At 63.6% G+C, this 114481-nt stretch carries 99 protein-coding genes and 1 pseudogene (2 of these 100 only partly in view); 55 read left to right on the top strand and 45 right to left on the bottom strand.

Going from position 1 to position 114481, the window contains the following annotated elements:
• On the top strand, positions 1–49 hold the 3' portion of the coding sequence (mug, locus tag ACMDCR_RS01675) for a G/U mismatch-specific DNA glycosylase (protein ID WP_413990852.1). It extends 458 nt beyond the left edge of the window; only the last 49 of its 507 coding nucleotides appear in the window; its start codon lies off the left edge, out of view; its stop codon occupies positions 47–49.
• On the opposite strand, the gene ACMDCR_RS01680 is transcribed toward mug, so the two are convergent.
• The 7 genes from ACMDCR_RS01680 to ACMDCR_RS01710 form a co-directional block, all read right to left on the bottom strand.
• The gene (locus tag ACMDCR_RS01680; protein ID WP_413990853.1) at positions 19–678 is read right to left on the bottom strand and encodes a uracil-DNA glycosylase family protein; all 660 of its coding nucleotides are present in this window, start codon (positions 676–678) and stop codon (positions 19–21) included. The genes mug and ACMDCR_RS01680 overlap by 31 nt on opposite strands.
• On the bottom strand, positions 675–1091 hold the full coding sequence (locus ACMDCR_RS01685) for an ACT domain-containing protein (RefSeq protein WP_413990854.1): 417 nt from the start codon (positions 1089–1091) through the stop codon (positions 675–677). Before ACMDCR_RS01685 ends, ACMDCR_RS01680 begins: the two co-directional genes overlap by 4 nt.
• On the bottom strand, positions 1088–2326 hold the full coding sequence (locus ACMDCR_RS01690) for a CynX/NimT family MFS transporter (protein ID WP_413990855.1): 1239 nt from the start codon (positions 2324–2326) through the stop codon (positions 1088–1090). Before ACMDCR_RS01690 ends, ACMDCR_RS01685 begins: the two co-directional genes overlap by 4 nt.
• Positions 2327–2615: 289 nt before the next feature.
• Entirely contained in the window at positions 2616–2921 is a 306-nt protein-coding gene (locus tag ACMDCR_RS01695) for a helix-turn-helix domain-containing protein (protein WP_413990856.1), read from the bottom strand.
• An 847-nt stretch (positions 2922–3768) separates the two neighbouring features.
• The gene (locus tag ACMDCR_RS01700) at positions 3769–5013 is read right to left on the bottom strand and encodes a porin (RefSeq protein ID WP_413990857.1); all 1245 of its coding nucleotides are present in this window, start codon (positions 5011–5013) and stop codon (positions 3769–3771) included.
• 892 nt (positions 5014–5905) lie between these two features.
• Entirely contained in the window at positions 5906–6856 is a 951-nt protein-coding gene (gene speB, locus ACMDCR_RS01705; RefSeq protein WP_413990858.1) for an agmatinase, read from the bottom strand.
• Between the two features lie 168 nt (positions 6857–7024).
• Positions 7025–7834 carry a Ku protein gene (locus ACMDCR_RS01710; RefSeq protein WP_413993802.1) on the bottom strand — a complete coding sequence of 270 codons (810 nt, stop codon included), beginning with the start codon at positions 7832–7834 and terminating at the stop codon, positions 7025–7027.
• A 256-nt stretch (positions 7835–8090) separates the two neighbouring features.
• On the opposite strand from ACMDCR_RS01710, the gene ACMDCR_RS01715 reads away from it, so the two are divergent.
• Both ACMDCR_RS01715 and ACMDCR_RS01720 read left to right on the top strand, forming a co-directional pair.
• Complete coding sequence (locus ACMDCR_RS01715) at positions 8091–9302, top strand: putative DNA modification/repair radical SAM protein (RefSeq protein WP_413990859.1); 1212 nt, start codon at positions 8091–8093, stop codon at positions 9300–9302.
• Entirely contained in the window at positions 9299–10720 is a 1422-nt protein-coding gene (locus tag ACMDCR_RS01720) for a UdgX family uracil-DNA binding protein (protein WP_413990860.1), read from the top strand. The genes ACMDCR_RS01715 and ACMDCR_RS01720 overlap by 4 nt, the downstream gene beginning before the upstream one ends.
• Positions 10721–10842: 122 nt before the next feature.
• On the opposite strand, the gene ACMDCR_RS01725 is transcribed toward ACMDCR_RS01720, so the two are convergent.
• From ACMDCR_RS01725 to ACMDCR_RS01755, 7 genes are all read right to left on the bottom strand, one after another.
• A complete protein-coding gene (locus ACMDCR_RS01725) occupies positions 10843–12273 on the bottom strand; it encodes an aldehyde dehydrogenase family protein (RefSeq protein WP_413990861.1) in 1431 nt (476 codons plus the stop codon).
• A gap of 31 nt (positions 12274–12304) precedes the next feature.
• Complete coding sequence (locus ACMDCR_RS01730; RefSeq protein WP_413990862.1) at positions 12305–12754, bottom strand: TOBE domain-containing protein; 450 nt, start codon at positions 12752–12754, stop codon at positions 12305–12307.
• Positions 12755–12839: 85 nt separating this feature from the next.
• Positions 12840–14084 (bottom strand): Zn-dependent hydrolase, encoded by a 1245-nt coding sequence (locus tag ACMDCR_RS01735; protein WP_413990863.1) that lies wholly within the window; start codon positions 14082–14084, stop codon positions 12840–12842.
• A 1-nt stretch (position 14085) separates the two neighbouring features.
• The gene (locus ACMDCR_RS01740) at positions 14086–14694 is read right to left on the bottom strand and encodes a UbiX family flavin prenyltransferase (RefSeq protein ID WP_413990864.1); all 609 of its coding nucleotides are present in this window, start codon (positions 14692–14694) and stop codon (positions 14086–14088) included.
• Positions 14695–14741: 47 nt separating this feature from the next.
• Positions 14742–16106 carry a UbiD family decarboxylase gene (locus ACMDCR_RS01745; protein ID WP_413990865.1) on the bottom strand — a complete coding sequence of 455 codons (1365 nt, stop codon included), beginning with the start codon at positions 16104–16106 and terminating at the stop codon, positions 14742–14744.
• Positions 16103–17602 (bottom strand): aromatic amino acid lyase, encoded by a 1500-nt coding sequence (locus tag ACMDCR_RS01750; RefSeq protein WP_413990866.1) that lies wholly within the window; start codon positions 17600–17602, stop codon positions 16103–16105. The genes ACMDCR_RS01745 and ACMDCR_RS01750 overlap by 4 nt, the downstream gene beginning before the upstream one ends.
• Before the next feature lie 2 nt (positions 17603–17604).
• A complete protein-coding gene (locus ACMDCR_RS01755; protein WP_413990867.1) occupies positions 17605–18975 on the bottom strand; it encodes a dihydroorotase in 1371 nt (456 codons plus the stop codon).
• A 98-nt stretch (positions 18976–19073) separates the two neighbouring features.
• Between ACMDCR_RS01755 and ACMDCR_RS01760 the strand changes: the two genes are divergently transcribed.
• The gene (locus tag ACMDCR_RS01760) at positions 19074–20249 is read left to right on the top strand and encodes a LysR family transcriptional regulator (protein ID WP_413990868.1); all 1176 of its coding nucleotides are present in this window, start codon (positions 19074–19076) and stop codon (positions 20247–20249) included.
• A gap of 17 nt (positions 20250–20266) precedes the next feature.
• On the opposite strand, the gene ACMDCR_RS01765 is transcribed toward ACMDCR_RS01760, so the two are convergent.
• Together ACMDCR_RS01765 and ACMDCR_RS01770 are read right to left on the bottom strand one after the other, a co-directional pair.
• A complete protein-coding gene (locus ACMDCR_RS01765) occupies positions 20267–20755 on the bottom strand; it encodes a RidA family protein (RefSeq protein WP_413990869.1) in 489 nt (162 codons plus the stop codon).
• Positions 20749–21474: an SDR family NAD(P)-dependent oxidoreductase gene (locus ACMDCR_RS01770; protein WP_413990870.1), complete on the bottom strand. Its 726-nt coding sequence runs from the start codon at positions 21472–21474 to the stop codon at positions 20749–20751. Before ACMDCR_RS01770 ends, ACMDCR_RS01765 begins: the two co-directional genes overlap by 7 nt.
• A gap of 132 nt (positions 21475–21606) precedes the next feature.
• On the opposite strand from ACMDCR_RS01770, the gene ACMDCR_RS01775 reads away from it, so the two are divergent.
• The 4 genes from ACMDCR_RS01775 to ACMDCR_RS01790 all read left to right on the top strand — a co-directional run bounded on the left by ACMDCR_RS01775 (position 21607) and on the right by ACMDCR_RS01790 (position 25632).
• Positions 21607–22509: a LysR substrate-binding domain-containing protein gene (locus ACMDCR_RS01775; RefSeq protein WP_413990871.1), complete on the top strand. Its 903-nt coding sequence runs from the start codon at positions 21607–21609 to the stop codon at positions 22507–22509.
• A gap of 73 nt (positions 22510–22582) precedes the next feature.
• Entirely contained in the window at positions 22583–22849 is a 267-nt protein-coding gene (locus ACMDCR_RS01780; protein ID WP_413990872.1) for a hypothetical protein, read from the top strand.
• A 154-nt stretch (positions 22850–23003) separates the two neighbouring features.
• Entirely contained in the window at positions 23004–24056 is a 1053-nt protein-coding gene (locus tag ACMDCR_RS01785) for an AraC family transcriptional regulator ligand-binding domain-containing protein (RefSeq protein ID WP_413990873.1), read from the top strand.
• Positions 24057–24156: 100 nt separating this feature from the next.
• Positions 24157–25632 carry an arylsulfatase B gene (locus ACMDCR_RS01790; protein ID WP_413990874.1) on the top strand — a complete coding sequence of 492 codons (1476 nt, stop codon included), beginning with the start codon at positions 24157–24159 and terminating at the stop codon, positions 25630–25632.
• A gap of 159 nt (positions 25633–25791) precedes the next feature.
• On the opposite strand, the gene ACMDCR_RS01795 is transcribed toward ACMDCR_RS01790, so the two are convergent.
• The 4 genes from ACMDCR_RS01795 to ligD form a co-directional block, all read right to left on the bottom strand.
• A complete protein-coding gene (locus ACMDCR_RS01795) occupies positions 25792–26736 on the bottom strand; it encodes an alpha/beta fold hydrolase (RefSeq protein ID WP_413990875.1) in 945 nt (314 codons plus the stop codon).
• A gap of 230 nt (positions 26737–26966) precedes the next feature.
• Positions 26967–27656: a helix-turn-helix transcriptional regulator gene (locus tag ACMDCR_RS01800; RefSeq protein ID WP_413990876.1), complete on the bottom strand. Its 690-nt coding sequence runs from the start codon at positions 27654–27656 to the stop codon at positions 26967–26969.
• 411 nt (positions 27657–28067) lie between these two features.
• Positions 28068–28850, bottom strand: coding sequence for a Ku protein (locus ACMDCR_RS01805; RefSeq protein ID WP_413990877.1), 783 nt, complete (start codon positions 28848–28850; stop codon positions 28068–28070).
• Between the two features lie 71 nt (positions 28851–28921).
• Positions 28922–31570: a DNA ligase D gene (gene ligD / locus ACMDCR_RS01810; RefSeq protein WP_413990878.1), complete on the bottom strand. Its 2649-nt coding sequence runs from the start codon at positions 31568–31570 to the stop codon at positions 28922–28924.
• Between the two features lie 644 nt (positions 31571–32214).
• On the opposite strand from ligD, the gene ACMDCR_RS01815 reads away from it, so the two are divergent.
• Both ACMDCR_RS01815 and ACMDCR_RS01820 read left to right on the top strand, forming a co-directional pair.
• Positions 32215–35244: a hypothetical protein gene (locus ACMDCR_RS01815; RefSeq protein WP_413990879.1), complete on the top strand. Its 3030-nt coding sequence runs from the start codon at positions 32215–32217 to the stop codon at positions 35242–35244.
• Positions 35245–35267: 23 nt separating this feature from the next.
• On the top strand, positions 35268–39920 hold the full coding sequence (locus tag ACMDCR_RS01820; protein ID WP_413990880.1) for a GMC oxidoreductase: 4653 nt from the start codon (positions 35268–35270) through the stop codon (positions 39918–39920).
• A 47-nt stretch (positions 39921–39967) separates the two neighbouring features.
• Here ACMDCR_RS01820 and ACMDCR_RS01825 read toward each other — a convergent pair whose 3' ends face one another.
• The 5 genes from ACMDCR_RS01825 to xdhA form a co-directional block, all read right to left on the bottom strand.
• Positions 39968–40300, bottom strand: a complete 333-nt coding sequence (locus ACMDCR_RS01825; protein ID WP_413990881.1) for a hypothetical protein — start codon at positions 40298–40300, stop codon at positions 39968–39970.
• Between the two features lie 180 nt (positions 40301–40480).
• Positions 40481–42436 carry a solute carrier family 23 protein gene (locus ACMDCR_RS01830; protein ID WP_413990882.1) on the bottom strand — a complete coding sequence of 652 codons (1956 nt, stop codon included), beginning with the start codon at positions 42434–42436 and terminating at the stop codon, positions 40481–40483.
• Between the two features lie 168 nt (positions 42437–42604).
• Entirely contained in the window at positions 42605–43498 is an 894-nt protein-coding gene (xdhC, locus tag ACMDCR_RS01835) for a xanthine dehydrogenase accessory protein XdhC (protein ID WP_413990883.1), read from the bottom strand.
• Positions 43491–45860 carry a xanthine dehydrogenase molybdopterin binding subunit gene (gene xdhB, locus ACMDCR_RS01840; RefSeq protein ID WP_413990884.1) on the bottom strand — a complete coding sequence of 790 codons (2370 nt, stop codon included), beginning with the start codon at positions 45858–45860 and terminating at the stop codon, positions 43491–43493. Before xdhB ends, xdhC begins: the two co-directional genes overlap by 8 nt.
• Positions 45853–47337, bottom strand: coding sequence for a xanthine dehydrogenase small subunit (gene xdhA, locus ACMDCR_RS01845; protein WP_413993803.1), 1485 nt, complete (start codon positions 47335–47337; stop codon positions 45853–45855). Before xdhA ends, xdhB begins: the two co-directional genes overlap by 8 nt.
• Positions 47338–47740: 403 nt before the next feature.
• Between xdhA and guaD the strand changes: the two genes are divergently transcribed.
• The 3 genes from guaD to ACMDCR_RS01860 all read left to right on the top strand — a co-directional run bounded on the left by guaD (position 47741) and on the right by ACMDCR_RS01860 (position 53294).
• Positions 47741–49138, top strand: coding sequence for a guanine deaminase (gene guaD, locus ACMDCR_RS01850; RefSeq protein ID WP_413990885.1), 1398 nt, complete (start codon positions 47741–47743; stop codon positions 49136–49138).
• Between the two features lie 353 nt (positions 49139–49491).
• Entirely contained in the window at positions 49492–50949 is a 1458-nt protein-coding gene (locus tag ACMDCR_RS01855) for an NCS1 family nucleobase:cation symporter-1 (protein WP_413993804.1), read from the top strand.
• A gap of 806 nt (positions 50950–51755) precedes the next feature.
• On the top strand, positions 51756–53294 hold the full coding sequence (locus tag ACMDCR_RS01860; RefSeq protein ID WP_413990886.1) for a toll/interleukin-1 receptor domain-containing protein: 1539 nt from the start codon (positions 51756–51758) through the stop codon (positions 53292–53294).
• A gap of 172 nt (positions 53295–53466) precedes the next feature.
• Here ACMDCR_RS01860 and ACMDCR_RS01865 read toward each other — a convergent pair whose 3' ends face one another.
• Positions 53467–54360, bottom strand: a complete 894-nt coding sequence (locus ACMDCR_RS01865) for a LysR substrate-binding domain-containing protein (RefSeq protein WP_413990887.1) — start codon at positions 54358–54360, stop codon at positions 53467–53469.
• 231 nt (positions 54361–54591) lie between these two features.
• Here ACMDCR_RS01865 and gcl point away from each other — a divergent pair, with 231 nt between their 5' ends.
• From gcl to ACMDCR_RS01895, 6 genes and pseudogenes are all read left to right on the top strand, one after another.
• A complete protein-coding gene (gene gcl, locus ACMDCR_RS01870; protein ID WP_413990888.1) occupies positions 54592–56367 on the top strand; it encodes a glyoxylate carboligase in 1776 nt (591 codons plus the stop codon).
• 188 nt (positions 56368–56555) lie between these two features.
• Positions 56556–57341, top strand: coding sequence for a hydroxypyruvate isomerase (hyi, locus tag ACMDCR_RS01875; RefSeq protein WP_413990889.1), 786 nt, complete (start codon positions 56556–56558; stop codon positions 57339–57341).
• 86 nt (positions 57342–57427) lie between these two features.
• Complete coding sequence (gene glxR / locus ACMDCR_RS01880; RefSeq protein WP_413993805.1) at positions 57428–58324, top strand: 2-hydroxy-3-oxopropionate reductase; 897 nt, start codon at positions 57428–57430, stop codon at positions 58322–58324.
• A gap of 217 nt (positions 58325–58541) precedes the next feature.
• A pseudogene (locus ACMDCR_RS01885) lies at positions 58542–58688 on the top strand (MOFRL family protein); the annotation flags it as partial.
• Positions 58685–59953, top strand: coding sequence for an allantoate amidohydrolase (locus ACMDCR_RS01890; protein ID WP_413990890.1), 1269 nt, complete (start codon positions 58685–58687; stop codon positions 59951–59953). The pseudogene ACMDCR_RS01885 and the gene ACMDCR_RS01890, both read left to right, overlap by 4 nt.
• Before the next feature lie 11 nt (positions 59954–59964).
• Positions 59965–61188: a M20/M25/M40 family metallo-hydrolase gene (locus tag ACMDCR_RS01895; RefSeq protein ID WP_413990891.1), complete on the top strand. Its 1224-nt coding sequence runs from the start codon at positions 59965–59967 to the stop codon at positions 61186–61188.
• A gap of 92 nt (positions 61189–61280) precedes the next feature.
• On the opposite strand, the gene ACMDCR_RS01900 is transcribed toward ACMDCR_RS01895, so the two are convergent.
• Positions 61281–62552 carry a urate hydroxylase PuuD gene (locus ACMDCR_RS01900; protein WP_413990892.1) on the bottom strand — a complete coding sequence of 424 codons (1272 nt, stop codon included), beginning with the start codon at positions 62550–62552 and terminating at the stop codon, positions 61281–61283.
• Positions 62553–62777: 225 nt separating this feature from the next.
• Between ACMDCR_RS01900 and ACMDCR_RS01905 the strand changes: the two genes are divergently transcribed.
• From ACMDCR_RS01905 to puuE, 3 genes are all read left to right on the top strand, one after another.
• Positions 62778–63731 carry a LysR substrate-binding domain-containing protein gene (locus tag ACMDCR_RS01905; protein WP_413990893.1) on the top strand — a complete coding sequence of 318 codons (954 nt, stop codon included), beginning with the start codon at positions 62778–62780 and terminating at the stop codon, positions 63729–63731.
• 190 nt (positions 63732–63921) lie between these two features.
• Positions 63922–64275, top strand: a complete 354-nt coding sequence (uraH, locus tag ACMDCR_RS01910) for a hydroxyisourate hydrolase (RefSeq protein WP_413990894.1) — start codon at positions 63922–63924, stop codon at positions 64273–64275.
• A gap of 3 nt (positions 64276–64278) precedes the next feature.
• Entirely contained in the window at positions 64279–65721 is a 1443-nt protein-coding gene (gene puuE / locus ACMDCR_RS01915) for an allantoinase PuuE (protein ID WP_413990895.1), read from the top strand.
• Positions 65722–65754: 33 nt separating this feature from the next.
• Here the strand turns inward: puuE and ACMDCR_RS01920 are convergent, their stop codons facing one another.
• Positions 65755–66849, bottom strand: a complete 1095-nt coding sequence (locus ACMDCR_RS01920; RefSeq protein ID WP_413990896.1) for an AI-2E family transporter — start codon at positions 66847–66849, stop codon at positions 65755–65757.
• 181 nt (positions 66850–67030) lie between these two features.
• On the opposite strand from ACMDCR_RS01920, the gene ACMDCR_RS01925 reads away from it, so the two are divergent.
• Complete coding sequence (locus ACMDCR_RS01925) at positions 67031–67501, top strand: DUF992 domain-containing protein (RefSeq protein ID WP_413990897.1); 471 nt, start codon at positions 67031–67033, stop codon at positions 67499–67501.
• 89 nt (positions 67502–67590) lie between these two features.
• Here ACMDCR_RS01925 and ACMDCR_RS01930 read toward each other — a convergent pair whose 3' ends face one another.
• Positions 67591–69504: a glycoside hydrolase family 15 protein gene (locus ACMDCR_RS01930; protein ID WP_413990898.1), complete on the bottom strand. Its 1914-nt coding sequence runs from the start codon at positions 69502–69504 to the stop codon at positions 67591–67593.
• A gap of 416 nt (positions 69505–69920) precedes the next feature.
• Between ACMDCR_RS01930 and glgX the strand changes: the two genes are divergently transcribed.
• The 3 genes from glgX (at position 69921) to ACMDCR_RS01945 (ending at position 73338) form a co-directional block, all read left to right on the top strand.
• Positions 69921–72038 carry a glycogen debranching protein GlgX gene (glgX, locus tag ACMDCR_RS01935; RefSeq protein WP_413990899.1) on the top strand — a complete coding sequence of 706 codons (2118 nt, stop codon included), beginning with the start codon at positions 69921–69923 and terminating at the stop codon, positions 72036–72038.
• A 222-nt stretch (positions 72039–72260) separates the two neighbouring features.
• A complete protein-coding gene (locus ACMDCR_RS01940; protein WP_413990900.1) occupies positions 72261–72656 on the top strand; it encodes a response regulator in 396 nt (131 codons plus the stop codon).
• Positions 72657–72960: 304 nt separating this feature from the next.
• The gene (locus ACMDCR_RS01945) at positions 72961–73338 is read left to right on the top strand and encodes a response regulator (protein WP_413990901.1); all 378 of its coding nucleotides are present in this window, start codon (positions 72961–72963) and stop codon (positions 73336–73338) included.
• A gap of 198 nt (positions 73339–73536) precedes the next feature.
• On the opposite strand, the gene ACMDCR_RS01950 is transcribed toward ACMDCR_RS01945, so the two are convergent.
• Complete coding sequence (locus ACMDCR_RS01950) at positions 73537–74331, bottom strand: response regulator (protein ID WP_413990902.1); 795 nt, start codon at positions 74329–74331, stop codon at positions 73537–73539.
• A gap of 196 nt (positions 74332–74527) precedes the next feature.
• Here ACMDCR_RS01950 and ACMDCR_RS01955 point away from each other — a divergent pair, with 196 nt between their 5' ends.
• From ACMDCR_RS01955 to ACMDCR_RS01985, 7 genes are all read left to right on the top strand, one after another.
• Entirely contained in the window at positions 74528–74743 is a 216-nt protein-coding gene (locus ACMDCR_RS01955) for a NepR family anti-sigma factor (protein ID WP_413990903.1), read from the top strand.
• Positions 74730–75290 carry a sigma-70 family RNA polymerase sigma factor gene (locus tag ACMDCR_RS01960; RefSeq protein WP_413990904.1) on the top strand — a complete coding sequence of 187 codons (561 nt, stop codon included), beginning with the start codon at positions 74730–74732 and terminating at the stop codon, positions 75288–75290. The genes ACMDCR_RS01955 and ACMDCR_RS01960 overlap by 14 nt, the downstream gene beginning before the upstream one ends.
• The gene (locus tag ACMDCR_RS01965; RefSeq protein WP_413990905.1) at positions 75287–77047 is read left to right on the top strand and encodes a sensor histidine kinase; all 1761 of its coding nucleotides are present in this window, start codon (positions 75287–75289) and stop codon (positions 77045–77047) included. Before ACMDCR_RS01960 ends, ACMDCR_RS01965 begins: the two co-directional genes overlap by 4 nt.
• 189 nt (positions 77048–77236) lie before the next feature.
• On the top strand, positions 77237–78070 hold the full coding sequence (locus ACMDCR_RS01970; RefSeq protein WP_413990906.1) for a transglutaminase-like domain-containing protein: 834 nt from the start codon (positions 77237–77239) through the stop codon (positions 78068–78070).
• Between the two features lie 247 nt (positions 78071–78317).
• Complete coding sequence (locus ACMDCR_RS01975) at positions 78318–78518, top strand: hypothetical protein (protein ID WP_413990907.1); 201 nt, start codon at positions 78318–78320, stop codon at positions 78516–78518.
• Between the two features lie 35 nt (positions 78519–78553).
• Positions 78554–78832, top strand: coding sequence for a hypothetical protein (locus tag ACMDCR_RS01980; RefSeq protein WP_413990908.1), 279 nt, complete (start codon positions 78554–78556; stop codon positions 78830–78832).
• Between the two features lie 125 nt (positions 78833–78957).
• Positions 78958–79095: a hypothetical protein gene (locus ACMDCR_RS01985; protein ID WP_413990909.1), complete on the top strand. Its 138-nt coding sequence runs from the start codon at positions 78958–78960 to the stop codon at positions 79093–79095.
• A 127-nt stretch (positions 79096–79222) separates the two neighbouring features.
• Here ACMDCR_RS01985 and ACMDCR_RS01990 read toward each other — a convergent pair whose 3' ends face one another.
• The 7 genes from ACMDCR_RS01990 to ACMDCR_RS02020 all read right to left on the bottom strand — a co-directional run bounded on the left by ACMDCR_RS01990 (position 79223) and on the right by ACMDCR_RS02020 (position 86164).
• A complete protein-coding gene (locus tag ACMDCR_RS01990) occupies positions 79223–81208 on the bottom strand; it encodes a response regulator (protein ID WP_413990910.1) in 1986 nt (661 codons plus the stop codon).
• 1 nt (position 81209) lies between these two features.
• Positions 81210–83027 carry an ATP-binding protein gene (locus ACMDCR_RS01995; RefSeq protein ID WP_413990911.1) on the bottom strand — a complete coding sequence of 606 codons (1818 nt, stop codon included), beginning with the start codon at positions 83025–83027 and terminating at the stop codon, positions 81210–81212.
• On the bottom strand, positions 83027–84103 hold the full coding sequence (locus ACMDCR_RS02000; RefSeq protein ID WP_413990912.1) for an ATP-binding protein: 1077 nt from the start codon (positions 84101–84103) through the stop codon (positions 83027–83029). The genes ACMDCR_RS01995 and ACMDCR_RS02000 overlap by 1 nt, the downstream gene beginning before the upstream one ends.
• Positions 84104–84123: 20 nt before the next feature.
• A complete protein-coding gene (locus ACMDCR_RS02005) occupies positions 84124–84543 on the bottom strand; it encodes an anti-sigma regulatory factor (RefSeq protein WP_413990913.1) in 420 nt (139 codons plus the stop codon).
• Positions 84527–84934, bottom strand: a complete 408-nt coding sequence (locus tag ACMDCR_RS02010; RefSeq protein WP_413990914.1) for an STAS domain-containing protein — start codon at positions 84932–84934, stop codon at positions 84527–84529. Before ACMDCR_RS02010 ends, ACMDCR_RS02005 begins: the two co-directional genes overlap by 17 nt.
• 9 nt (positions 84935–84943) lie before the next feature.
• Positions 84944–85831, bottom strand: a complete 888-nt coding sequence (locus ACMDCR_RS02015) for an STAS domain-containing protein (protein ID WP_413990915.1) — start codon at positions 85829–85831, stop codon at positions 84944–84946.
• A 126-nt stretch (positions 85832–85957) separates the two neighbouring features.
• Positions 85958–86164 carry a CsbD family protein gene (locus tag ACMDCR_RS02020; RefSeq protein WP_413990916.1) on the bottom strand — a complete coding sequence of 69 codons (207 nt, stop codon included), beginning with the start codon at positions 86162–86164 and terminating at the stop codon, positions 85958–85960.
• Positions 86165–86428: 264 nt separating this feature from the next.
• Here ACMDCR_RS02020 and treY point away from each other — a divergent pair, with 264 nt between their 5' ends.
• The 6 genes from treY to ACMDCR_RS02050 all read left to right on the top strand — a co-directional run bounded on the left by treY (position 86429) and on the right by ACMDCR_RS02050 (position 94732).
• Positions 86429–89128: a malto-oligosyltrehalose synthase gene (gene treY / locus ACMDCR_RS02025; RefSeq protein ID WP_413990917.1), complete on the top strand. Its 2700-nt coding sequence runs from the start codon at positions 86429–86431 to the stop codon at positions 89126–89128.
• On the top strand, positions 89125–90915 hold the full coding sequence (treZ, locus tag ACMDCR_RS02030) for a malto-oligosyltrehalose trehalohydrolase (RefSeq protein ID WP_413990918.1): 1791 nt from the start codon (positions 89125–89127) through the stop codon (positions 90913–90915). Before treY ends, treZ begins: the two co-directional genes overlap by 4 nt.
• A gap of 120 nt (positions 90916–91035) precedes the next feature.
• On the top strand, positions 91036–91275 hold the full coding sequence (locus ACMDCR_RS02035; RefSeq protein ID WP_413990919.1) for a hypothetical protein: 240 nt from the start codon (positions 91036–91038) through the stop codon (positions 91273–91275).
• Between the two features lie 217 nt (positions 91276–91492).
• Positions 91493–91798: a DUF2934 domain-containing protein gene (locus ACMDCR_RS02040; RefSeq protein ID WP_413990920.1), complete on the top strand. Its 306-nt coding sequence runs from the start codon at positions 91493–91495 to the stop codon at positions 91796–91798.
• 130 nt (positions 91799–91928) lie between these two features.
• A complete protein-coding gene (gene argS / locus ACMDCR_RS02045) occupies positions 91929–93650 on the top strand; it encodes an arginine--tRNA ligase (protein ID WP_413990921.1) in 1722 nt (573 codons plus the stop codon).
• 140 nt (positions 93651–93790) lie between these two features.
• On the top strand, positions 93791–94732 hold the full coding sequence (locus ACMDCR_RS02050) for a Gfo/Idh/MocA family protein (protein WP_413990922.1): 942 nt from the start codon (positions 93791–93793) through the stop codon (positions 94730–94732).
• A gap of 77 nt (positions 94733–94809) precedes the next feature.
• On the opposite strand, the gene ACMDCR_RS02055 is transcribed toward ACMDCR_RS02050, so the two are convergent.
• Positions 94810–95829, bottom strand: coding sequence for an aldo/keto reductase (locus tag ACMDCR_RS02055; RefSeq protein WP_413990923.1), 1020 nt, complete (start codon positions 95827–95829; stop codon positions 94810–94812).
• Between the two features lie 162 nt (positions 95830–95991).
• Between ACMDCR_RS02055 and ACMDCR_RS02060 the strand changes: the two genes are divergently transcribed.
• Together ACMDCR_RS02060 and rhaM are read left to right on the top strand one after the other, a co-directional pair.
• On the top strand, positions 95992–96945 hold the full coding sequence (locus tag ACMDCR_RS02060; RefSeq protein WP_413990924.1) for a dihydrodipicolinate synthase family protein: 954 nt from the start codon (positions 95992–95994) through the stop codon (positions 96943–96945).
• A gap of 58 nt (positions 96946–97003) precedes the next feature.
• Positions 97004–97321: an L-rhamnose mutarotase gene (gene rhaM / locus ACMDCR_RS02065; RefSeq protein WP_413990925.1), complete on the top strand. Its 318-nt coding sequence runs from the start codon at positions 97004–97006 to the stop codon at positions 97319–97321.
• Between the two features lie 9 nt (positions 97322–97330).
• Here rhaM and ACMDCR_RS02070 read toward each other — a convergent pair whose 3' ends face one another.
• A complete protein-coding gene (locus ACMDCR_RS02070) occupies positions 97331–98068 on the bottom strand; it encodes a M48 family metallopeptidase (protein WP_413990926.1) in 738 nt (245 codons plus the stop codon).
• Positions 98069–98252: 184 nt separating this feature from the next.
• Between ACMDCR_RS02070 and epmA the strand changes: the two genes are divergently transcribed.
• The 5 genes from epmA to ACMDCR_RS02095 all read left to right on the top strand — a co-directional run bounded on the left by epmA (position 98253) and on the right by ACMDCR_RS02095 (position 102208).
• On the top strand, positions 98253–99296 hold the full coding sequence (gene epmA, locus ACMDCR_RS02075) for an EF-P lysine aminoacylase EpmA (RefSeq protein ID WP_413990927.1): 1044 nt from the start codon (positions 98253–98255) through the stop codon (positions 99294–99296).
• Between the two features lie 214 nt (positions 99297–99510).
• Positions 99511–99768, top strand: a complete 258-nt coding sequence (locus ACMDCR_RS02080) for a GCG_CRPN prefix-to-repeats domain-containing protein (protein ID WP_413990928.1) — start codon at positions 99511–99513, stop codon at positions 99766–99768.
• A gap of 337 nt (positions 99769–100105) precedes the next feature.
• On the top strand, positions 100106–100657 hold the full coding sequence (locus ACMDCR_RS02085; RefSeq protein WP_413990929.1) for a fasciclin domain-containing protein: 552 nt from the start codon (positions 100106–100108) through the stop codon (positions 100655–100657).
• Between the two features lie 154 nt (positions 100658–100811).
• Positions 100812–101402, top strand: coding sequence for a cytochrome b/b6 domain-containing protein (locus ACMDCR_RS02090; protein WP_413990930.1), 591 nt, complete (start codon positions 100812–100814; stop codon positions 101400–101402).
• Between the two features lie 35 nt (positions 101403–101437).
• On the top strand, positions 101438–102208 hold the full coding sequence (locus tag ACMDCR_RS02095) for a molybdopterin-dependent oxidoreductase (protein ID WP_413990931.1): 771 nt from the start codon (positions 101438–101440) through the stop codon (positions 102206–102208).
• 111 nt (positions 102209–102319) lie between these two features.
• Here the strand turns inward: ACMDCR_RS02095 and typA are convergent, their stop codons facing one another.
• The gene (typA, locus tag ACMDCR_RS02100; protein ID WP_413990932.1) at positions 102320–104143 is read right to left on the bottom strand and encodes a translational GTPase TypA; all 1824 of its coding nucleotides are present in this window, start codon (positions 104141–104143) and stop codon (positions 102320–102322) included.
• Positions 104144–104596: 453 nt separating this feature from the next.
• Complete coding sequence (locus ACMDCR_RS02105) at positions 104597–105364, bottom strand: methyltransferase domain-containing protein (RefSeq protein ID WP_413990933.1); 768 nt, start codon at positions 105362–105364, stop codon at positions 104597–104599.
• A gap of 157 nt (positions 105365–105521) precedes the next feature.
• Here ACMDCR_RS02105 and ACMDCR_RS02110 point away from each other — a divergent pair, with 157 nt between their 5' ends.
• The 5 genes from ACMDCR_RS02110 to ACMDCR_RS02130 all read left to right on the top strand — a co-directional run bounded on the left by ACMDCR_RS02110 (position 105522) and on the right by ACMDCR_RS02130 (position 109222).
• On the top strand, positions 105522–106304 hold the full coding sequence (locus tag ACMDCR_RS02110) for a helix-turn-helix transcriptional regulator (protein ID WP_413990934.1): 783 nt from the start codon (positions 105522–105524) through the stop codon (positions 106302–106304).
• A gap of 93 nt (positions 106305–106397) precedes the next feature.
• Complete coding sequence (sppA, locus tag ACMDCR_RS02115) at positions 106398–107354, top strand: signal peptide peptidase SppA (protein ID WP_413990935.1); 957 nt, start codon at positions 106398–106400, stop codon at positions 107352–107354.
• A 143-nt stretch (positions 107355–107497) separates the two neighbouring features.
• Positions 107498–107791 carry an integration host factor subunit beta gene (gene ihfB / locus ACMDCR_RS02120; protein WP_284312820.1) on the top strand — a complete coding sequence of 98 codons (294 nt, stop codon included), beginning with the start codon at positions 107498–107500 and terminating at the stop codon, positions 107789–107791.
• Between the two features lie 47 nt (positions 107792–107838).
• Positions 107839–108204: a lipopolysaccharide assembly protein LapA domain-containing protein gene (locus tag ACMDCR_RS02125; protein ID WP_413990936.1), complete on the top strand. Its 366-nt coding sequence runs from the start codon at positions 107839–107841 to the stop codon at positions 108202–108204.
• Positions 108205–108274: 70 nt separating this feature from the next.
• Positions 108275–109222, top strand: a complete 948-nt coding sequence (locus ACMDCR_RS02130; RefSeq protein ID WP_413990937.1) for an ornithine cyclodeaminase family protein — start codon at positions 108275–108277, stop codon at positions 109220–109222.
• Between the two features lie 74 nt (positions 109223–109296).
• Here ACMDCR_RS02130 and ACMDCR_RS02135 read toward each other — a convergent pair whose 3' ends face one another.
• Together ACMDCR_RS02135 and ACMDCR_RS02140 are read right to left on the bottom strand one after the other, a co-directional pair.
• A complete protein-coding gene (locus tag ACMDCR_RS02135; protein WP_413990083.1) occupies positions 109297–110235 on the bottom strand; it encodes an IS110 family transposase in 939 nt (312 codons plus the stop codon).
• A gap of 425 nt (positions 110236–110660) precedes the next feature.
• On the bottom strand, positions 110661–111119 hold the full coding sequence (locus ACMDCR_RS02140) for a MarR family winged helix-turn-helix transcriptional regulator (protein WP_413990938.1): 459 nt from the start codon (positions 111117–111119) through the stop codon (positions 110661–110663).
• Between the two features lie 186 nt (positions 111120–111305).
• Here ACMDCR_RS02140 and ACMDCR_RS02145 point away from each other — a divergent pair, with 186 nt between their 5' ends.
• Both ACMDCR_RS02145 and ACMDCR_RS02150 read left to right on the top strand, forming a co-directional pair.
• Positions 111306–111734, top strand: a complete 429-nt coding sequence (locus ACMDCR_RS02145) for an organic hydroperoxide resistance protein (protein ID WP_413990939.1) — start codon at positions 111306–111308, stop codon at positions 111732–111734.
• 103 nt (positions 111735–111837) lie between these two features.
• Positions 111838–112539, top strand: coding sequence for a hypothetical protein (locus ACMDCR_RS02150; RefSeq protein ID WP_413990940.1), 702 nt, complete (start codon positions 111838–111840; stop codon positions 112537–112539).
• Between the two features lie 14 nt (positions 112540–112553).
• Here the strand turns inward: ACMDCR_RS02150 and ACMDCR_RS02155 are convergent, their stop codons facing one another.
• Positions 112554–113378 carry an alpha/beta fold hydrolase gene (locus tag ACMDCR_RS02155; RefSeq protein ID WP_413990941.1) on the bottom strand — a complete coding sequence of 275 codons (825 nt, stop codon included), beginning with the start codon at positions 113376–113378 and terminating at the stop codon, positions 112554–112556.
• Positions 113379–113517: 139 nt separating this feature from the next.
• Here ACMDCR_RS02155 and ACMDCR_RS02160 point away from each other — a divergent pair, with 139 nt between their 5' ends.
• Positions 113518–113841 carry a putative quinol monooxygenase gene (locus tag ACMDCR_RS02160; RefSeq protein WP_413990942.1) on the top strand — a complete coding sequence of 108 codons (324 nt, stop codon included), beginning with the start codon at positions 113518–113520 and terminating at the stop codon, positions 113839–113841.
• A 146-nt stretch (positions 113842–113987) separates the two neighbouring features.
• Here ACMDCR_RS02160 and ACMDCR_RS02165 read toward each other — a convergent pair whose 3' ends face one another.
• The gene (locus tag ACMDCR_RS02165; protein WP_413990943.1) at positions 113988–114356 is read right to left on the bottom strand and encodes a GFA family protein; all 369 of its coding nucleotides are present in this window, start codon (positions 114354–114356) and stop codon (positions 113988–113990) included.
• Between the two features lie 91 nt (positions 114357–114447).
• Between ACMDCR_RS02165 and ACMDCR_RS02170 the strand changes: the two genes are divergently transcribed.
• Positions 114448–114481, top strand: the beginning of a protein-coding gene (locus ACMDCR_RS02170; protein ID WP_413990944.1) for a hypothetical protein. It continues 383 nt past the right edge of the window; 34 of the gene's 417 nt are visible here — the first part of the coding sequence; the start codon lies at positions 114448–114450; its stop codon lies off the right edge, out of view.

A 114481-nucleotide genomic window follows, 5' to 3' on the forward strand; every position in this document is an offset into this window, starting at 1 on the left:
TGAAGCGCTGGTGGAAGCCTACCGATCGCTGCGGCTGGCGTTGGACTGATCACTCTCCCCCAGCAGCCGCGCCACATCCGCCCGGAGCACCGGCAGCAGATCCGTCTCGAACCAGGGGTTGCGCTTCAGCCAGCCGCTGTTGCGCCAGGATGGATGGGGCAGCGCCAGCATGCGCGGGCGGCTCTCTCCGGCGTAGATCTCGCGCCAGCGCGCCACCGTTCCTGTCATTCCGCTGCCAAGGACCTGGGCTCCAAGATGCCATTTCTGCGCATATTGGCCGATGAGCAGCATAAGCTCGATCTTCGGCATCTGCCCGAAGATGCGATTGCGCCATGTCTCGGCGCATTCGCGCCGTGGCGGCAGGTCGCCGCCGTCGGCATCGAGACCCGGGAAGCAGCAGCCCATTCCCACGATCGCCACCTTGTTCGCGTCGTAGAACACATCCTCGCCGATGCCGAGCCAGCCGCGCAGCCGCACGCCGGAGGGATCGCTGAAGGGCCGGCCGGATCGGTGCACCCGGATACCGGGCGCCTGGCCGGCAATGCAGAGACGTGCCTCGCTGGAAGCCTGGATCACCGGACGCGGCTCATGCGGCAAGGCGGCGCCGTAGCGTGGTGCGTCCCGGCAGATGCGGCAGGCGCGAATCTCGGCGAGCAGGCTGTCGAGCGCGGCGCTCAAGCCCTTCCCTCGCGAGCGGCCGCCGAAAGCTCGGTGAGAAGGCGCATGGCCTCTTCGGCTCGCTCGGCGGGAACGAACAGGTGGTCATGGTAGAAGGCCGAGACCGGGTTCACGCCTATGCCGGCTGCGGCGAGATGACGGGTGATGGCGGCGAGGAAGCCGACGGCCTCGAGTGAGGAGTGCACTTCGAGGGTGATCATGCGGCTGGGGAAGATGCCTTCAAGGCTCGCCTGCGTGGCAGCTTCCTCCGACAGGATCACTGTCAGCCCCTCAGCCTCTCGGAAAGACATCACCGGAGTGATGGAGGCGGGTGTTGCAGCGCCGTGAGGCAGCGTGGCGAAAACGAAGCGGCCGGGCTGGAGCGCCGGCGTCATGGCGGCGAGAAGGCGTGCAAGATTGGTCTCGCCACTCATGGTTCCACCCCTGCCTTTATGACCTCGTTGCGTCCGGCCTCCAGGGCGGCCCAGGAGCCGATGAAGGCAATGAAGAGGAACAATAGGATCGGTGCGGCGAAGCTGCCGGTGGCGCCGCGCAGCACGCCGGCGAGCAGGGGGCCGAAACCGGCCAGGATATAGCCGACGCCCTGCGCCATGCTGGACAGCCGGGCCGCCACATTGGCGTCGGGCGAGCGCAGGATGATCAGCGTCATTGCCAGCGCGATCAGGCCGCCCTGGCCGATGCCGTTCAGCACGCCGCCGATCCAGGCCAGCGAAAGCGGCAGAAGGTAGCAGCCGGCAAAGCCGAGAGCCCCGAAGCCGAACATGAGGAGGCAGGCCCAGCGCTGGTCGCGACCGCGCGTGGCGAGTGCCGGCAAGGCGAGGCAGGCCAGCATCTGGACGACCACATCGAGCGAGAGGACGAAGCCGGCGCTGGCGCTCTCCATGCCGCGGTCGCGCAACATCGGCGCCATCCAGCCGAAGACGATATAGGCCATGGCCGATTGCAGGCCCATGAGCAGCGTCACCTTCCAGGCAAGGCGATTGCGGAACAGGCCGTGGACCGCGGGCCTCATCCCAGCGGCGTGCCGGCCGGTCTTCAGGGCCTGCGGCGCCCATATCAAGGCAGCCGCCAGGGCTGGCAGGCCCCATGAGGCGAGGGCCGCCGGCCAGCCGCCGGGCAGGGACTTCTCCAAAGGCACCGTGAAGGCGGCGGCAGCCGCCGCGCTGCCACAGAGCGCCATGGTGTAGAGCCCCGTCATCATGGCGACGCGCCGGGGGAAATCGCGCTTCACCAGGCCGGGCAGCAGTACATTGATCACCGCGATGCCGGCGCCCGCCAGGAAGGAGCCCGCAAACAGGAAAGGTGGCAGGCCGAGCCCGCGCAACCCCGTGCCGAAGGCGATCAGCAGCATGCACGCGAAAATCGCACGTTCAGGCCCGAAGCGCCGGGACAATGCCGGGGCCGGGAAGGAGAAGATGCCGAGGCAGACCACCGGCAGCGTGGTGAGCACACTGGCCCAGACGGGGCCGAGGCCGGTGTCGCTGATGATCTCGGGCAGCACGGTGGAGAGGCTGGAGAAGACGGCGCGCAGATTGAAGGCGATCAGCACCAGGCTGATGCCGAGCAGGGGGCCGGCAGCAGCGGTGGGCGCCCGAACAGACGCTCCGGCAGGCGAACCCGCGCCCGGATCAAAAACCTTGTCGCTCAAAAATCTTCGTTTCGAAAGGAATGCGGGAAAGCGATGGCGAATCGTGCCGGGGAACGACGTCCAAGATGACCGGCGGGCTAGAAAGCCTTGTCATCCAATAGGCCGATAGTTGCGGCCGCTCAACTGTGATTTTGCGGGAACTGTCGCGTTGATGGGAACACGCCCCGCTGTGCCCAGCGTCACGGGCACGGGTCGCTGACCATGCGAAGCGTGGCTTTCACCGCTGGTGGCGTTTTTGCAGGGTGCTACAGACGGTAACAAACTACCTCAGAAGGACTTCAGAAGGGATTCAGTCCACTTGCTTGATCCAGTTCGCGAAGCCCACCAAACGTCGCGAAATATAATCGCGTGGGTCCTTGCCCATTTCGATGACCAAGGTCATGAAAGTCTCGGTATTACAGGGCGTATAGAAGCTCTCCAGCCGCGCCAATGTGCTGAAATTCACACCAGTAAGCTGCGCGAACTGCCGATAGGTAAGACCTCGTCTTGTCCTCTCCGCACGCAGATCATCGCCGAAGGTTTGCCATTGCACCTGCATCAGCGTGATATTTTTCTGCACGGAACGCGGGCGCCGCCCCGCAAGATTGCGCGTCATCTGAATGCTCGTGCCGACCACTTGCCGCCTCGGAATGCCCTCTAACGAGGTATGTCGATCTCTTATGATTGTTACAACTGGACATACGACATCTAAAATCAACCTGTACATTATATAACGCTAGGGCATGTTACAATATGTATTTTCTATATCGCCCGAATTATAGATTAATTGTATTATAGGAGTTACAAGGCTAGGTGATAAGGTGCATTCTTGGCGCGTGACACCAAAATATATGATTGTCAGGTAATGACTAAAGTACCAATGTCGCAAATCCCTGTATGATGCGATAGTCTTCTGTAGGAAAAGGGGGCAGAATCTCTGCGGTGACCGCGACGACTAAACTCAAGGTACTATGTTGTACATGTGAGCAATGTGAATAACTGATGTCCGGAGAGATCGCATGAAGTTCTGCAAGCGCTTTGGGTGGCGCGGTTTGACTTGGTCTCGGTCATCTCCTGGATGTTGGTCTCACCTCAAAAGCAGGGCACGGGCCATCGGCTTTGGAGATGTCAGCCGGCTTTCAACAAGTGAATGATTGAAGGGGAAAGAGCCGCAATGGTCCCAGCAAGTGCTTTGGATGCGAGATTCTCGCATCGTCGCGATCTATTTTAATCGCCGATAAAGGCCGCGCGCGCTCCTCTTCATTTGGCCCTCCGGTCACAGCCTGATACCCCCACTATGCCTTCTACCTCTACGATCGGCCATCCTCTTACAGTTGCGCTTCTCTTCGCTTGTTGTGATCAACGTATGTCGAATTTTCATCCACAGGAGTGTGCCCACGCTGGGAGCACACAAAAGGGGTCGGCTTGTCGCCGACCCCCTGCTTGGTTTCGGGAGAGAACTATTAGAAGGAGCGGAGGATGCGGATTCCGCTCTGCCACGTGCTGTATTTGTCCTGGTCTGCAAATGGACCACTGACAATGGTAGCGCCGTCAACCGTACCGTGCGTGTAGGCAACTTCGGCGCTGACCTTGAGGCCCTTGACGATGGTGTAGGTCAGGTTGCCGGCAACGGTAAATTCTTTGATTTGACCATCGCTGCCGCTGCTAAAGATGCCGTCATACTTGGTGTCGATGTAGCTCCCGACCAAGTTGGCGTTCAGCACAGGCGTAATGTTGCCGCCGAGTTCCGCCGTAATCGACCAGCCCTTACCGCCGTCCAAGGGGCCGGCGCCGCCATGGCTGACGAAGTAGTCGCTCTGAGCAATCCAGGTGTTACCGGCGCCGAGATAATCGAGCGCACCGTCCGCATACTGACCTTCGACCACAAAGTGACCACTGTCGATGGCAGGGATCTTGATCGCAAGCGAGCCACCGGCGGCCCAACCATACTTGTTGCTGTGCGCCCCAACGCTTTCAGCCGTACGGAACTGGTGGCCTGCGGCCTGCACCGCCACTGCGCCCCAATCGGCGTCATAGCGGAGCTGGCCGACAGCATCCGGAACTTGCTGGCCGCCCTGAGCAGCGGCGGTTCCCGTAATAACAGTACCGTTCACGCGATGGTCACGACCATCTTCGATCGACAGCGTGGCGCTGAAGCCGCCGCCGAACTGAGCGGTGTAGGCGAGCAGGTTAACGGTATTGGCTTCGTTATAGTACGGCGCGTAGATGGTATCGCCATAGTCATTGTCATAGAAACCAAAGAACGAATGGGCGTAACCAGCGGTTAAGCCACCGAACTGGATGAAAGCCTTATCGATGCTGAAGGTGTTGGAGCTGGTAACGTTGTCGCGACCCTGGGCGCTGATCGGGTGGCTCTGAGCATTGATCTGAAAGTAGGAACGCAGCAGGCCGTAGTCGGTCTGAGTGCGGGCGTCGAACCAGATGCGGCCTTCGGCATTGAACGCTGAGCGGTTGTCGTTCCTGCTGAAATTATCGCCGCCGAACAAGCGGTAATAAGCGCGGACTTCGCCGCCGATCTTGAGGCAGGTGTCGCTGCCGGGGATGTAGAAGAAGCCGGGGCCGAAGGTCGAGCAGACCTTAACATACTCGACGGCTTCGCCCTTGGTCATGGGCAGATCGGCAGCCTGGGCAGCGCCGATAGCAGCGATACCAGCAGCGGCGCCGAGGAGAAGAGACTTCATCGTCATTAGATGACCTCCAAGACAGTTATTATTTGATCGAGAGCGCCGCTTGGTGCTTCGACCGACTCGCGAGACCCCGATCACACGCAAAACTTGCAATCCGGACACGATCCGAGGGGGACCGTTGCCGTGATCTTGGTGCACTCTTTTTGGTTGCACAACAGAGTCATGACGAAGAGTCGATCAGTATAATTATTTTATAGATGCCATGTCACCGAAAAGACACACCCTAGTGTAATGCTTATCGTAAACTAATGTTCCAGTTGGCGACGGTATTGTGTCATTTAGTCTGTATCTTATTAGATACTAATACTTCATTCTGTATCTATTTATACATTGTAAGGAATTGCGTTGAAAACAAAAGATAGACTATAAACGGATAACGTGCTTTTTCGGTGCAACTTGCCTCCTTTCTCTCTCCACAGACCCTGAGGTGAGCACGAGAACGGTGCGGGCCGGCTTTTATTCAGTTTTTCGATGGCATTTGGCCGTCAGCGGAGCAGAGCGTGTCACGGCGGCCGCATCGGGCCGGAACCGGGGGCTGGAAGGGATTTGTATCGGATTCGAGGGCTTCAAATCGACTATCGGCCCCAGCGGGCGGGTCGAAGGGATGATTCCGGGAGGCGATTCCCTGCAGCCGCCATACGCGGAGGCCATTCCTCCCGTGAGGCTTTCGGGCTTGCAGGGTGGCTCGGAGGACGCGGCAAGGAGACATTCAGGCCGATAGAGGACGCTCGGATCCAGACCTCACGCAGGAGGTGCGCAAGTCTACGAAGCCACGCGCCGATGCCGCTCGCCAGTGCGGGGCTTCAACATCCGTCCCGCAGCCGTGGCGAGCAAGCGCCCGCGGCGAAGCAATCCGCCTGTCCAGTTCTTCAGCCGCTCCGGCCATCCTCGGTCAGCGCCGCTGCACGCCCGGCAGCACGCAGAGCATCTCGAACAGGAGGTTTGCGGCCGTGATGGCGGTGTTGCCTGCCGGGTCGTAGGGCGGCGACACTTCCACGAGGTCGCAGCCGACGAGGTCGAGGCCCCAGCAGCCGCGGATGATCTCCAGCGCCTGGATGGTGGTGAGCCCACCGATCTCCGGCGTACCTGTGCCGGGCGCGATCGAGGGATCGAGGCTGTCGATATCATAGGAGAGGTAGACCGGCCCGCCGCCGACCTGAGAGCGCACTTCCTCCATCAGCGGCGTCAGCGATCTGTGCCAGCACTCCTCGGCCTGCACCACGCGGAAGCCCTGGCTGCGCGGCCAGTCGAAATCGTCGGCGGCATAGCCGGTGCCGCGCAGACCAATCTGCACGCAGCGTCGGGTGTCGAGCACACCTGCCTCGACCGCGCGGCGGAAGGGCGTGCCGTGGGCGATCGGCTCGCCGAACATGTGCTCGTTGATGTCGGCATGGGCGTCGACGTGGATGAGGCCGACGGGTCCGTATTTCTCCGCCATGGCGCGCAGGATCGGAAAGGAGAGCGTGTGGTCGCCGCCAAGCGTCAGCGGCTTGCAGCCATTGGCGATGATCCTGCGATAGGCGTCTGTGATGATGTCCACGCATTTGGGCAGGTTGAAGGTGTCGATGGCGATGTCGCCGATATCAGCCACCTGCAGGCTGTCGAAGGGGGCCGCCCGCGTCGCCATGTTGTAGGGGCGGATCATGCAGCTCTCGGTGCGGATCTGCCGCGGCCCGAAGCGGGTGCCGGGCCGATTGGAGGTGCCGATATCCATGGGAATGCCGACGAAGCAGGCATCGAGCCCTTCGGTAGTGGGCTGGGTCGGCAGCCGCATCATGGTGGCCGGGCCGCCGAAACGCGGCATCTCATTGCCGCCGAGGGGCTGATTGAAGATCCTGGCCATGCTGTCCTCCCACCAATGTGTCCGGCGAAGCTAAGCAGGTTTGCACAGGCAGGCCAATGGATTGCGTGGGAGATTGCGTTCTTTGAGTTTGGCGCGCGGCGTGACAAACGCCGGCGGGATAGAGGGGAAACATCGTCCGTGCGCTAGATAGGCGAATCCTCACGACGCCTACGCCCGCTTCCGCGCCGGCTTCGCCTCCGCTCCACCCTTGGCGCTCTCGCGCAACGCCTCCAGAAGGCTCACCACCTTGCCCTCGCGCTGCCTTGCTCGCGGCTTGATCTTGCGGCCCTCGATCTTGGCCTTCACCAGTTCGGCGAGGGCGGCTTCGTAGCGGTCGTCGAAGGCGGCGGGGTCGAAGCGGCCGCTCTTGGTCTTGATGATGTGGCCGGCGAGCTCGAGCATCTCCTTGTCGAGCTTGAGCTTGGGGATGTCGGCGAAGGCTTCCTCCTGCGAGCGGATCTCGTAGTCGAAATTGAGCGTGGTGGCGACCATGCCCTCGTCCTCAGGACGGATGAGCACGCTGCGCAGGCGGCGGAACAGCACCGTCCGCGCCAGCGCCGCCACCTTGGCGCCTCGCATGCCGTCACGCAGCAGGTCGAAGGCCTCGGCGGAGGTATCGTCGCTAGGGGCGAGATAATAGGGTCGGTCGAAATAGACGGTGTCGATGGCGTCCAGCGCGACGAAGCCTTCCACGTTCAGCGTCTTGTCGCTTTCGGGAATGGCCGCGGCGATCTCCTCGGGCTCCAGCATGATCACTTCGCCCTGCGGCGTCTCGTAGCCCTTGACCTGGTCGTCCCGCTCCACAAGCTTGCCCGTGTCGGAATCGACGAACTGGCGGCGCACGCGATTTCCGGTCTTGCGGTTGAGCGTATGGAAGGCGACGCGCTCGGAGGTGCTCGCCGCCGTAAAGAGCGCCACGCCGGCAGCAAGCTCGCCGACCTTGAGGACGCCTTTCCAATTGGCTCTCGGCTTGGCCATCATGCCTCCAGAGAAATGGATAACAGGTATCAACGCTTCGGAGATTAGCGGGTTCCTGGGAGCGCGGACATCCTGTCCGCTCTTGCAACGATACTTTGCAAAGAAAAGCGCCACTATGGTGCAAACAGTAACCGCCCAGCCTTCACCGCAACCGCTGCGTTTCAAGAGCGGACAGGATGTCCGCGCTCCCAGGGATTGCAAAGCTCGTGCATAGAACATAACATGAACATTCGCGACTCTGCCGGAGGCTCCCGCCATGGACGAGAAACTGGCCGCCAAGCTGCGCATCCTGGCCGATGCCGCCAAGTATGATGTCTCCTGCGCCTCCGCCGGCGCGCCGAAGCGGGTGGCGGCCAAGGACGGACTCGGCTCCAGCACGGGCGGGGGTATCTGCCATGCCTATACGCCGGACGGGCGTTGCATCTCGCTCCTGAAGATCCTGCTCACCAATTACTGCCTGTTCGACTGCGCCTATTGCATCAACCGCCGCTCCTCCAATGTCGAGCGCGCCCGCTTCAGCGTGGACGAGGTGGTGACGCTTACCCTCGAATTCTACAAGCGCAACTATATCGAAGGCCTGTTCCTCTCCTCCGGCATCATCCGCACGCCCGACCACACCATGGAGTTGCTGATGCTGGTGGCCAGGCGCCTGCGCCGCGACCATGGCTTTGCCGGCTATATCCATCTCAAGGCAATTCCGGAGGCGAGCCCCTGGCTGATCGAGCAGGCCGGGCTCTGGGCAGACCGGCTCTCCATCAATATGGAGCTGCCTTCCAAAGCGAGCCTGAAGCGGCTGGCGCCGGAGAAGAGCGGCGCCGGCATCGCCGCGGCCATGGGCCAGATGCATGAGCGTATTGCCGAGGCGCGGGAGGAGAAGCGCCATTTCGCCCCGGCCGGCCAGAGCACGCAGATGATCGTCGGCGCCGACGACACCACGGACGAGGCCGTGCTCGCCACCACCGCGACGCTCTACCGGAGCTATGATCTCAGGCGCGTCTATTATTCCGCCTTCAGCCCGATTCCCGAGGCCAGTGTTCTGTTGCCGGCCAAGTCTCCACCGCTTCAGCGCGAGAACCGGCTCTACCAGGCCGATTGGCTACTGCGCTTCTACGGCTTCAGCGTCGACGAGATCGCCGAGGGTGGCGAGAAGGGCATGCTGGCGCTCGACATCGATCCCAAGCTCGCCTGGGCTCTGAAGCACCGCGAGCGCTTTCCCGTCGACGTCAACAAGGCCGCACGCGAGATGCTGCTGCGCGTGCCGGGCCTCGGGGCGCTGGCGGTGGACAGGATCATCGCGGCACGGCGCCATACCTCGCTGCGTCTCGCCGATGTCGGACGGCTCACCGCCGGGCTGAAGCGGCTGCGGCCTTTCCTGATCGCCGCGGATTACCGCCCTGTGCGCCTTTCGGACCAGCTCGATCTGCGGGCCACGACAGCGCCACCGCGCCAGTTGAGCCTCTTCGCATGACAAGGCGGTTCGTCGTCCTGAAGGACGGGGCGGACCTCGCCGGCTTCCGGCGTGCGGTACGCAGCCTCGTCGCGGCCGATATCGCACCAGGGCAGGTCAGCTGGAGCACGGGCGCCATGGGGGCCGACCTGTTCGGCGCCGCGGAGGGAGAGCAGGGCCCGCCCGTGGCGTTGCCGCGCGCGCTCGGCGAATGGATCGACACTGCGCTATGCCATCGCGATCCCGAGCGCCACGCTCTGCTCTACACGCTGATCTGGCGCGTCCTGCATGGCGAGCGCGCCTTGCTGGACATCCCGAGCGACCCGCTCGTCCATCGCCTCGCCCGCCTCAACAAGGCGGTTGGCCGCGACATTCACAAGATGCACGCCTTTCTGCGCTTCCGCCGCATCGAGGAGCCCGCCGGCAGCGAGCGCTTCGCCGCCTGGTTCGAGCCGGAGCATTACATTCTGGAGGCCGTCTCGGGCTTCTTCGTCGACCGATTCCGCTCGCTGACATGGTCCATCCTCACGCCCATCGGTTCGCTGCATTGGGACAGGGAGCACCTTGTTGTCGGGCCACCCGGCCGGCGGGAGGACGTGCCCGCCGACGATCCCTTCGAAAAGGGCTGGCGCGGCTATTACGAGAGCACCTTCAATCCGGCCAGGGTCAATCCCGAGCTGATGCGTTCGGAGATGCCGAAGAAATATTGGCGCAACCTGCCGGAGGCTCAGGCCATTCCCGAATTGATCCGTCTTGCCCCCACGCGCGTTATGGAAATGCTGGAAAGGGAGGCCGCCATGCCGATCAAGCGCAACCCGGACAAGGCCGTCGCTGCCATGGCGGGGCAGGAGCCGCATTCCCTGGAAGAGCTCAACCGCATCATCGCCGCGTCTGAGCCGCTGGTGCCGGGCGCCACGCAGGCCGTGCTGGGCGAGGGGCCGGTCGGCGCCGGCATCGCCTTTGTCGGCGAGCAGCCGGGCGACCAGGAGGACCTGCAGGGCCGCCCCTTCGTCGGACCCGCCGGCCAGTTGCTCGACCGGGCGCTGAACGAGGCGGGCATCGACCGGCGCGAGGCCTATCTCACCAATGCCGTGAAGCACTTCAAATATGAGCTGCTCGGCAAGAAGCGCCTGCACCGATCGCCAACCGCCGGCGAGATCAAGCACTATCGCTGGTGGCTCGACAAGGAGCTCGACTTCGTGCGTCCGCGTCTCACCGTCGCCCTCGGCGCCAGTGCCGTGCAGGCGCTCGCGGGCAAGGCCCTGCCAATCGGGCGCAATCGCGGGCCGATCCAATTCGGCCAAAGAGCCGGCTTCATCACCGTGCATCCATCCTATCTGCTGCGCCTTCCAGATGCCGGGGCCAAGGAGGCCGCCTACGGCGACTTCGTCAGGGATCTAAGAGCGGCGAAGGCGCTGGCGGATGGAGCTGCGGCGTAGATCCGACGCCTTTCCGGATGAGGCGCGCCAAACACGGAGTGGCGGTCTCCGACCGCCAAAGCCGTTTTCCTAGAAGTGGCGCCGAGAAGCCTTCCCCGCTTTGCGGAGAAGGCTTTGCGCGGTCAGGCTTCGCCGTAACCGACCACTCCCTTGATCTCGAGGAAGTCGTGAATGCCGAAATCGGCATATTCACGGCCGTTGCCGGACTGCTTGTAGCCCCCGAACGGCGCGAAGGTGTCCCAGTCGGGATAGTTGAGGTAGACGGAGCCGGCGCGCATCTGGGAGGCAACGCGCCGCGCATGGGCGATATCGCTCGACTGGACATAGGCGGCAAGGCCGTAGACCGTGTCATTGGCGATCTCGATCGCCTCTTCCTCATCCTTGTAGGGCATAACCGAGAGCACGGGGCCGAAGATCTCCTCGCGCGCGATGGTCATGTCCGGCGTTACGCCGCCGAAGACGGTGGGGCGAACATAATAGCCGCGATTGAGGCCGTCTGGCCTGTCAGGGCCACCGGTGACGAGCGTGGCGCCCTCCTCGATGCCCCTGCGGATCAGCCGCTGGATCTTGTCGTATTGCAGTTGGCTGACTACCGGGCCGAGCACGCTGTCCTCCTTGCGTGGATCGCCCACCTTGTGGCGCTCCGCCGCTACCTTCGCGATCGTCAGCGCCTCCTCGTGCCGGTCGAGGGGCACCAGCATGCGGGTCGGCGCGTCGCATGACTGGCCGCTATTGCCGAAACAACCTTCCACGCCCTTGCTGACGGCCGTGGCGAAATCGGCATCGGGCAGGATGATGTTGGCTGATTTGCCGCCCAGTTCCTGGGCAACGCGCTTGACGGTATCGGCTGCCGTCTTGGCGACGACGATGCCGGCGCGCGTCGAGCCGGTGAAGGAGACCATGTCGACGTCCGGATGCCCCGCCATCACCTGTCCGACGTCGGGCCCGGTACCATTGACGAGATTGAACACGCCCTTGGGTGTTCCGGCGGCATGCATGATCTCCGCGAAGATGAGGCCGCTGATCGGCGCGATCTCACTCGGCTTCAGCACCATGGTGCAACCGGCGGCGATGGCCGGCGCCACCTTGCAGACAATCTGGTTCAGGGGCCAGTTCCAGGGGGTGATCAACGCACACACGCCCACCGGTTCCTTCACCACGCGCGTGGTGCCGCGTTGATGCTCGAATGCGTAGTCCTCGACCGCCTTGATCGTGCTTTCGAGATGGCCACGGCCAGCCCAGGCCTGGGCCTCGCGCGCGAAGGCGAGTGGCGCGCCCATTTCCTGCGACACGGCCTGTGCGATATCCTCGAAACGCTCGTTGTAGATCTCGAGGATGCGGCGGAGCAACGCGAGGCGCTCGGCCTTCGTGGTACGCGCGAAGGCGGGAAAGGCGGCCTTGGCGGCGGCCACGGCCCGGTCGACATCGGCCTGCGAGCCAATCGAGATGGCGGTGTAGGCCTCTTCGTGCGCTGGATCGATCACGTCGAGCCTGTTCGGCACGGCCGGGTCAACCCAGGCGCCGTCGATATAGAACTGCAGATGATTGGGCATGTCGGGACACTCTCCGAGGTCGCAGGAATGGTCAGTTCGGACGCAGGATGCGGGCAACTCCGGGCCGCACCCGCAGATGGATGGTCTGGCCGGAAGCATAGTCTGCACCTAGATCGCTGCGCGGCGCGTCGATCGTCAAGGGGGTGCCGTCGAGCAATTCGACATGCAGCCTGAGGGTGCGGCCGTGAAACGCGGTGCCGATCACCCGTCCCGGCACGCCATCGGGCTCGATGAGCACGTCCTCCGGCCTGATGCCGACGATAAGGTTGTCCCCGGAAGAATTGTCCCCGGCAGCCGCTTCGAAAGTCAAAGGTCCTGCGGCCGCGATGATCGCGTCGAAGTGGTGCCCCACCAGCCGGCATGCCAGCATATTCATGGTGCCGATGAAACCGGCGACGAAACGCGTCGTCGGCGCGTCGTAGAGCACGGCCGGCGAGGCGATCTGTTCGATGCGTCCCCGGTTCATGACCACGATGGACATTTTCCCCCACATCCATATATCAGAAATTTCGGGTTGCAATGTGCGTTTCACCTGCGCGTGGCCTCGTAATCGAAAGCTGGTCCCGTCACCCGAAGGCGATGTCCCCATCGATTCGTCGCGCCGCCTCGTACAGGACCCGCGCCCCGGCTGCACATTGGGCCGGTTCGGTCCATTCCTCCGGGCAATGGCTCCTCCCCTCCCGGCTCGGCACGAAGATCATGGCCATGGGCGCAATCCTCCCCATGAAACCCGCATCGTGGCCGGCTCCGCTCGCGAGCGATACGGTCTTGAGCGATAGGTTGCCCGCAGCCGATGCGAGGTGATCGCGCAGCCGCCCGTCGCAGGGTGAAGGCTCGGAGCGCGAGATCGAGCGGAAGGCGCTAAGTTCAACGCCGGCGGCGGAGGCTGCGGCGAGGCTGGCCTGCGCAACCTCCTCGAGGAAGGCGTCGAGATGCGAGGCCTGTTCGGCCCGTGCCTCCACCATCAGCCGCGCCAGCCCCGGCACGACATTGGAGGCGTTGGGATGAACCTCCATACGGCCGGTGGTGGCGATAAAGCAGCCGTTGCGCGTGCGCGAGAACTGCTCGCCCAGCCGGCGGACTTGCAGGACGGTATCGGCCGCCGCCACCAGCGCGTCCCGGCGCAGGTGAAACGGCGTGGTGCCGGCGTGATCAGCCGAGCCGGTGAACTCGATCTCCACCCTTGCGATGCCGACGATGCCGGTGACCAGGCCGATATCGATGTGGCCCTGTTCGAGCACTCGCGCCTGCTCGATATGAAGCTCGAGGAAGGCGGCGATGTCGTCGCGCAGAGGTGCGGTGAGCCGCTCGGGCTGCGCGCCCATCCGCGTCATCGCTTCCTTGAGCGGTTCGCCCGCTGGGTTGCGCAGGGCGAGCATGCCGGTATCGAGAAATCCCGTCATGGCGCGGCTGCCGATACAGGATGAGCCGTAGTCGCTCGGCTCCTCCGACAGGAAATCGACGATCTCCAGGGGATGGCGCAAGGCAACGTCATGATCCTTGAGGAGGCGCACCACCTCCAGCCCGGCCAGCACGCCGAGGGGCCCATCGAAGCGGCCGCCAGAAGGCACAGTGTCGGAATGCGAGCCGATTGCCAGTACCTTGAGGCCGGAAATAGCACCGTCAAGCCGTCCGATCAGATTGCCGCCCTCGTCGAGCCGCGTGGTGAGGCCCGCCTCTATGAATCGCCGCTCCAGCCAGCGCCGGCCTTCGAGAAAGCGGTCGGTGAAGCAACGCCGCGTATAGGGTTTTGCAGGGTCTGTGATTTCGGCAAGGGCCATGAGGTCCTGCCAGAGGCGGTCTTCCGGCACGTCAGCCTCCCTTCCAGCGCCCGTCCATCGGGATCTCGAGGCCGAACAGGTCGAGCGCACGGGCGGCGGTATGCATCACCATCTCGTCGAGGCTCGTCGGCCGGGGATAGAAGGCCGGCACCGGCGGCATGACGATGCCGCCCATCTCGGTGAGGCGCAGCATATTGTGGCAATGGCCGAGATGCAGCGGCGTCTCACGAAACAGCACCACCAGGCGGCGGCGCTCCTTCAGCACGACATCGGCGGCGCGGGCGATCAGCGTTCCGCCCGTGCCCATGGCGATCTCCGCCAGGCTCTTGGCCGAGCAGGGCGCGATGATCATGCCCGCTGTGCGGAAGGAGCCGCTGGCGATGGGCGCGGCGATGTCACGGTTGTCGTAGGTGTGATCGGCGAGGGCCTTCAGGCCGGCGACCGTCATCTCGCTCTCATGTGCCATCGCCGTCATGGCGGCACGCGAGACGACGAGATGCGTCTCCACGCCCTCGCGGCGCAGCATTTCGAGGATGCGCACGCCGTAATCGAAGCCCGACGCGCCGCTGACGCCGACAATGATGCGCCTTTTCCTGGGAGTGCGGACGTTCTTGTCCGTTCTTCCCTCGTCGGAGGGCATATCGTTTCCAAGAGCGGACGAGGACGTCCGCGCTCCCAGCGCCATCTTCAATACTCCGCCAGTTCTGCCCGTACCCGCGCCAGCACCTCGGCCGGCGCGCGGGCAAATTCCGAGCGGCTCTCCCGCTCGCCATCGCCTGGCCGCGTGGTGGCGATCAGGCCGATCTTGGTCACCGTCATGTTCTCATGCAGGGGATCGCAGCGGTCGGCCTTCATGCCGGATAGCACGACAAGGTCCTCGTCGCCCCGGAAGCGCGCCGCCAGCGACCACTCGACCTCGGCGGAATTTTCAGGGTCGACGTCATCCTCAACCACGATCACCAGCTTGAACAGGTTGATGTGCCCCATCGCGAAGATCGCCGCGCGCTTGCCCTCGCCGAGGCGCGGGCGGTGCATGGCTATCACAGCGTGCAGGCGCCCCATGCCGCCATCGGTGACCACCACGCGCCTGACGGCAGGGATCACGCGCTTCAGCGCCTCGCAGCACACGGCCTCGATGGCGATGGCTCCGAGCAGGCAATGTTCCGGTGCATAGCCCGGCAGGATCGCCTGGTAGACTGCGTCCCTCCGATGGGTCACGCAGCCGATCGCGCCGCCCGTGCCCGGCCCGTAATTGACATAGAAGCCGTGGAATTCGGAGACCGGGCCCTCCGGCACGAGGTCGCGGGCATCGATGAAACCTTCAAGCACGATCTCGGCGCCGGCGGGCAGGTCCAGGGGCACGGTGAGGCAGCGCACGAGCTGCAGGGGCTCGCCGAGGAGGCCACCGACCACGTCATACTCATCGTCGCCGAGGCCGAGATACATCTGCGAGCCGAGCAGCACGGCAGGATGATTGCCGATGGCCACCGCGATCGGCAGGCGCTGGCCGAGGCTACCGGCCTTTTCGGCGAGGAGGTTGAGGTGGTGATTCCTGGCGATGCCGACCATCACTTGCCCACCGCCATCGAGCCTGAGACGGGCGATCGAGACATTGCGCCTTCCGGTCTCGGGATCGCGGGCGACGATGACGCCGGCAGTGATGTAAGGCCCGGTCTCGTGCTCGAACCAGGTCGGCACGGGCAGCAGTGTGGCAAGGTCGAAGGGGCCGTGGTGGACCACCTCCTGCACGGGCGCTGTCTCGATCAATATCGGTGGGATCTGCCTCTTCAAGGCATCGAGGATGCGGCCCGGCAAGCCAGCCCGATCGGTATCCAGCAGCCTTGCGATGCGCTCACGCGAATTCATCACATTGCCGGCGACCTTCATGCCGTATCCGGCCACCCTGGCGAAGAGCTGCGGCTTGTCGTGCTGGCGCAGGCTGAGGACCGCGCCGAGCTCGAAGCGAGGATCGACCTCACGTTCGACGGTGTGCAGCTCGCCCCAGTTGGCCAGGCGCTCCAGGGTGCCGCGAAAGCTTTGGTCGGCCATCATTTCTCTCCGGCGGGCAGGCCGACGGCCGTCTTCACGACTTCGACCAGCGGGCCGAGATCGACGATCGCCTCGCCTTCGCTGCCGATGGGCAGCAAGGCCAGGATCTCGCGGGCGAGCGGCCGCAGGCCTTTGCCGAGGGCCGCGATCGGCACGTCGCGGCGATGCACGGCCCAGACGGCGCAGGCCACCTCCAGCGTGAGGACATTCCAGGCCGGTACCAGGCTGCGCACGGTCTCTGTAACCGACTGCGGGGCATTGCCGGCGACATCCTCGACACCATCGTCGAGCTGGCCGGAATAATTGAGCAGGGCCGGAAAGGCGGCCTGCCTGACGGCGCCGACATTGGCGCCAGCAAGGTGGCCGAAATTGAGGAACTGCACGCCGCCGATGGCGCCCGGCTCGACGGCGAGGCTGGTCGGCAGGCCGGTGAAGCCCGGCCACTGGATCTTGTGGATGCGCTGGCCCGAGGCTTCGACAAGCTTGGCGAGAGCCTGGCGCAGCGTGTCCATGGCGAGGCAGCAGGCGCTGGTCTCCATATTGCCGTGTGAGAGGAAGGCACCGGTCGCGGTATCGATCAGCGGATTGTCGCAAGCCGCCGACAGCTCGGCCTCGAAAATGGCGTGGGCGAAATCATAGGCTGCCTCCGCGGCGCCATGGATCTGCGGGATGCAACGGAAGCTGAGCGGATCCTGCAGGAAGCGCGCCTCGCCCGCCTGCCAGAGCCGGCTTTCCGCCAGCGCCTCGCGCAATGCCCTGCCGGTGCGGAGCTGCCCTGGCTGGCCTCGCGCCTGATCGACCTCCTCGCGCCAGGAGTTGAGATTGCCGCGAAAGCCCTCCATCGAAAGGGCGCCAGCCAGTGTCGCCGCGTCGAGCACGGCTCGGACTTCCGCGAGCGCCAGCGTCGCCTCCGCCAGCATCAGGCTGTTGGAGTTGAGGAGCGAGATAGCCTCCTTGGCGGCGAGCCCGTCGAGCGGCGCCGGGCCGCTGCCGCCGGGCGCTACGCCCTGCTTGCGGATGAGGGGCACGGCGAGCTGGCTCATCGCCACGATGTCGGAGGCGCCGACCGAAGAGCCCAGCCTGGCGGCCGGCAGATCATCCGCCTGCAGGCGCGCGAGCAGACTCTCCACGAGTTCGAGCCGCACGCCCGAGCGCCCCTTCGCGAAGAGGGCGAGCTGGATCGCCAGCGCCGCCCTGACCACCTCCGCCGAGGCGCTCGGCCCGGGGGCGACGGTGGCATGGGCGGTGATCATCAGATTGTTATAGCGGGCGATGGCCTCTCGGCTGACACCGAAATCCTTCTGGCTGCCGACGCCGGTGGTTATGCCATAGGCGGGGATGCCCTCGTCCACCAGGCGATCGACCACGGCACGGGCCCGCAGTACCGCCGCCCGGCCCTCGGCAGAAAGTTCAACTTCAGCCTGGCGGTGGGCGATGGCCGTGACGTCCTTCAGGCTGAGCGGCCTCTCGCCGAGGGCGATGGTAGGGCGGGACAGCATGGTCACTCCTGCGTCTTGGTCCGAGGCGGCTGGATGAAGCGTCCGCTCCCGGGCTCGGCGAGTACCCGTGTGCCATCGAAGACGAGCTCGCCGCGCCGATAGGTTCCGCTGACCCTCCAGGGGATTTCAAGTCCGTTATAGGGGCTCCAGCCCACGACATTGTGCCCGCTCGCCGAAGCGTCATAGCGGTAAGGCTCAGGCGTCAGCACGGTGATGTCGGCATCGCGGCCCGGGATGAGCGCGCCCTTGGTGTCGGCGATGCGGAAATGCCGGGCTGGATTTTCGGCCATCAGTTGCGCTGCGAAGGTGAGTTGAATGCCACGCTTCAGGGCGCCGGCGACGAACAGCGGCACCATCACCTCCAGCCCCGGCACGCCCGAAGCATTGGCGAGCATATCGGGATTTGTCTTGCGATCCTTCGACCAGCAGACATGATCCGTGGAAACCAGCGTGACATTGCCTTCGGCCACATGCCGCCAGAGAGCCTCGACCTCGGCGCGTGGGCGGATCGGCGGGTTGATCTTGGCCTTGCCGCCAAGACGGCGCACATCGTTCTCCTCGTCCAATACGAGATAATGGATGCAGGCCTCGATGGTGGCGGCGAAGCCCTGCGCGCGGTAGGCGGCGGCGATGTCGTAGCCGCGCCCGAGCGAGCAATGCACGACATGGGCCGGGCAGCCGGTGGCCGCGCCGATCTCATAGATCGTGTGCATGGCGAGAAGTTCGGCGATCGGCGGGCGCGACATTCCATGAGCCCGCCAGTCGGTAATGCCGGCGGCCTTGGTGCGCGCCATATAGGTCTCGACCGTCTCGTGATCCTCATTATGTACGCCTGCGGTCAACCCATGCGGTGCGATGGCGGCGAAGCAATCCATCAGCATTGCCGGCGGGATGCGCGGGAAGCGGGTGGGATGGGTGCCGAAGGTCGAGAATTTGAAGGCGGCGACACCCGCCTCGACCATTTCGCCGATGCGCTGCGCGCCCTCGCCGGGATCGACCGTGCCGTACAGCGCGAAATCGACACGAGCGGCGGCCTCGCCATGGGCCGCCTTCTCGCGCACTGCCTGGCCGGAGGAGACCACATGCCCCTCGTCATAGGGCATGTCGACGATGGTCGTCACCCCGCCCGCCGCGGCCGATCGCGTCGACCACTGGAAATCCTCCTGACCGCGCTGGGAAAGCGAATGCACCTGAGCATCGATGGCGCCGGGCAGGATCAGCGCACTGGGCAGGCGATGGCTGTCGCGGGCGGCGGGCGCTTCGCCCTCACCGACCAGCGCGATCCTGCCATCGGCGACGGCGACAAAGCCGCGCTCGATGACGCGGTCGGCTAGAATCACCGTACCGGCAAGCGCGAGGTCGAAATCGGCCATGATGCGTCCTCCACATCAGGACCTTATTGTGCGCCGCCGTTCCGCGGGATATGCCAAAAGCCGAACAGCCTATGCCGCCAACTCCCCCTGGCACGTCCATGGACACCTCTACCCTCGCCATCGCCCTGACCGTATTGCAGGAAGGCTCCATCCGCGGAGCCGGCCGGCTGCTGGGACGAGGGCCGGCCAGCGTCGCCGATGCCTTCGAGCGTTTCGAACGGGAGCTCGCCATGCCGCTGGCGCTTCGGACTGGGGGCACATTCGCGCTGACTTTGGCCGGCGAGACCCTGGCGCGCTCCTCGGCCGGCCTGCTCGACAGCCTCGCGGCTCTTGCCGTGTTGGGAGGCGCATCGGTGCAGGAGGTTCGGCACTGGGCGGCCCATCGTGCCATCCCGATTGCAGCGCTCGCACATTTCAATGCCGTTGTCGGCAGTGGCAGCATCCGCAGCGCTGCCCAGACGCTAGGGCTTGGCCAGCCGCATGTATCCCGGCAGATGGCCCGGCTCGAAGCGTTGCTCGATCGCCGCCTGCTGCAGCGGACGGGCACGGGTTGCGAGCCCACGGCGGAGGGGCTGCGCCTCAACGAAATCGCCGTGAGCCTGATCGAGGAGGTTGCCGGCCTCACCGCCCCGGCCCAGCGGCGCTTCGCCCGCACCACGCGCACCGTCCGGCTCGGCACAATCATCCCGATCGGCCATGAAAGCCGCCTCGCTGCCCGTCTCGCCCGCCTGGTGGCGGAATGGAGACGCGACAGTATCGCACACGATCTTCTTGTCAGCGCCACCACTGCCGAGGAGCTGATGGCAGGTCTCAGGGCCGGGCGCTTCGACATTGCCCTGATGGATACGCCCATGCGGCAGCGGCGCTTCGAGAGTCGCGAGCTGTTTTCCTCGGAACTCGTCCTGGCCGGCCCGAAAGCGACGCTCGCGTCCGGCGTGAGTCTCGAAGCCCTGTTGGAGACCCATCTCATCGCGGTGCCGAGCCTGCGAAGCGGCCTGCGGCAGCGCATCCGGGACGTGCTCGATCCCTTGCTGGCGCGCACGGCACCAGCCGGCCGCCAGCAGGTCGAAGTCGATGCGCTGTCGATCATCGTCAACCTGATGCTGGAGCACGGGTATCTCACGGTGATGCCGCGCGATGCCATCGCCTCCCTCGACAAGGAAATCGGCCTCCTGCCTTTGCCGAATACGCCGCGTTTAGGCTTTCATTTGGCGTGGCCGAAGACGGACAGAGCGAGGCAGGTTGCAGCGGCAATCGCTGCAGGGCTCGCCTGAGACGAAGGGAAAATGTTTCAGGGTGCGATCTCGAAAATGAGCTCGACTTCGACCGGCATGCCAAGGGGCAAGCTCGCGAGACCGAGCACGATGCGGCCGGAGAGCATCTCGGTCCCGAACACCTTGACGAGGACATCGGAGGCCCCGTCGGCGACCTTGGGATGATCCCGGAAATCGCCCTCGGTGGCGATGTAGACGCCGAGCTTGGCGACGCCCGTGATCCGGTCGAGCGAGCCCAGATAAGCCCGGGCGGCCGACAAGCCACTGAGGCAGGCAATTTCCGCTGCCTTGCGGCCATCCTCGGCGCTGAGTTCGCCACCGATGCGCCCGATGAATTGCGGTTCGTGCCCAACAACCGGCAGCATGCCGCTCAGGAACAGAAGATTACCGATCCGCGCGGCTTCGACATAGGCGCCAAACGGTGTCGGAGGAGGAGGAAGCACGATGCCGTTGTCTTCCAGCCGCTTTTCCGCGCTAGCGGCAGGCGCGTTGCCCTGGCTCACCATCTGCCCAGATGTGCGCCGCCGTCAACGTGCAGCACCTCCCCGGTGATGTGCGAAGCTTCCGTCAGGAACACCACTGCATCGACAATCTCCTGCACGCTGGAGATGCTGTGCATCGGCGACAGCGTCCTCAGGAAGTCCTTCGGATTGTCCTTGTGCAGCGGCGTATCGACGACCCCCGGGGCGACCGTGTTCACGCGGATTCCCTCCTTTGCATATTCCATCGCGATATTCTTCGAGACGGCCTCGATGCCGCCCTTGGTCAGCATGGCGACAGAAGCGTTCACGCCGGCGATCGGATGATCGACCAGCGGGGTTGTGATGCTGACGATGCTGCCGCCGCTCTTTTGCGTGAGCATCTGCCGGACAGCCAGCTGCGTCAAATGCACGAAACCCTCAAGGTTGGTCGCTGTAAGCTTGCGGTAATCCTCCATCGTATAGTCGACGAAGGGCTTGGTGAAGAAGATGCCGGCATTGTTGACCAGCGCGTCGATCGAACCGAACCGGCTGACCGCCGTCTCCGTCACGGTCTTTGCGGTCTCGGCATCGGCGATGTCGCCGTCGACGCGCGCCAGATGGTCGGATTGCTCAATCTCGTCGGACTGGCTGATTCGCCGCGACGTTGCGACGACATTGTAGCCACGTTCGAGGAAGGCATTGGTGAGGCCCGCACCGATGCCCTGCGAGGCGCCTGTGATGAGGACCGTTTTGCGTTCTTGCATGGAACTCTCCATCCGGGTTGAAGCAGTTTCAAAGCTGCTCTTCAAGTTCGCAACGCAATATGAGCGAGGCACCATTCCTGGATAAGATGGAAATATATGGAATCTCTTTTCCATATATGCAAAAATCGAGAGATGACCGATTTGAACGACATCGCCGTTTTCGTGAGGGTTGCACAGTTGGAGAGCTTCAGCCGGGCCGCCCACGCGCTCGGCATGCCTGTTTCGACCGTCAGCCGAAAGGTGACCTCCCTGGAGCAGCAGCTGGGCGTGACCCTGCTGCAAAGAACGACGCGCAAGCTCAGCCTGACGGCGCAGGGACGGGCCTATTTCAATCAATGCAGCGAACCGCTCGCCCACCTCCACGATGCCGAACGGGTTTTGACCCAGGCGCAGAGGACTCCGGAGGGCCTTCTAAAGATCTCCGCGCCGGTCATCATGGGGCAGGAGCCGTTCTACGAGTTCGTGTCGTCGTTCCTGAAGACCTATCCGCGCATACAGGTCGACCTGTTTGTCACCAATCTGTTTCTCGATCTGATCGCCGAAAACGTCGATATCGCCCTTCGCTTCGGGGAGCTGAGCGATTCGACCCTCGTTGCCCAACGCTTTGGACGGAGCGTTCGCTATCTCGTGGCTTCACCGGACTATCTGACGGGCCGCACCCTGCCCTCCAGGCCGGAAGAACTGCGCGATCATCAATGCGTGCTGTTGAACGGGCGCAACAACGAGGCCGAGTGGCATCTGGTCAGCGGCAAGAAATCGGTCAAGCAAGCCGTTTCGGGGCCTATTTCCAGCAGGGACCATCACTCCGTAAGCGCCTTCACCTATCGAGGGCACGGCATAGGACTATTGCCTTCGACCTATTGCGATGCGCAGATTGCGAGCGGCGAACTCGTGCGCGTCCTGCCCGAGTGGTCCTCGCCGGAAATCTTCATTCACGCGGTCTACCCCACGCGACGCTTCATGCCTTCCAAGCTGCAGGTTTTTCTCGAAGCGCTGAAGGCCTGGAAGAGTCCGTTGTGGCTGCCGCTGCGCTAAGCAGTGGGGAGGAAACACTTGAACCCTTCCGCCCCCGCCCTATGACTGGCATCTCCGTTTCAGGGGGGGCGTCATGCCGGACCGCATCGATCTCGTCATCCATAACGCCCGCATCCTGACGATGGACCCGGCGCAGCCGAGGGCACAGGCGCCGGCGGTGGCTGGTAGCCGGCTGTTGGCGGTGGGCGATGAGGCCGAGATCCTGGCACTCCGGGGCCTGACACCAGGCGCATCGATGCCTGCGGCCATCGATCCCGTCGCCGAGATCCCTGATTTCAAGTATCCATGCCGCTGGTCGGCTTGGAACAATGTTGATCGGTGTTATGGTTTACTTGGATGATAGGAAGATTACGGTGACGAATCAGCCTGTCGTTCGCTGTTTGCTTGACCTGTAGGACCTCATGGGAGGTACATGAGCTGTAATGGGCTTGCAGGATTGGCTCGCAGTCGGGACTTGACGGTATTCGCATCAGGGCAATGGGGTCCATCGGCTCATGTGGGATCGCAATCCGGTCCGCGTCGCGCTTGTGCATATGCTCCCGGCGGTAGCGGACCAGTGTGGTCTCGCGCTTACACCGCTGCTGACCCGAGCCGGGCTGTCGGCGGATGAAACCCTTTCAGGCGACGGCGCCATTGCCCGGGGGCAGGCCTGCGCCCTGCTGCTGCACCTCGCGCGGAGTGCGGCAGAGCCGACGATTGGGCTGGACTTGGGCGCTGCCGCCGATCCCGTCCGTTTGGGCTTGACCGGGCAGGCGCTCTTCGCCGGCCGCACCCTGCGCGAATGTCTCGGAGCGCTTGCCCGACAGATGCCGGCCCTGCAGGCCGGCGTCATGTTCCGGCTGGATGAGCGGGATGGCGTCGCCCACTGGAGCCACCGCCTGGCGGACAGCGATCCTGAACATGCCCGGGTGCTCAATGAGGGCATTGCGGCTTTTATGACGAGTGCGTTGAAGGCGATCACCGGCATGGATCCGGCGCAGCTGAGCCTTGGCCTGCCACATCGAGCCCAGGCGCCGCTCCGCATCTACGAGGACAAGCTCGGCGCCCGCATTGCCTTCGGCGCGGGAGGCGGTATTTCATTCAAGTTCGATGCGAGGTGGCTTGATCACCCGAATCGTCTGTTTTGTGATGCGCCGGCTGCTGTCGGGGCGAGTTTGCCTGACGATATCCAGAGACTTCCGCCCGAAGCCGCATGGCTGGACGATGAAGCTCTGGTCGGAGTCGTCTCCCGCCTGATTGAGAGTTCAGCGCTGAGCGGATCGCTTTGCCTGGCCGACACGGCGCGCAGCATGGGCTTTTCGCCACGTAGCCTCCAGCGGCGCCTCGCCAGCCTCGGCACCTCGTTCGAAGCCCATGTCGACGCCTGGCGGCACCGGCAGGCGCGCCTCTACCTCGCTGATGCCGGCATGCCGATCGGATCGGTTGCCAGGGCGCTTGGCTACGGGCATCCCGCTCATTTTGTGAGGGCCTTCCGACGCTGGGAGGGCCGCACGCCGCTCGCCTTCCGCAGGGCGGTCGGCGTCGAAGCCAGTGCGGCGGCGGGCTGAGGCTTTGGCGCCAAATGGCAATTGAGCGGATCAGGCCGCGTCGCTAAGGCTGAGGCAAACGAGGTCGGTCCGGCGCGGCGCGACCCGGTGGGAGCTGTCAATGAATCACATGGCCGAATACGTGCCCGGCGGCGGCGGAAATCCGACCCGCCGCGATATATTGGCTGGCGGCGCTGGCTTCCTGGCCGCAATTGCAGGGCTTTCCTTGCTCGCACCGGGCGCCCGGGCGGCGCCGGCTCCGCGCCCGCATATTCTCTATGTCGTCGCCGACGATGTTGGCTTTGCTGACGTCGGCTTTCGCGGCTCCGATATCAAGACGCCCAATCTGGATCGCCTCGCCGAAACGGGGGCCCGGCTCGACCAGTTCTACACCCAGCCCTTGTGTACGCCTACCCGCGCGGCCTTGATGACGGGGCGCTATCCGTTTCGCTACGGGCTTCAGACAGGCGTCATCCCCTCGGGCTGCAGCTATGGTCTCGCCACCGATGAATATCTGCTGTCCCAGGCACTGAAATCCGCCGACTACCGCACCGCCCTCGTCGGCAAATGGCATCTGGGCCATGCCGACAAGGCGTTCTGGCCGCGCCAGCGTGGCTTCGACAGCTTCTACGGGCCCCTGGTCGGTGAAATCGACCATTTCAAGCACGAGGCACAGGGCAAAACCGACTGGTATCGCGACAATTCCCTGTTGGAGGAAGAGGGTTACGATACCGAACTCTTCGGTGCCGAAGCTGTTCGCCTGATCGGCGGCCATGATCCGAAAACACCGCTGTTCCTTTATCTGGCGTTTACCGCCCCACACACGCCCTATCAGGCGCCACAGCGCTATATCGACATGTACGCCCATATCGAGGACCCCTCGCGTCGTACCTATGCGGCGATGATCACCGCGATGGACGAGCAGATCGGCAAGATCGTCGAGGCGCTGCACGAACGCGGCATGCGTGAGAACACACTCATCATGTTCCATTCCGACAATGGCGGCACGCGCAGCAAGATGTTCGCCGGCGAGGGTGCCGTGGCCGGCGACTTGCCACCAAACAACAGCCCCTATCGTGATGGCAAAGGCACGCTCTACGAAGGAGGCACCCGCGTCGTGGCCCTTGCCAATTGGCCTGGGCATGTCTCCCCCGGGCAGGCCGAAGGTGTCATGCATGTGGTCGACATGCTGCCGACGCTCGCGAAGCTCGCCGGCGCCGATCTTGCCCGCTCCAAGCCGCTGGACGGCATGGATGTTTGGTCAGCGCTCGCCACCGGCAAGACCGGACGCGGCGAGGTCGTCTACAATGTCGAGCCGACGCAGGGCGCCATTCGCGACGGCAAATGGAAGCTTTACTGGCACGTCGCATTGCCGCCAAAGATTGAGCTGTTCGATCTCGATGCCGATCCATTCGAGAAGCGCGACCTTTCGGCGGAACACCCGGACAAGGTGGCGGAACTGCAAGGCAAAGTGGTCGCGCTCGCCCGCAGCATGGCTCCGCCGCTGTTCTACGTCGCCGCGTTGAAGGCCACGCTGGCCGCACCCCTCGCCACGCCGGATGCGGCGCTTGCCGACTTGGGTCCGGCGGACGATTAGGTCCGAGGACTGATGCCCGGCATGCCGTGGACGGGCTTTCCCCGCACCACAGCCATTCTGCATTTCCCGGCTTCCTCGCGGAGGGAGCCGTGCAGGCTGTTCACCAAGCCTTCCTTTGAAGCTATGCACAGCGCCTCCTTCGGGCGCAACAAGGCTCCGCTACGTCTGCCGCAGCGCCCAATCTTTCAGGATCGAGGCATAGAGCGGTCCGTCTTCCAGGTGCAGCGCGTGGCCTTTTTTGGGCAGTGAACGATATTCGAAGGTCTGCCCCGCCTGCTCGACGATGCTCTGGGCGTACCGGACCTGGAAGTCTGACGCCGCACCCTGGGCAATGCCCGTTTCCGGGTCACTCCCGCGAAAGTGGTGCGTGTACAGCACCGGCGTCTTGATCGCCTTCAGCATCTGCTTGTGACAACAAGCTGCCGTAGCACTGCCGGAAAGGAATGCGCGAGCCCCCTCGGGATCAAATTCCTTGAGATTTTGAGGCGGCTCATCGCCAACGGGCAGCCACGGCAGCATCCAGGCGGGAAGTTCGCGATGAGCTTGGGCAAGCATGGTCGACCACTCGCCGACAGACCACTGATCGCCGAGATATTTCGAGAAAAGGCTAAACAGATGGCCGACGGCCGACTGTCGAATTCCTGGACCACATGCCGGTATCAGCTCGGATGCGAAGAGAGGTGAATCTTCCATGTAGACCCCGCGCACCAGTCCTTTTGGCCCATAAGCTGCAAGCCAGGCGCCCATCACGCCACCGACGGAACTCCCAGCCACAAGAGCCGGCCGCCCAATGACCCGCTCCATGAAGCGCGCGAGATCATTGCCCCAATTGTCGAGCGTATAGCGGCTGGGGGTTCGGGTCGATCGACCCTGACCACGAATATCGACCGCATAGATACGGAAGTCGGTTTCAATGAGTTTCATTACGATTTCGTAGGCCCACCAGGACTCCACAAGGCCGGGGATCATGAGCAACGCAGGCGCGGATTCCGGTCCGGTCACTGCATAATTCATCACGATTTCGCCGAGATCGACCGAGTATTCCTGATAAGCGTGCGACGTGTAGGTTATTTTCGGGAAATCCGGTCCATAGTGCTGGCTCATGTGTCCAAGCTCCTTCTTTTCGACGTAATGCCTAGCTTTGGATGCTTCCCATCCATGCCGGATCGGCATACCGGCTGCGAGCAGCAACCAATACGGGGAGGCTGCTGACGATGTCTGTCAGCAACAGGTAAAGGGCGTCCGTAAAGGAAAGAGGCGCCCGATCGCCGGCACCTCTCAACATGCCGCGCTGGATGAGGGATTCCCGCGGCCACCTCAGGAAGTGAAGGGATTCACTTGGGTCTTTCCGCCATGTAGCGCTTCCATCGCTGCCGCAAAGTTGTGGGACGAAGACTATGCTTATCATCGAGGAATTCGGCGCTCTCGACGCGATCGGTGCAGAAATTCCGGAAATCCTGCCGCAATTCACACCACGCGGCCAGAATTCGTGTTTGCTCAAAGAAGCTGATGACGATCGGCCAGATCACACGCTGGGATCTGTTACCGCGTTCATCGCGATATTCGATACGGATCTTGCGCCCCTCATGAATCCAGGCTCGAGTCCGTGCAATGTCGATACCGTCCGAGGTCGGGTTGAAGGGAGGGCGTGTTTCGACTGCGGGGTCGGCGATCAAGGGGCGTAGAGATTGGGATACCGCTACCTTGATTTTCGCAAGGAGATCGTAGGCCGCCGCCGCAAGCACAGGATCGCCACGGCTCGCAACCCACTGCGCACCGAGCACCGCAGCCTCGACCTCATCGGGCGTGAGCATGAGGGGAGGCATGTCGAAGCCGTCCTCAAGGATATATCCGAAGCCGGCCTCCCCGCGGATTGGAACGCGTCGGCCGCTCAGATTGAAGATGTCCCGATATATCGTTCGGGTGGAAACCTCGAGTTCGGCAGCAATTTCCTTGGCCGTGGTCGGTAGAGATGATCGTCTCAGAATCTGAATAATCTGGAACAATCTATCGGCCTGGCTCACGATGATGTTGTCCTAATTCCTGGTTCAAGTCCGGAGGCGAAGGTCATGGCTGTTACAGTTCTGGCACGGTCCGTCTGAGTTGTACAATGAAGAATGCAACGCCTTGACGCAGCAGCTTTCGTTTCCTTAAGTTAGGCAATATCAGGCATACCGGCACTCAAAATTGCCAGCACGGTCTCTTTTTACAATGTTTCCCTTTGTATAGTCGCATCGTCGCTTGCATACTTCAGATCAACGATAAAAGCGGTGACCGTCGTTAGGTCATTCGATGCGATAATTCCAGCTTGTAGTCGGGCTTTGATATTCACCCGAAGGAGGCGCGCCTGTTTGGAGAAAGTGACTCTGGAACTTTACCATCCAAGCGTAATAGCAATTATTCGCTGACATCGGGGATGCCCTGCGTATCGCGGCCTATTTCCCCTTCAGACTATTCCGCAGTGCGTCCATTAGATTGATCACATTGCCCTGTGTCGGTAGCCCCGCCGCGGTCTTCCTGGCCTTGCGTCCCTTCTTCTTCGCCGCGATGATTTCCTTGAGCCGGTCCTCCACCGGATCCTTGATCAGCACGGGCGACCAGTCGAGGCTGCGGGCCTTGATCAGTCTGTCGATGAGGCTCCTGGCGTCCGGATCTGGCTTCGCCTCGGGGATGCCGGCGAAATATTCGTCCTCGCGCCGGATTTCGTCGCCGTAGCGCAGGGTCCAGACCACGATGCCCGTGCCGCGCGGCACCAGCATAACCGCCCGCTCGCGGCGATAGAGCACGAGGCGGGCGATGCCGGCGACCTTGGCCGCTCGCATCGCCTCGCGGATCACCGTGAAGGCCTCTTCACCTACCTTGTCGTCGGGGACGAGGTAATGCGGAGTATCGTACCAGATCCAGTCGATCGAATCCTCGGGCACGAAGGTCTGGATGTCGATCGTGCGGGTGGATTCCAGCGCCACCGCCTCGATCTCCTCGTCCTCCAGCATCACGTAATCGTCCTCGCCCCGCGGATAGCCCTTGACCTCGTCCTCCTCGGCTACGGGTTTGCCGGTGACGGCGTCGACATAACGGCTCTGTACCCGGTTGCCGGTCTGGCGGTTGAGGGTATGGAAGCGCAGCTTCTCGGACTGGGACGTCGCCGGCGACATCGCCACCGCGCAGGTTACCAGCGAGAGTTTGAGATAGCCTTTCCAGAAAGTACGCACCGCCATCAGTTCGCTCCCGGGTTTGGGCGCGGATGTCATTCCGGCTCATTGCTAAGCCGTGGCCGAAATGACATCCCCTATTTGCCCTGGACGGTTCCCAATTTCTTCGCCGCGTCGGCAAGCGGCCGCTCGGCATCGGCGTAGTCGGCCCAGGCTTTCGTCTTCGCCAGCAGGTCTGGCACGGTGCGGACCGTGAAAACCTTGGGATTCAGGTCGCTGCGCACGTCGTTCCATGTCAACGGCATCGAGACAGTGGCGCCGGGGCGGGCGCGGGGCGAAAGTGGCGCTACCGCCGTCGCAGTGCGATCGTTGCGCAGATAATCGAGGAAGATATGGCCTCCGCGGATATCCTTGGCCATCTTGATGACATAGCGCTCCGGCGAGTCCGCGGCCATGCGAGCGCAGATCTCGCGGGCGAAGGCCTTGGCCTCGTCCCAATCGAGGGCCTTGCCGGCCTGCTGGACCAGCGGCGTCACCACATGCAGCCCCTTGCCGCCGGTGGTCTTGCAGAAACTGACGAGCCCAAGCGCATCCAGGCGCTCGCGCAGTTCGCGCGCGGCGTCGACCACCGTGGCGAAGGGGACGTCGGGCCCGGGATCGAGGTCGAAGATCAGCCGCCCCGGCACTTCCGGCTCACCGGGCGGGCAGTTCCAGGGATGCAGCTCCAGCCCACCGATCTGGGCGAGCGCGATCAGTCCCTCGGCCCGGTCGACCTGGAGATAGGCCTTCTTGTCGCCCTCGACCTTCACCAGTTCGAGCAGGTTTGAGGTGCCGGGCATCGCGTGGCGCTGGAAGAAGGTCTCGCCTTCGATGCCGTCGGGCGCCCGCACGATCGAGCAGGGCCGGCCCTTGAGATGAGGCATCATCCAGCCACCGACCGCCTCGAAATAATGGGCAAGGTCTTCCTTGGTCACGGGCGTGCCGTCTCCCGCGTCCGGCCAGAGCGCCTTGTCGGGATGGGAGATCGCCACGCCGGCGATCATCGGCTTGCTGGATTTGCTTGCTGGCTTCGACGTCACTGTTCTGTCCGCCTCCGCTAGATCTGCCTTCTGGGGCGGCAGAGGCTTCTCCGCCTCCACCTCGTCGGCCGGCTTGTCTTCGCGCAGGCCCTTGAAGGCCGCCTGGCGCACCATGCCGTCACCGGTCCAGCCGGCAAATTCGATTTCAGCAACCAGCTCGGGTTTTGTCCAGTGCACGCCGGGCACATGGCGGGGCGCGCCGACGCCGGTAAAGGGCGACGCCTTCGTCTCCAGTGGCTTCAGCTTCGACATCAGGCTGGCCGCAGCCTTGGCTCCGTATCCGCTGCCGACGCGCCCGACATAGACGAAATGCTTGCCGCTGTGGATGCCGACGAGGAGCGAGCGGAATTTGCCTTCGGTCGTCGCCCAGCCGCCCACCACCACCTCATGGCCGGCCCGGCATTTCGCCTTGGTCCAGTCGCCGCTGCGTCCGGAGTGATAGGGAGCGTCGAGGCGCTTGGAGACGATGCCCTCCAGCGAGAGCTTGCAGGCCGAGTTGAGGATGGCATCGCCCCCCGTCTCGAAATGTTCGACGAAGCGCAGCGCGGGATCAGCGCCATGGTCCGTGAGGAGGGCGTGGAGGCGCTCCTTGCGCTCCTCCAGGGGCAGGGCACGCAGGTCTTCCTGTCCCTCGAACAGGAGGTCGAAGGCGAAGAAGATGAGATCCTCGCTGTGTTCCTCAGACAGGGCTGCCTGCAGGGCCGCGAAATTGGGTATGCCATGGCTGTCGAGCGCCACCACCTCGCCGTCGATCAGACAGTCGGGCAGGGGCGCGGCAGCCTTGGCGAGGGCGGTGAAGCGCTTGGTCCAGTCGAGGCCCTTGCGGGTGCGCAGGCTTACCGTGCCGCCCGCCTTGCGCAGCTGGATGCGATAGCCGTCGAACTTGATCTCGTGGATCCAGCCGCTCCCAGATGGCGGGCGTTCCACCACCTGGCAGAGTTCGGGAGGTACGAAGTTGGGGATCTGCGAGACTGTCCTCGCCTCTTCGGACGGCTTGCCCTGGGCTTTTCGTTTGTCGGCGGCCAGGCCCTGCCTGGAATCCCAGACGGCGTCCGCTGCCGCATCCCTGCCGCGGGTCATGAAGGGCGTCGGGGCACGGCCTGTGCCAGCGGCGATGGCGGACATGGAGCGGCCGGAGGCCACGGACTTGTCTTTCCTAAGGATCGCATCGCCTTTCTCGGCGACGGCCGCCTCGTCGTGATGCTTGATCAGAAGCCAATTGTTGCGCTTGCCCTGGCCGCGATTGCGGTCAGTGGCGCGATCATGCTTCATGCGCACGAGCACCCAGCTGCCATGCAATTTCTCGCCGTGCAGCGTGAATTTGAGGTCGCCCTCGGCCAGAGCCTCTTCGGGCGACTTGCGCCCCTCCGGCGTCCAGGTGCCGCGGTCCCAAAGGAGCACCGTGCCGCCGCCATACTGGCCCTTGGGAATGGTGCCCTCGAAATCACCATAGTCGAGCGGGTGGTCCTCGACTTCGACGGCAAGGCGCTTGTCGGCGGGATCGAGCGAGGGGCCTCTGGTTACCGCCCAGGATTTGAAGACGCCGCCAAGCTCCAGCCGAAAATCATAATGCAGCCTCGTGGCGTCGTGCTTCTGGATGACGAAGCGCAACTGGTTGGAGGCGGTGACGGCGGTATCGCCCGCAGGTTCCCGTGTCACGGAGAAATCGCGCTTGGAATGGTAGGGGCGCAGATCGTGCATCGCCATGGGCTGGTACCTCCCGAGAGGGGATAACGTAGGAGGCAAGCGGGTGTTCCGGCCAGGGGCTGGCTGGATGTGGGGAAAGGTCGGGGATCCTGGCCCACTCTAACCAAGCTGGCCTGCTCCGTTGGATAACCAGATCTTTGGCGCCGAGGAAGCGAGGCAGCGCTTCATCTCCGTCGAGCAGGGAATGCCGGGCTCAGGGATTGGTCCTGGACCAGTAGAGGGGATTTTGGGGCACATGCAGCGACAACCAATACCTTAGCTGAGGACGTGATGGGCAGCCCGAAAATCGGGGTTTTCCGCAGGTTCGCGAAGCTTTCAGCGCATATACAGGTATCGAAATACCTGTATGGCATCTGCCTTCTGCACCTAAGAAAAACCATGGGTGCAGAAGCAGAAAGGCGATTGTTATGCCCGCCGTCATAGAGTCTTTTCGTAATTAATGACTCATGTTATTCGCCATTGATCAACTTTACTAATGATGCTAGCGTATAAGTAGTAACACATCCAAGCTGATTATTATCTGAATTGCGTCATTGAAACCTATTGCCAGACGCGAGTCGCGCGTTTGGTCAACGCGAACGCATCACCAGGACCTCCAGTCTTGGCGGGGAGTGCTGTTCTTGTTGATGGGCGGGGGACGTGGCATGCCCACCTTGAGGATTGCTCGGACGGTTATAGTCACGTTCTTCTGGCTGGCCGCAACGTTACCCGCCGCGATGGCGGAGCCAGCCGATTTCCCTTCGGCATCGCTTCAGCCGCTATCGCGGGCGACCCCGGGCACGCCACCCGACGCAGTCGACCCCGATGCGCCGCTCGACGAAGCTCAGGGCGGGATGACCGAAGCGGGGACGCCGGTCGGCAAGCGGGGAGAGGCGTGTTTCCCGGCCGAACAGCGTAACGTCTTTGAAAATGTCGACATGATCGCCGGCCCCAATGGCGTGCCGCAGCCCTTCAGCTATGTCGAGCATGGCGCGATCTCCGAGGAAGCCCACAATGCGACACGCGGCAAGAACACCTGGATGCTGTGGGGCGAAGGCAACGAGGCTTTCTGGGATTGGATCGCGCAGCACGGCTATGGAGTGGACGATTTTCTCATCCTTGTCGATTCCCGGCGGCGCGACCGGCGTTTCGCGGAGAAGGGCCTGATCAACCAGCCTGGCATGAAGGCCCAGTACGACCCCGGCAAGACTATCCTGGGCCTTTACATCGACCAGGTCGACGACAATCAAGTTCTCTTCGGCCAGCCGGCCATGACCTCCCTGCCGCAAAACGGCTCGTCAGAGGGTTGTGCCCCCTTCAAACCCGGTGACGCGGAACTCTACAAGGGCGTGCTCGCCCAATTGCCGAAGGATGAGCTGGATCCAACGGTCTATGGCTATCCAAGCGGGGTCGTCGGCTTGCGGCTGATGCCCAATCCCAATTTCTTCGGCGATACGAAGGATGCGGAGGCCGCGCGCAATTACTGGAACGAGCGGGTCGAGAAAACGGGAGGCGCCTATTATGGCGATCCCAAGATCAATGCCGATCCGAAGCTGGTGCGGCCCTTCCGCGTCAGCATGTCCTGCGCCTTCTGCCATGTTTCGCCGCATCCGCTCAATCCGCCCGCCGATCCCGAGAAGCCAGGTTGGGAGAACCTCTCCAGCACAATCGGGAACCAGTATTGGCGGGCGAACGCCACTTTCGGCAATCTCACCAGGCCGGACAGTCTTCTCCATCAATATCTGGCAAGCCAGCAACCCGGTACGGTCGACCCCTCGATGGTCAGCACGGATCATATCGACAACCCCAATTCGATCATCGCCATCTTCGATGTCCCGGCACGGTTGAAACGAGCCGACGAGAACAAGCCGGAATGGCAGGGGCCCGCCAATCTTCTCATCCCCAATCGCGGGGTCGACGGTCTCGACGCCAATCCGCGCCACGTGCCGCGCGCTATCGTGGACGGCGCCGACAGTGTCGGCCTGTTCGGCTCGCTGTCGCGGGTGTACCTCAATATCGGCGCCTATTCGGAAGAGTGGAAAAGGGTCCAGAACACCCTTATCGGTTTCCGTCCGCAGAGCCCCTTCTCGATTGCCTCCGCGCTGAAAGACTCCGTCTATTGGCGCACGGGCGACAAATATCGGATCCCCTACCTCGTTTCCTTCTTCACCTATCGAAACGCTGAGACCGGCGCCACCGTCACCCAGCCGATGCATCTTGCCGACACCAAGGAAGGCAAGCCGATCATCGATGCGGAGCACGACAAGGCGACGCGTGGCCGCGAGGTGTTCCTGGCGAACTGCGCGATCTGCCACTCCAGCAAGCAACCCGACAATTTCAGGCTGAAGTTCGCCCGCAACTGGCGACAAGGGCAGCCGACCGACCGAGTTTCGCCCGCCGCTCTGACGTTGCCGATGGATTTTGCCGACTGGCAGGGCTTCGTCAGCGGCCAGTCTTACAAAGATTATGTCAATCAGATCAAGGGTATGGCTGATCTATCCACCGCATCGGGCGTCGCCTTTTTCAAGGATAACTTCCTGTCGACGGATATAAGGGTGCCGGTAACCCTCGTCGGCACCAACAGCGCCCGCGCGGTCTCCACCAATGGCATGCGTGGCCAGGTGTGGGACAATTTCTCGTCCGAGACCTACAAGCACCTTCCTGCGGTCGGCGAGATACGTTTCTACAATCCATTCTCCGGCAAGCCCGTGGACAGCTGGGGTAATAACGACTCCTACACCCCGCCAGGCGGAGGTCCGGGATATTATCGGCCGCCCTCGCTGATCAGCCTGTGGGCGACCGGACCCTATCTGCACGACAACTCCCTCGGCCGCTTCACGGCCGATCCCTCCATCAACGGGCGGCTGGAGGCCTTCGACGACGGTATCGACAAGCTGCTTTGGAACAGCAAGCGGAGCAATGGCCAGTATCCCCATACAGGAGACCTGCGGGCCGACAAGGTGGTGACCGCAGGTGACCCGGGATTCATCTACCGAACAACGCAGACGAGCTGGATCGCATTTCCGGCACGGTTCATCCGGCCGCTTTTCGAGGGCATCATCGGCCCGTCCTGGGTCTCCTTCCTGTCCTGGTATCTGTGGGTCGGCCTTGGCTTGGCGCTGATCTTGCTGTTCTTCGTAGCGCGGGGCCGCCACGGCGGATTCCTGCTGGCGCTATCAGCCTTTGCCAGCGGCGCGTTCCTCTATCTGTCGGGGATCGGCGCGATCTACCACGCATTGTGGCTTATTCCGATCGTGGCAGCCCTGGGCGCCCTTCTCCTGTGGACCTTCCTGCAGGGTGTTTGGCCAGGCCGGATCGTCGTGTTCGCCTTCCTCGTGCTGACCGCCGTGGCCGGTTGGCACGTGCATTACTTCATTGAGGGAGAGGAGGGCGATCTCAGGGTCGGTCCAATCCCGAAAGGCACGCCCATCAGCTTGCTGATGAACGTCAATCCGGCGGCATCGACGGGAGACCTTGCCGAGGCGGCGTTCGGGATAACGCGGGGCATACTGCGCATCAACAAGAAGGGCCTGACCGACGACAGGGCGTGGAGGGCATTCAGCAAGGAAGCGGCGATTCCCCTGATGCGCGCGAGCAAGTGCCCCGATTTCGTGCTCGATCGCGGCCATTGGTTCGCCGAGTCCCTGACCGACGACGACAAGAAAGATCTCAAGGCCTTTCTGAAGACTCTTTGAACCGGGGCAGGTAGGGGCGGGGAATGAGGCAAGCGGAACAAGTGGCGCAGAGCCTGCAGCAGGCGCAGAACCCGGATACGACGCCCTTCGACTATATCGTCGTCGGGTCCGGCGCCGGCGGCGGCCCGCTGGCGGCGCGGCTGGCGCTCGGCGGCCAGCGCGTGCTCGTCATCGAGGCGGGTGTCGATCCGATCGGCGACAATGAGCACTCGGAAGCTCACAGGGTCCCTATCTACAACGCCGCCGCAACGGAAGATCCAGTGACCAGCTGGGCTTTCTCCGTTCGCCAATACGAGGATGATGAGAGGCAGAAGCGAAGCACCAAATATTGTTCGCGGGACGATCCGGCGCAGAGCGGGGGAAAGGGCGGTATCTTCTATCCGCGTGCTGCGGCCTTGGGCGGTTGCACATGTCATCACGCAATGGTCTTCGTTCGTCCGAACGACTCGGACTGGGACAGTCTCGCGGATCTGACGGGTGATGATTCCTGGCGCTCCCAGACGATGCAAGGCTATTTCCCACGCCTCGAGCGCTGCCTCTACTACCAGGTCTACAAGGGATTTTTTGGGCGCCTGCTCGGCGGGATCCTGCGGTTGGTCCAGTGGCTTGCGACCTTGATCGCTCCGCGCTTTCAGCTTGATCCGAACGGCCACGGCTCCAGGGGATGGCAGCCGACGAGTTTTATCGATCCGTTGGTGATCGTCGGCATAGCGCGTCGCGATTTCATCCTGCTCAGGCTGCTTTGGGATGTGCTGTGGGCATCATTGAAGAGCAAGGTCGAGCGCCGGATTCTGTGGCGTGCTCTTGTCCGTTGGCAGATCGTGCAGTTTTTGGATCCGAATGTCCGGGCCAACTATGCCCGCTTCCTGGAATACCGCGCCCGTCTGTGCCTGATCCCAATCGGCACGGATGGCAGCGAGCGTTCCGGCCTGCGCGAATGGCTTCTCAAGGTCAGAGGCATGCATCCCGACCGTTTGGTGCTTCTGACCGGCGCACATGCGACACGCCTCGTTTTTGATCGGGACAAGGATCGGGCCTCGCCAAAGGCCGTTGGCGTCGAGGTCCTCCGTGGCGCGCATCTCTACAAGGCAAGTCCCAAGAGCGGTTCGGCAATCTCACAAGGCACCGAGCAATACTTCGCCCGGCGCGAGGTGATCGTGAGCGGTGGCGCCTTCAACTCGCCACAGCTGCTCATGCTGAGCGGAATCGGAGATGTCGGGCAACTGCAGAGCCTGGGTATCCGCGGCCTTCGGAACGCGAGGGGCCACAAGATAGCGGCCCCGATCAATCTGCCTGGCGTCGGCCGCAATCTCCAGGACCGCTACGAGGTCAGCATCATCACCAGGATGCACAAGGAGTTCGCCACTCTGAAGGGCGCCACCTTCATTCCGGGAGACAAGAATGACCCGCACCGTGCGCAGTGGCTCAGGGACAGAACCGGCCTCTACACCATCAATGGTTCCGCCCTGGCATTGCTGGTGTCGTCCAGCCGCAACCAGAACCTGCCGAATCCCGATCACCTTGTTCTCGGCGTGCCGGCTGCCTTTCGCGGCTATTATCATGGCTGGTCCCAGCAATTGCTGAAGCGCAGCATTGGAGCTGGCGAGGATGAGCGCAAATTCTGGAGCTGGGTCGTTCTCAAGGCCTACACGGACAACAATCTCGGCACGGTGACCCTCAGGACAGCCGACGCGCTGGATGTGCCTGAAATCAACTTCCGCTCCTTCTCAGAAGCGCCCGAGAAGGGGATCAACGATCGCGAGGCGATCGCCGACGTGATCAAGCGGATACGCGAGATCAATGGTGAGATCAGAGGGATTGCAGAGGAGATCCAACCCGGCGCGAAGAAGGAGAATGACTCCCATGCCTTGCGCGAATGGATCGAAGACGAGGCGTGGGGCCATCATGCCTGCGGCACCTGCAAGATCGGCGCCGACCCCTGGGAAGAGGACGTCGCAAAGCTCAAGGACAACACGGCGGTCGTCGACAGCGCGTTCCGCGTCCACGGCGTCCGTGGCCTGAGGGTGGTGGACGCGTCGGTGTTTCCGCGCATTCCCGGCTATTTCATCGTGGTGCCGACTTTCATGATAGCGGAGAAGGCAGCAGACGTGATCCTCGCAGACTCCAAAGCCTATCCCAGCAAGGTCGAGCGCCGCGAAAGCGCGGCCGTCCAGGCCCGTCGCGAGGCGGTCAAAGCGAGCCTGAACCCTCCGAAGGAGCCTGCAACCACATTGCCCGGGGACTGTATCGGCCTGGCGCTGTCGGGCGGCGGCATCCGCAGTGGGACCTATTCGCTCGGCATTCTGCAGGGGCTGGCCGCCACCAAAATGTTGCAGAGGATCGACTTCATGTCCACCGTATCGGGCGGAGGCTTCGCCGGTGCCTTCCTCGGACGGATGTTCACCCGTCAGAAAGGCGATGCCGGCGACAAATTCGCAAAAGTCGAGGCGATCCTCCAGGATGGGAGCGCGCCGGAGATCTGGTGGCTGCGCCGTCATGCCGATTATCTGGCTGGCGCCGGGTTGTCCGACCTTGAAACGAGCGTGGCCGTGCTCATCCGCAATCTCGTTTCGGTCTTCTTCTGCATCGGCCTTCTGTTCTTCGGCGTGCTCGGCGGCCTGCGCCTGATCGCGGACTTCGCCTTGCCCGTCGTCCCCAATACCTGGATGATCTGGGGTGTGCCGATCTCGCCCTGGTGGTGGATACCGGCAGCGGTGCTGGCGCTGGGCGTGCTACCCTTGTGCATCGGCTATTGGCTGACCCCCTCGGGACGGCGAAGATCGCAATATGCGCCTCTGGGCCTGCTGGCCTGGAGCGCCCTCCTGGTCGCGGCCATCACGGCCGTGCATGTTGGGGGTCTCGGCTGGTGGGGCGTGCTGGTCATCGGCATCCTCGTGCTGGCCTGGCTCTGGCAGGAGGTGGTCCGCTGGGGTACGCCATCGGAGCAGCCGGTCGTCAAGGCGTCGTGGACACGAAGCAGCGGGTACGGACGTCATCGGCTGGACAGGGCGGCGAGTCTGGCGACGCTCTATCGCAACCGCCTGGGGCGCACCCTCGGCAGTTTCCTGTTCCTGTTCGCCGCCGCCATCGTCTTCGTGCTGATCGATACGTTCGCCCGCACGGCGTTCAGCATCTCGATTGCGCCCATGATTGGCGGCCTGCTGCTTGCGGCCACCTCGCTTCTGCCTTTTGTCCGCAAGGTTGCGACGATTCTGCTCCCCAAGGATGCTCCACCCTTGTCGCCATTGCGTGCCGCGGCCAGCAAGGTTCTCCTCGTCGTCGTGGCATTCGCCCTGGCGGCGGTGCTGTTCTTCGCCATCGACGCGATCGCGCACGCGGCCATCGACGCGGGGCTGGAGATCGGCATATGGGCGGTCGCCGCGGCCCTCGGCTGCTCGGTTGCATTCGGACGCGCGATCAATTTCGTGAACCTCTCCTCGCTCCAGCAACAGCTCACCCAACAATTGGCTCGGACCTTCCTGGGCGCCTCGAACGACCGGCGCGTGCATCCGGTGGGAGCCTCCACTCCCGTCCCGATCCAGGTATCCGACGAGGACGACGACCAGTCGTTCGGCAATTATCATCCCGAGAAAAACGGCGGACCACTGCATCTGATCAGCGTCTGCGTCAATCAGACGGTCGATCATATCTCCGGCCGCCAGCTTCGGCAGAACAAGGGCCTGCCGATGTGCGTTGGACCGGCGGCGTTGAGCGTGGGCCGGCAATATCACGCGCTTTGGGAGCGCAACGCAGGCCCGCCCGGCGAATGGGCTGAGGTGCGCGCCTTGCCCGTTGTACCGGATCCGAACGCCTTCCACGTTCTTGCGAGAACCGACAGCGAAACGGCATCGGCGGAGCAACTCAGCCTGGGCCGCTGGATCGCGATATCGGCCGCGTCGCTGTCGACGGGCGCCGGGCGCACCGGCTCGCTGCCGAAGTCGCTTCTGCTTGGCCTCTTCAATTTCCGGCTGGGCTATTGGTGGAACAGCGGGATCCCCGCCTCGAAGCGGCCGAGCCGCTTTCCGCCGAACCTGTGGCGGCGCATCAAGTCACTGCCCTCGTTCATCTTCGCCACACAGGCCATGATTCTCCAGGAGTGGCGCGGATACTTCGAGGGGCCGTCGGCAAGGCGCTGGTATTTGAGTGACGGCGGGCATTTCGACAACACCGGCCTCTATGAACTCATTCGCCGCAAGTTGCCGTTTATCATCGCCGTGGATGCAAGCCAGGACAGGGACTACCGGTTCGACGACCTCTCGATCCTGGAGCGGCAGGTTGGGCTCGATTTCGATGCAAAAATCGAATGGCTCGATCCCCGGCCAATATGGGGGACGGCAATTTCATGGAGTGTTTTCGGTGCTGCCATCCCCGATTGGATCAAGAACCTGATCCGCCATCCCGAGAGGCTGGGCCGGCTTGACCAGATCAAGTGCAACGGACGCGTCGTGGCGGCGTTGGCAAAGATTACATACGAGCATGACCCGGGGAGAGTGAGCTGGCTTCTGCTCATCAAAGCCAGTCTGGCGCCAGCCGTCCCGGCGTATGTCACGAATTATGCGGTGAATCATCCGGATTTTCCCAATGAGAGCACCGTCGACCAGTTCTTCGGCGACGCTCAATGGGAGAGCTACAGGTCGCTCGGCGAAAGCGCCGCGCGGTCGCTCTTTGGCAACTAGTTCGGCTCCATCACCGCCGGCACTACCACAGGCGCCGGATGGCCTGTCTACTTCTTCCGCTTCCTCTCGGTGGTCGCGGAGCCTTCCGCCGGGGAGGAAGTAGTTTCGGCCATTTCCGTTGAACTATCTCCGCCCTCACCTTCTTCCTCAAGGGCATCTCCACCAAGACGATGCTTGATGGCAAGAGCATAGATAACATTCAGAACAGTACGGTCAGTCAAAGTTGGGTCGCTGAGCGCCAGGAAACCGGCGCGCGCAATGCGCTTGCTGTTGGCCTTCGGCACTTTCTTGACTATGAAGCTGTATAGCGCGTCGTCAGTCAGCCCGGATGTCGCTCCTTCAATCAGATAGTCGTAAATCTTTTTCTTCGCATCGCCCACGAGTCTGTCCTCTATATACGATTTGGCAAGAATCGCGCAGACCATGCGTCACGGCTTTGTCATAAACAACACCTTCATCGGGCGTAGGATAGGCGTTGTTTGTCACAAAACTGTCATATGCCTGTTATGAAAAACCCGGCGCGAGGGTCGCGCCGGGCTGTTTGCATGGAGGTCGACGGATCAGGCCGCCCGCGCGATGAATCGCGGCACCTGGGCCGAGGCGATCGGGTTGGCGTTGGCCACCAGCTTGTCGAAGCGGTGATTGGCGATCTTGGCGATCTCGATCAGGCCAGATGCCCGCTCGACAGCCGGTGAGTTCGCCATGCGCGACCAGCCGGTCTCCAGCACCCGCTCATAACGCTCGACTTCGGGAGCGCAGACGATCAGCGGGAAGCCGAACTGCTTGCGGTAGGCTACCGCAAGATCATGCACATCATTGCGCTCGTCATGATCGAGGACATCGAGGCCCGCTTGGACATGATCCTGCATGTAGTGGGTGCCGGCCTCGGCGTCGCTGCCGAGGTCTGGGAAAGAGTTCAGGAGCTGGAGTTGCTGGTCCGGCGCGCCGGTGAGCAGGGCGTCGTGGAAGGCCGAGCGCAGGGCGAGGGTATCCGCGAAGGGCTTCATCGCATAGGCGCGTTCCAGCACCCAGGGCGAATTTTCGACCAGGCCGCCGAAGGTGGCGCCGAATTCGGCCGGGGACATCGCGTTCACGTCCGCCAGGGTTACGAGCTTGCCGCCCGGCCTGCCGGCGACGTGCGCACCATGCCCGGCGCCGATATGGTTGAACACGACGTTGAGTCCGATCGCCGTCAGGGCACCGAGGGTGATGCCGGAACCGAAGATGATCTGTGCCCATTCGGGGAAGGCGTTGCCGACGAAGGGCTGCGCCGTCACCAGCATGCCCAGGCCCACGCTGGTCGAGACGATGACGATATTGTTGTGGTTGTTGAAATCGACCTTGCTGAGCGTCTGGATGCCGACCACCGCGACCGTCGCGAACATGGCGAGCGCCGCGCCGCCGAGGACGCACATCGGGATACCGTCGACGATGGCCGCCGCCTTGGGCAAGGAGCCCAGGATGATCATGATGACGCCGGCGGTGGCGACCACCCAGCGGCTCTTGACCTGGGTGAGGCGCACGAGGCCGACATTCTCGGCAAAGCAGGTGTAGGGGAAGGAGTTGAGCACGCCGCCAATGAAGGTGGCCAGGCCGTCTGCGCGGATGGCGCGGCCGATATCCTCCTCCTGGATGCGCTTCTTGACGATCTCGCCGGTGGCGTAGACGTCGCCAGTGGTTTCGACCATGGTGATGATCATGACCACGATCATCGACAGGATGGCGGTGATCGAGAAGGTCGGGATGCCGAAATAGAAGGGCGTGGTGTAGCCGAGCCACGAGGCGTCGGCGACATGGGGGAAGTTGGCCTTGCCGAGGAACCAGGCGAGGCCGGTGCCGATGACCAGGCCGAGCAGCACCGCCACCGTCTGCATGAAGCCGGTGAAGAAGCGCTGGATCAGGACGATGATGCCAAGGGTGAAGAAGGCATAGGCGAGATTCTCCATCAGCACCGGGGTCTGCATTGCCATCGGGCCCTTGCCGCTCTCGACGATGTCGGCGGCGGCGACAGGCAGGAGGGCGATGCCGATGATGAGGATCACCGATCCGGTCACCACCGGCGGAAAGAAGCGTACCAGCCTGGCGAAGTAGGGGGCGACCAGGAACGTGAACACGCCGGCCGCCAGCACCGAGCCATAAATCGACAGCAGGCCGGTGGTGCCGCCGCCGGCGGCCATGCCGATGGCGATCATCGGGCTGACGGCGGTGAAGGTGACGCCCTGCAGCAGCGGCAGGCGCACGCCGATCTTCCAGAAGCCGACCGACTGGATGATGGAGGCGATGCCGCAGGTGAAGAGGTCGGCGTTGATGAGGTGGATTAGCTGCTCGGAACTCAGTCCAAGCGCGCCGGCCACGATGATCGGCACCAGCACGGCGCCGGCATAGAAGGCCAGCACGTGCTGGAAGCCGTAAGCCGCGAGCTTGGGCAGCGGCAGCACTTCGTCGACCGGATGTATCCTGGCCGTCGGGCCATCAGCCGCGTTGGCGGCCTTGTTGGTATCTGCAAGGGTAGTCATCAAACGTCGCCCTTTTCTGGGTGGATCTCGCATCGCCCTTCTTCTGAAGAGGGCTGATGGATCGGTTGGATGGATGGTTGGTCATTGCAGATGAACCGCTCACCCCTCCAGGAATGGCGGGTGGCGCAGTTCATTTCCTCTGGTGGTCTGAGCTTGATCTGTCCGGCGTCACCCCGCTCTGGCTGTGGCGGTGTCGGCAAACTGGGACCGGCCCGTCCGCTCCATGAGCGCCGCCCTCTGGGCAAAGCAGCGGATCAACTCGGCGGCCGTGAGGCTGGCGATGATCTCCGGGCGCTTGTCGTCGACATCCGCACCGCCGATCGGACAGGTGAGGTCGCCGAGCATGGCGTTGGTACCGGAATTGCGCAGGAACTGCGCCTCGAAACGCTTGCGCTTGGTGCGCGAGCCGATCATGCCGACATAGGCGGCATCCCGCCGCTCCAGGGCTGCCTCGGTAAGACGGTAGTCGAGCGCGTGGCTGTGGGTGAGGATGACGTAGGCCGCGCCCGCCGGCGCGTCGGCGATCGCTTCCGCCGGATCCTCGAGATGGCGGATGCGGCAATTCTCAGGCAAACCGGTGAGCATGTCCTCGCGGTCGTCGACCAAAGTGACTGCGAAGGGCAGCAGCGAGAGCATGGCGGCGAGCGCCCGGCCGGTATGGCCGAGACCAAAGACCAGGATGGACGGGCGCGCCTCCAACAGGGCAGCCTCGCGGTCGCCGAGCCAGGCGGCAATCCTGATCGTCACCGGCTCAAAGCGCAGCGTGACATGACCGCCGCAGCATTGGCCCATCATCGGGCCGAGCGGCAGGTCCATGCTCTGGGCCACGAGGCCGGCCTTGGTGTCGCTGCCCTCTGCGAGCATGGAGCGCGCTACGTCGATGGCATGGAACTCGAGATGGCCGCCGCCGATGGTGCCGGCCATCTCGCCTTGCGTCACCAGCATCCGGGCATCGCAGCCGCGGGGGGTTGAGCCGAGCGCCGAAGCGATCTCCACCAGCACGGCATGCCGGCCGTCCGCTTCGGTCCGTGCGAGCAGGGCGCCGATTTCGAGGTCAACCATGACCGTGTCCTTCCTGGTCCGACGCCTTTGCCCGTAAGGCCTCGATGGCGAAGAGCACGCGTTCCGGCGTGGCCGGCGCATCGAGATTGGGGAAGATCTTGTAGTCGGCGACGCTTGCCACCGCGTCCGACAGGGCGTGCAGCACAGAGATCGGCAGCACCAGCGGAGGCTCGCCCACTGCCTTCGAGCGGTGGATCGAGGGCATGTGGTTGGGCTTGTTCAACAGGTCGATGTTGAAGATGCGCGGCCGGTCCGAAGCGACGGGGATCTTGTAGGTCGAGGGGGCATGGGTGCGCAGGCGCCCCTTGGCGTCCCACCACAATTCCTCCGTGGTGAGCCAGCCCATGCCTTGCACGAAGCCGCCCTCGATCTGGCCGATATCGATGGCCGGATTCAGCGAGGCACCGACATCGTGCAGGATGTCGACGCGCTCAACCCGGTATTCGCCGGTGAGCGTATCGACGATGACCTCGGAGGCCGCGGCGCCATAGGAATAGTAGTAGAAGGCCCGTCCGCGGCCGGCCTTGCGGTCCCAATGGATATCGGGCGTGCGGTAGAAGCCGGATGAGGACAGGTGGATGCGGTTGCTATAGGCTTCCTTGACAAAATCGGGCCACTCGATCTCGCGGTTGCCCACCCGCACGCGCCCGGGCAGGAACTCTATCTGCTCCTCGGGCACCTGGAACTTGTCGCGGGCGAAGGCGACCAGGCGTTCCTTGATGTTGTTGCAGGCATTCAGCGCCGCCATGCCGTTGAGGTCGGTGCCGGAAGAGGCAGCGGTCGGCGAAGTGTTGGGGATCTTGGCCGTTGTGGTCGGCGTGATCTTCACCATGTCGAGGTCGATCTGGAAGGCCTGCGCCACCACCTGGGCAACCTTGATGTAGAGGCCCTGGCCCATCTCGGTGCCGCCGTGGTTCACACTCACGGAGCCATCGGCGTAGACGTTGACCAGGGCACCCGCCTGGTTCTGCCGGGAATTGGTGAAGGAGATGCCGAACTTGACCGGCGTCAGCGCGATGCCGCGCCGGAAGATGCCGCCCCTGGCATTCTCCCGCGCGTTCTCCTCGCGGATCGCGGCGCGGCGGGCCTGGTAGTCGCAGGAAGCCTCGAGCTTGGCGATGATCTCGGCCGAGAGATCGCTCTCCACCGTCTGGTGATAGGGCGTGAGATTGCCCTTCTCGCCATAGAGGTTGCGCTTGCGGATTTCCAGTGGATCCTTGCCGAGTGCGTAGGCGATCTCCTCGATCATGCGTTCCGCGCCAATTACGCCTTGCGGGCCGCCAAAGCCGCGAAAGGCGGTGTTGGAGACGGTATGGGTGCGCCAGGGCTGGGCATTGAGGCGCACGGCCGGGTAGAAATAGGCGTTATCGGCGTGGAAGAGGGCGCGGTCGGTCACCGGGCCGGAGAGATCGGCGGAAAAGCCGCAACGGGCCGCGAAGATGATGTCGACGGCCAGGATATGGCCCTCGTCGTCGAACCCGACTTCGTAATCGATCACGAAATCATGGCGCTTGCCGGTGGCGACCATGTCGTCGTCGCGGTCCGGGCGCAGCTTGACGGCCTGGCCGGTCTTGCGTGCGCCAAGCGCCGCGATGGCGGCGAAGATGTTGCCCTGCGTCTCCTTGCCGCCGAAGGCGCCGCCCATGCGGCGGATCTCGACGGTGACCGCATTGGACGGCACGCCGAGTACATGGGCGACCGAGTGCTGGATCTCGCTGGGATGCTGGGTGGAGGAATAGAGCGTGATGTCGCCGTCCTCGCCCGGAATGGCGAGGGCGATATGGCTCTCCAGGTAGAAATGCTCCTGGCCGCCCAGATTCATCGAGCGCCTTATGCGGTGTGGGGAAGCAGCCATCGCCGTCTCGACATCGCCGCGGTTGAGCGACATCGGCTCGGCCACATAGTCCATGCCGGTCTTGCGCGCCTCGGCGATGGTGAGCACGGGCGGCTCTTCCTGATAGGTGATCCTGGCCTTTGCGGCGGCGAGGCGCGCCTCGTTGCGGGTGCGGGCGATCACCGCGAACAGCGGCTGGCCGTAGAACATCACCCGCTTCTCGGGGAAGATCGGGTCGTCGTGATGGTTGGAGGGGCTGACATCGTTGACGCCGGGGATGTCGTCCACGGTCAGCACGGCCTCGACGCCGGGGCTGGCCTTTACTGCGGAGAGATCCATCCCGGTGATCAGGCCATGGGCGCAATGCGACAGGCCGAGCGCGGCGTGGAGCAGGCCGGCGGGCTCGGGCATGTCGTCGATGTAGAATGCTTCCCCCGCCACATGCTTGTGGCCGGAATCGTGGCGTGTCGACTGGTGGACGCCGCCGGTGATGCTGTCACGATTCGAGGCAAAGACGGGCTTAAGCATGGGCGTCACTCTGCAGGATGCCGGCCACCCGGTGCACGGCACCGGCGGCGGTCTCGGCCTGGAAACGGCGGATCAGGTTGGCGGCCACGGCGGCGCGGTAGCGTGCGCTCGCACGCCAGTCGTCGAGGGGTGTAAAGTCGGAGGCCAGCCCCTGCGCGGCGGCTTCGGCGCTGGCGCGGTCGAAGACCTTGCCGAGCAGTGCGGCTTCGGCGGCGGCGGCGCGCTTGGGCGTTGCCGCCATTCCGCCGAAGGCGAGCACCGCCTCGATGACCTTGCCGCCGGCATCGCGCTCGAGGCGGAAGGCGCCGCAGACGGAGGAGATGTCCTCGTCGAATCGCTTGGAGATCTTGGAGATATGCACCAGTGCGCCAGGCTTGAGCTTGGGCACGCTGATTTCCTCGACGAAGTCGCCCGGCTGGCGGTCCTGCTTCTTATAGGCGATGAAGAATTTCTCCAGCGGCACGGTGCGCCTTTCGGTGCCCTGGCGCAGCGTCACACTGGCGTCGAGTGCGATCAGGAGGGGCGGCGCGTCGCCGATGGGCGAGCCGTTGGCGACATTGCCGCCGATCGTGCCGGCATTGCGCACCTGCTCGCTGCCGAAGCGGCGCAGCATCTCGTCGATCTGCGGGTCAAGAGCACCGAGCGCCTCACGGGCATCGCGTATCGAGGCGAGCGCCCCGATCACAATGCGGTCGCCCTTGTCCTCGATGCGGTCGAGCTCGCTGACGCGGGCGAGCGCGATGACCTTGGCCGGGCGCATCAGCATCTTGGTAATCCACAGCCCGACATCGGTGGCGCCGGCGACGATGGTGGCGTCGGGGTGGCTGGCGGCGAGGTCGGCGAGCTGGTCCGATGTGGCGGGAGCGAACAGAGTGCGTTCGCCGTCGCTGATCTCGACCACCTGTCGGTCGGCGATGAGGCCGAGCTTGCGGGCGACATCGGCGCGCTCGACCGCAAGGCGGTCGGCGCTGGAGGCCTCGATTTCATAGGCGCGGCCGAGGGCAGCGACGATCGGGCCATAGCCCGTGCAGCGACAGAGGTTGCCGGCAAGTGCCTCCTCGATGCGCTCGCGTGAAGGCGCTGTGTCATGGCCGAGCCAGAGCGCGGTGAGGGACATCACGATGCCGGGCGTGCAGAAACCGCATTGCGAGCCATGGAGCTCGACCATGGCCTGCTGCACTGGGTGCAGGCCCCCCGAGCGCTTCTTCAGATGCTCGACCGTAACGACATGGCAGCCATCCAGCGTGGCGACGAAGCGGATGCAGGCATTGATGGCCTCATAGCGCAGCTCGCCATGGCGAAGCCGCCCCACCAACACGGAACAGGCGCCACAATCGCCCTCGGCACAGCCTTCCTTGGTGCCCGTCAGCCGGCGTTCGTTGCGAAGCCAGTCGAGCAGGGTCAAGGTCGGGTCGAACCCTTCCAGCATCTGCATGCGGTCGTTGAGGAGGAATTTGATGGTCCGGCGCATGATCATCCATGAGTTTAGGGCGAGGCGAGACGGCCGGATTCCCGGCGTCGAGTCCTCGAAGGCACAGTCGATGAAGGCACTGAGACGAGCCGGCAGCATTCGCGCGCCTTGCTCGGTAAACGCGGCATGTTCCCGATGGCGAACATGCCTGGGGGCTGACAGCCCGGCCGATATTCAATGGGATCGGTCTTGGAGGGGGATCGGGTCGGCCTCCCTTGCCGGCGATTTCCTCCGAAGTTGTTGTTCTCGTTGGGCTTGATGTTGGCCTCTTTGTTGGGAGCATAATCTACCCGCCTCGCCCGCGCCGGTAGGGGCGCGTGATATGAAGGACTTCCACATAAAATGTGACAATGCGCTGACAACGAAGCATCTATGGTGCGGTTCATGATCGGGGGGATCTTGCGCTGAGATGGCCCTCGAAAACGGCCCCTCCGGGCTTGCGGCCCTCCAGTCAGAAGGACGTAACATCTTGACGGTGAAGGATCTTTCGCGTGCCGATGCCGCTCTGCGCGGGCGCTTGCTCTGGTTTGTCGGGCGTCCCGAGGAGCAGGGCCAGGCGGCTGTGCGCCACATCGAGGACGGCATGCTGGTGCTGGAGGCAGGCCGGATCCTCGCGGCCGGCGAGACGGCGGCGCTGCGCCCGCAACTGCCGGCCAAGGCGAAGATCCAGGACCATGCCGGCAAGCTGATCGTGCCCGGCTTCATCGATCCGCACATCCACCTGCCCCAGACGCAGGTCGTGGCCTCCTGGGCCGCGCAGCTGCTCGACTGGCTCAACACCTATACCTTTGTCGAGGAACAGAAATACGGCGATCCTGCCCATGCGGCGCGTGGCGCGGCCTTCTTCTTCGATGAGCTTCTGTCGAACGGCACCACCACGGCGGTCGCCTACTGCTCGGTGCACGCGACCTCGGCCGAAGCCTTTTTCGCCGAATCCGAGCGCCGGAACACTCGCATGGCCGCCGGCAAGGTGATGATGGACCGCTACGCCCCGGATGCCCTTACCGATACGCCGCGCTCGGGCTATGAGGAGAGCAAGGCGCTGCTCGGGCGCTGGCACCGGCGCGGCCGCCAGCTCTATGCAATCGCCCCGCGCTTTGCCATCACCTCCACGCCCGAACAGCTCGAGGCAGCCGGCACGCTCTCGCGCGAGTATCCCGACTGCCTGGTGCAGACCCACATCTCCGAGAACCTGGCGGAGATCGAGACCGCCAAGCGCCTCTATCCCGATTGCGCCGACTACACTGCCATCTACGAGAAATACGGCCTGCTCGGCAGGAAATCGCTGATGGGCCATTCGATCCATCTCAGCGAAAGCGAACGCCAGCGCTATGCGGATGCCGATGCAGTGGCGGTGCACTGCCCGACCTCGAACCTCTTCCTGGGCTCCGGCCTGTTCGACTGGCGCGCGATGCGCGAACCCCGGCGGCCGGTGCGCATCGGCGTCGCTACCGATATCGGCGGCGGCACGTCCTATTCCATGCTGCAGACCATGAACGAAGCCTACAAGGTGCAGCAATTGCTTGGGCATCGCCTTGATGCCTTCGCGCTCTTCCACGCCATGACCCGGGGCAACGCCATTGCCATCGGCCTCGATCATCTGGTCGGCAGCTTCGAACCCGGCCATGAATGCGACGCAGTGGTGCTCGATGCCCGCGCTACCCCCGCAATGGCGCATCGCATGGAGACAGTGACGACCCTGGCCGAGGAACTCTTCATCCTGGTCACCATGGGCGACGACCGGGCCGTGGAGGAGACCTATGTGATGGGCGAGAAGAAGAAGCCGCGCACGCGCCCGGCCGTATAGGATCCGCAGCCTTCCACTGCGCCTGGCGGCCTTTCTTGGGACGGATGAGCCGCCCCCGAGGCGAATCCATAGCTTTTGTGTATAGATTATGACGAAGTCGATATTGGTCTTGCGACTTGGTCTGCGCAATGCTGCCTAGAAATGAGGCAGTGATCGCTGGACGATTTGGGGGGAGGACGGCTCCGTGCCAGAAGTCTCCACCTTGCCTGCTCTTCCCTTTGACGGTCCAGCCGCCCTTGCCTCGTGCTTTAACGACGCCTTCCGGCGGCATAACGACATGAACCAAGCCCGCGCCTGCCACCGGCACCAAAGAACGGGCTGGATCACACCCGAGCATGGGAGGAAGCATGGCAATGGAGATAAAGGGCGCATCACCTGACCTCTACAATGAGGATCTCGCCCCTGCGAAAGTGCGTAACTGGGGCCCATTCAGTATCTTCAACGTCTGGACTTCCGACGTTCACAGTCTCTGGGGCTATTATCTGGCGGCCAGCCTGTTCCTGTTCTGCGGCGGCTTCGTCAACTTCGTCGTCGCCATAGGCATCGGTTCGCTGATCATCTATGCGCTGATGAACATGGTCGGCTACGCCGGCGTGAGGACGGGCGTGCCCTATCCGGTCCTGGCACGCGCCTCCTTCGGCATCTGGGGCGCCAACCTGCCGGCGCTGGTGAGGGCCGTGGTCGCCTGCTTCTGGTATGGCGCGCAGACGGCGGCGGCCTCCGGCGCCATCGTGGCGCTGCTGATCCGCTCCGAAACCTATGCCAATTTCAATCGCGACGTCCATTTCCTCGGCCATTCAGGGCTGGAAGTCATCTGCTTCGTGGTTGTCTGGGGCCTCCAGCTTCTGATTATCCAGAAGGGCATGGAAACCGTGCGCCGCTTCCAGGACTGGGCCGGCCCGGCCGTATGGGTGATGATGCTGATCCTGGCGATCTACCTGTGCGCCAAATCCGGCACCTTCGCCTTCACCAGCGATATTCCGACCGACGTGCTGCTCGAGAAGACCAAGGATGCCGGCATTCCCGGCACACCCGGTTCCTGGACCTCGCTCTTTGCGGTTGCGGCGATCTGGGTCACCTATTTCTCGGCGCTTTACCTGAATTTCTGCGATTTCACCCGCTATGCCCCCAATCCCGCCGCGGTGCGGAAGGGCAATATCTGGGGTCTGCCGGTCAATCTCGTGTTGTTCTCCATGGTGGCCGGCGTCACCACAATCGCAGCCTATGACGTCTATCACGAGGTGCTGCTGCATCCGGACCAGGTCTCGGCCAAGTTCGACTCTTGGTTCCTGGCGTTGGTCGCCGCCCTGACCTTCGCCGTCGCCACGCTCGGCATCAACGTGGTGGCGAATTTCGTGTCGCCGGCCTTCGACTTCGCCAATGTCTTCCCGCGCCGGATCGACTTCAAGAAGGGCGGCTACATCGCGGCGCTGATCGCGCTGGTGCTCTACCCCTTCGCACCGTGGGAGGGCAGCGCAGCCTCCTTCGTCGGCATTATCGGCGCCACGATGGGTCCGATCCTCGGCGTGATGATGGTGGACTTCTATCTCATCCGCAAAGGCGAGGTGGATGTAGAGGCGCTCTATCGCGAGGACGGCGAGTTCCGCTTCCAGGGTGGCTGGCACGTCAACGCCCTTGTCGCGGCCGGCATCGGCGCCCTGTTCTCATCCATCCTGCCGAACCTGACCAACTGGCTGCCCTCGTGGTGGGGCATCTATGGCTGGTTCTTCGGCGTCGCCATCGCCGGGGCGATCTACTACGTGCTGCGCTCGATGGCACTGAGCGCCGGTGCAAGGGCGGTCAAGGCGTGAGGTGCAGGAGCCGGCGCGCCATGTGACGTCGCACCGCGGCAGCACCAACATGCGTTCGCGAGGACCCTGCTCCTCCTTGAGCAGGCCGTCCTCGCGCTCTCCAAAATACGGGGCCAAGGGCGTAATTGTGATGCCGGACGACAGTGGCGGCGAAGGAGTGCATGTAAGATATTCCCCATCGATTAATCTGGGACGGGGACCCAGAGGATTGCGCGCTGGCTTGAAAGGTTCGTAACAGCTCGGGCTATATGCTATGACGATACGATTTACTGAATGCTATGGCTCTCCAGCAAGATCAACACCTATCGGCCATGGTCCAACCCGACGCAAGCCATGGTATCTCCCCGAAATTCGAGAGATGAGCACTACCGAAATAAGTCACGCCGAATTCACGTGGCTTCCGATCAACTCACCGGATCAAAGCGGGTGCTCGCATTTGCGGCCATGGACCTGGCGTAAGACCAACGACACCGTGGGCAAGGCCGGGTCGCTTGTCATTCCACCCGTACTCGTCACAGGTCCCGCTTGCTTGCGAGTGCTGCGAGAAGGAACGAGGAGATGACACTCCGCCTTCTTCGAAATGTGCCAGTCATCAAAGTAACGGCTCTTATATTAGAAGTATTTATGTGTTATTTTTATTTTATCCGAGCAAGCATTCCTAGAGACAGCATTGTTGCTGTTCGGAAGATTTCCGCAGTGCCTACAGTGCATGAGGTCGCCGAAATCGAAACGGAGTTTAGCCTCGGTAACGATCCGCTCTGGCGCCTCCGGTCTCTTTGGATTTCAACTCACGGTGGTTAGAGACAATGACACCGCAGATCGCTCATCATCCGGACGGGGATATCGGTCCAATTGCTAGAACGCCGAAGGCCGTCGCAGATGCCGATACGAAGACTTCGGCCTTCATCAGCTATCATCACAACGACGTCCATACCGCCAGGGTGCTGCTGGATGAGTTGCAGGGACTGGCACAAAGAGGCAAGGGCAGGGATCACCTCAATATTTTCCTGGATATCGAAAGCGTCCCGCCGGGCGCCTTGTGGAAACCCACTATCGATGACGGCCTGCGCTCCCACGATTGGCTGCTGGTGATCTATTCCGGCGAGCAGAGCGACTATGTAGGATATGAGGTGGGCACGTTCGAACAGTTCCACGACAAGAAGACCGAGAAGGGCAAGGCCTTCATTACCTGTATCTATGACGTCGACCCCAAGCTCATTCCAGCCACGCTGACGGAGAAGCAGAATGTGGCGGTGCCGCTCCTGCCGGAGACATTGCCCGACCATCATTCTCTGTCCGAGGCTGATGCCAATGAACTCTTCACTGGTGCCCTGGGCACGTTGCTGCAGAATATCTGCAAATACAAAGCGCTCTATGTGCCAGACAACGAACCCAATCCGGCTGACTACCGCACGGCTATCAACCAGGCGGCGATCAATATCGCACAGGCTTTCATGGTCTCTCGCGGCAGCGAGCTCAAGAGCCAGACCTCGCTGCAGCCAGGCATCGAGATCTCCTTCAAGAACGCATCCCAACCCATCACCGCCATTCCAGAGGATGCCGAAGTGATGGGCACCAGCGTATCCTTCTCTCTCTTCGACTTGACCCTGCCGTGGAGCGAGAATCAGGCCCCGAAGACGACATGGAGCGAGTTTGGCAAACTCATCGGCAATGGCACCACCACGCAATGGATGCGCAAGATCGAGTCAGACGTCGTGCGCGCCATCCAGTACAGGGGCATTTCCTCCGGTGATGTGTCCTTCTTGGGAGCGGATAAGAAAACCTATCGGCCCATCCTGGTGCGCCACCAGCTTTTTTACAACGGCTCTCGCAAGTTCTTCGTAATCTTCGTCGAAACTCCCAATCGTCGCTTTGCCGGCAATGAACGCTCCTCCCTCCTCCTCACCGGCCTCATCCTCGCCTCGCGCTGGCGCTTTATCTACCTGGAGAACTGGAAATTCACGCTTGAATCCGTGTTCGGCGAGAGCTGTCCGCCGGAGGTGTTCGAGGATTCCTGCAAGCAGCTCCTCTACAATATCGACTGGATCGAGAATGAGAGCGTGGAACTCGGCGCATCGGATCAGGATGCGCTGGTCGCCGCCTTCGGTATCGAAAATAAGGCTCGCACCGAGCGCTTCTTCACTGACTGGCAAGCGGCCAAGGCCGACCTGCTAAAAGGCCTCGCCGCTATAGGCCCGCGCAACAGTGACGAGAAGAGAAAGCAGGCGCGGCAAGTCATCATGACCTTTCTGGAAAGAAGCCGAAGTCAAAATGCGGATTTCCTGCATCTGTGCATCACGCAATATTCAAAGCAGCTCCTGTCCGAACTTGGCCATGTAGTGTGACTGGGCGGAAGGATCGAAGTTCGGTTGGGATGTCATGGGCGTTCCCCCTTTTCGAATGGAACGCTGTTGTCGCCGTGCGCTGAAGATGCGTCTACGATCTCCAGCTGGTACCTTTCCTTCTCCGCGGATTGGTCGCAGATCGAGGAATAGAACGTGGTTGACGGTGGGCGCCCTACTGCCTCGCCCGCCATTCCGCCAGGAAGCGGCGGGCGAAGGAGAGGAAGCGTGTCAGCACCGGGCTCTGGTCGCGCGCATAGACCATGCTGACGTCGGCCGCGGGGGCAGGGGGAACGAGGTCGCGGTAGATGACCTCCGGCCGCGACAGGGCGCTCACGCTGCGCGGAGCGAGGGCGACGCCGAAGCCGGCGGCGACCAGGCTGGTAAGGGAATAGGCCTCGATCACCTGCTGGGTGATGCGGGGCATGAATCCGGCCTCGATGCAGCATTTGCGCAGATAGTCCGCGAAGGTGGAATCGCGCAGGCGCAGGAAGACGTGGTCGTCCTCGCTCAGTTCCGAAAGGGCGATGGCACCGCGTCCGGAAAGACGGTGGCCTGATGGCAGGAATACGCCTACCGGCTCCCGCCAGGCCGTCTCGCGCGTCAGTTCGGCGTCCGGCGGCGGCAGGCGCAGGAAGCTGACGTCGACGGCACGCGTCAAAAGCGCGGTGAGCTGGGCATCGGGCGCCATCTCGTGCAGGCCGATGACGATGGCGGGGAAGCGACGTTGATATTCCGCCATCAACGCCGCTAGCGGGCCGAGCAGCATAGAGCCGGTCGCGGCGACGTTGAGGGCGCCGGTCATGCCCTGGCCGATGGCCTTGACCTGTGTCGCCGCCAGCTCGGCACTCGCCATGATGCTGCGGGCGTGAGCCAGGAAGGCCGTGCCGGCCTCGGTGAGCACCACCTTCCGGCTTGTCCGCAAAAACAGCACAGTGCCCAATTCATGTTCAAGATCGCGAATCTGCTGGCTCAAGGGCGGTTGCGAGATGTGCAGCCTCTGGGCAGCGGCCGTGAAGCTCAATTCTTCCGCGAGAGCAATGAAGTAGCGCAGGTGGCGGAGTTCCATGGCGGGCCTGTCTATAGCTTCTACATATGGATCATACCGAACCATATATTGGACTAATCGATGCGCCTGCGCAATCCTTGGGCATCGAAGGACGGAGCATGCCGTCCGGCCCAGGAACCGATGCAAGAGCGTCTTACTCTCAGGCTGAATCACCAAGCACCGCAAAATGCTTTTCTTCCAGTGATTTAGGCTCGAAGGCGTCTCGGTGCATTTTGCTCAAGGAGAACGCCGATGGCGCGCATGACCGCGGCCGAAGCAGCAGTGCACATCATGGAGAAGGAAGGCGCGACCTGCGCCTTCGGCGTGCCGGGAGCGGCCATCAACCCGCTCTATGCGGCATTGCGCCCCCGCAACCAGATCAAGCATGTGCTCGCGCGCCATGTCGAGGCGGCCTCCCACATGGCGGAGGGCTTCACCCGCGCCAAGGCGGGCAATATCGGCGTGTGCATCGGCACCTCCGGCCCGGCTGGCACCGACATGATCACCGGCCTCTATTCGGCGAGCGCCGATTCCATTCCGATCCTGTGCATCACCGGACAGGCGCCGCGCGCCCGGCTGCACAAGGAGGATTTCCAGGCCGTCGACATCGCCGCCATCGCCAAGCCCGTGTGCAAGTGGGCGGTGACCGTGATGGAGCCGGCGCAGGTACCCGGCACCTTCCAGCAGGCCTACCACCTGATGCGCTCCGGCCGTCCCGGCCCTGTGCTCATCGACCTGCCCTTCGACGTGCAGACGGCGGAGATCGAGTTCGATCCCGAAACCTATGAGCCCCTGCCGGTGCACAGGCCGAAGGCGACGCGCGCTCAGATCGACAAGGCCATGGCCCTGCTGCAGGCTGCCGAGAAGCCTCTGATCGTGGCGGGCGGCGGCATCATCAATGCCGATGCTTCCACCAAGCTGGTCACCTTCGCCGAACTCGTTGGCGTTCCCGTCGTGCCGACGCTCATGGGGTGGGGTACCATTCCCGACGATCATCCCCTGATGGTCGGCATGGCCGGCCTGCAGACCAGCCATCGCTACGGCAATGCCACGATGCTCGCTTCCGACTTCGTGCTCGGCATTGGCAACCGCTGGGCCAACCGCCACACGGGCACGGTGGAGACCTATACGAAGGGCCGCAAATTCGTGCATGTCGACATCGAGCCGACGCAGATCGGCCGTGTCTTCGCGCCCGACTACGGCATCGCCTCTGACGCCGGCGTGGCGCTGGATGTTTTCATCGAGGCCGCCCGCGAGCTGAAGGCCAAGGGTGCGCTGAAAGATCGTTCCGCCTGGCTCGATGAATGCCGCGAGCGCAAGCGCACCATGCTGAGGCGGACGCACTTCGCGGAGACGCCGATCAAGCCCCAGCGTGTCTACGAGGAGATGAACCGCGCCTTTGGCCGTGACACCACATATGTCTCAACCATCGGCCTGTCGCAGATCGCGGCCGCGCAGTTCCTGCATGTCTACAAGCCGCGCGGCTGGATCAATTGCGGCCAGGCCGGGCCGCTCGGGTGGACGCTGCCGGCGGCGCTAGGTGTCTGCGCGGCGGATCGCGGCGCCTCGGTGGTGGCGATCTCGGGCGACTACGACTTCCAGTTCCTGATCGAGGAGCTGGCGGTCGGCGCCCAGTTCAACCTGCCCTATGTGCATGTGCTGGTGAACAACGCCTATCTCGGCCTGATCCGCCAGTCGCAGCGCGGCTTCAACATGGACTTCCAGGTGCAGCTCTCCTTCGAGAACATCAACGCGCCGGAACTGGGTGTCTATGGCGTCGACCATGTGAAGGTGGTGGAGGGCCTCGGCTGCCGAGCGCTGCGGGTCACCGATCCGGAAAAGCTCCTCGGCACCTTCGAGGAGGCCAAGAAGATGGCGGCGCATCTGCGCGTGCCGGTGGTGGTCGAGGTCATCCTCGAACGCGTCACCAATGTCGCCATGGGCACCGACCTCGACAAGGTCACCGAGTTCGAGGACCTGGCGCAGGACGCCCAGGACGCGCCGACAGCGATTGCGCTGCTGGATTGAGACGGGACCACCCTCCCCTTGATGGGGAGGGTCGGCCCGAAGGGACGGGGTGGGGCGAGAACCGCAGCCATCCCGAGAAAATCGGCCGAAGCTGCCTCATCAGAGATCGTCGCGCCGTCACCCCACCCCGAGGCTTCGCCTCGACCCTCCCCATCAAGGGGAGGGTGTCTACCACAGGACACCCAGCCATGCCGCGCTTTTGCGCCAATCTCACCATGCTGTTCAACGAAGTGCCCTTCATGGAGCGCTTCGAGGCGGCGGCCCGCAACGGCTTCACGGCCGTCGAATATCTCTTTCCCTATCCTTATGCGAAGGAGGAGCTCGCCGGTGCCCTGCGCAAGCATAAGCTCAGCCAGGTGCTGCACAATCTGCCGGCCGGCGACTGGGCCGGTGGCGAGCGCGGCATTGCCTGCCTGCCTGACCGGGGCGACGAATTTCGCGAAGGTGTCGCCCAGGCGATCGATTATGCCGGGGCGCTCGACTGCAAGCTGATCAACTGCCTCGCCGGCATAGCGCCGTCCTCCGTCGATCCGGCAGAGGCGAAGGAGACGTTCGTCGCCAATATCCGCTACGCGGCAGCCGAGCTGAAGCGCGCCGGCATCCGCCTGGTGATCGAGGCGATCAATGTCCGCGACATTCCCGGCTTCTTCCTCACCAATACCCGCCAGGCCGCCGATCTGATCGCCAAGACCGGTTCGGACAATATCGGCCTGCAATACGACATCTACCACATGCAGATCATGGAGGGAGATCTCGCCCGAACCATCGAGCGCTTCCTGCCGCAGATCTGGCATGTCCAGCTTGCCGACAATCCCGGTCGCAACGAGCCGGGTACCGGCGAGATCAACTACCCCTTCCTCTACCGTCACCTCGACCAGCTCGGCTACGCCGGCTGGATCGGCTGCGAATACAAGCCCAAGGGCGACACGCAGGGCGGTCTCGGCTGGTTCCGCGAGGCGGCGAAAGCGGCCTGAGATCAAGGGCGCCCGAGCGTCGGGCCAATCGAATGCAACGCAGTGCCCCCGGGCTCCGGACTTTTTTCTCCTGAACGAGGATTCTCATCATGAATATCGGATTTGTCGGACTTGGCATCATGGGCTCCCCGATGGCGGGGCACCTCATCGCGGCCGGCCATACGCTCTTCCTCAACTCCCTGAGCGGCGTGCCCGAGGCACTGACCAAGGCGGGTGGCACGGCCTGCGCCACCCCCGCCGATGTCGCCAGGAACGCGGACATCGTCATCACCATGGTGCCGGATACCCCGGATGTCGAAAGCGCCCTGTTCGGCAACGCCGGCATCGCCTCGGGCCTGAGCGCCGGCAAGATGGTGGTCGACATGAGCTCGATCGCGCCGGTCGAGACCAAGAAATTCGCCAAACGCATCAACGAACTCGGCTGCGACTACCTCGACGCTCCGGTCTCGGGCGGCGAAGTCGGCGCCAAGGCCGCCTCGCTCACCATCATGGTCGGCGGCCCCGAGGCCGCCTTCGAGAAGGCCAGGCCCCTGTTCGAAAAGATGGGCAAGAACATCACGCTCGTGGGCGGCAATGGCGATGGCCAGACCACCAAAGTCGCCAACCAGATCATCGTGGCGCTGACCATCGAGGCCGTGGGCGAGGCCTTGCTGTTCGCTTCCCGCGCCGGGGCCGATCCTGCCCGCGTGCGCCAGGCCCTGATGGGCGGCTTTGCGGCCTCCCGCATCCTCGAGGTGCATGGCGAGCGCATGGTCAAGCGCACCTTCGAGCCTGGCTTCCGCATCGCCCTGCATCAGAAGGACCTCAACCTCGCCCTCAACAGCGCCCGCCAGCTCGGCGTCAGCCTGCCCAACACCGCTACGGCCCAGGAACTCTTCAACGCCTGCGTCGCCCATGGCGGTGCCGCCTGGGACCATTCCGGCATGGTCAAGGCGCTGGAGCTGATGGCCAATCATGAGATCGGGGCTCCCGTGAAGGGCTAAAGGGGGAAGATAGACCCCGGTGCCGCGTCCAGCGCCGCTTCTTGTGTGTTCACCGCCGCAACTCACGAAAGGTCCGCCCATGCCAGAACGGGCGCTGTTGCAATCCATGTTCCAGGCGGCTGTCGCCGCGGAGACGCCGGCAAGCTGCATACCCGCCTTCCTGCCGAGTCCGTCGAAGGGGCGTACCTTCGTGGTCGGGGCCGGCAAGGCGGCCGGGATTGACCCGGTCGCCAGCCTGGACAGCAATGACGCCCACAGGTTTTTCCGTATGATCGGGGACCAGATCGTCACCGGTCCGACCCTGACCAACGTCAATGATTTCAGGGCCATATTGGTTTTGCCGGAAGGAGTTCGACTGTCATGAGACGGTCTCTTGAAAGACCCGGCACGCCGGCGGGCACGCGCGTGATGAAGCGGCTCGACGAGCTTGCCACCTGCAGCAGCGAGCCCAGCGCGTTGACCCGGCTTTATCTCACGCCGGAACACAGCCGTGCCATCGTGCTGGTGCGCGGCTGGATGGAAGACGCTGGCATGTCGACCGAGGTCGACGATGCCGGCACGCTTGTCGGACACTATCGCGGCCAGCAGCCTGATGCACCGGTGCTGATATTGGGCTCTCACATCGATACCGTGCGCAATGCCGGGCGCTATGACGGCAATCTCGGCGTCATCGTCGCCATCGAGGCGGTGGCTGCGCTCCACGCGGCGGGCGCGGTACTCGATTTCGCCATCGAGATCGCCGCCTTCGGCGATGAGGAGGGCGTGCGCTTTCCCGTTACTCTCACGGGCTCGCGCTCGCTTGCTGGCACCTTCGAACCGGCCAATCTCGACGCGGTCGACAAGGCCGGCTTCAGCCTGCGCCAGGCTTTGCGCGATTTCGGCTGTAATCCCGACGGCGTCGCCCATCTCGGCCGAGACCGCAGCAAGACGCTCGCCTATGTCGAAGTCCATATCGAACAGGGGCCCGTGCTGGAGGCGGAGGACCTGCCGGTCGGCGTGGTCACCGCCATCAACGGCGCCAGCCGCTTCAAGGTGGATGTCGAGGGTAAGGCCGGCCATGCCGGTACCGTGCCGATGGGGCTGCGCCAGGATGCCGGTGCAGCGGCTGCCGAGATGATCCTCGCCATCGAGAGCGTGGCGGCGGCATCCGACGATCTCGTTGCCACCGTAGGCAATTGCGAGTTCAAGCCCGGCGCCGTCAACGTCATCCCCGGCAGCGCCCATTTCACCATCGATATCCGCAGCCCCGACGACAGCCATCGCCTTGCCGCAGTCACCGAGCTGACGACGCGCTTCGAGGCCATCGCCGCGCGCCGCAATGTCAAGGTCGCGCTCGCCAAGACCTATGACGAACCGGCGGCGCGCTGCAATCCCAAGCTGATCCGCGAATTCGCGGCGGCGCTGGGCGGCATGGGCCTGCCCGAACGCCTGCTCTCCTCCGGCGCCGGCCATGACGGCCTTGCCATGGTGAGTCTGTGCCCGATCGCCATGCTGTTCGTGCGCTGCCAGGGTGGTATCAGTCACAATCCCGCCGAGGCGGTGCGCGCCGACGACGTAGCGGTTGCCATCGATGTTCTCATCGGCTTCCTTAACCGCCTGCCCTCTTCCCTTTCCCAACTTGCAGCCTGAACGAGACTGATATGACCATCAAAGACAGCATCCGGACCTATCTCCAGGGAGAGCAGTCGCGCCAGACCGAATTCCTGGCCGAACTCGTGCGCGTGCCCTCGGACAACCCGGCCGGCGACTGCGCCGCCCATGCCGAGCGTGCCACCCGGATGTTCGAGGACCTCGGGTTTACTGTCGAGCACCACGTCGTGCCGGAGGCGCTGGTGCGCAAGCACGGCATGATCTCGGCCACCAACCTGATCGTGCGCAAGCGTTTCGGCGACGGGCCGGTGATCGCCCTCAACGCCCATGGCGACGTGGTACCGCCCGGCGAAGGCTGGACGCACGACCCCTATGGCGCCGAGGTTGTCGATGGCTGGATGTATGGCCGTGGCGTCGCCGTCTCGAAATCCGATTTCGCCACCTATGGCTTCGCGCTGCTGGCGCTCGAACGGCTCGGCAAGCCGCTCAAGGGGACTGTGGAACTGCACCTGACCTACGACGAGGAAGCGGGCGGGGAGATCGGCCCGGCCTGGTTGCTCTCCGAGGGCCTTACCAAGCCGGATCTCGCTCTCGCGGCCGGCTTCTCCTATGCCGTGGTCAACGCCCATAATGGCTGCCTGCATCTCGAGGTCGAGGTCAATGGCCGCTCCGCCCATGCGGCGAAGCCCTGGACCGGTGTCGACGCGCTGGAGGCCGCCACCAACATTCTAGGCGCGCTCTACACCTGGCGCGCCTCGCTGGCGACGCGTGTCTCGGCTGTGCCGGGCATCGGCGCGCCGCAGCTCACAGTCGGCCTCATTCATGGCGGCATCAACACCAATGTCGTGCCGGATCGCGTCACCTTCCGCCTCGACCGCCGCATGGTGCCGGAGGAGAAGGGCGATGCCGTGGAGGCGGAACTGCGCCGCGTGATCGAGGGCGCCGCCCAGGCGACGCCCGCCGCCAAGGTGGAAGTGCGCCGCATTCTCCTGGCCGAGCCGCTGACGCCGCTTCCGGGCTCCGAGCGGCTTTCGGAGGCGCTGTGTCGCGAGGCGAGCCGGGTGATGGGCGTGCCCGTGACGACGAATGGCGTGCCGCTCTACACCGATGCCCGCCACTACGCGGCTAAGAATATCCCGATCGTGCTCTACGGCGCGGGCCCTCGCACCATCGAGGAAGCCAACGCACACCGGGCGGATGAGCGGCTGTATTTGCCGGATCTCTTCAAGGCGACCGAGGTGGTGGCCTGCGCCCTGGCGGATGTCTTGGGGTAAGCGATGGGGTCGGGGGCGGCATTCGAAGTAGAGGTGCTGCGTCAAGCCTCCCCCAGCTTCGTGGGGGAGGCTTTCGCGTGACGTTCTTCGAGTTATCGTCCCGCAACCTTCACGGTAGCCTCACCTCCCGCCGCCCTGCCCTCTCCCTTCAGCAGCCAATCCCTCAGAACATGCCGCTCGTCCATGGTCATCTCCGTCACGTTGTTGGGCGGCATGGCGTGGGTCATAACGGCCTGGATCAGCACCTCATGCGCGTTGCGGGCGACATTGGTGGGGGTGTCGAGCAGGATGCCCTTCGGCGGCATGTTGATTCCCTGCCAGACCGGTGTTGTGGCGTGGCAGACGGTGCAGCGGCGCGAGAGCACGTCGCTGACCTGGGGAGGCACGGTGCTGGCGAGCACCGTATCCGTGGTCTTCGGCGCTTCCAGCGCGCCAAGGTCGAAGGCATCGCGGAAGGCTGGCGAGGAATAGGCACTGATCGAGATGGCGCCCCAAACGAGCAGAGCCGCAACCACCCAGGTCCACCATTTGTCGCCGCGGCCGGCGTGGCGCTCGTTGTAGAACACGCGGATCAGCGCGCCGGCGATCAGGATGGCGCCTACCACCACGAAGGCATACGGGCTCGAATAGGTGAGCGGATAATGGTTGGACAGCATCAGGAACAGCACGGGCAGGGTCAGGTAGTTGTTGTGCGCCGAACGCTGCTTGGCCGCCTTGCCGAGCGCGGGATCGGGTTCCTGCCCGGCCTTGAGGGCGGCGATCACCTTGTGCTGGTTGGGAATGATGATGAAGAACACATTGGCCGACATCATCGTCGCCATCAGGGCGCCGGTGTGGATGAAGGCGCCGCGGGCCGAGAACATCTGCTGGAAGAACCAGGCCATGAACACCACGAACACGAAGCCGATGGCGGCCAGCCTGGTGTCATCGTTGCCTATGGGCGACTTGCAGAGATAATCGTAGAACAGCCAGCCGACGGCGAGGCCGCCGACGCCGATGCAGAAGGCCGCCAGCGGCGACAATTCGCGCACGCTCGGATCGATCAGCAACAGGCTCGACTGGGCATAGTAGACCCAGAGCAGCAGGCAGAAGCCGCTCAGCCAGGTCGAGTAGGACTGCCATTTGTGCCAGGTGAGCTCCTCGGGCAGGAAGTCCGGCGCAACCAGGTATTTGCGGACCTGATAGAAGCCGCCGCCATGCACCTCCCAGGCTTCGCCTCCCTTGCCTTCCGGAATGGCCGGCGTGCGGCGCATGCTGGCGTCCAGATGCATGAAGTAAAACGAGGAACCGATCCACGCTATGCCCGTGATGACATGGGTCCATCGCAGGAGCAAACTGCCCCACTCATACAGGGTCATCAACATTGGTACCGTTCTCCCGTTCGTTTCGACACCTTGGGCCGCCGCTTCGCGGTGGATGGCCTGGTGCGTGGTTGTTCCCCAATTGTGCAAGAGCCGCCTGCCCCTCAAACGGACAGGCAAGAATCCCGCCAGATCTAGTACCCGGTGCGTCGAAGAGCGCCGGCTACTTCACCTGCTCGTCTGAGTTTCGTCCCCAGGTTTCTAACAGGCCCTAAGGAACTGCCTGCCATGCTTGAAAATTTCCGTTCCTTCGCACGCGCCGTCGAAGCCGGCAGCTTCTCGGAAGCCGGCCGGCGCATGCGCGTCTCCGCCAATGTGATCAGCCAGCGCATCCAGGCCCTGGAGACGCATCTGGGCTGCCGCCTGTTCAACCGCACGACCCGAAACATGGGCCTGACGGAACAGGGCCGTATCTTCTACGACCATGTCATCGATGCCCTCCACGCCATTGACATGGCCGAGGCCAATATCGGTGAACTCGGCGCCATGCCACTGGGCTCGATCCGCGTGGCCGCACCGCTCGGTCTCGGCCGACGCCTGGTGGCGAGCACCGCGGCAGTCTATCGCGAGAAGCATCCCCAGGTCGACGTACAGCTTCGCCTCTCCGAGCGCCGGCTCGATATCATCGCCGAGTCCTGCGACCTCGCGCTTCAATTCGTGACCTATGCCGACGCCTCGATGATCATGCGCAAGATCGCCGATGCGGAGCGCGTGCTTTGTGCCGCACCCGATTATATCGAGCGCGCAGGCATGCCGGTGACGCCAGCCGACCTGGCCAATCACCAGTGCCTGCTCCTGCGCTTCCCTGGCTCGCGCGAATTCCGCTGGCCGCTGAGCCAGGACGGCGAGGAGATCAGCGTGCCGATCAAGGGGTCGCTCGATGCCGATGACGGCGACGTGCTCACGAGCTGGGCCCTGGATGGCCACGGCATCGTGCTCAAGCCCGTGTTCGAAATCGCCGATGCACTTGCCCAAGGTCGTCTCGTCCCCGTCCTGACCGCCAATCCGCCTCCGCCTGCCACGCTGGCGGTGCTCTATCCGACGCGAAATCTCGTACCGCTCAAGGTGAAGGCCTTTGCCGACCTGCTCGTCGAGCGCGGCCGGCGCTATATCGCCGCCGAGCTCGCCCGGCTCGGCCCCTTGCCCCCAGGCTCGACTCCGCTACCGGAGGACGAGGCCTGACCGGACCTATCAAGCAGCAGAACGGGCTCCGATAGAAGGGCCCTGCACGTCGAAACTTCTTCGCAAAATATTTGGAAATAGCCGGCTGAGAATTCGCTATCGTCACCAAAACGTTTTGCGAGGGCAAGGCAGCGCTTCTGTTTTCGCGCGCTTTGCTCCAGGCGATCTGAAACCGACAGGATGAGGCGAAATGGGCAGGCTTTCCACGCATGTTCTCGATATCGGCCGAGGCAAACCCGCTGCTGGCGTCACCATCGAACTCCAGCGCCTGGAGGCATCCGGCGGCCGGGTTCCCGTCGTCACCATGACGACCAATACCGACGGGCGCACCGACCAGCCCCTGATGGCGGGCGAAGCCTTTATACCCGGCGTCTATGAGCTGGTCTTTCATATCGGTGCCTATTTTCGCGGCAAGGACACTGCCAGCGCCGGCGACTTCCTGGACGTCGTGCCGATCCGCGTCACCCTCTCCGACAAGGACGGCCATTATCATGTGCCCCTGGTCTGTTCGCCCTTTGCCTATTCCACCTATCGCGGTTCATGAACGATGAGCCCCAGGACAATCGCCGCGGCCACCGATGCCGCCTATGATCGCGATCTTGTCGGCTATGCTGGCGAGCCCCCGCACGCCGCCTGGCCGGACAGAGCCCGCATCTGCCTGCAATTTGTAGTGAATTACGAGGAAGGCGGCGAGAATTGCGTTCTGCACGGCGATGCCGGCTCGGAGGCCTTCCTGTCCGAGATCGTCAATGCCCAGCCCTGGCTCGGCCAGCGCAACATGAACATGGAATCGATCTACGAGTATGGGGCGCGCGTCGGCTTCTGGCGCCTGCATCGCCTGTTCACGGAACGCAAGATCCCGGTCACCGTCTTCGGTATAGCCACCGCCCTGGCGCGCAATCCGCAGGCCGTCACCGCCATGCAGGACGCGGGCTGGGAGATCGCCAGCCACGGCCTGAAGTGGATCGACTATCACGATTTCAGCGAGGAGGACGAGCGCGATCACATCACGGCTGCCATCCGCCTGCACAGGCAGGTCACGGGGCAGCGCCCGCTCGGTTTCTACCAGGGCCGCAACTCCAACCATACGCTCAAGCTCGTCATGGAAGACGGCGGCTTCCTCTATTCGGCCGATTCCTATGCCGACGAGCTTCCCTACTGGGTGGAGGGGTCGCAAGGGCCGCATCTCATCGTGCCCTATACGCTCGACGCCAACGATATGCGCTTTGCCACGGCGCAAGGCTTCAACAGCGGTGATCAGTTCTTCGCCTATCTGAAGGACAGCTTCGACACGCTCTACATGGAAGGCGAGGAGCGCCCGGCCATGCTCTCCATAGGCCTGCATTGCCGCCTCGTCGGCCGGCCGGGACGAGCGGCGGCGCTGGCACGCTTCCTGGATTATGCGCGGAGCCATGAGGGTGTCTGGTTCGCCACACGCCTCGACATTGCCCGGCACTGGATCCGCCACCACCCGCCGCAGGGCGGCTATCGGCCCACCCGTATGCCGCGAGCCCTGTTCGTCGAGCGCTTCGGCGGCGTCTATGAGCACTCGCCCTGGATCGCGGAGGGCGCCTATGACAAGGGTCTGGGCCCGGCGGAGGATACGGCCGAGGGCCTGCATGCCGCCTTCGCCGCGGTGCTGGCCGCCGCCCCGGACGAGGACAAGCTTGCCCTGATCATGGCCCATCCCGATCTCGCCGGGCGTCTCGCACAGGCCAAGATGCTGACGGCGGACTCTACGGCCGAGCAGGCCTCTGCCGGCCTGGACAAGCTCACTCCGGCCGAACTCGCTCGCTTCACCGAGCTCAACGACGCCTACAAGGCAAAGTTCGGCTTCCTTTTCATCATGGCGATCAAGGGCCGCAGCAAGGCCGACATCGTGGCGGGCTTCGAACGGCGGCTGCAGAACGACCGCGACCACGAATTCGCCGAGGGGCTGAGGCAGATCGGGGAAATCGCACGACTGCGGTTGAAGGATATGCTGCCGTAGAGTGGGGGGCGGGTCTTAAGACCCGCCCCCCACTCATGCCTCGAGGAAATGCCCGATCGGGTTCAGGGGCTTGATGCCATCGCAGACGATCTTGAAGATGGCGAGCATCGGCACGGCCAGGATGGCGCCGGCCACGCCCCAGGCCCAGAACCAGAAGATCAGCGACAGGATGACCAGCACGGGATTGAGCGTGAAGCGCCTGGCCAGCAGCATGGGTGTGACGATTTCGCCTTCGATCATGTGGATCAGGAGATAGGCTCCCGCCGGCAGGAAGGCGGCCAGCGTGCCTTCGATGCTGAGCAAGCCGGCAAAGACGAAGATGGCGACACCTGCGACCGGACCCATGATCGGCACATAATTGAGGATGAAGGCCAATACGCCCCACAGGACTGGATCGCCGAGGCCGGTCGCCCACATGGTCACGCCGGTGGCGATGCCGACCAATGTGTTCATCACGGTGATGGTGACCAGATAAATCGAGATGTTGTGCTCGATTTGCTGCGAGAGCTCGACGGCTTGGCGCTTGTCGCTGAAGCGCGGCAGGATCTCCACAGTGCGGCGCAGGAAGGTGTCGCCCGACATCAACAGGAAGAACAGGATCAGGATCGTCTCGAAGAAGCCGCTGGCGAAGTGCTGCGTGCCGCGGAAGATGGTGCCGAGGAAATCGATGCCGGGATCGCCGCTCGTCCCCATCTCGTGCATGAAGTTCTGGAAGGTCTGGATGGGTCTTGCGAGAAAGTGCAGCTTCTCCTGGAGCCGCGCCAGGCCCTCGGGCAGACGCGCGGCCCACCCGCTCGCCGGGTCGGCCACCGCGGCGCCGAGCCCGACGATCAGGCCGAAAAAGGCGAGGATCACCAGGAGTGCGGCGAGGCCCCGAGGTACCGAGATGCGGTCGAGCTGGCGCATCGCCGGCTGGAACAGCAGCTTCAATACGAAGGCGAGGACCAGCGGCAGGAGAATGTCGGAGGCCACATAGGCCATGGTCAGCAGCGCCAGCGCCAGCAGGCAGGCCTGGATGACGGTACGGGGATCGACCTGAGGGGGCATGTCCTCCCTGGTGCCTTCGGTGGAATCGCTACCCAAGGGCTCGGCCGCCAATGCCGGTTTGGAAAGGATACGATCTTCCATCAAGGCCCCCGCGCGCCGTCCGTGAGATGCGCCTGTCATACGCGCTTCGAGTGAAGCTGGCCAACCCACGACGTCAAACGTGTACATCCGTACAAGGTTCCGTAAGGCAGTGTCGGAACCTATCGCGGCCGGACCGGTTCACGACAAGGTGCTTCTCACCGATTTCATGAAAGGATGGATCATGCGTATTCCCATTGCTCTTGGCTGCGCGGCGCTCGCGGCGTTTGCTGCTTCGGCCTCGCCGGCCTTCGCCAATGTCCGCGTCGGCGTCCTGCGCTGCAATGTCTCCGGCGGCCTGGGCCTGATCGTCACCTCGTACAAACAGATGAGCTGCGTCTTCCGCTCCAACCGGGGCTATTCGGAACGTTACTACGGCACCATCCGCAAATTCGGCCTCGACATCGGCAAGACCGATCGCGGCACGCTGGTCTGGGGCGTGCTTGCGCCGAGCCAGGGCCGCCCGCGTGGCGCGTTGGCCGGCAGCTATGTTGGCGTGGGCGCTTCGGCGACGGTGGGCGTAGGCGGCGGCGCCAATGCGCTGGTCGGCGGCTTCGACCGCTCCTTTACCCTGCAGCCCTTCTCGGCGCAGGCCCAACAAGGCGTCGACCTTGCAGCCGGCGTGGCTTCGCTGGACCTGGCAGCCGGCCGCTGAAGGGATTGGACCCTCATTCTCACGTAATGATGTGCCGGGCTTGGGATCGGCACATCGCGGTCACCGGCTCGCAGCCTGCGCCCTGAAGGCTATGACGATGTCCTGGGATCCCGCCCGGGCGCATTCGCCCTGCTGAACAGGTGGCGGGCGGGCATCTGCAGGTGCAGGCTCAGTGCCGAGCGCACCAGGCTGAGATGCGAGAAGGCCTGCGGGAAGTTGCCGGTCTGCTCGCCGCGCTCGGTGTCGTATTCCTCGCTCAGCAGGCCGAGGTCGTTGCGCAGCGCCAGCAGCCGCCCGATCAGCGCACGGGCCTCCCTCTCGCGACCCTGGCGCTGCCAGGCATCCACCAGCCAGAAGCTGCAGGCGAGAAATACGCCTTCGCCAGGCTGCAGTCCGTCGGCGCGGGTCCGTGTATGGTAGCGGCGCACGAAACCGTCCACCACCAGTTCCCGCTCGATCGCCGCGATCGTGCCGGCAACGCGTGGATCCTCGATCGGCAAGAAGCCCACTTCCGGGATCAGCAGCAGGCTCGCGTCGAGCTCCCGACAGCCGAATGTCTGGGTGAAGCTGCCGATGCTCTTGTCGAAGCCAAGCTCGCAGACCAGGGCATGGATCTCGTCGCGAATGGCGCGCCAGCGTTCGAGCGGTGCTTCGAAGCCATATTTCTCGGCATCGCGGATCGAGCGGTCGAAGGCGACCCAGGCCATGATCTTGGAGTGGGTAAAGTGACGCCGCGCGCCGCGGATTTCCCAGATGCCGTCATCCGGCGCCTGCCAGATGCCCTCAAGATGTTCGACGGCGGCGCGCTGTATGTCCCAGGCGTCGGTAGAGGCATCGAGGCCGCCTTCCCGTGCGAGATGCAGCGCGTCCACCAATTCGCCCCAGACGTCGAGCTGGAGCTGCGTCGAGGCGGCGTTGCCGATGCGCACCGGTCGGGAGTCGCGGTAGCCGGGAAGCCAGGGGATCTCGAGCTCCGTGAGCCGCCGCTCGCCGGCAAGGCCATACATGATCTGCAGATCTTCCGGACTGCCCGCGACGGCGCGGTGCAGCCAGTTACGCCAGGCCGAAGCCTCCTCCAGGTAGCCGGCGGCCATCAGGGCCACCAGTGTGAGCGCGGCATCGCGCAGCCAGCAGAAACGGTAGTCCCAGTTTCGCTCACCCCCTATCAGCTCCGGCAGCGAGGTGGTGGGCGCGGCGACCATGCCGCCCGTCTCGCTGAAGGTGAGGGCCTTCAAGGTGAGGAGTGAGCGCAGCAGGGCCGCTCCCTGGCCACCATCGACCTGACAGCGCCCAGCCCAGCCGCGCCAGAACTTCTCGGTGTCGGCGAGGACCTTCCCGGCATCCAGAGGGGGCGGGGGCTTGAGGTGCGAAGGCCCATAGCTCAGCACGAAGGGAACGCGTTCGCCGGGCTCGACCGTGAATTCCGCCACCGTGGCAAGGTGTTCGCCATGGAGCGGCATCGGCGAGCGCAGGACCGCAAGGTTGGGCCCGGCGATGGCGACGATGCCGTCCTTTTCGGGCAGCTGGGTCACCCAGGGCATGGAAGAACCGTAGTCGAAACGCAGCAGTAGCTCCATGCGAATGGAAGGCGTACCCGTCCGCCCCTCGACGATGCGAACCAGCGAGGATCGATCCTCACCGATCGGCATGAAGTCGGTGACCATAAACGAGCCGTCCTCTGTCTCGAATACGGTCTCCATAATCATAGTATCGCCTCGATAGGCGCGCTTGGTGCGGTAGGCCGGATCGGCGGGCGCGATCGTCCAGCGGCCGTGCTCGGGCGTGCCCAGCAGGGCGGCGAGGCAAGCGGGACTGTCGAAGCGCGGCCAGCAGAGCCAATCCACCGAGCCGTTGCGCCCGATCAGGGCAGCCGTTCGACAATCTCCGATAAGACCGTAATCCTCGATTCTCAGCGCGGTTCTTTCACCGCGGATCGGCCCTTGCTGGCCGCGTTCCTCGGAGGTATGGGCCTGGCCATACCTTACCGGTTGGCCCGACCCCATGATCGACGCAGATTCTCGTGGACGTGCGACATTGCCTTCGTCACGGTGCGCGGAGAAGGGCAAGATCTTCGGATCTGAAGATCTGAGATAATCTTCCACAGCTCTAATACAAGATCAGTGCCAGAACAGATAAAGAAGAATAATCACCGGAATTGGCACACCTAGGAGCCAAAGCAAAACAGAGCGTCCCATGATATTTCCTCCATACTCTCGAGGTTGAGCGTTCGACACGGTCATCGAGTTGTCATCTCAACACACAAGCCTCGCTAAGGTTCCATTGCCTTTATGAGATCAATTAAGGGTTGGAAAATGTGAAGCTTGGAGTGTATGCTGCGGTGCAGCAAATTGTTGCGATGCATGGAACCAATCGGAGACCGCAGCATTTGAGTCGGTATCCCCGCATGAAGGATCGCCGCATGACCTATCTGAGCAGGACAAGAATCCGTGAAGGCCATCCGTACCCGCGCGGGGCGACATGGGATGGGTCAGGCACGAATTTCGCCCTGTTTTCGGCCAATGCCACCAAGGTCGAGGTCTGCCTGTTCGATTCAACCGGCGAGCATGAGGTCGAGCGCATTGAACTGCCCGAATTCACCGACGAGATCTGGCATGGCTATCTGCCGGACGTCAGCCCCGGGATGCTCTATGGCTACCGCGTGCACGGGCCCTATGAGCCGGACGCCGGCCATCGCTTCAATCCCCACAAGCTTTTGCTCGATCCCTATGCACGCTCGCTTTTCGGCACGCTGAAATGGGATCCGGCCGTCTTTGGCTACACGCTGGGTAAAGGGGACCTTTCCTTTGACAGGCGCGACAGCGCGGCCTTCGTGCCCAAATGCATGGTGGTGGACTCGCGCTTCGATTGGCCGGGCAACCGTTCCCTGGTGCCCTGGGACCAGACCATCATTTACGAAACGCATGTGAAGGGCTTCACAAAGCGTCATCCCGACATTGCCGAACGCCTGCAGGGCACCTATGCCGGCCTCGCCTCGATCCAGTCGCTCGAGCATATAAGAGCGCTCGGCGTGACCACGGTCGAACTCCTGCCGGTCCACACCTTCGTGGATGACGACTATCTGCTCAACCGCGGCCTCCGGAACTACTGGGGCTACAATTCCATCGGCTTCTTCGCGCCCGATCCACGCTATGCCGCGGATCCGACCAATGTGCTGGCCGAGTTCAAGCAGATGGTGGCCCGTTTCCACGATGCCGGGCTCGAAGTCATCCTGGACGTCGTCTACAACCACACGGCCGAGGGCAACGAACTGGGTCCGACGCTATCCTTCAAGGGTATCGACAATGCGTCCTTCTACCGGCTCATGCCGGAGCAGAAGCGCTACTACATCAACGACACCGGCACCGGGAACACCGTCAATCTCAGCCATCCGCGCGTCATCCAGATGGTGACCGACAGCCTGCGCTACTGGGTGAACGAGATGCATGTCGATGGCTTCCGCTTCGACCTCGGCACCATCCTGGCGCGCGAGTTGGACGGCTTCAGTCCCGACAGCGGCTTCCTCAAGGCGGTCGGCCAGGATCCGGTGCTGGAGAACGTCAAGCTGATCGCCGAGCCCTGGGATGTCGGCCCTGGCGGCTATCAGGTCGGCGGCTTTACGCCGGGCTGGGCCGAATGGAACGACATCTATCGCGACACCGCGCGAGACTTCTGGCGCGGCGAGGCCCGGCCGGCTGCCCTGGCACCGCGGATGTGCGGCTCGCCCGACAAGTTCGATCACCGCGGCCGCAAGCCCTGGTCCTCGGTGAACTTCCTCACCGCCCATGACGGCTTCACCCTGCGCGATCTCGTCTCCTACAATGATCGACACAACGAGGCCAATGGCGAGGCCAACCGCGATGGCAGTTCCGACAATCGCTCCTGGAATTGTGGTGCGGAGGGGCCGACGGACGATGCCGGCATCAACGCACTGCGCGAGCGCCAGCAGCGCAACATGCTGGCATTGCTGCTGCTTTCCCAGGGCACGCCGATGATCCTGGCCGGCGACGAGTTCGGGCGCACCCAGCTCGGCAACAACAATGCCTATTGCCAGGACAGCGAGATCAGCTGGGTGGACTGGGAGGTTGCCGCACAGAACCGGGGCCTCGCCGATTTCGTGCGCCGCCTCACCCAGCTGCGCCGGAAGTACCCGATCCTGCGCCGTTCGCGCTTCCTCATCGGCGAGCGCACCAACGAAGCCATCGACGTGCGCGAGGTGACCTGGATCCATCATAGCGGCGAGGAAATGGTGCAGGCCAATTGGGATGACCCTGACGAGCTCTCCTGCTTCGGCATGATCCTGGACGGCCGCGCCCAGGCGAGCGGCATCCGCAAGCGGGGCTCTGACGCCACCCTGCTCATCCTGCTCAATGCCCATCACGATCCCGTGCCATTCAAGCTGCCGCCCTGCTATGATGGCTCGGCCTGGAAGCGGCTGATTGCCACCGATGATCCGGACCTGCCGGAAGCCGATGTCGGCATCGGCGAGAACTACGATCTGCAGGGCCGTTCCCTAGTCCTGTTCGAACGGGTGGACTGAGCCTGTCTTTTTTGACGGCGAGACAGCAAGGGCGCGCCCGTCCTAGAATGGCGCCCCTAGGTCGCGATTTTTCCTGCATAATCATCGCGGCCAGGCTCGTGCTGGCGGATCGCGAATGTCCGTTTCTCGAGGTTCGCAACAAAGGGTCAAGCATTATTTTTGAACAAAACAATCATTTTGTGCGTTTTGGATCAGTCATCCACCAAGAATGAGGTTTGATTCATGGCGGGCAATGATAGAAAGACAATTCTAGTTATCGAGGATGAGCGGATGGTTCAGATGCTTGTCGTCGACATCCTCAATGACCTTGGCTATTCTACGCTAGAGGCCAGGGATGCCAATACTGCTCTACCAATATTGGAAAGCGGACAGACCATCGACCTGATGGTTACGGATATCGGTTTGCCGGGGATGAGCGGTTGGGATCTTGCTCGTCGGGCCCGAGAGAGTCGCCCCGCCCTCAAGATCCTGTTTCTCACCGGGTATGAAAACGAGCAGTCCCCTGAGCTTGATCGAGATGGCTCGCACGATGTGATGGCGAAGCCCTTCGATATGAGCGCGTTCGAGGCGAAGATCACCGACATGATGGCCCAGCCGCTCGAAAAAAACATCGTGTAGCAACAGCCCGTTTCCGCCGACGGAAGATCTTGGAGAGCCCTGCATTCCCAAAGGTCTTCCCGGGCTCGTCATTCTGAAAGGTCCAGCAGGATCAAGGCCTTGTCCGTCCGGAGGGCAGGTCCGTCAAATGGTCCTTCCGTTGGGAACAAAAGGAAGAGTGAGACGTTCCGGCAAGAGGTGTTGCCGGCCCTATGGGGGACCATCAGAATGGCGCCGGCAGAGTTTGGATGAGTGAGAGGATGTGATTGTGAAAGAGCCAAGCTTCGCAGAGCCCACCGAACGCAGATATGAAAGGGTTATTTCGATGGACGCGCAAGCCCAGCCTAAAGTCGTCCTCGTCGATGACGATAATGATGTCAGGGCTATTACCGCGGATATTCTGGAAGAAGCCGGCTTTGATGTGCTGCAGGCGGCCCGGGCCGAAACGGCCCTCGATATTCTCGCCACTAACCGGGATGTGAAGGTGCTCATCACCGATGTGCGCATGCCCGGCCCGATGAACGGATACGACTTGGCGTTGAAGGCACGCGAACGCTGGCCGAGCCTGGAGATCATGTTTGTCTCCGGCTTCGGCCTGCCCGAACGGCACCGGCTCTATTTCGACTGCCTGCTGGTGAGCAAGCCCTTCGATCCCGATCATCTGGTGAACCAGGTACGCGGGCTCGCCGAAAGAGCGGCCTGAACGAGACCGCATGGCCGCCGTCTTTGCAAATGAAAGGGCAGGATCCCCGCGTTGGGATCCTGCCCTTCTTCTTTTCCTTGGTTGCGCTTCCTAGAGCAAAGCGCGCTTAAGCGTAAACGCGCTTTGCTCTAACTCTCCGTTTCGACGCGTCCTCGCGATTCTTGCCTACGCCGTCAAATCGCAAAACGCTTTGAGAAGTCAGGCCGCCTTGCGCTTGGCGCGCTTGTTGAAGAACAGGGCCTGGCTGATAGTCGCCTTTACGGCCTCGGGCCGGAAGGGCTTTGTGATGAGGAAGGTGGGCTCGGGCTGCTGGCCGGTCAGCAGCCTTTCGGGATAGGCGGTGATGAAGATCACCGGCAGATCGACCGTCGTCAGGATATCATTCACGGCGTTGAGACCCGAACTGCCGTCGGCCAGCTGGATATCCGCCAGCACCAGGCCCGGACTGTGAGCCGCGACCAGTGCCAGCGCTTCCTTGTGGGTGCGCGCCACGCCGGCGATGGAGTGGCCAAGTTCCTCGACGATCGACTGGAGGTCGAGCGCGATGATCGGCTCGTCCTCGATGATCAGCACGTCGGTGGCGATCTGCTGGGCGATATCATGCGTTGCCTCCGCCACCAGCGAAGCGACTTCCGCTTCGTCGACGCGCATGATCATGGCGGCCTCGTCGGCGGAGAATCCCTCCATGGTGGTGAGCAGGAAGGCCAGCCGTGAGCGTGGCGCAAGGCGTTCGAGGCGCTGCTCGGGGCTGTCATCCTCGACTGTCGAAGCAACGGTTTCCATGTTCACGGCCATGGAAGACCACAATCTCAGGAAGACCTGATAGAGGGCGAGCCTTGCCGGGATATCCCGCGGAAAGGAAGTGGGGTCTTCAATCAGGGCTTCGAGCGTACCGATCACATAGGCGTCGCCGCTCGCCTGGGTCCCGCTCAGGGCGCGGGAAAACCGCCGTAGATAAGGCAGTTGAGGCGCTATTTCAGCTGCGATCGACATGAATTTGGCTCCTTACCATAGTTAAGAAACGAGCACGGAAAAAGCCGATCTGACAATCTATTTATTTTTTCAAAGTAGTGGAACGATTCTATATCCGCTGCGTTTCGACAGGTGGCATTGCAGGGTCTCGTGAAGCGGGAACAGTAACGCCTGATGTTTATCGAGTGTGGCCCAGGGCCGCTTCACAGGGGTTGCGATGTCCAAGACGAAAGAGCCGGCCGAGGATTCGACGGACATGGTCGTCGCCCCCGAGCTTGATCCTCAGATTCAAGAGTTTGTCGCACGCTCCCTGCAAGCGCATTACGAGTCGATTGTTCGGGCTCCCGTTCCAGACAGGTTTCTGATGCTCCTCGCCCAGCTCGAGGATCAGGAGAGGAAAGCTGCGGAGGACAAGAGCGATGAGCAGCGATAGCTTCAAGGACGGGCTGATCGCGCACATCCCAAGCCTGCGAGCCTTCGCCGCTTCACTCTCGGGATCGATCACGCTGGCCGATGACCTCGTGCAGGACACGCTTCTGAAGGCGTGGGCCAACGCCGACAAGTTCGAACCCGGCACCAACATGCGGGCCTGGCTCTTCACCATCCTCCGCAACATCTATTATTCGCTCTATCGCAAGCGTTCGCGCGAGGTGCAGGACAGCGAAGGCACCTATGCCCAGCGCCTGGCGGTGCATGGCAGCCAGGAAGGGCATCTGGAGATTGCCGATTTCCAGGCCGCCCTTGCTCAATTGCCGGAGGAGCAGCGCGAGGCGCTGATCATGGTCGGTGCGACTGGCATCTCCTATGAGGAGGCAGCGGAGATTTGCGGGGTGGCGCTTGGCACGATCAAGAGCCGCGTCAACCGCGCGCGCACCAAGCTTGCCGAGATGCTCTCGACCAGCGGTGTCGAGGAGACCGGCCCCGATGCCAAGATGCTGGCGGCCTTGCGGGTGTCCGGCAGCGAGTCTTCCTTGCCGTGAGCGACCCGCCCGTCGCCTCGCCCCTCCGGTGGCCACGCCTCGCCTTCGATACGGTGCAGGCAAGGCTGGTCGCCTTCTTCCTGATCATCGCCATTCCCATTGGGGCCATCACCACGGCCACCGCGGTGGTGACCTATCGGGGTGCCATCAATGCCATTGCGGGGCGGCAGGCCGAGACGGCGGGTAATTTCGCCATCCGCATGCGCATCTGGTATGTCGGGGTCTTGCGGGGCCTGATCGTCTCTGCCCGGGAAGGCATCGGCGGCACCACCGAAACGTCTTGCCAGACGGCCGGCAATGCGAGCGTGCGCGGTCTCGACGGCTACCAGGCCATGCTGATCCGAGGCCCCGGCGGCCAATCCTGCCTCGTCTCCAACGATCCGTCTCTGATGCAGGCCGAGCTGTCGTCGGTTCTTGCCGCACAGGCCGGCAAGAACCTCACCAGGTCCAAGGCAGTTCTGGCCCCCGTCGAGGGGCGATATGATTCGGTGGTCATGGCCGGCAAGCGGCGGCTGGTCGTCTACGCCCGGGAAAGGTCTGATTCCACCGGGCCGGACGGCGCGGGCCAGGACTGGCAGGCCCTGCTCGTCGTCGCGCCCGAGGCCCTCGATCGCGTCTTCAATCTGGGCGAAGGCGATCCAGATTTCGTCACCGCGTTGTCGACGGCACAGGACGAGATCGTGTTTGCGCGCGGCCGTGCGGCGGCCGATCGGGGGTGGCTGCCGCCCGAAGGCGCTTTTCCCCTCCCCCGGCGACGCTGGTCCGCCGTCAGCAGCACGGGCGAGCGCCGGATCTATTATGCCTTGCCGGTCGGCGACCGCGATCTCTTCATCATTTCGAGTTTCCGCGACAAGGACCTGCAAGCCGCACGCTCGCAATTCGTCTTCCTCCTGCTGGCGCCGCTGCTCGCGCTGCTCCTGCTGCTGGCGGTGTTCGTCCGCGTGATGAACCGCCACCTCGTACAATGGCTGAAGGGAATCGAGTCGGCCTCGCGCGCCCGGCGCGTCTCGGGTTGGGGGCGCGTGGCGCTCAGCGAGGCCATGCCCAGCGACATCCGCAATGTCGTGGTGGCCTTCAATGACATGGTGAAGGAACAGGAGAGCCGCGAGGACCACCTCCAGGCCGCGCTCGCCGCCAACCACCTCTTGACCCGCGAACTGCACCACCGGGTGAAGAACAATCTTCAGGTGGTGCAGAGCTATATCGGCCTGTCCAAGAACTCCTATAGCGGCGACGCACGCATGGCCCTGTGCGAGGCCGAATGCCGCGTTCACGTGCTGTCGGCGGCCTATCGCGGCGCCCTGGCGGAAGGGGCGATGCGGCCCGTCGCCATCGATCCCTTCCTGCGCGACGTCATCGCCGCGGTCGCGAGGCTGCTGTGCCGGCCCGGCCAGGAGATCGGCATCAGGGGCCAGACAGCTATCGCCTTGCCGGTCGACCGCGCCATCCCGCTGGGGCTTCTGATCGTCGACCGGGCCTCGGCCATCCTCCACGAAGGGATGGCCCTTCACCTACGTATCGGCATCGCCGATCGCGAGGAGGGCCGGTTCGAATTCGAGTTCGTGGCTGACAGGGCGGTGCCCCAGCCGCCGCAATCGCGCATCCTGGCCGGGCTGGTGATGCAGCTCGAGGCGACGGAGACCACGCCGCGTGACAGCACGCATCTCGGCGCCTGGGGACTGAACGCCGGGACCGACGCGGGAGAAGCAAAGGGCGAAGTGGAGCCGCAACTCGCCCTCGCGCCGGCGGCGAAGTAGGGGGCACTTCCCCCCGCCGCCGCGGATTTCCTGCCGGAATTAATGGTTTTCCTGCAGATTCCCCGGAACTTTCGGCAAATTGGGGGGTTTTCCTGCCATGAAATGCGGCGTCGGAGCTGAATTCAGCCGGCTGCCACTTCAAAAGCCCTCATGAAAGGCTGCCCCAGCCCCGTCATCCGGAGTTCGACCATGCATATCCGCTATGGCTATACCATCGAGATCGAGACGGCCCAGCCCACCACGCTCCTGACCGCACTCGATGTCGAGGCGGCTCGCCGGCGCGATATCGTCTTCGAACACCCTTTTCTGGTTAGCGGCCCGGCGAGGGTCGACAGCTTCATCGATCCCTATGGCAATCGCTGCCGCCGCATCGCAACCGGGGCTGGCGTGACGCAATTGTCCTGCCATGGCGTCATCGCCGACAGTGGCCAGCCCGATGCCTCGGCGCTGGACGCAGCGTTCGTGCCCGTGGCGGCCCTGCCGACCGATATGCTGCCCTTTCTGCTGGCCAGCCGTTATTGCGAGACGGACCTGCTCGCTCCCTTCGCCTGGTGGAAATTCGGCAGCGTCGAGGGGGGATGGGCCAAGGTGCAGGCCATCTGCGACTTCGTCCACGACCGCGTGACATTCGGCTACGAGAATGCACGCGCCACCCGTACGGCCATGGAGACCTTCGAGGAATGCGTGGGCGTGTGCCGGGATTTCACACACCTGGCCGTCACGCTCTGCCGCTGCCTCAACATTCCCGCGCGCTATTGCAACGGCTATCTCGGCGATATCGGCGTGCCGCCCGATCCGGCTCCGATGGATTTCAACGCCTGGTTCGAGGCATATCTCGGCGGGCGCTGGTACACATTCGATGCCCGCCACAATGTGCCGCGCATCGGCCGCATCCTGGTGGCGCGCGGGCGCGACGCCATGGATATCCCGATGCTGCAATCCTTTGGGCCCCATGTTCTGCGTCGTTTCGAGGTGACGACCGAGGAGGTTCCCGAATTCAATTACGCGGTTGCGGCTGAATAGGCCCCACCCCTGCGGAGGATGGATCCATGTCCACTAAAACTGCCAAGCCCGCCGACGGGGAACTCGAAAAGGAGCTCGACAAGTCCTTGGCCGAGAGTTTTCCGGCGAGCGATCCTGTTTCCCTCACCCGTTCCCCAAAGCACAGAGGCGCTTCCGAACGGTCAGCTGCGCGAGCGGATCGGAAGACCCCCCTCGTGTCGACGAGCGCTGAGGGGCAGCCTGATGAGGGCAAATAGGGGAAGCGCCGATGCCGACCGAACCCCAAAAGCCCGCACCTGGTCCTCTCGAAACGCCCACACCCGTCGAGGTGCCGCAGCCCGTGCCGCCTGTCGGCATACCGGCGCCGACACCTGACACCCTCCCTCCGGGCGAGCCACAAGGCATTCCGCCCGGCTCGCCGCAGGAGGAGCCGCTACCTCCCGATCCGCAGCCTGGCCGGGAGGAGTAGGAGGAAAGCAATCTCAACCGCTCAGGGAGGCTGTCATGGCCGAGACGATCAAGCCCTCGGAAGATTTCTCAACCCACAAGAATTTCTATGAAGACTTCCTGCGTCTGACGCTTATCGTCATTTTTATGTTGCTTTCCCATGCCGTCGGCCTTGCTATCGGCGGGACTGCGCATATGTGGTTTACAGCAGTCCTCGGTATCGGCGCTTCCATCGTCGCAGCGATTGCGGGGGCGGCGATCAAGGGGCTCGACTGGAAGCCGGGCGCCGTGGTGCTAGCCCTGCTTTTGCTGGTGCTGCTGATGGCAAATGGATGATCTCCCGGGAGAGGAAGTCAGGCATTTTCGAATTCTTAGGAAATTGTAACTGAACCTTGTACCGATTGGCGCGTTATCTATCCGGCAAACGATACTGATTTGAGGGAATATCAGGGGTACGTGACATGACGAATGACCTGCTTGCAATCTTCTCGACCTTGCTGGCCCTTGGCCTGTGCACCGTCTACATGACGCGGACCCGAGAACTTGCCCGCGTCAAGGTCATCGCCAAGCGTTCCCGGCGGGTTTCGCCGCGCGGTTGAGCTTCGCTCCCGCAGCGTATCATCCATAAAGCAGCCAGGGGAGGAGCCGGTGATTCCTCCCTTTTTTATGTCCTCAGCCTCCCGTGGCCCGCTGGCGATCCACTCTGAAGTCTCTTTGCTCCGGGCGTCAGCCGTCGATCGCGGACCTGACTCGCCGCGATAACTGTTCCAGCGAGTAGGGCTTGTGCAGCGGCCGGCTGTCGACTCCCCTGATCTGCACGTCTCCGTTGTCGTCGGGTGCGTAGCCGGTGGTGAAGAGAACCTTGAGGTTCGGCGCCCGCGCCAGGGCGAGGGAGGCAAGTTCGCTGCCGTTCATTTCCGGCATGACGAGATCGGTAAAGAGCAGGGTGATCGGCTGTCCGGCCGATACGACATCGAGGGCCTCGCTGGCGGAGGCGGCCTCCAAGACATTGTAGCCAAGGCCCTGCAGCGCACCCACGGCCATGGCCCGGACCCTGTCTTCGTCCTCCACAACCAGCACGGTTTCGTGAGACTGGCCGGGAACCGTCGTGAGTGGAATGCTGGGCTCGGCCTTTTCGCTCTCGGCGCTCTTCGAGCGTGGCAGATAGAGGCGAATGGTGGTGCCGTTGCCGAGTGCAGTGGCGATGGTGACATGCCCGCCCGTCTGCCGCACGAAGCCGAAGACCTGGCTGAGCCCGAGGCCCGTGCCCTTGCCGACGCCCTTGGTGGTGAAGAAGGGATCGAAGGCGCGCGCAGCCACCTCTTCCGACATCCCGGTGCCGGTATCCGTGACGGCGATGCGCAGATAGGGACCGGCGGGAATGCCGAATTCCTGCGCCAGGCGCCGCGGCAGCATCACATTCGCTGTCTCGATGCGTAGCTCGCCGCCATCGGGCATGGCGTCGCGCGCGTTGACTGACATGTTGAGCAGGGCGTTCTCGAGCTGGCTCCTGTCCGTCTCCACCATCCAGCTGTCCGGCGCGAGCACCGTGGTGATGTGGATGTGCTCGCCCAGGGTACGCGATAGCAGGTCGGTCATGTCGCTGATCATGTCGTTCGTGCAGACCGGCTCCACCGTCAAGGGCTGCTGGCGTGAGAATCCGAGCAGGCGCCGGGTCAGGGCCGCCGCTCGTTCGGCGCCGTCAAGCGCGCCGTCGATGTAGCGTTCGACATCCGTCTGCCCGCGCGCCAACTTGCGCTTTAACAGCGTCAGTCCGCCGATTATCACCGCCAGCATGTTGTTGAAGTCGTGCGCTATGCCGCCGGTGAGCTGGCCGAGCGCCTCCACCTTGTGCAGCTGGTGCAGGCTGTTCTCGGCCGCCACGCGGGCGGCGACCTCGCTCTGGACGCGCTGCTCCAGCGTCTCGTTGAGGTCGCGCAGCTTGTTCTCGATTTCGGTCTGCTTGGAGATGTCGGTGTTGGTGCCGAACCAGCGGATGATGCGGCCGCTGTCGTCAGTGACCGGTGCGACGCGAGTGAGGAAGGGTCTGAACAGGCCGTCGTTTCCGCGCAGGGGAAACACCATCTCGAAGGCTGTGCCCGTCTTCAGAGACTTGCGCCAGCGCCTGATTACGGCGGGCAGAACCGCCCGATCATGCACGGAGCGCCAGCCCCAGCTCTTCATTTGCTCCGGCGTGCAGCCCGTGTAGTCGTACCAGCGCTTGTTGTACCAGTAGATGCCGCCATGGGCGGCGGCCATCCAGCACAGGGTCGGGATGTTCTCGGCCAGGGTGCGGAAATTGGCTTCGCTCTCGCGCAGCGCCATCTCCGTCGCACGGATACGCAGCAGCGCCCGCACGGAGGCAACCAGTTCGGCCGGCTCGCAGGGCTGCGCCAGATAGGAATCGGCGCCCGCATCGAGGCCGCGCGTGCGGTCGCCGCCGGAGATGAAGGAGGCTGAGGTCTGCAGGACCAGGGTTTCGGGGTAATCCTGCTTGATGATGCGGCAGACATCGAAACCGCTCATGTCGGGCAGCTTTACGTCGAGCAGCACCAGGGTGGGCCGCCTTTCCTTGACGAGCACCAGTGCTTCGAAGCCGGATGCCGCCTCGATGACTTCGATCTCCGTGGCACGGCTCAGGGCCCGGCTCTTGGCGTAGCGCGCCACTTCATTGTCATCGACGTTGAGGACGAGATTGTCGCGGCGCGCCATCTTAGTGGGTCACCCAATTCTGTTGCACGAGTCCCTTCAGCAAGATGTCGAGGGATTCGAGCGAGGCGCGCTCCTTCGACAAGATGGCATGGGCATGCTGCAGCCGGTCCCGCTCGATCTCCTCCTCCCGCAGCGATGTCAGGACTACCACGGGAATGTGCTGGAGGACCGCGCTCGCGCTGATGGCTTGCAAGGTCGCGTAGCCATCGAGCCCCGCCATTTGAAGGTCGAGCAGGATGACATCGATCTGCTGGCCGGAAAATGCCATGCGAAGTCCCTCGGCACCCTCGGACGCTTCGAGGAATGTGAGATTATCGCCGAAATCCGGGGCTGCCGTAAGCACCTGTTTCAGCACATAGCGAAAGGCCTCGTCATCATCGATGCTGAGCACATGGATGCCGCCTGCCATGTCCCGGCCGGTTGCCAGCAGCTCCGGCATGGATTGCAGCGCACGCCCCTGATCCCGCCCGACAAGACGTGGCAAGCTGAGTGTGAAGACCGATCCCGCCCCGACCTCGCTCGAAACGATCAGGCTGCCCCCCAGAAGTTCGGCGAGGCGCCGCGACAGGGGCAGGCCGAGGCCGGTGCCCTTGTTGGCCTTCTGCAGCGGATTGTCGATCTGGGCAAACTCCTCGAAGATGTGCTCGAGATGCTCCGGTTCGATGCCAATGCCGGTATCCGCGACTTCGAAGACGATGTGATCGCTTGCGGCCCTGTAGGAAACGCTCACCGTAACCTCGCCCGCCTGCGTGAATTTCAGGGCGTTCGAGACCAGATTTCGCAGGATCTGCGCGATCTTGGCCTCGTCACTGCTGAAGGGGGGAATGGCCTTGTCGACGTCGACAAAGTTGAGGGCCACGGTCTGGCTCTTGAGCAATGGCTTGAGAACCCCGCGCAGGGCGGCGACCAGATCCGACACCTCGAATCTCGAAGGTCTTATATCGACCTTGCCTGCCTCGACCTTGGCAAGGTCGAGAAGGTCGTTGGCCAGTTCCGAAAGGCTCTCTGCCGACCGGCGGATGAAGGTGACCTGGCGTTCCTGCTCGGCCGTCAGCTCGCCATCGACGCGGTCGAGCAACAATTGGGTGAGCGCCAGGATGGAATTGACCGGCGTGCGGAACTCGTGGCTGACATTGGAGAGGAAACGCGACTTCGCCTCGCTCGCCTCGCGCAGCTGCTCTGCCTTGGTGTCGAGCTCGCCATAGAGGGCGACGACGCCGCGATTGGTATCTTCGAGCTCCTGGTTGAGCTGGGCCAGTTCGTCCTGGCGCGCCTTGACCTCCTCAAGGCCCTGGATGAGTTCGCGGTTCTGGTCGGCCAGTACCGAAAGGGGATCCAAAACCTGTTCCTGTGTCAGGCTGGCGCTGATGCTGCGCAGTTCGGGGCTGCCGAGGCGAGGCTTGTGGCGCGGCAATTTCTTGCCGATGGTCACGGTCGTGCCGGCCTTTCCGGTCTCGATGGCGAAGTGGTCGACCAGGCGTCGGGCGCCGCTCAGCCCGATGCCCATCCCGGTCTGCGAGTGATATTCGCCGGACAGAACGGCGTCGAGATCCGCAATGCCCGGCCCGTGATCGCTCAGGATCGCCATCAGCGCCTGGCGCCCGTCCTTGTCGCCGGTGTCGAGGGTGAAGACGACCCTGCCCCCACCGGCATATTCATAGGCATTGCGGGCGATTTCCGAGATGGCGGTGGCAAGGCGCGTCTGGTCCTGCAGATCGAAACCGACGAGGGCTGCTATCCGCTTGGCCCGCTGGCGCACGGCCACCACGTCCATCTCGCTGCCGATGGCCAGGGTTATGATGGCGACATCCTTGAGCATCAATGCTCCTCACCGAGATCATGGGCGACAAGCACGGTTGCATCGTCGCGGTCGCGTCCGAAGTCGCGATAGAGCACCGCAGCGAGCAGGCTTGGATTGGCGCTCGACAGACCCGGGTATTTGTCGAGCGCCCATTGGGCGCTTATGCCGTCCGAATGCAGGATGACCACCGGCGCGCCTCCCGCGGGGTAGGGATAGTCGAACTGCTGCACCTTGCGCATCACGTGGCCCACGGTGCCGTTCAGGCTGAGCATGCGGCGAGCCTCCGGCGTGTTGCGCGAGGCCAGCACGCCGCCGACATTGCCGATGCCGCAGAAACTCACCATCCGCCGTTCGGGTTCGAAGCGCGCGATGGAAACCGCGGCGCCGCGGGTCGGCCGCAGGCCTTCATGCATGGCCTCCATGATCTCGGCAGGAGATCTGCCTGCATGGCGGTTGAACAGGCGCACGGCCGCGGCCGAAGCTTCTGCAGCCTGTGGGCCGTGGCCCAGACCATCCACCACCATCACCGCGCGCCGTCCTTGGACGCCTGGCCCGGGGATGACGTGCCAGCCGTCTCCGCAGACATCCTCGCCCGGCTTGGCGAGACAGACAGAACCGATCAGGCCGCGCGCAACCCTGTGCGAGGGAACATCGGCCCGCTTGCGGCTGGTGGCGGGACCACCGCCGAGACGCACGGCGAGCACGGTCCCGGCGCCCGGCCGCGAATAGACATTGAAGCTGTGGGCCTGCCGGCGGATGGCGCCCAAACCATGTCCAGCGCTTCCAGCCGTGGAGTAGCCGTCCTGCAACGCTGTCTCGATGCTGGCGAGGCCGGGCCCTTTGTCGATGGCGATCAGTTCCACGTCGGGCGGCCCACTCCAGGCGGTGCCGACATCTTCCGGCCAGTCGGTCAGGTCGATCAGCAGATACCCGCCTTTGCCGTGCTTGATCAGGTTGGTGGCCATTTCAGTCGCAGCGATGGCCACCCGCCCGACCGCCGTCTCGTCGAAACCGGCACGCTGGGCGATCTCCAAAGCGGCACGGCGGGCCTGCGCCACCTCGTTCTGTTCGCTGACGGGAACGGAAATCATCATTCTGTCTTTTGATCCACCCGTCATTTCCACTTCGCGATGACGATACGCGTGCCCTTGCCGGGCTCCGATTCGATCGAGAATTCGTTCGAAAGTCTCTTCGCTCCACCGAGGCCGAGGCCGAGGCCACCACCGGAGGTGAAGCCATCCTTCAAAGCCAGGGCGATATCGGCGATACCGGGCCCCCGATCCTCGAAAATCAGGCGCAAGCCCCGACGGGTGCCGTCCGCCACCGGCTGCATCGTCACCGTACCGCCACCGCCATAGTCTATCGTGTTGCGGGCGATCTCGCTCGCTGCAGTCACGATCTTGGTCTGGTCCACGATGCCCAGTCCTGCTGCCACGGCGCGCGTGCGAACTTCCTGCCTCACCCTCACGACATCGTCGGACGTACCAATCTGGAAGATGGCATTGCCGGCGGCTGCCTCAGTCATCGTCGACATCGGCGCCCCCCATCGCGCCTGCTTGTTCCGGTGCGCCCGAACGGTGATGCTGCAGCAGGGCCATGCCGCGCTCGACGTTCAGGGCTGTCTTCACCCCGTTCAGTTCGAGGCCAAGCTCAACGAGGGTAATGGCGACGGCGGGGCGCATGCCCACCACCACCGTATTGGCATCGAGCACGCGGGAGACAGCCGCGATATTGTCAAGCATGCGCCCTATGAAGGAATCGACGATCTCGAGAGCAGAGATGTCGATCAGCACACCTCTGGCGCCGGTCGTGGCAATACGGTTGGTGAGATCTTCCTCGAGCGCCGTCGCCAGGCGGTCATGCATGTCGACCTGGATGGTGACGAGCAGGGCGTCGCCGAGTTTGAGAATGGGTATGCGGTCCATCGCGGCAGCCTAGCGACGGGCCGCCTGGCTATCGGGCCGGGCCTGGATGATGTTCTTGCCAAGGCGGGAGAGCGCGAGCTGCAGGGCATCGGCAAGGGTTGCCTTGGTGGTGACGTTCAGTTCGACACCCAGATGCACCATGGTCTGCGCGATCTGGGGCCGGATGCCTGAGATGATGCAGTCGGCACCCATCAGCCTCGCCGCCGCCACGGTCTTGATCAGGTGCTGGGCCGTGAGGGTATCGACAGTCGGCACGCCGGTGATGTCGACGATGGCAATTTCGGCCGCCTGGTCGACGATGGCCTGCAGCAGGTTCTCCATCACCACCTGCGTGCGCTCGGAATCGACGGTGCCGATCAGCGGCAGAGCCAGGATACCATCCCACAGCTTCACCACCGGGGTCGACAATTCGGCGATCTCCCGGCTCTGGCGCACGATGACTTCCTCGCGGGCCTTCTGGAAAACCTCCATCGTGTAGAGGCCGAGGCGGTCGAGCAGGAGGGTCACCGGCCAGCTATCTTCGGCATTGAGATCGGCGCCGCTCTTGTCCGCCGTGGTCGCTCGCTTGAGGGCATTGAACAGAGGCTGCTTGAGCGAGAAGATGAAAGAGGCCGTCTCTGTGGGCGTGAAGCCCTGGATGGCGCGCGTGCGCGAGATGTCGCTCAGCATGTCCCTGACGCGGTCGAAAGCCGAGGAGGAGGCGTCACCATTGGACTGCGCGATGCCATTGATCAGGAGGTCGAGGAAGGCCCGGCACTGCGTCTTCAGTTCCGCCTCCTTGATGCGCCCGCTCTCCAGCGCCCCCGCTTTGCTCAGCAGATCCAGCCATTCCTCCAGGATTTTTCCCTGATGGGCCGCGACGATGCGCGCGATGTTCTCAAACGTCTTTCCCGCCAAGGCAGCATCTCCCCGATGATTTGGAATTTTACATCGAAACCCCGGACGCAAATCTGCGTCCGGGGTTTCTAGCTATTTGACCGTGGGCCACTTTAGACCCTGAACGGCATTGCGTCTTGTTGGAGGTCAGTGCCATTGCTGGCGGCTATACCAGCTCGCCACTTCCGCCTTCGCCTTGTCCTTGGCGATGCCATAGCGTTCCTGGATCTTGCCTTCGAGCTGGTCCTGCTTGCCTTCGACGACGTCGAGGTCATCATCGGTGAGCTTGCCCCATTGCTCCTTCACCTTGCCCTTGACCTGCTTCCAATTGCCTTCGACACGGTTCCAATCCATGGGAGTCTCCTTGATGGTGGGATGTCGGGGAAACGTCCGGTCGCGGATAAGGTTCCGGCAATGACCGAGGGATTCTCTCCATCACCTGCCCGAGGGAACAGGGCGACTTCGACCTTTTTGGCATTACCGGGCTGGTACCGGTATACTGACAAATGTCCTGGCCGGTGGAGACGGCATCTGGATGCTCGGGCCGCCTTCGCGGCGCGAGGCAACCTTTCGCCGCTCCGCTGGTTTCCCTTCGACTGGACCCTACAAGGACGCCTCATGGCAACAGCCGAGAACCCGCTGCCGCGGGCGACCTACCGCTTGCAATTGAACTCCCGCTTCACCTTCACCGATGCCGGCGCGCTCGCGCCCTATCTGGAGCAACTGGGCGTCAGTCACGTCTACGCCTCGCCTTTCCTCAAGGCGCGGCCGGGCAGCACCCATGGCTATGATATCGTCGACCATGACGCCCTCAATCCCGAGCTCGGTACGTGCGAGGATTTCGACCGCATGAGCGAGGCCTTCCGCAGCCACGGTCTGGGCCTCATCCTTGATTTCGTGCCCAATCACATGGGCGTCGGTGGGGCCGACAATCCGTTCTGGCTCGACATGCTCGAATGGGGGCAGGCCTCGGACTATGCGGGCTGGTTCGACATCGACTGGCAGCCCGAGGGCCCGCATCTGGCCGGCAAGGTGCTCATCCCCGTGCTCGGCGACCAGTATGGCGCCGTGTTGGCCGATGGCGCCCTGGAACTGCGCTTCGACGAAGCGGCCGGCGAGTTGGCGATCTGGGCGCATGGCGTCCACAAGCTGCCCGTTTATCCCGGCCATTACGGCCGTATCCTCGGCGGTGCTCATGCCGAGCTCGAGAGGCTAGGCGACGCCTTCTCGCATCTCGCCGGCTTCCGCCCGCACGAACAGCGCCGCGTGCGCGAGCTCAAGGCGCAGCTCGCGGCGCTGGTGGCCGAGGATGCGCAAGCAGCGGCGGCCGTCGCGCAGGGGGTCGCTCGTTTTGCCGGCAAAGCAGGTGATGTCGAGAGCTGGCTGCGGCTCGATCGGCTGATCGCGGACCAGCATTGGCGCGTGGCCTTCTTCCGCGTCGCTGCTGACGACATCAATTATCGCCGCTTCTTCAACATCAGCGATCTCGCAGGCCTGCGTATCGAGCATGAGGAACTGTTCGATCACGCCCATCGCCTCGTCTTCGAACTGATCGGGCAGGGCACGCTCGATGGCCTGCGCATCGACCACATCGATGGACTGCTCGATCCCCGGACCTATTGCCTGCGCCTGCGCGAAAAAGCGCCGCGGCCGATCTATCTCGTGGTGGAGAAGATCCTCGGGCCCGGCGAGGAGCTGCGCGAGGACTGGCAGGTGGATGGCACCACCGGCTACGAATTCGCCAACCTGCTCACCCATCTCCTGATCGACCCAGCCGGCGAGCCGCGCCTGAGCGAGCTCTATCGCAGCTTCAGCGGCGAAGGCCGCGCCTTCGATGCCATCATGCGCGAGTGCAAGCTCGCCATCATGGAAGATGAGATGGCGAGCGAGCTTGGCGGCCTCGCACGCGACGCGGCGCGTATCGCCCGTTCCAATCCCCGCACCGCCGATTTCACCCGCAATGTGCTGCGGCGTGCCCTCCGGGAGATCGTGGCTGGCTTCCGGGTCTATCGCACCTATGTCGACCCGGCCGGCGCCAGTAAGGCGGATCTCGACGAGCTGGGCCATGCCGTGGCCCGCGCCCGCCGCACAGGGAGCGGCATCGACAGGTCCGTGTTCGATTTCTTGTTCTCCGTGCTGAGCTGCGAGGCGGTCGCCAAGCCCGGCAGCGGCTTCAGCCGCCAGGACGTGCTGCGCTTTGCCATGAAGTTCCAGCAATATACCGGCCCGGTGATGGCCAAGGGCGTGGAGGACACGGCCTTCTACCGCTACAACCGCTTCGTCGCGGCCAACGAGGTCGGCGGCCATCCCGGCCGGCTCGGCAGCAGCGTCGCCGCCTTCCACGCCGCCAATCGCGCTCGCCACGCCGGCGCGATGCTCGGCACCTCGACGCACGACACCAAGCGCGGCGAGGATTGCCGGGCGCGGCTCGCAGTGCTGAGCGAGATCGCGCCTGACTTCGCGGAGGCCGTGCTTCGCTGGCAGGGAATGTTGGGCAGGAGCGAGCCGATACCCGACAGCAACGACATCTTCCTGTTCTACCAGCTGTTGATCGGCGCCTGGCCGCTCGAGTCCGGACCATTGGAGGGCTTCGAGGAGCGTATACAGGCCGCCATGCTGAAATCGGTGCGCGAGGCCAAGGTCCACACCAACTGGGCCGCTCCCGACGAGGATTACGAGGCTGATATGCAAGCCTTCATCTCCCAGGCTTTCGCCAATCAGGCGTTCCTGGCGGATTTCATGGCCTTCCAGGAGCGTATCCTGCCGCTCGGCGCCGCCAACAGCCTCGTGCAGGCCGTGCTGAAATTCACCGTGCCCGGCGTGCCCGACCTCTATCAGGGCGCCGAAGGTTTTGACTTCAGCCTGGTTGATCCCGACAATCGCCGCCCGGTCGACTGGGCCTGGCGCAGTAGCCGGCTCGACGCGGCTGCGCGGCCGATCGCCGCCTGCGACCTCGCCGATGGCAGCGCCAAGCTCACCGCCACCGCCAAGCTCCTGGCCCTGCGCCGGGAGCACGCGGCGCTCTTCGCCGAAGGCGACTATCAGCCGATCGAGCTGGAGGACGAGCGCCTTATCGCTTTCTCGCGCCAGCATGGCGAGAGCTCGCTCATCGTGGTGGCGGCGCGCTTTCCCAGCCGCAGCGCGATTGGCGGCCTGTTGACGCTGCCCTGGCGCCCCCCCCTTTATGACGACATACTGTCCGGACGCCGGATCACGGCGGGGACCGAGGGGATCGACGTTGCCATGCTGCTCGCGGATCTACCTGCTGCCGTGCTGATGCCGGTGCGACCCGCCGCCTCCCGGAGATCGCGGCGATGATGGAACTTCCCGTCCATCGCACTCCCCGCTTCGGGCCCCTTATCCGCGACGACGGCGTAGTATTCCGTTTCTGGGCTCCGAAGCAGCGCCGGGTGCGCCTGCAGCTCGATGGGACAACGCTGCCCATGCAGAGCCTCGGTGGCTGGCACAGCCTGGAGACGACGGCCAGCTTCGGCAGCCGCTACTGTTTCGTCCTCGAAAGCGGCCAGGCCGTGCCCGATCCCGCCAGCCGCTTCCAGCCCGCGGATGTGCACGGCCCGAGCGAACTGGTCGATCCCGCGGCCTATCGCTGGCGTAACACGACCTGGCGGGGGCGGCCGTGGCACGAGACGGTGCTCTATGAACTGCATGTCGGTACCTTCACATCGGAAGGCACCTTCGCCGGTGCGGCCCGCCGGCTCGAGGATCTCGCGGAACTCGGCGTCACGGCCATCCAGCTCATGCCCGTGGCCGATTTCCCGGGGCGCCGCAACTGGGGCTATGACGGTGTGCTGCCCTTTGCGCCGGATGCCGCCTACGGGAGGCCGGAGGGCTTGAAAGGCTTCATCGACACGGCGCACGGCCTCGGTCTCTCGGTGATGCTGGATGTCGTCTACAATCACTACGGCTCGGAGGGAAATTACCAGCCGCTCTACGCGCCTGTCTTTACAGAGCGGCATGAGACCCCCTGGGGGGCAGCGGTCAATTACGATGATGAAGGTTCCGCCGAGGTCAGGGCCTTCGTGATCGAGAATGTGCTCTACTGGCTGGAGGAATTCCGCTTCGACGGATTGCGCTTCGACGCCGTGCACGAGATCCGCGACTCCAGCGAATTCCATCTCCTCGAGGAAATTCGCACGGCCGTCGCAGCTATCGCCCCCGATCGTCCCGTCCATCTCGTCCTGGAGAACGAGGAGAATTCAGCCGCCTGGCTCACCCGGCGCGAGGGCGAAGCGGTTGGCTTCACCGCGCAATGGAACGACGACATGCATCATGTCCTGCATGTAGCCGTGACCGGGGAGAGCTCGGCCTACTACGGCGACTATACCAATCGCCCACGCCTGCTTGGGCGGGCGCTGGCGGAAGGCTTTGCGTTCCAGGGGGAGAAGATGCCCTATCGCGGGCGTCCGCGCGGCGAGGCCTCAGGCCATCTGCCGCCGGAATCCTTCATTGCCTTCCTGCAGAATCATGACCAGGTAGGCAATCGCGCCACGGGGGACCGTATCCATCACGGTCATACGCTTGCGGCAGTCAGGGCGGCAGCGGCGACCTACCTGCTGGCGCCGCAGATCCCCATGCTGTTTCAGGGCGAGGAGTGGGCGGCCTCGACGCCCTTCACCTTCTTCTGCGACGTCGATGCCGAGCTGGCGGAGAAGGTGCGGGAAGGGCGCCGCAACGAGTTCTCGCGCTTTCCCGAATATGCAAAGCCCGAAGCCCGCGCGGCCATCCCCGATCCAGTGAGCGAGCAGACCTTCCAGACGGCCAAACTGCGCTGGCGCGAGCGCGAGGATGCTCCCCATGCCGATGTGCTGGCCTGGTATCGGCGCATCCTGAACGTGCGGGCCAGCAAGATCGTGCCACTGATTCCCGATTTCATGCAGGGCGGGCGGTACAAGGTGGGTGAGCAGGGGGTGGTCGAGGTGCGGTGGGAGGGGGAGAGCGGCACGGTCCTGGCCGTCGTTCTCAATCTCAGCGCCACGCCCAAGCTGCTCGATGAAGTGATTGAAGGCCGGCCCGTGTGGATCGAAGGGCACAAGGTCGGGGCGGCTCTCGCGCCCTGGACGGTGGTCTGGACCCTCCGACCATAATGCGCCATCAAAAATAATTCTTTGGGCACGGAACCGAACCATCTCTGCCACGTTTGGTGGCGAGGGTACGTAGCGTTTTCGCCGAGTCGTTTCCTTTGCCTTCATCCTCAGGAGAGATCGATGCCGAAGCATCTGCCGCTGCGCCCCCAGCTCTATGCCGAAAAAGTCGAAGCGCTGATTGCGAGGGCCGTCCTGGAGGGCGGTTCCCTTGATGTGCACGGCGAAGCCGAACGCATCGCGGTGAGTTGCGGAATGTCGCCGGCATCGGCGCGGATGGATTTCCAGAAGACAGCGCACTCCATCGGCCGCAAGGTGCGGCTGATCGCCAGGGCGAAGATGAGGATCCCGGATTTCGGTTAGCGCGTCATACCCTCAGATCGAATCACCAAGAATCGCAAAAATGCATTTGGTGCCAATGCGCTGATCTGAAAATCCGCTTCTGCCTGAATGCATTTTGCTTTAGGGATCAAGGGATAGGACGGCCGCCGCGCGTCGGCCGCTTCGAGACAGCCCTGGGAGGGAACCCCTCAAGGTTCCGGGCGTTTTCTCTTACCAACCCAGACCGGGAGAGAAGTTGATGACGCAAGACCTCACTCAGAAGATCCACGACAAGGCCCGCGAGTTATGGGAGCTGGAAGGCTGCCCGGAGGGCCGCGAGCTTCTGCACTGGGATATGGCCCGCGAGCTGGTGATGCAGGAGAACACCGCCGAATTTACCCTCGTGCCGGAGAATCCCGAGGGCAACGACATCATCGACGCCGTCGCCGCGCTCGACAACCTCCGCGAAGTGCCCGATCTCAGCCACAAGGGCGAGGAGCATGCCGGCTCGGGCCCCTATATCGATCCGGGACGCCCGATAAAGATTGTGGGCGGACGGTTCTGAGGAACCATTGGAGTGGCGGTTTCTTCGCCGATATATGGCCCCAATCTACCAAAAATCGCCTGAAACGCTTGCCTGGAGCCGGCAAGCTGCTTACTGCGGACGCTGATCGAAAGCTAAGGAAAGCGTCCGCATGCCTGCCTCTTTGAACCGCCTCGTCGACGACGCCCTGGCGATTGCCTTTTCTGCCTGCGGACTGCCCACCGAAACCGCCCGCGCCGCCCGCTCCACCTTGCCGGATCTCGCCGACCTGCAGTGCAATGGCGCCATGCCGCTTGCCAAGAGCATGAAGCGCAATCCGCGTGAGCTGGCCGAGGCGATCGCCGTTGAGCTCAGAAAGAACCCGGTGTTCAAGGACATCGCGGTGGCCGGCCCTGGCTTCCTCAACCTGCGCATTGCAGATGATTTCCTGGCGCGCTGCGCCACCGAGCAGGCAGCATCGCCGAACCTCAACATCGTTCAGCTCCCGCCCGATACGGTGGTACTCGATTATGGCGGGCCCAACGTCGCCAAGCCGCTGCATGTCGGGCATCTCAGGGCCCTTGTGATCGGCGAGAGTCTCCGGCGCATCCTCGACGCCCAGGGCCTCCACACCGTCTCCGACATCCATCTCGGCGATTGGGGCCTGCAGATGGGCCAGCTCATCTCAGAGATCCGCCTGCGCTGGCCCGATTTGCCGCCTGGCGCGACGCCGACGCTGAACATGGCGGACCTGCAGCGCCTCTATCCCGAAGCTGCCGCCGCCTCCAAGGCCGATCCCGCGCGCATGGAACTCGCCCGCGCAGCCACAGCCGCCCTCCAGGCAGGCGACGCCGACGCTACGGCGATCTGGCAGGCGCTGCGCGACATCTCGCTCAAGGCCCAGCGCGAGGATATCGACCTGCTCGGCACTCATTTCGACCTTTTCCTCGGCGAGAGTGACGTGCAGCCGCTGATCCCCGACATGATCGCCGACATGGTCGCCAAGGGAGTGGCCGTGGAAGACCAGGGTGCCCTGATCGTCGATGTCGCCACGCCCGGCGAGGCCAAGCCGTTGCCGCCGCTGCTCCTTCAGAAGTCGGACGGCGCCGCGCTCTATGCGACCACGGATCTTGCCACCATCGTGGCGCGCGTGCGCGACCAGGATCCCACGCGCATCGTCTATGTCGTCGACCAGCGCCAGGAACTGCATTTCCGCCAGGTGTTCCGCGCGGCAGAGAAGGCGGGCATTGCTCCGGGCGTCGAGTTGATCCATGCCGGCTTCGGTACGGTGAACGGCGCCGACGGCAAGCCCTACAAGACGCGCGAAGGCGGCGTCGCCCAGCTCAAGGACCTGCTCGGCGAGGCCATCGAGAAGGCCGGAGAGCGGCTGCGCGGGGATGATCCCACGCTTGACCGCGGGCAACTCGCCAGGCAGGTGGGTCTGGCGGCGGTGAAGTTCACCGACCTCTCGTCCTACCGCATTTCCGGCTACATCTTCGACGCCGATCGCATGGTGACCTTCGAGGGCAAGACCGGACCCTATGTGCAATATGCCTGCGTGCGCATTGGCTCGATTCTGAACGAGGCGGAACTGAGTCAGATCCGTCCGGGTGCGATCGTTATCACGGAGCCGACGGAGCGCTCTCTGGTGCTGGAGTGCGCCCGCCTGCCCGAAGTGGTGGCTTCCGCCGCACGCAACCTCGCGCCCAACGAGGTCGCCGATTATATTTTCGGCGTCGCGCAGAGCTTCAGCCGCTTTTACGACGCCTGCCCCGTGCTCAAGGCCGATACCGAGGAGCAACGCGCCTCCCGCCTCGCCTTGTGCGGCCTCGCCCGCGCCGTGCTCGCCAAGGGGCTCTGGCTGCTTGGTATCGACGTACCGGAGAAGATGTAAGTTCCGGGTGCACGGGCATCGCGACATGTAAGCATGTCGCCGTGATGCCCGTGCACCCGGAAGAGCCCCCTTCCCGGCGCATCGAATTGCTGATAGCTGAACGCTGTATTTGACAGACAAATAGGACAGGGCGGAGACGCATGAGCCAGCATTCCATCGCGATCATCGGTGTGGGCAAGATTGCCGTCGACCAGCATCTGCCCGTCATCGCCAAGAACCCGGCTTTCCGCCTCGCTGCCCTGGTCAGCCAGCGCGGAATCGAGCAGCCTGGCGTGCCGACCTTCCGAACGCCCGCCGAACTCTATGCCGCCATGCCCGACCTCGATGCTGTCGCGATCTGCACCCCGCCCGCCGTGCGCCATGCCGTGGCACTGGAGGCGCTCAATGCCGGCATGAACGTCCTGCTCGAGAAGCCGCCGGCCCCGACGGTGAGCGAACTGGCCGATCTGCAGCGTCAGGCTGCGGCCCGGCGTTGCGTGCTCTTCGCCACTTGGCATTCCCAGTACAACAAGGGCGTGGCGGAGGCGAAGAAGCGCCTTGCTGGCAAGAAGATCGCTTCCCTCGCCATCACCTGGAAAGAGGATGTGAAGCGCTGGCATCCCGGCCAGGAGTGGATCTGGCAGCCGGGCGGCTTCGGCGTGTTCGATCCGGGCATCAACGCTCTCTCCATCCTCACCGAGATCGCACCGGAACCCTTCTTCGTGACGGCCGCGACGCTGGCCTATCCCGCCAACCGCGACACGCCGATAGCCGCCTCGCTCATCTTCTCTTCCGGCGCCGGAGTGCCGGGCGCCTCGCTGACGGCGGAGTTCGACTGGCGCCAGACGGGCGACCAGACCTGGACGATCGAGATCACGACAGAGGACGGCACCACGCTCACGCTGATCGACGGCGGCTCGAAGCTGGCGGTCAACGGAGTGATGACGGTGTCCGAGGCGATGGCCGAATATGAAGGCATCTATGAGCGGTTCGCGGGGCTGCTGGACGGAGGCGAAAGCGCGGTGGACGCGGCGCCATTCCATCTGGTGGCGGATGCCATGGTGGTAGGCAAGCGCGAGATGGTCGAGGCGTTCGAGTGGTGAGATGAGGGGCGTAGGGCGCGCCGCGCGCCTCCCCCACGAAGCTGGGGGAGGCTTTGGTGTCCCGCCCTTCGTCCCCCTCACGGCGTCGGGGCGTCCTTGTCGATCAACCCGTTCGTCTTCAGGTCCGCCCAGAAAGCCGTCGGAATCGGCGCGTGGTGGGAAGCCACATTCGCTTCCACCTCGCTCGGCTTCACAGCACCGGGGATTTCCGAAATCACGGCCGGATGGGCCAGCACGAATTGCAGCGCGGCTGCCGGCAGCTTCACGTCATGCGCCAGGCAGACGTCCTCGATGCCGCGCACCTTCTTCTGGATCTCCTCCGGCGCGTTGGCGTAGCCATATTTCGAAGTGCTGCCCGAGCCCGTGGCGAGGATGCCGGATGCCAGCGGCGAGCCGATGATCACGCTGACGCCGCGCTTCACGCAGTCGGCCATGCCGGTGTGCAGCGGACCCTGGTCAAGCAGCGTATAGGGCATGGCAACCAGCACGAAATCGAGGTCCACCAGGGGCGCCACCGTCTCCAGCGCCTCCTTCGTGTTGATGCCCATGCCGATGGCCTTGATCTCGCCGCGCTTCTTCAATTCCTCCAGTGCCTTGATGCCGGAGTACACCAGATCCTTCTTGCGATAGCCGAAATCCGGACCCTGATAGGCGGCGTCGAGATCGTGGATTACCAGCGCGTCAATGGTGTTGAGCCCGAGCCGCATCAGGCTCTGCTCGTAGGAGCGCATCACGCCGTCATAGGAATAGTCGTAGCGGTGCTGGAAGGGCAGGCCGCCGAGCCACATCTCGGACTTGAAGGTGGCGGGATCGAAGGGCCGCTCCAGGATGCGGCCGACCTTTGTGATGAGCTGGTATTCGCTGCGCGGCCGCTGCCTGAGGCTGTAGCCGAGGCGATGCTCGGCGAGGCCGAGGCCGTACCATGGGGCGGTGTCGTAGAGACGCACGCCGGCGTTCCAGGCCGCGTCGACGGTAGCTCTGGAATCTTCTTCGGTGACGAGCTTGTAGAGTTCGCCCAGATGTGCGGAGCCATAGCCGAAGGTCGGCACGGTCAGCGAGGTCTTGCCGACGCGGCGGCGCTCGAATTCCTTCGGCATTCATTCCTCTCCAAGAAGTTCTTCTCAAACGATTTTTGGGTTTTGCTGCAGGATCTTAGCAGATGCAGAAGCCTAAATTGTCAGACCAAAATTCGTTTGACAAGGTTTTTGGGCACTGACAGAACAAACAAAAGGCGGCCGTGATCGCCGTGGCGGGGAGTGATGGAAAGTGCCGTTTTCGCGGGCATTTCCTCCGATCTGAACGGATCATGCGGGAGGGAAGGCAGCGTGACGCCGGGCGGTACCTATCCGATGCTCTACGCCTTCTTTGACGAGGCGGGCGCGCTCCGGCGCAACGCTCTCACGCGTCAGATCGAGGCGGCGCTGAGGGCCGGTTCCGCCGGCGTCGCGATTCTGGGTCTTGCCACCGAAGCCAACAAGCTCACCCGCGTCGAAAAGCGGGCCTTGATCGAATGGACCCATGTCGATCTCGCCGGCCGTGCCCCGCTTGCCGTGACTGTCGGCGAGCCGAACCTTACCGACATGATCGAGAGCGCCCGGGTGGCGCGCGCCGCCGGCGCGGACTGGCTGATCCTGCAGCCTCCGCGGCCACCGATCTCTTCGCGCGAACTCATCCGCTATTTCGGCGCGGTGGCCGAAGCGGTCGATGCTCCCATCGGCATCCAGAACGCGCCTGAGTTCCTAGGTGTCGGCCTGTCCCCCGCCGAGCTGGTGGAACTCAACGACGTTCATCCCAATGTCAGCATCGTGAAGGCGGAGGCGAGTGCGCTGGTGGTCGGCCACCTCATCGACGTGCTCGACCGGCGCATGGTGGTGTTCAACGGCCGCGCCGGGCTGGAACTCACCGACAATTACCGGGCTGGGGTCGACGGCATGATCCCTGGCATTGAGCTGATCGACCTGCAATGCGGGGTCGAGCGCGCCATGCGCTCCGGCAATGACACCGAGGCCGAGGCGCTCTACCGGCACCTCCTGCCTTTTGTCGCCTTCGCCATGCAGGGCATCGAACATCTGGTGCTGCACGGCAAGCTCCTGGCAGCGTTGCGGCTGGGACTGGTGCCGAGCGGGCGGCGCATTCCCTCCGATCCACTCACCGCGCGGGGCGAAGCCTGGGTCCGCCGCTTTGCGGGGGAGTTGGGGCCGCTGGTGTTCTGAGGTAGGACGCAAAGCCTCCCCCACGCCCCATCTCCATCCCCCAACCTCAGAGGCCCCAATGCCCGAACGCATCGCCTTCCGCATGAACCTCCATCCCGGCCAGGCGGCCGAGTATGAAAAACGCCATGACGAGATCTTTCCTGAACTGGTGACGCTGCTCAGGGATGCCGGAATTTCCGACTACTCGATCTGGCTCGATCCCGAGGACCACCATCTCTTCGCCATCCTCACCCGCAGCGACGACCACAGGACGGATGAGCTGCCCGAACAGGAAATCATGAAGCGCTGGTGGAAATTCATGAGCGACATCATGGAAGGGCACGCCGACAATTCGCCGGTCGTGGTGCCGCTGAAGCGGGTCTTCCATCTGGCGTGAGGAAATCTCTCACCCATATCTGTGCAGCCCCGCGCCATGCGCCTTCAGCCAGGCCTTGGCTTCCTCGGTTCGCGGGCAGAGCTGGCGGCAGAGGCGCCAGAAGCGGGGTGAATGGTTCATCTCCTTCAGATGCGAGACCTCGTGCGCCGCGAGATAGTCGAGCACGAAGGGAGGGGCCAGGATCAGGCGCCAGGAGAAGGCGAGCGCGCCCTTGGAGGAACAGGAGCCCCAGCGGCTGGCGGTATCCTTGACGCTCACGGGCCCATGCTTGACGCCCAGCGCCTGGGTGTGGCGCGTCACGGCCGCCTGCAACTCCTTCAGCGCCTGTTTCTTCAGCCAGTCGGTGAGGCGGCGCGGCAGATGTTTGATGTCGCCATGCACGGCCAGCACCGGGGGGCTGCCCGCTTCCTCCTTCACCGTGCCCCGGCCCTCAGCCCGGTGCTCGATGCGGTGGGGCACGTCGCGAAAGGGCACCAGGGCGCCGCGTACGAAGGTGACGTCCTGCGCCAACTTGGCGAGCTTCAGCGCGATCCAGCCGGCATGCTTGTCGGCAAAGGCCCTGGCGGTGGCAAGGCTCCCGCGCGCGGGCATCGAGAGCACGATATCGCGTTGCGCCGTGCGGACCCTCAGCGTGTAGCGGCGCGCCGAAGCCAGCCGCCTTACGGCAACCGGATAGGTAGTCGTCCCGATCCTGACCTCGATATGGGCAGGCTCGGGCGGCAGCGTGCGTCGGAACAGCGAAATCATGCTCGAATCAGGATCCGGGCTGCATCATAACCCGGATCGGGAAGGTGGGCATGGTGAGGGCGATCGGCAAGGGGACATTTCGGATGCCCGCGCACTCGGACATAGGCGCCTCATTTGAATCGCTGCTACCTTCCCTCTAGGAGTTGAACACGCTCCGCACCCCGGTTCCGAACGAGACCTTACCATGACCCCCGGCCAGAGCCCCTGGTGGCAGCCATCGGTCCATGAGGACCGCCGCCCCTTCCTTCTGGGCCGCAACCGGCTGCTGGAGGCCCTACGGGCCTTCTTCGCCGCGAAGGATTTCACTGAGGTCGAGACGGCCATCCTGCAGGTCTCGCCCGGCAACGAGACGCATCTGCATGCCTTCGCCACCGACCTCGTCGACGCCGATCTCTCCGTCCATCGACGCTACCTGCACACCTCGCCGGAATTCGCCTGCAAGAAGCTGTTGGCAGCCGGGGAGCAGCGCATCTTCACCTTCGCCAAGGTCTTCCGCAACCGCGAGCGCACCGGCACCCACCACCCCGAATTCACCATGCTGGAATGGTATCGGGCCGGCGAACCCTACCAGGCGCTGATGGCGGATTGTACCCGCCTCCTGGCCCTCGCCGCGGAGACAGGGCAGCGCAAGCGTTTCTCCTGGCGCGGCATCGAGACGGATCCCTTCGCCGAGCCCGAGAGGCTCAGCGTCGCCGAAGCCTTCGAGCGCTTCGCCGGCATCGACCTGCTGGCTACCCTCGATGCGGGCGGCGCCAGCGACCGCGACGCGCTCGCCGCTGCCGCGCGAGCCATCAGGTTGCGCGTTGCCGAGGACGACACCTGGTCGGACATTTATTCCGGCGTGCTGGTGCAGAAGATCGAGCCGCATCTGGGGCAGGGGCGGGCAACCATCCTCTACGAATATCCCAGCGTCGAGGCTGCGCTCGCCCGCCGTACGGCTCATGATCCCCGAGTCTCGGAACGCTTCGAGCTCTATGCGTGCGGTGTCGAGCTCGCCAATGCCTTCGGCGAGTTGACCGATCCGGCCGAACAGCGCCGCCGCTTCGAGGCTGAGATGGATGAAAAGCAGCGCATCCACGGCGAACGCTATCCGATCGACGAGGAATTCCTCGCCGCTCTCGCAATCATGCCCGAGGCGAGCGGCATCGCCCTCGGCCTCGACCGCCTCGCTATGCTGGCCACGGGCGCCAGTCGCATCGAGCAGGTGATCTGGACACCGGTATCGTAGGACCCAAATTGGGGGGCGGGTCTTCAGACCCGGCACTTCGCCCCCACGCAACGAGACAGCCGAGTCTGAAGATCCCACACCCCCAAAAAACGCCCTGTGCGGCGCGGCACTGCATCCGTTCGTTCGCTCCGACAGGATGATCGGGCTGGGTCGGGTTCCTGGCGATCATATCGCCCGGCGGCGCGTAGGCCGCCGATTTATCGGAGTGAAGGAAATGAAACTCGTCCTTGCTGCGGCGCTCGCCCTGGGTGCGCTGACCGCCGGCGTTTCGGCGTCTTCGGCGATGCCCCTGGCACCCAGGGCCGCCGATGGCGCTGGCCTTGTGCAGGATATACGCTGGGGCTGCGGCTTTGGCTGGCACCCCAATTATTGGGGGCGCTGCGTCCCCGATCAGCGCGTCTATTACGGCTATCCGAGATATTACGGCTGGTACGGACGCCCGCACTATTATTATCGTTGGCACCGCTGGTAGGCGCCACAATCTCGACAAACCCGCCTGCGAAGGTCCGCTCATGCCGTTGACGCGGCACGAGACTTGATCCGCGAGAGACTCCATTGCACCCGCCGGCCGAAAGGTCGGCGGTTTTTTGTGGGCATGGCAGCCTCCGGGTGGCCGCTCACGAAGCCGTGAGAAAAAAATTGCCGCGTCAGAGAACCGACGACGGATCTGCTCCGTATAGACATCGACCGTCACGCACGTTGTTCAACCTGGTCAAGCGTGATGATCCCCGAAAGTCAGATGATGTAAAGGCCGGAGAATATCTTCTCCGGCGACAGAGAAGGCTTGCCTTCGTCCAAAGGAGAACCCGATGTCTATGAAATCCCTGCTGCTCGCCACCAGCCTGGTCGGCTCGCTGCTTGTCGCGAATATTGCCTATGCCGATGTGATGGTCGGCGGCGCGGCGATGTATTCCAACAAGAACATCGTGCAGAACGCCGTCAATTCGGCCGATCACACCACGCTGGTTGCCGCCGTCAAGGAAGCCGGCCTGGTCGATGCCCTGCAGGGCAAGGGCCCCTTCACGGTCTTCGCACCCGTCAACGCCGCCTTCGCGGCCCTGCCTGCCGGTACGGTCGACACCTTGCTGAAACCCGAGAACAAGGCCACGCTGACCAAGATCCTCACCTACCATGTCGTTCCCGGCAAGCTCACCTTCGTGACGCTCAAGAAGATGGTGCAGCAGGGCGGCGGCAAGGCCGAGCTCAAGACGCTGGCCGGCGAAGATCTCACCGCCATGCTGAACGGCCCCAACAATATCACCATCACCGATGCCAAGGGCGGCACCGCCGACATCACCATCTATGACGTGATCCAGTCCAACGGCGTCATCCACTCCATCGACAAGGTGCTGATGCCGTAAGCGGTGCTGCGCCCCCGCCTGCCCCACGAAGCTGGGGGTATCGCGCACACAAAGTGTGCGCCAGCCGGGCCGGAGGGGGTGTGGCCGGAATAGGGCACCAGAAACGCCGCGCGCCGTCTGCCGCGCTACGCGCCAACACCGCGAGGTCATCGCCATGGCCGCACCCGCCATCCATCCCCTCCTCGTGCGTATCACCCACTGGACCAACGCAGTCACGGTGATGGTGATGATCGCCAGCGGTTGGCAGATCTACAATGCCTCGCCCATCCTGCCTTTCCGCTTTCCCGAGGCCCTCACGCTGGGCGGCTGGCCCGGCGGCGCGCTGCTCTGGCACTTTGCCGCCATGTGGGTGCTGGCCCTGAATTTCACGGTCCTTATCGGCTACGGCCTGCTCTCCGGGCGCTATAGCCGCAAGCTCTGGCCGATCCGTCCACGCGAGATCCTCGCCGATGTCGCACGCGCGCTGCGTGGCCGGCTCTCCCATGCCGACCCCTCTCACTACAACGCCGTACAGAAGCTGCTCTATGCCGGCGTGCTGGGGCTGATCGGTCTCATCATGCTGTCCGGCCTCGCCATCTGGAAGCCGGTGCAATTGCAGGGGCTGACGTCGCTGTTCGGCGGCTTTCAGGGCGCGCGGCTCGTGCACTTCCTGGCCATGGCCGGCATAGCCGGCTTCATCCTCATCCATGTCGCGATGGCGTTGCTGGTGCCGCGGACCATCCGGGCGATGGTCACGGGGCGGTGACGCCTGGGACCGCCATCCCGGGAACAGGAGATCCCATGCTCAAACGTACCATTCCCGGTATCGATACCGGCCTGCTCCTCAAGGACGCCGGCCGCCTTCTTCCCGCCCCATCGCGCCGTCTCTTCCTGCGCCAGATGGCGGGGCTCGGCTCGCTGCTGGCGCTCACCGGCTGCTCCGTTACCGACAGCCCGTCGGCGGAGGCCCTGCTGCGGACGGTCTCCTCCTATAATGACTGGGTGCAGGCGCGCCTGTTCAGTCCCGACCGACTTGCACCGGAATTCAGCCGTGCGGAGATCACCGATCCCTTCCCCTTCAACGCCTTCTACGGCGAGGAGGACGCCCCTGAGGTTGATGCGGCCGACTGGCAGCTCGCCGTCGGTGGCCTGGTGGACGACAAGTCTCCCTGGACGCTCGATCGCCTCAACACCCTGCCCACGCGGTCACAGATCACCCGCCATGTCTGCATCGAGGGTTGGAGCGCCATAGGCGAATGGAGCGGTCCGCCGCTTGTTGATTTCCTGCATCTCGTCGGCGCCGATCTCTCGGCCCGCTATGTCGGCGTCCGCTGCGAGGACCGCTATGTCACCAGCCTGGACATGCCGACCGCCCTGCATGCCCAAACCCTGATCGTCACGAAATTCGCCGGAAAGACCCTGCCGCGCAAATATGGTTTCCCGATCAAGATCCGCGTGCCGACCAAGCTCGGCTTCAAGAACCCCAAGCATGTCAACGAGATCTGGGTGACCAACGACTATCCCGGCGGCTTCTGGGAAGACCAGGGCTACAATTGGTTCAGCGGGTTGTGACTGGGAGCGCGGACATCTTGTCCGCCTCTTGGAAATGCCGCGTCTGAAGGAGAAGAAGATGCGGACATCGCGACATGCAAGCATGTCGCTGTGATGTCCGCGCTCCCGGTATTACGCTGCGGCTTCCTTGGCGCGCTCGACCTTCTTGCGCTCGTTCGGGTCGAGCACGGCCTTGCGCAGGCGGATCGACTTTGGCGTCACTTCGAGCAGCTCGTCGTCCTGAATCCAGGCAATCGACTTTTCCAGGGTCATGCGGATCGGGGGGGTCAGGCGCACCGCCTCGTCCTTGCCGGAGGCCCGGACGTTGGTGAGCTTCTTGCCCTTGAGCACATTGACCTCGAGATCGTTCTCGCGGGTATGCTCGCCGACGATCATGCCCTGATAGACCTTCCAGCCGGGCTCGATCATCATCGGGCCGCGATCTTCGAGGTTCCACAGGGCATAGGCCACGGCCTCGCCGGCATCCGTCGAGATCAGCACGCCGTTGCGGCGGCCGGCGACCTCGCCCTTGAAGCGGGCGTAGGAGTGGAACAGGCGGTTCATCACGGCGGTGCCGCGGGTGTCGGTGAGCAGTTCGCCCTGATAGCCGATCAGGCCGCGCGTCGGCGCGTAGAAAACCAGGCGCTGGCGGTTGCCGCCGGAGGGGCGCATCTCGACCATGTCGGACTTGCGCTCGGACATCTTCTGCACGACCACGCCCGAGAACTCCTCGTCGACGTCGATCACGACCTCCTCGATCGGCTCGAGGACGTTGCCGTCGGCATCTTTCTGGAAGACCACGCGCGGACGCGAGACGCCGAGCTCGAAGCCCTCGCGGCGCATCACCTCGATCAGGATGGCGAGCTGCAATTCGCCGCGGCCGGAGACGATGAACGAGTCCTTGTCGGCCGATTCCTCGATCTTCAGCGCGACATTGCCCTCGGCTTCCTTAAGCAGGCGGTCGCGGATGACACGGCTGGTGACCTTGTCGCCCTCCGTGCCGGCGAGCGGAGAGTCGTTGACCGTGAAGGTCATCGACACCGTCGGCGGATCGATCGGCTGGGCCACGATGCCCTGCGTAACCTCGAGCGCGCAGAACGTATCGGCCACGGTGCCAAGCGTCAGGCCGGCGATGGCGACGATGTCGCCCGCCTCGGCTTCTTCCACCGGCTGGCGCTCGATGCCGCGGAAAGCGAGCACCTTGGAGACCCGGCCCTGCTCGACCACAGTGCCGTCAACGCCGATGGCCTTGACCGGCATGTTGGCCTTGAGCACGCCCGAGGAAATGCGGCCCGTGATGATGCGGCCCAGATAGGGGTTGGCTTCCAGGATGGTGCCGAGCATCCGGAAAGGGCCGGGCTCGACGGTCGGCTGCTTGACGTGTTCGAGCACGAGGTCGAACAGAGGGGCCATGCCCTGGTCCTGCGGACCTTCGGCGGAGAGCGCCATCCAGCCCTGCTTGGAGGAACCGTAGAGGATGGGGAAATCGAGCTGGTCATCGGTGGCGTCAAGCGCGGCGAAAAGATCGAAGACCTCGTTGACGACCTCACCGGGGCGCGCGTCGGGCTTGTCGACCTTGTTGATGGCCACGATCGGCTTGAGGCCGATCTTCAGCGCCTTGGAGACCACGAACTTGGTCTGCGGCATCGGGCCTTCGGCAGCGTCGACCAGCACGATGGCGCCATCGACCATGTTGAGGATGCGCTCGACTTCGCCACCGAAATCGGCGTGGCCGGGGGTGTCGACGATGTTGATGCGGGTATCCTTCCAGACGATCGAAGTCGCCTTGGCCAGGATGGTGATGCCGCGTTCCTTCTCGAGGTCGTTCGAATCCATCACGCGCTCGGCCACGCGCTGGTTATCGCGGAAAGCACCGGACTGGCGCAGCAGCTGGTCGACGAGGGTGGTCTTGCCATGGTCGACGTGTGCGATGATGGCGATATTGCGAAGTTGCATGGTAAAACCGGGTTCCTGCGCCAGCTAACCGCTTCCGGCTGGCGCTTTGCGAGATGTCTGTTCGGATTTTGCGCCGCAATATCACAGGTCAGGGTGCGGCGGCAATGGCTTCCGGGTACACAGGCATCCTGCCCGTTCCTTCTCGTCGCATGGACACGGCAATTCCAGAACGGGCACGATGCCCGCGCGCTAACTTTGCAGCCCAGCAGCCGTCATTGCTGTGTTCCCTTCGCCCTCATCGACCAAAGTTAGCGTTTAGACAGGATGCCCGTGCACCCGGAAGCCAAGTCCGATGGCGCAAGGTGCGGCCTTCTCGACTTCAGCGCTCGCGTTGGCGTGAAATCCACGGTTCGTCGAACCTTGCCCTAACGGATTGGCGAAGGTTCGCATCGGCAGCCGCCCGTCGGCAGGGGCGTGGTCTCCTCCCGTGTCCGGCACGGGAGGAGCGTAGTCTTATCGGCGGGCCACGAACACCGCCGTGTCGAAAGTGAAGGAGCCATCCTCCTCGATCTCGAAATAAGCCCGCACCTCCTCCGAAACGGCGGCCTGCAGGGCGCGGATCGCCTCGACGAACACGGGCGGCGTGCGCATGCGAGCGATCCAGGAGTCAAAATCGATGCGGAGGCGTCGCATCTGCGTCCCGGTCACCGTGAAGCCGGCGCCGGCCAGCATCGTCTGCCACTCGGTCGGTGAGTAGTCGCGCACATGGGACGGGTCGCGCAGCATCTCGAAGCTCTGCAGGAAGGTGTCGTTGACCACGGCGGTGGGAGCGACGGCGTCGGCGAACACCAGAATGGCGCCCGGCCTGGCGACGCGGAAGGCTTCGCTGAGGGCGGTGAGCACATCGCCCCAATGATGGGCGCTGAAACGGCTCATCACCATGTCGAAGCTGGCGTCGGCGAAAGGCAGGCGCTCGGCCGAGCCTTGCTGCGTCACGATATTGCTCAAGCCCCGCTTGGCGGCTTCCGCCGAGACGGCGGCCAGCATGTCGGACGAGAGGTCATAGGCCGTCACCGTGCCGGCAAAGGGTGCGGCGGCGAAGCTGACATGGCCGCCGCCACAGCCGAGGTCCAGCACGGCGACGGGTCTCACGGTCTCGACCTCGGCCTGCATGGCCCGTAGATCCTCGCCCTGGGCATGCACGGGGCTGGCGACATAGGCTGCCGCCTGCGAGCCGAATTGATGGGCGACCAGGGTTTCCAGATTGGCCGAGCGGGCCATGACAGTCTCCATGAGGTACGATGTGGGACGTGTTGCCGCGCCGATCCGGCGATCGGCGCGGGACCGTTTAGGAGACCGGTGCGACAACACTGGAATAGTTCTAAAATCTCAAATACACTGGTACCAGATCCAAAATTATCCTGGTATGAAAGCTGCCATGACCGTCGAGACCGACCAGGCGCGCCGCCAGCAGCTGGGGGAATTCCTGCGCTCGCAGCGAGCCCGTCTGTCCCCCGGCCTGTTCGGGCTGCAAGGCGGCGCCCGGCGGCGGACGCCGGGCCTGCGGCGCGAGGAAGTCGCCCAGCTCGGCGGCCTCTCGACCACATGGTATACCTGGCTGGAGCAGGGGCGCGACATTTCTTTGTCGGCCCATGCGCTAGGCCGGCTCGCAAATGTGCTGAAATTCTCGGCCGCCGAGCGCGCCTATCTCTTCGACCTTGCCGGCAAGCGCGATCCGCAAGGGAGCGCCGAGGCCGAACCCGCCGCGCCGTCGGCCCTGCTGGGCGCCCTCGATACGATCTCAGGCCCGGCCTACGTGCTCGATCATCTCTGGAACGCACTCGGCTGGAACGATGCAGCGGCCGAGCTCTTCGCCGGCTGGCTCGATGGCGAGAATGACCGCAACCTTCTCCATTTCATCTTTCTCAATCCGGCCGCCCAGCACCTGATCGACGGCTGGGAAGCACGTGCCCGGCGAGTGATCGCCGAGTTCCGCATCGATTACGGCCATCACCTCGAGGAGCCAGCCATGCAGGCGCTGGTGCAGAGCCTGATCGCGTCGAGTTCCTTCTTCGCCGAGGCCTGGCCCGTCCACAGCGTGGTCGGCCGCGAAGGCGGCGCCCGGCGCTTCAACCATCCCCGGCGCGGGCCGCTGGAACTGCAGCAGATCACGCTCAATCCGACAACGCGGCCGGACCTGAAATTCGTGATGCTGGTGTAGGATGCTCCTTGCCCTTGCGCTCCTCTCCCCCATGCTTGCCGCACCTGTCACACTCGGGTAGGTTCGCGGCGATCTACCCTTAAGGTATTGCTGATGTCCGTTGAGACTGACCTCCTGGTCGACAGGCGTGTTTTGCGCCGCAAGCTTTCCGTCTGGCGCGTGCTGGCCTTCCTCTTCCTCGCTCTTGCGCTGATCGTCGCGTATTTCGCCCTGATCGGCACCAGCGCCTTGCAGCATCGCTCGCCGCATATCGCCCGCATCAAGCTGGACGGTTTCGTCGGCGACCAGACGGCCAATCTGAAGCTGTTCGACCAGATCGCCGCCTCGCCTGCAGTCGGCGTGATCGTGGACATCAACTCGCCCGGCGGAACCACCTCCGGCGGTGAGGCGCTCTATGACGGGCTGCGCAAGCTCTCGGCCAAGAAGCCGACCGTCGCCGTCATCGACGGGCTCGGCGCCTCGGCCGCCTATATGGCCGCCATCGGCACCGATCATATCGTGGCCCGGCGCTCCGCGCTCGTCGGCTCCATCGGCGTGCTGGTGCAATATCCCAACGTTTCCAAGCTGCTCGACACCATCGGCGTCACCGTCGAAGCGGTGAAGTCCTCGCCCCTGAAGGCGGCGCCCGACGGTGTGACGCCGACCAGCCCGGAGGCGCGGGCGGCGCTGGCTTCTGTGGTCAACGATACCTATGGCTGGTTCAAGGACCTGGTCAGGGATCGCCGCAAATATGATGATGCCGGCCTCGCCGCCGTCTCGGACGGGCGCATCTTCACCGGCAAGCAGGCGCTCGATCTCAAGCTCATCGACGAGACGGGTGACGAGAGCACCGCCATCACCTGGCTCAACACCAGCAAGTCGGTGGCCAAGGACCTACCCGTGGAAGACTGGGACAAGCCCTCGGTGAGTTCCTCCTTCCCCTTCGCCAAGGCGGGTGCGGCCTGGCTCGCCGACAGCGTCGGCCTGAAATCTCTGGGCGATGTCATCCGTGCCGCCCCCGAAACCCAGCCGGGCGCGCTTGACGGGCTTGTCTCGGTTTGGCACCCTTGAGAGGTCGATGTCCCGCGGTCCGTCGGGACACTCTCTGAACTGTCATCGGCTTGGTCCAGGATGCGTGCCGGTGCATAAGGAATCGGCGCGATTCGGGCTGAGCAACAATAATTCAACAAGGCCGGCGACTGGCGGGAACAAGAATGATCAAATCCGAATTGGTTCTGAAAATCGCGGAGGCCAATCCGCATCTTTATCAGCGCGACATCGAGAATATCGTCAACGCCATTCTCGATGAGATCGCCGGTGCGATGGCCAAGGGCGACAGGGTGGAACTGCGCGGGTTTGGGGCGTTCTCGGTGAAGGCTCGTCCGGCCCGCATCGGCCGCAACCCCCGCACGGGTGCCCATGTGCCGGTGGAGGAGAAATTCGTGCCGTTCTTCAAGACCGGCAAGGATATGCGGCTGCGTCTGAACAAGACCCCGGCCAAGGTATGAGCGTGGCGACGAATTCGACCGCGCGACAGCTGAAGTGGTAGCAGGTCATGAAACGCGCTCTCTATTATCTCATTCTGATCCTGGCCCTGGTGGTCGTCGCGGGTTTCGCCCTGGCGAACAAGCAATGGATCGCGCAGGGCGTGGACCTCTCCTATGACCCGACCCGGCCGGGCAGTGCCGAAAGCACTCTTCATCTGCCCATGTTCCTGGTGCTGTTCGGCGTGCTGCTGATCGGCATGCTCCTCGGCGGTCTCACCGTCTGGTTCAAGCAGGGCCGCTTCCGCCGCGCCGCTCGCGTGGCGCAGGGCGAGGTCGAGCGCCATCGCAGCGAGATCGACCGCCTGCGCAGCCAGACAAGTAGCGGCGACGGGCGCGAAGGCCAGACGATGCTGCCCTCGAGCGTGCCCTTCTGAGGCGACTCCGGGTGGCGATCTGACTGCATGATGGTTCGCAGGGCCGTGTCCAACTTATTCCGGAGCGCCCATGCGCGTCATCACCGCTGACGAGATCGATGCCGTTCTGAAGTTCCCCGAACTGGTCGAGGCGCTGAGGGAGGCTTTCGCCTCGGATTTCGTCACGCCACCCCGCCAGCATCTGGAGATCGGCCACGGCGCCTCCGCCGCGACCGGGCTGATCATGCCGTCGTGGACCAGCGATGCGCCAGGGCCCGGCGCCTATCTGGGCACCAAGCTCGTGAACGTCTTTCCGGCCAATGGTGCGCGCGGCATGCCGGCCGTGTTCGGCACCTATGTGCTGATGTCAGGCGAGACGGGTGCGCCGCTGGCGGCGATCGACGGCACGCGGCTCACCCACTGGCGCACGGCCGCGGCTTCGGCGCTTGCCGCCTCCTTTCTCGCTCGCGCGGACGCCGTGAATCTCACCATGGTCGGCGCCGGCGCGCTGGCGCCTTTCCTGATCGAGGCCCATGCCAGCCAGAGGCCGATCCGCGAGGTGATGATCTGGAATCATCGCGCCGAGCGCGCCGAGCAGGTCGCGGCCGATCTGGTGCAGCGGGGCCTGCCGGTGCGCTACGAGCCCGATCTCGAAAAGGCGGTGCGCGGCGCCGACATCGTCTCCTGCGCCACCCTCTCCAACCTGCCGCTGGTCAAGGGGGACTGGCTGAGGCCCGGCACCCATCTCGATCTCGTCGGCGCCTTCAACCTGCAGATGCGCGAGGCCGACGACGAGGCCGTGCGCCGGGCTGAACTCTTCATCGATACGCCAAGCGCGCTGACCGAGGGCGGCGACATCGCCGTCGCCATCCAGGCCGGCCTGATCGGGCGGGAAGACATTCGCGCCACCTTGGCCGACCTTGCCCATGGGCGGCATAAGGGGCGGAGCAGTGCCGAGGCGGTGACGCTGTTCAAGTCGATCGGCAGCGCCCTGGAGGATCTGGCCGCCGCCATGTTGGTGTGGAAGAAAGCGGGATAACCCCTGGGATTGCAGGCATCCCTGTCCATAGGCGCTAACATTGCGGAAAAGGGCGCAGGGAACGCGGAGCAACCTTAATCGACTTGGGTTTTTGGGGTCCAAATTGAGCCTCGGATAAGGACGGCTCTGGCGATGATGAGAAGCTTACGCATTGCGGCGATGACGGCGACCTTTGTCTCCTTTCCTTTTGCCTTAAGACGGTCGTAGAGGACCTTCAGGTCGGGGTTCCACTGAGTGGCGGCAGCCAGGGTTGGCAAATAAAGGGCGTTGCGAATGTTCTTTCTGCCACCTGCGATTGAGCGAGTGCCGCGCACGGTGGCGCTGTCGTTGTTGAAGGGGGCGACGCCGACGAGAGAAGCGATCTGGGTCGGCTCCAGATGCACCAGTTCGGGCAATCGGATGATCAGGACGAGGGCACTGTAATCGCCGATGCCGGGAATGGAGAGTAGGAGCTTGAAGGCCTTGTCGAGGTCGCCATGGGCTCGCAGTTCCTTCTTCAAGGCAGCGAGCTCTTGCTTGGCCCTGGCCTTGAAGCTTGTGATATCGGCTTTGATCTTGGCGATAAGACCTGTGTCGCGATAACGATCCAGACGCCCCTGCAGGCGGATGGCATCCTCGCGCGCTTGTTCGAGAAAGAGCAGTTTCTCGGCAAAACGGGCCAATCTGGCATCTGAGAACGCGGGTTTTTGCTCCCCCAAGGCCGTGAAGCGGGCAATCAAGACGGCATCGATGACGTCCGTCTTGGCCCTCTTGAGCTGCATCTTGCGGTAGAGCTTGATCTGGGCGGGCTGGTGCTGGGCGATCGCGAAGCCGGCTTCCTGCAAGGCCTGGATTAAATCGAAGCCGTAGCTGCCGGTGGCCTCCACGCCAACCAGGCTTACCTGCTGGCGCTTGAGGAAGGCGATGATCTGGGCAAAGCCCGCAGGCTCGTTGCTGGCTTCCAGCCGCTCCTCATCCTTGTCCAACCCGACATCGAGCTTGGCCTTGCCGATGTCGATTCCTGCAACGTTCATGCTACCATGAGATGTCTTCATTTGGCCCTGCCTTGTGTGCGAACCCAAGGTTCTGGCAACCTTCCGGGTCGATTGAAGAGGCCGTCCGACGATCAAGCTCCAAGACAGGCCCAAGCCTGGTGGCGATCACGATCCGAACGAACGGCCGCCATGGGCTGGGTGGCCACCCAGCCCATGGCACTCCTCACGAAGCAGCACAACTAAAGCACATCCCAATTACACAAGTGGCGATCTCCGATCGCCATCTTCTTCACCGGCAAACATATCGTTTCCCAGATTGCCGATCAGAGATCGTCTCTCCAAGCCAGTGCCCTCCCACGCAAGGTTAGCGCCCATGGGCGTCCTTGACTGCTTCTGCCTTTGTAGGAAGGCGCTGTGGTTCCAAGAGCAGGCAGGGATGCCTGCGATCCCAGGCGGTCCCAAGCTTATCCTGCTTTCTCTTCCTTCCTGTGGTTGGCCTCCAGCGCCTCACGCAGCCAGTCCAGCCAATCCTTGAGGGAGCCTGCCTGCCCGGCCTCCAGCCCGGTGGCGGCGCCGATCTGCGAGGGCACGACCATGGCCTTCTCGCGCAGCGCACGGCCGGCGGCGGTGAGGCTGATACGCACCTGGCGCTCGTCCTTGCTGTCGCGCTGGCGCCGCACCAGGCCGGCGGCTTCCAGGCGCTTCAGGAGCGGGGTAAGCGTATTGGTTTCCAGGAATAGCCTGGCGCCGATCTCGCCCACCTTGAGCCCGTCCTTCTCCCACAGGCACAGCATGACGAGATATTGCGGGTAGGTCAGCCCAAGCGGGTCGAGCAGCGGCTTGTAGGAGCGGCCAAAGGCGTTGTTGGCGGCGTAGAGGGCAAAACAGAGCTGGTTTTCCAGCAACAGCGGAGCGGATTCCATCTCGACCTCCTCATGGTGCAAGAGGCGCCTTCGAACAAAAGGCCAACCTTTCCATATCATTATAATCTTATCGCATACGACAGAGTCGTAGTACCATCCGTGCAAACTTTTCTGTGCAAAAATAAATATCGCATACGATATAAACCTGTGCGATATGTTTCCGGTCAAATTCTTAAGGAGGTTCCAATGAAAGTTCTCTACACCACTGCCGCCAAGTCCGATTCCCATGGCCGTGATGGCGGCCATGCCGGCACGCTCGACGGCAATTTCTCCGTCACCCTGTCGCTGCCCAAGGAACTGGGTGGCTCTGGCAATCCCGGCACCAATCCGGAGCAGCTCTTCGCGACCGGCTATTCCGCCTGCTTCATGGGCGCCCTGCGTTTCGTGGCCGGCAAGGAGAAGGTAACCCTGCCGGCTGACGCCTCGGTGACGGCGACGGTCGGCATCGGCCCTCGCGATGACGGCACGGGCTTCAGCCTCGATGTCGCGCTTGCCGTCGCCCTGCCCGGTATCGACAAGGCCACGGCAGACGACCTCGTCGCCAAGGCCCATGTCGTCTGCCCTTATTCGGAAGCGACACGCAAGAACCTCGACGTTCGCCTGAGCGTCGTCTGAGCGACGATCCGCGATCTTCGATCAAGACAGCGCGAGCCGACGGGGTTGGCGCTGTCTTTCCCGTCGAGGCATAGTGGCGGCGATTCGCTTTAAGAGTGCCGCCATGTCTCTCCCCCGCCCCTGGCGCGAAATCCTGCCTCAACTCGTGTCGACAGCCTTGATCCCACTCACCGTGGCAGGCATCGGCTGGTATTACACGCGCTGGCAGCAGAACCTCTCGGACCTGCGCACCATGATCGACATGATGACGGATGGGGCGCCCGAGAAGCGCAAATATGGCATCGCCATGTTCGAATACCTCTTGAAGAACGACAAGGTGCCGGTGGAATTCATCACCGCTCAGCTCGACTATGCCAATTCCTCCTCCGACCGTGACCTGCTGCCTCTGCTGGAGAACGCCATCCAGAAGGCCTCGCTCGCCAACAACTCGGTAAAGGCTGCCTATGAGGAGGCAACGGCGCGCCTGCCCAGCCGCATCTTCGTGCATGTACTCAATGACGGACAGCGGGCTTGTCCCGGCGTCCTCCTCGACGAGTTGAAGGACAGCGACAAGGCTGGCATCACCTTTCCCGCGGTGATCCCGGTGAAATGGTCGGGCGAGACGAACGAACTGCGCTTCTTCAAGATCGCCGACCGCAAGCGGGCCGAATCTCTCGCCGAGTTGTTCTCGACGGTGGGCCTTCAGCTCACCACCAAGGACCTTTCCACCAGCTGGAGCGGGGCGCAGGATTCGCGCCCCAACACCTTCGAGATCTGGTTCGGCAATATGCCGCTGCCGGGGGGCTGCTCCCAACCGAAGATCTAGCCGGCGGTCCCAAGCTACGCCGCTTCCTTCACTGCTCCCCTCGCGACCCGAGCGATATCCGCCGCCAGCTTGTGTGGGTGGGTGACCATTACGCCATGCGCCACGCCTTCATAGACCATCAGCTTCGCGCCGGGGATCAACGCTGCATAGCGCCGGCCGGTAAGGTCGAGCGGAGCGGAGGCGTCGCGGTCGCCATGGATGAGGGTGACCGGCAACCGGAGCGCGGCCGCTTCGTCGCGAAAGTCCGCCTCGACGATGGCGCGCTGGAGATCGAGCAGCATGCGCCGCGACCCGTTCAGGATCATGGCGATCAGCCCGTCGATGACATGGCGGCTGGCGCCGGGGGCGAAGGGCTCGGCATTGGCTTCGAGCCAAGCGGGAAGATCCTCATGGAGGCTCTCCATGACCCGTTCCAGCGCTTCACGCGGCAGCCCGTAGGAATTGCCGGGCCTCGCTACCAGGCATGGCCCTTGGCCACCCACCATGACGATATGGGCGAGGCGTGAAGGGCCGTGACGGCTGACATAGCGCAGTACTTCGCCCGCCGCGCTCGAATGGGCGACGATTGTGACGCCGTGAAGGTCGAGCTTTTCGATCACAATGGCTAGGTCGTCGGCGATGAGGTCGAAGTCGATGCAGCCGGGATCGGTGGAGCGGCCATGGCCGCGGCGGTCATAGGCGATGGTGCGCAGGCCCCGTGTGTTGAGCGAGGCCATCGTGGCGCCCCAGCAGGTCGAATCCATGCCCCAGCCGGCCAGGAACAGAACCGGGGCACCCGTACCCCAGTCGCGGATGAAAAGCTGGTGGCCGTCGGCGATTTCTATGAATGGTGCGGTCATCGGAGCCTCCTTGCGTTTTGCTCTTGCGACGAAGCGAGGATGCAGCTTGTCGGGGAACGAAGCGATTACGTGTGAGGTAATCGCATTCGCCGCCTCGTTTCCTATCCTCGTCCTCATGGCAATGGGATGGAGGAATGGGATGAGCGTGACCTACGTGATCGGCTTCAGCGTCAGGCCAGAGCAATGCAGGCGCTTTCTTGGCCTGCTGACCGACGTGCTCGACGCCATGCGGCACGAGGCAAGCTTCGTGAATGCCACTCTGCATGCCGACCCGGCCGACCCCTGCCGCTTCCTACTGCACGAGACATGGGCCGACCATCAGGAGGTGCTCGATGTGCAACTGCACCGTCCCTATCGCACGGCCTGGCACGAAGCACTGCCGGATCTGCTCACCGCCCCGCGCGACATCTCGATGTGGACGCCGCTGCGAGTGGATGCGAAGGAGCGCCATGCGTCGGCCTGAGGCACAGACTCTTCGGTTGGGCGAAATGAGTCGTTTCGGAACAAGGCGAGGGGACTTCGAAGGCGCACTCCATCCTCACACGTCTCATCCCGCTCGGCCGAAAGATCAAAAGGTCCTGGCACAAGGCAGAACATTCGTTACCTGTCTCACCACAGGTTCTTCCCGTCGATCACCACCACCGGTACGGCCTCGAGCTCGAAATCGTCGAACAGGCGGGCATTGATGCCGATCCTGGGATGCTCGAAATCGGGTTCACCCTTCGACCAGTCGGGCGTCTCGGTGAAAGTGCCGCAGCCGCAGGTGGCGCAGAAATGGTGCTGGACCGTCTTCGACTGCCAGCGATAGGTCGAGACCATCTCTGGCGGCGAGGTCAGGCGGAAGTGCTCGGGCGTGTAATAGGCCCAGAGCGAGCCGCGCTTCGAACAGAAAGAGCAGGTGCAGCGCGTCACCGTCTCTGGCGCTGCATCCACTTCGAACCGCGTGCCGCCGCAATGGCAGCTGCCTTTGAGAGCCATGCTTGTTCCTTTCGGTGCTTCGGGGTAGGCCTTTCATAATCTGCCGCTGCTGACATCTATCTGTCAGCAGCGGCGTCTAGTTGAGATTATCATGAGCGCCGCCCGCAAGATCCACGCCCTGACCT

The organism is Labrys okinawensis, assembly GCF_047345005.1.
Taxonomy (GTDB): Bacteria; Pseudomonadota; Alphaproteobacteria; order Rhizobiales; family Labraceae; genus Labrys; species Labrys okinawensis.

Bases quoted from the DNA above. Each gene is read 5' to 3' on its own strand.
- ACMDCR_RS01785 (WP_413990873.1), top strand. From the start codon at position 23,004: ATGTGGGATCGCAATCCGGTCCGCGTCGCGCTTGTGCATATGCTCCCG.
- ACMDCR_RS01695 (WP_413990856.1), bottom strand. From the start codon at position 2,921: ATGACGCGCAATCTTGCGGGGCGGCGCCCGCGTTCCGTGCAGAAAAAT.
- ACMDCR_RS01770 (WP_413990870.1), bottom strand. From the start codon at position 21,474: ATGCAAGAACGCAAAACGGTCCTCATCACAGGCGCCTCGCAGGGCATC.
- treY (WP_413990917.1), top strand. From the start codon at position 86,429: ATGGCAACAGCCGAGAACCCGCTGCCGCGGGCGACCTACCGCTTGCAA.
- gcl (WP_413990888.1), top strand. From the start codon at position 54,592: ATGGCGCGCATGACCGCGGCCGAAGCAGCAGTGCACATCATGGAGAAG.
- ACMDCR_RS01980 (WP_413990908.1), top strand. From the start codon at position 78,554: ATGGCCGAGACGATCAAGCCCTCGGAAGATTTCTCAACCCACAAGAAT.
- ACMDCR_RS01760 (WP_413990868.1), top strand. From the start codon at position 19,074: ATGGACACCTCTACCCTCGCCATCGCCCTGACCGTATTGCAGGAAGGC.
- ACMDCR_RS01970 (WP_413990906.1), top strand. From the start codon at position 77,237: ATGCATATCCGCTATGGCTATACCATCGAGATCGAGACGGCCCAGCCC.
- ACMDCR_RS01895 (WP_413990891.1), top strand. From the start codon at position 59,965: ATGACCATCAAAGACAGCATCCGGACCTATCTCCAGGGAGAGCAGTCG.
- uraH (WP_413990894.1), top strand. From the start codon at position 63,922: ATGGGCAGGCTTTCCACGCATGTTCTCGATATCGGCCGAGGCAAACCC.
- ACMDCR_RS02000 (WP_413990912.1), bottom strand. From the start codon at position 84,103: ATGATGATTTCCGTTCCCGTCAGCGAACAGAACGAGGTGGCGCAGGCC.
- xdhB (WP_413990884.1), bottom strand. From the start codon at position 45,860: ATGCTTAAGCCCGTCTTTGCCTCGAATCGTGACAGCATCACCGGCGGC.
- ACMDCR_RS02150 (WP_413990940.1), top strand. From the start codon at position 111,838: ATGTCTCTCCCCCGCCCCTGGCGCGAAATCCTGCCTCAACTCGTGTCG.
- ACMDCR_RS01775 (WP_413990871.1), top strand. From the start codon at position 21,607: ATGACCGATTTGAACGACATCGCCGTTTTCGTGAGGGTTGCACAGTTG.
- hyi (WP_413990889.1), top strand. From the start codon at position 56,556: ATGCCGCGCTTTTGCGCCAATCTCACCATGCTGTTCAACGAAGTGCCC.
- ACMDCR_RS01990 (WP_413990910.1), bottom strand. From the start codon at position 81,208: ATGGCGCGCCGCGACAATCTCGTCCTCAACGTCGATGACAATGAAGTG.
- ACMDCR_RS02095 (WP_413990931.1), top strand. From the start codon at position 101,438: ATGCTCAAACGTACCATTCCCGGTATCGATACCGGCCTGCTCCTCAAG.
- ACMDCR_RS01830 (WP_413990882.1), bottom strand. From the start codon at position 42,436: ATGACTACCCTTGCAGATACCAACAAGGCCGCCAACGCGGCTGATGGC.
- ACMDCR_RS02010 (WP_413990914.1), bottom strand. From the start codon at position 84,934: ATGGACCGCATACCCATTCTCAAACTCGGCGACGCCCTGCTCGTCACC.
- ACMDCR_RS01930 (WP_413990898.1), bottom strand. From the start codon at position 69,504: ATGGGGTCGGGCCAACCGGTAAGGTATGGCCAGGCCCATACCTCCGAG.
- ACMDCR_RS02165 (WP_413990943.1), bottom strand. From the start codon at position 114,356: ATGGCTCTCAAAGGCAGCTGCCATTGCGGCGGCACGCGGTTCGAAGTG.
- ACMDCR_RS01925 (WP_413990897.1), top strand. From the start codon at position 67,031: ATGCGTATTCCCATTGCTCTTGGCTGCGCGGCGCTCGCGGCGTTTGCT.
- typA (WP_413990932.1), bottom strand. From the start codon at position 104,143: ATGCAACTTCGCAATATCGCCATCATCGCACACGTCGACCATGGCAAG.
- ACMDCR_RS02135 (WP_413990083.1), bottom strand. From the start codon at position 110,235: ATGAACGTTGCAGGAATCGACATCGGCAAGGCCAAGCTCGATGTCGGG.
- ACMDCR_RS01855 (WP_413993804.1), top strand. From the start codon at position 49,492: ATGGAGATAAAGGGCGCATCACCTGACCTCTACAATGAGGATCTCGCC.
- ligD (WP_413990878.1), bottom strand. From the start codon at position 31,570: ATGGCGATGCACGATCTGCGCCCCTACCATTCCAAGCGCGATTTCTCC.
- ACMDCR_RS02155 (WP_413990941.1), bottom strand. From the start codon at position 113,378: ATGACCGCACCATTCATAGAAATCGCCGACGGCCACCAGCTTTTCATC.
- ACMDCR_RS01795 (WP_413990875.1), bottom strand. From the start codon at position 26,736: ATGAGCCAGCACTATGGACCGGATTTCCCGAAAATAACCTACACGTCG.
- ACMDCR_RS02160 (WP_413990942.1), top strand. From the start codon at position 113,518: ATGAGCGTGACCTACGTGATCGGCTTCAGCGTCAGGCCAGAGCAATGC.
- ACMDCR_RS01710 (WP_413993802.1), bottom strand. From the start codon at position 7,834: ATGGCCAAGCCGAGAGCCAATTGGAAAGGCGTCCTCAAGGTCGGCGAG.
- ACMDCR_RS01950 (WP_413990902.1), bottom strand. From the start codon at position 74,331: ATGTCGATCGCAGCTGAAATAGCGCCTCAACTGCCTTATCTACGGCGG.
- ACMDCR_RS02080 (WP_413990928.1), top strand. From the start codon at position 99,511: ATGAAACTCGTCCTTGCTGCGGCGCTCGCCCTGGGTGCGCTGACCGCC.
- ACMDCR_RS02110 (WP_413990934.1), top strand. From the start codon at position 105,522: ATGACCGTCGAGACCGACCAGGCGCGCCGCCAGCAGCTGGGGGAATTC.
- treZ (WP_413990918.1), top strand. From the start codon at position 89,125: ATGATGGAACTTCCCGTCCATCGCACTCCCCGCTTCGGGCCCCTTATC.
- ACMDCR_RS01790 (WP_413990874.1), top strand. From the start codon at position 24,157: ATGAATCACATGGCCGAATACGTGCCCGGCGGCGGCGGAAATCCGACC.
- ACMDCR_RS02130 (WP_413990937.1), top strand. From the start codon at position 108,275: ATGCGCGTCATCACCGCTGACGAGATCGATGCCGTTCTGAAGTTCCCC.
- ACMDCR_RS01890 (WP_413990890.1), top strand. From the start codon at position 58,685: ATGAGACGGTCTCTTGAAAGACCCGGCACGCCGGCGGGCACGCGCGTG.
- ACMDCR_RS01725 (WP_413990861.1), bottom strand. From the start codon at position 12,273: ATGCCCAATCATCTGCAGTTCTATATCGACGGCGCCTGGGTTGACCCG.
- ACMDCR_RS01765 (WP_413990869.1), bottom strand. From the start codon at position 20,755: ATGGTGAGCCAGGGCAACGCGCCTGCCGCTAGCGCGGAAAAGCGGCTG.
- ACMDCR_RS01860 (WP_413990886.1), top strand. From the start codon at position 51,756: ATGACACCGCAGATCGCTCATCATCCGGACGGGGATATCGGTCCAATT.
- ACMDCR_RS02125 (WP_413990936.1), top strand. From the start codon at position 107,839: ATGAAACGCGCTCTCTATTATCTCATTCTGATCCTGGCCCTGGTGGTC.
- xdhA (WP_413993803.1), bottom strand. From the start codon at position 47,337: ATGATCATGCGCCGGACCATCAAATTCCTCCTCAACGACCGCATGCAG.
- ACMDCR_RS01780 (WP_413990872.1), top strand. From the start codon at position 22,583: ATGCCGGACCGCATCGATCTCGTCATCCATAACGCCCGCATCCTGACG.
- ACMDCR_RS02145 (WP_413990939.1), top strand. From the start codon at position 111,306: ATGAAAGTTCTCTACACCACTGCCGCCAAGTCCGATTCCCATGGCCGT.
- xdhC (WP_413990883.1), bottom strand. From the start codon at position 43,498: ATGGTTGACCTCGAAATCGGCGCCCTGCTCGCACGGACCGAAGCGGAC.
- ACMDCR_RS02055 (WP_413990923.1), bottom strand. From the start codon at position 95,829: ATGCCGAAGGAATTCGAGCGCCGCCGCGTCGGCAAGACCTCGCTGACC.
- ACMDCR_RS01905 (WP_413990893.1), top strand. From the start codon at position 62,778: ATGCTTGAAAATTTCCGTTCCTTCGCACGCGCCGTCGAAGCCGGCAGC.
- ACMDCR_RS02060 (WP_413990924.1), top strand. From the start codon at position 95,992: ATGGAAAGTGCCGTTTTCGCGGGCATTTCCTCCGATCTGAACGGATCA.
- ACMDCR_RS01730 (WP_413990862.1), bottom strand. From the start codon at position 12,754: ATGTCCATCGTGGTCATGAACCGGGGACGCATCGAACAGATCGCCTCG.
- ACMDCR_RS02085 (WP_413990929.1), top strand. From the start codon at position 100,106: ATGTCTATGAAATCCCTGCTGCTCGCCACCAGCCTGGTCGGCTCGCTG.
- ACMDCR_RS01805 (WP_413990877.1), bottom strand. From the start codon at position 28,850: ATGGCGGTGCGTACTTTCTGGAAAGGCTATCTCAAACTCTCGCTGGTA.
- ACMDCR_RS01685 (WP_413990854.1), bottom strand. From the start codon at position 1,091: ATGAGTGGCGAGACCAATCTTGCACGCCTTCTCGCCGCCATGACGCCG.
- guaD (WP_413990885.1), top strand. From the start codon at position 47,741: ATGGCCCTCGAAAACGGCCCCTCCGGGCTTGCGGCCCTCCAGTCAGAA.
- ihfB (WP_284312820.1), top strand. From the start codon at position 107,498: ATGATCAAATCCGAATTGGTTCTGAAAATCGCGGAGGCCAATCCGCAT.
- ACMDCR_RS01755 (WP_413990867.1), bottom strand. From the start codon at position 18,975: ATGGCCGATTTCGACCTCGCGCTTGCCGGTACGGTGATTCTAGCCGAC.
- ACMDCR_RS01985 (WP_413990909.1), top strand. From the start codon at position 78,958: ATGACGAATGACCTGCTTGCAATCTTCTCGACCTTGCTGGCCCTTGGC.
- ACMDCR_RS02090 (WP_413990930.1), top strand. From the start codon at position 100,812: ATGGCCGCACCCGCCATCCATCCCCTCCTCGTGCGTATCACCCACTGG.
- ACMDCR_RS01945 (WP_413990901.1), top strand. From the start codon at position 72,961: ATGGACGCGCAAGCCCAGCCTAAAGTCGTCCTCGTCGATGACGATAAT.
- epmA (WP_413990927.1), top strand. From the start codon at position 98,253: ATGACCCCCGGCCAGAGCCCCTGGTGGCAGCCATCGGTCCATGAGGAC.
- ACMDCR_RS01940 (WP_413990900.1), top strand. From the start codon at position 72,261: ATGGCGGGCAATGATAGAAAGACAATTCTAGTTATCGAGGATGAGCGG.
- ACMDCR_RS01960 (WP_413990904.1), top strand. From the start codon at position 74,730: ATGAGCAGCGATAGCTTCAAGGACGGGCTGATCGCGCACATCCCAAGC.
- ACMDCR_RS02005 (WP_413990913.1), bottom strand. From the start codon at position 84,543: ATGTCGACGATGACTGAGGCAGCCGCCGGCAATGCCATCTTCCAGATT.
- ACMDCR_RS01750 (WP_413990866.1), bottom strand. From the start codon at position 17,602: ATGCTGTCCCGCCCTACCATCGCCCTCGGCGAGAGGCCGCTCAGCCTG.
- ACMDCR_RS02105 (WP_413990933.1), bottom strand. From the start codon at position 105,364: ATGGCCCGCTCGGCCAATCTGGAAACCCTGGTCGCCCATCAATTCGGC.
- ACMDCR_RS01955 (WP_413990903.1), top strand. From the start codon at position 74,528: ATGTCCAAGACGAAAGAGCCGGCCGAGGATTCGACGGACATGGTCGTC.
- ACMDCR_RS02140 (WP_413990938.1), bottom strand. From the start codon at position 111,119: ATGGAATCCGCTCCGCTGTTGCTGGAAAACCAGCTCTGTTTTGCCCTC.
- ACMDCR_RS02050 (WP_413990922.1), top strand. From the start codon at position 93,791: ATGAGCCAGCATTCCATCGCGATCATCGGTGTGGGCAAGATTGCCGTC.
- glgX (WP_413990899.1), top strand. From the start codon at position 69,921: ATGACCTATCTGAGCAGGACAAGAATCCGTGAAGGCCATCCGTACCCG.
- ACMDCR_RS01700 (WP_413990857.1), bottom strand. From the start codon at position 5,013: ATGACGATGAAGTCTCTTCTCCTCGGCGCCGCTGCTGGTATCGCTGCT.
- ACMDCR_RS01865 (WP_413990887.1), bottom strand. From the start codon at position 54,360: ATGGAACTCCGCCACCTGCGCTACTTCATTGCTCTCGCGGAAGAATTG.
- puuE (WP_413990895.1), top strand. From the start codon at position 64,279: ATGAGCCCCAGGACAATCGCCGCGGCCACCGATGCCGCCTATGATCGC.
- ACMDCR_RS01815 (WP_413990879.1), top strand. From the start codon at position 32,215: ATGCCCACCTTGAGGATTGCTCGGACGGTTATAGTCACGTTCTTCTGG.
- ACMDCR_RS01920 (WP_413990896.1), bottom strand. From the start codon at position 66,849: ATGGAAGATCGTATCCTTTCCAAACCGGCATTGGCGGCCGAGCCCTTG.
- sppA (WP_413990935.1), top strand. From the start codon at position 106,398: ATGTCCGTTGAGACTGACCTCCTGGTCGACAGGCGTGTTTTGCGCCGC.
- ACMDCR_RS01995 (WP_413990911.1), bottom strand. From the start codon at position 83,027: ATGCTCAAGGATGTCGCCATCATAACCCTGGCCATCGGCAGCGAGATG.
- ACMDCR_RS01745 (WP_413990865.1), bottom strand. From the start codon at position 16,106: ATGATGGCCGACCAAAGCTTTCGCGGCACCCTGGAGCGCCTGGCCAAC.
- ACMDCR_RS02020 (WP_413990916.1), bottom strand. From the start codon at position 86,164: ATGGATTGGAACCGTGTCGAAGGCAATTGGAAGCAGGTCAAGGGCAAG.
- ACMDCR_RS02035 (WP_413990919.1), top strand. From the start codon at position 91,036: ATGCCGAAGCATCTGCCGCTGCGCCCCCAGCTCTATGCCGAAAAAGTC.
- ACMDCR_RS02040 (WP_413990920.1), top strand. From the start codon at position 91,493: ATGACGCAAGACCTCACTCAGAAGATCCACGACAAGGCCCGCGAGTTA.
- ACMDCR_RS02070 (WP_413990926.1), bottom strand. From the start codon at position 98,068: ATGATTTCGCTGTTCCGACGCACGCTGCCGCCCGAGCCTGCCCATATC.
- ACMDCR_RS01820 (WP_413990880.1), top strand. From the start codon at position 35,268: ATGAGGCAAGCGGAACAAGTGGCGCAGAGCCTGCAGCAGGCGCAGAAC.
- ACMDCR_RS01900 (WP_413990892.1), bottom strand. From the start codon at position 62,552: ATGTTGATGACCCTGTATGAGTGGGGCAGTTTGCTCCTGCGATGGACC.
- ACMDCR_RS01975 (WP_413990907.1), top strand. From the start codon at position 78,318: ATGCCGACCGAACCCCAAAAGCCCGCACCTGGTCCTCTCGAAACGCCC.
- ACMDCR_RS01720 (WP_413990860.1), top strand. From the start codon at position 9,299: ATGACAAGGCGGTTCGTCGTCCTGAAGGACGGGGCGGACCTCGCCGGC.
- rhaM (WP_413990925.1), top strand. From the start codon at position 97,004: ATGCCCGAACGCATCGCCTTCCGCATGAACCTCCATCCCGGCCAGGCG.
- speB (WP_413990858.1), bottom strand. From the start codon at position 6,856: ATGGCCAGGATCTTCAATCAGCCCCTCGGCGGCAATGAGATGCCGCGT.
- argS (WP_413990921.1), top strand. From the start codon at position 91,929: ATGCCTGCCTCTTTGAACCGCCTCGTCGACGACGCCCTGGCGATTGCC.
- ACMDCR_RS01740 (WP_413990864.1), bottom strand. From the start codon at position 14,694: ATGCCCTCCGACGAGGGAAGAACGGACAAGAACGTCCGCACTCCCAGG.
- ACMDCR_RS01715 (WP_413990859.1), top strand. From the start codon at position 8,091: ATGGACGAGAAACTGGCCGCCAAGCTGCGCATCCTGGCCGATGCCGCC.